General features: G+C 53.8%; 90 protein-coding genes (2 of these 90 cut by a window edge). 51 read left to right on the top strand and 39 right to left on the bottom strand.

All coding sequences use genetic code 11. The annotated features are described in order from the left end of the window. From PXG97_RS05575 to PXG97_RS05535, 9 genes are all read right to left on the bottom strand, one after another. On the bottom strand, positions 1 to 646 hold the 5' portion of the coding sequence (locus tag PXG97_RS05575) for an ATP-dependent nuclease (protein WP_276496728.1). It extends 1,022 nt beyond the left edge of the window; only the first 646 of its 1,668 coding nucleotides appear in the window; its start codon is at positions 644 to 646; the stop codon falls past the left edge of the window. 71 nt (positions 647 to 717) lie between these two features. Next, on the bottom strand, positions 718 to 1,140 hold the full coding sequence (locus tag PXG97_RS05570) for a hypothetical protein (RefSeq protein WP_276496727.1): 423 nt from the start codon (positions 1,138 to 1,140) through the stop codon (positions 718 to 720). Then, positions 1,112 to 1,558 carry a CHAP domain-containing protein gene (locus PXG97_RS05565; protein ID WP_276496726.1) on the bottom strand — a complete coding sequence of 149 codons (447 nt, stop codon included), beginning with the start codon at positions 1,556 to 1,558 and terminating at the stop codon, positions 1,112 to 1,114. Before PXG97_RS05565 ends, PXG97_RS05570 begins: the two co-directional genes overlap by 29 nt. Before the next feature lie 17 nt (positions 1,559 to 1,575). After that, a complete protein-coding gene (locus PXG97_RS05560) occupies positions 1,576 to 1,935 on the bottom strand; it encodes a hypothetical protein (protein WP_276496725.1) in 360 nt (119 codons plus the stop codon). Continuing rightward, entirely contained in the window at positions 1,922 to 2,245 is a 324-nt protein-coding gene (locus tag PXG97_RS05555; RefSeq protein WP_276496724.1) for a hypothetical protein, read from the bottom strand. The genes PXG97_RS05560 and PXG97_RS05555 overlap by 14 nt, the downstream gene beginning before the upstream one ends. A gap of 12 nt (positions 2,246 to 2,257) precedes the next feature. Continuing rightward, positions 2,258 to 3,262 (bottom strand): DUF6712 family protein, encoded by a 1,005-nt coding sequence (locus tag PXG97_RS05550; protein WP_276496723.1) that lies wholly within the window; start codon positions 3,260 to 3,262, stop codon positions 2,258 to 2,260. Beyond that, entirely contained in the window at positions 3,243 to 3,473 is a 231-nt protein-coding gene (locus tag PXG97_RS05545; RefSeq protein ID WP_276496722.1) for a DUF2158 domain-containing protein, read from the bottom strand. Before PXG97_RS05545 ends, PXG97_RS05550 begins: the two co-directional genes overlap by 20 nt. A 3-nt stretch (positions 3,474 to 3,476) precedes the next feature. After that, entirely contained in the window at positions 3,477 to 4,838 is a 1,362-nt protein-coding gene (locus PXG97_RS05540) for an HU family DNA-binding protein (RefSeq protein WP_276496721.1), read from the bottom strand. After that, on the bottom strand, positions 4,838 to 5,188 hold the full coding sequence (locus PXG97_RS05535) for a hypothetical protein (RefSeq protein ID WP_276496720.1): 351 nt from the start codon (positions 5,186 to 5,188) through the stop codon (positions 4,838 to 4,840). The genes PXG97_RS05540 and PXG97_RS05535 overlap by 1 nt, the downstream gene beginning before the upstream one ends. A 133-nt stretch (positions 5,189 to 5,321) precedes the next feature. Here PXG97_RS05535 and PXG97_RS05530 point away from each other — a divergent pair, with 133 nt between their 5' ends. Together PXG97_RS05530 and PXG97_RS05525 are read left to right on the top strand one after the other, a co-directional pair. Further along, the gene (locus PXG97_RS05530; protein WP_276496719.1) at positions 5,322 to 6,611 is read left to right on the top strand and encodes a radical SAM protein; all 1,290 of its coding nucleotides are present in this window, start codon (positions 5,322 to 5,324) and stop codon (positions 6,609 to 6,611) included. A gap of 23 nt (positions 6,612 to 6,634) precedes the next feature. After that, positions 6,635 to 6,940: a hypothetical protein gene (locus tag PXG97_RS05525; RefSeq protein WP_276496718.1), complete on the top strand. Its 306-nt coding sequence runs from the start codon at positions 6,635 to 6,637 to the stop codon at positions 6,938 to 6,940. Positions 6,941 to 7,242: 302 nt separating this feature from the next. On the opposite strand, the gene PXG97_RS05520 is transcribed toward PXG97_RS05525, so the two are convergent. The 23 genes from PXG97_RS05520 to PXG97_RS05410 form a co-directional block, all read right to left on the bottom strand. Continuing rightward, entirely contained in the window at positions 7,243 to 8,892 is a 1,650-nt protein-coding gene (locus tag PXG97_RS05520) for a hypothetical protein (RefSeq protein ID WP_276496717.1), read from the bottom strand. Next, positions 8,882 to 9,550: a hypothetical protein gene (locus tag PXG97_RS05515; protein WP_276496716.1), complete on the bottom strand. Its 669-nt coding sequence runs from the start codon at positions 9,548 to 9,550 to the stop codon at positions 8,882 to 8,884. Before PXG97_RS05515 ends, PXG97_RS05520 begins: the two co-directional genes overlap by 11 nt. Then, positions 9,513 to 10,793, bottom strand: a complete 1,281-nt coding sequence (locus PXG97_RS05510; RefSeq protein ID WP_276496715.1) for a DNA modification methylase — start codon at positions 10,791 to 10,793, stop codon at positions 9,513 to 9,515. Before PXG97_RS05510 ends, PXG97_RS05515 begins: the two co-directional genes overlap by 38 nt. Beyond that, entirely contained in the window at positions 10,790 to 11,398 is a 609-nt protein-coding gene (locus tag PXG97_RS05505) for a hypothetical protein (RefSeq protein ID WP_276496714.1), read from the bottom strand. The genes PXG97_RS05510 and PXG97_RS05505 overlap by 4 nt, the downstream gene beginning before the upstream one ends. A 90-nt stretch (positions 11,399 to 11,488) precedes the next feature. Next, entirely contained in the window at positions 11,489 to 11,686 is a 198-nt protein-coding gene (locus tag PXG97_RS05500; RefSeq protein ID WP_276496713.1) for a hypothetical protein, read from the bottom strand. 4 nt (positions 11,687 to 11,690) lie between these two features. Further along, complete coding sequence (locus PXG97_RS05495; protein ID WP_276496712.1) at positions 11,691 to 12,236, bottom strand: hypothetical protein; 546 nt, start codon at positions 12,234 to 12,236, stop codon at positions 11,691 to 11,693. 12 nt (positions 12,237 to 12,248) lie between these two features. Beyond that, positions 12,249 to 12,581: a hypothetical protein gene (locus PXG97_RS05490; protein WP_276496711.1), complete on the bottom strand. Its 333-nt coding sequence runs from the start codon at positions 12,579 to 12,581 to the stop codon at positions 12,249 to 12,251. Positions 12,582 to 12,634: 53 nt separating this feature from the next. Further along, positions 12,635 to 13,591 carry a hypothetical protein gene (locus PXG97_RS05485; protein WP_276496710.1) on the bottom strand — a complete coding sequence of 319 codons (957 nt, stop codon included), beginning with the start codon at positions 13,589 to 13,591 and terminating at the stop codon, positions 12,635 to 12,637. Between the two features lie 16 nt (positions 13,592 to 13,607). After that, the gene (locus PXG97_RS05480) at positions 13,608 to 14,897 is read right to left on the bottom strand and encodes a S49 family peptidase (protein ID WP_276496709.1); all 1,290 of its coding nucleotides are present in this window, start codon (positions 14,895 to 14,897) and stop codon (positions 13,608 to 13,610) included. 108 nt (positions 14,898 to 15,005) lie between these two features. Beyond that, on the bottom strand, positions 15,006 to 15,191 hold the full coding sequence (locus PXG97_RS05475; RefSeq protein ID WP_276496708.1) for a hypothetical protein: 186 nt from the start codon (positions 15,189 to 15,191) through the stop codon (positions 15,006 to 15,008). Position 15,192: 1 nt separating this feature from the next. After that, entirely contained in the window at positions 15,193 to 16,911 is a 1,719-nt protein-coding gene (locus PXG97_RS05470) for a hypothetical protein (protein ID WP_276496707.1), read from the bottom strand. A 3-nt stretch (positions 16,912 to 16,914) separates the two neighbouring features. Continuing rightward, entirely contained in the window at positions 16,915 to 18,114 is a 1,200-nt protein-coding gene (locus tag PXG97_RS05465) for a hypothetical protein (RefSeq protein WP_276496706.1), read from the bottom strand. Between the two features lies 1 nt (position 18,115). Then, the gene (locus tag PXG97_RS05460; protein ID WP_276496705.1) at positions 18,116 to 18,748 is read right to left on the bottom strand and encodes a hypothetical protein; all 633 of its coding nucleotides are present in this window, start codon (positions 18,746 to 18,748) and stop codon (positions 18,116 to 18,118) included. A gap of 26 nt (positions 18,749 to 18,774) precedes the next feature. Continuing rightward, entirely contained in the window at positions 18,775 to 19,158 is a 384-nt protein-coding gene (locus PXG97_RS05455) for a hypothetical protein (protein WP_276496704.1), read from the bottom strand. A 226-nt stretch (positions 19,159 to 19,384) separates the two neighbouring features. Next, positions 19,385 to 19,615 (bottom strand): hypothetical protein, encoded by a 231-nt coding sequence (locus tag PXG97_RS05450; RefSeq protein WP_276496703.1) that lies wholly within the window; start codon positions 19,613 to 19,615, stop codon positions 19,385 to 19,387. Between the two features lies 1 nt (position 19,616). Next, positions 19,617 to 20,561 (bottom strand): amidoligase family protein, encoded by a 945-nt coding sequence (locus PXG97_RS05445; RefSeq protein ID WP_276496702.1) that lies wholly within the window; start codon positions 20,559 to 20,561, stop codon positions 19,617 to 19,619. A gap of 142 nt (positions 20,562 to 20,703) precedes the next feature. Continuing rightward, on the bottom strand, positions 20,704 to 21,045 hold the full coding sequence (locus tag PXG97_RS05440) for a hypothetical protein (RefSeq protein WP_276496701.1): 342 nt from the start codon (positions 21,043 to 21,045) through the stop codon (positions 20,704 to 20,706). Then, positions 21,042 to 21,320 (bottom strand): hypothetical protein, encoded by a 279-nt coding sequence (locus PXG97_RS05435; protein ID WP_276496700.1) that lies wholly within the window; start codon positions 21,318 to 21,320, stop codon positions 21,042 to 21,044. Before PXG97_RS05435 ends, PXG97_RS05440 begins: the two co-directional genes overlap by 4 nt. A gap of 12 nt (positions 21,321 to 21,332) precedes the next feature. Then, positions 21,333 to 22,640, bottom strand: coding sequence for a hypothetical protein (locus PXG97_RS05430; RefSeq protein ID WP_276496699.1), 1,308 nt, complete (start codon positions 22,638 to 22,640; stop codon positions 21,333 to 21,335). A gap of 90 nt (positions 22,641 to 22,730) precedes the next feature. After that, positions 22,731 to 22,934 (bottom strand): hypothetical protein, encoded by a 204-nt coding sequence (locus tag PXG97_RS05425; protein ID WP_276496698.1) that lies wholly within the window; start codon positions 22,932 to 22,934, stop codon positions 22,731 to 22,733. Positions 22,935 to 22,951: 17 nt separating this feature from the next. Then, a complete protein-coding gene (locus tag PXG97_RS05420; RefSeq protein WP_276496697.1) occupies positions 22,952 to 23,188 on the bottom strand; it encodes a hypothetical protein in 237 nt (78 codons plus the stop codon). Positions 23,189 to 23,206: 18 nt separating this feature from the next. Next, complete coding sequence (locus PXG97_RS05415) at positions 23,207 to 23,509, bottom strand: helix-turn-helix domain-containing protein (RefSeq protein WP_276496696.1); 303 nt, start codon at positions 23,507 to 23,509, stop codon at positions 23,207 to 23,209. A 71-nt stretch (positions 23,510 to 23,580) separates the two neighbouring features. Next, entirely contained in the window at positions 23,581 to 23,820 is a 240-nt protein-coding gene (locus PXG97_RS05410; RefSeq protein ID WP_276496695.1) for a hypothetical protein, read from the bottom strand. A gap of 117 nt (positions 23,821 to 23,937) precedes the next feature. On the opposite strand from PXG97_RS05410, the gene PXG97_RS05405 reads away from it, so the two are divergent. The 8 genes from PXG97_RS05405 (at position 23,938) to PXG97_RS05370 (ending at position 33,132) form a co-directional block, all read left to right on the top strand. Beyond that, complete coding sequence (locus tag PXG97_RS05405) at positions 23,938 to 24,321, top strand: helix-turn-helix domain-containing protein (protein WP_276496694.1); 384 nt, start codon at positions 23,938 to 23,940, stop codon at positions 24,319 to 24,321. A 107-nt stretch (positions 24,322 to 24,428) separates the two neighbouring features. Next, complete coding sequence (locus tag PXG97_RS05400) at positions 24,429 to 25,517, top strand: hypothetical protein (RefSeq protein WP_276496693.1); 1,089 nt, start codon at positions 24,429 to 24,431, stop codon at positions 25,515 to 25,517. Next, positions 25,507 to 25,845, top strand: coding sequence for an STAS-like domain-containing protein (locus PXG97_RS05395; protein ID WP_276496692.1), 339 nt, complete (start codon positions 25,507 to 25,509; stop codon positions 25,843 to 25,845). The genes PXG97_RS05400 and PXG97_RS05395 overlap by 11 nt, the downstream gene beginning before the upstream one ends. Continuing rightward, a complete protein-coding gene (locus PXG97_RS05390) occupies positions 25,811 to 26,434 on the top strand; it encodes a hypothetical protein (protein WP_276496691.1) in 624 nt (207 codons plus the stop codon). Before PXG97_RS05395 ends, PXG97_RS05390 begins: the two co-directional genes overlap by 35 nt. Before the next feature lie 282 nt (positions 26,435 to 26,716). Continuing rightward, on the top strand, positions 26,717 to 28,090 hold the full coding sequence (locus tag PXG97_RS05385; protein WP_276496690.1) for a phage integrase SAM-like domain-containing protein: 1,374 nt from the start codon (positions 26,717 to 26,719) through the stop codon (positions 28,088 to 28,090). A gap of 516 nt (positions 28,091 to 28,606) precedes the next feature. Then, positions 28,607 to 31,006, top strand: coding sequence for a TonB-dependent receptor (locus PXG97_RS05380; protein WP_276496689.1), 2,400 nt, complete (start codon positions 28,607 to 28,609; stop codon positions 31,004 to 31,006). Positions 31,007 to 31,047: 41 nt separating this feature from the next. Next, the gene (locus tag PXG97_RS05375; RefSeq protein WP_276496688.1) at positions 31,048 to 31,851 is read left to right on the top strand and encodes a hypothetical protein; all 804 of its coding nucleotides are present in this window, start codon (positions 31,048 to 31,050) and stop codon (positions 31,849 to 31,851) included. A gap of 336 nt (positions 31,852 to 32,187) precedes the next feature. Then, on the top strand, positions 32,188 to 33,132 hold the full coding sequence (locus tag PXG97_RS05370; RefSeq protein ID WP_276496687.1) for a DUF808 domain-containing protein: 945 nt from the start codon (positions 32,188 to 32,190) through the stop codon (positions 33,130 to 33,132). A gap of 174 nt (positions 33,133 to 33,306) precedes the next feature. Here PXG97_RS05370 and PXG97_RS05365 read toward each other — a convergent pair whose 3' ends face one another. After that, positions 33,307 to 34,008, bottom strand: coding sequence for a FadR/GntR family transcriptional regulator (locus PXG97_RS05365; protein ID WP_276496686.1), 702 nt, complete (start codon positions 34,006 to 34,008; stop codon positions 33,307 to 33,309). A gap of 183 nt (positions 34,009 to 34,191) precedes the next feature. Between PXG97_RS05365 and PXG97_RS05360 the strand changes: the two genes are divergently transcribed. From PXG97_RS05360 to PXG97_RS05205, 32 genes are all read left to right on the top strand, one after another. Next, entirely contained in the window at positions 34,192 to 37,488 is a 3,297-nt protein-coding gene (locus tag PXG97_RS05360) for a SusC/RagA family TonB-linked outer membrane protein (RefSeq protein ID WP_276496685.1), read from the top strand. Positions 37,489 to 37,512: 24 nt separating this feature from the next. Beyond that, positions 37,513 to 39,054, top strand: a complete 1,542-nt coding sequence (locus PXG97_RS05355; RefSeq protein ID WP_276496684.1) for a RagB/SusD family nutrient uptake outer membrane protein — start codon at positions 37,513 to 37,515, stop codon at positions 39,052 to 39,054. A 206-nt stretch (positions 39,055 to 39,260) separates the two neighbouring features. After that, entirely contained in the window at positions 39,261 to 40,202 is a 942-nt protein-coding gene (locus PXG97_RS05350) for a dihydrodipicolinate synthase family protein (RefSeq protein WP_276496683.1), read from the top strand. Positions 40,203 to 40,211: 9 nt separating this feature from the next. Next, complete coding sequence (locus tag PXG97_RS05345) at positions 40,212 to 42,911, top strand: sodium:solute symporter family protein (RefSeq protein ID WP_276496682.1); 2,700 nt, start codon at positions 40,212 to 40,214, stop codon at positions 42,909 to 42,911. A 99-nt stretch (positions 42,912 to 43,010) separates the two neighbouring features. Further along, positions 43,011 to 44,582 carry a sialidase family protein gene (locus PXG97_RS05340; protein WP_276496681.1) on the top strand — a complete coding sequence of 524 codons (1,572 nt, stop codon included), beginning with the start codon at positions 43,011 to 43,013 and terminating at the stop codon, positions 44,580 to 44,582. A gap of 65 nt (positions 44,583 to 44,647) precedes the next feature. Beyond that, the gene (locus PXG97_RS05335) at positions 44,648 to 46,735 is read left to right on the top strand and encodes a GDSL-type esterase/lipase family protein (RefSeq protein WP_276496680.1); all 2,088 of its coding nucleotides are present in this window, start codon (positions 44,648 to 44,650) and stop codon (positions 46,733 to 46,735) included. A gap of 14 nt (positions 46,736 to 46,749) precedes the next feature. Then, entirely contained in the window at positions 46,750 to 47,931 is a 1,182-nt protein-coding gene (locus PXG97_RS05330) for an AGE family epimerase/isomerase (protein WP_276496679.1), read from the top strand. Between the two features lie 98 nt (positions 47,932 to 48,029). Continuing rightward, positions 48,030 to 49,196: a sialidase family protein gene (locus PXG97_RS05325; protein WP_276496678.1), complete on the top strand. Its 1,167-nt coding sequence runs from the start codon at positions 48,030 to 48,032 to the stop codon at positions 49,194 to 49,196. 43 nt (positions 49,197 to 49,239) lie between these two features. Then, entirely contained in the window at positions 49,240 to 51,852 is a 2,613-nt protein-coding gene (locus PXG97_RS05320) for a family 20 glycosylhydrolase (protein WP_276496677.1), read from the top strand. A gap of 329 nt (positions 51,853 to 52,181) precedes the next feature. Next, complete coding sequence (locus PXG97_RS05315) at positions 52,182 to 53,891, top strand: DUF4091 domain-containing protein (protein ID WP_276496676.1); 1,710 nt, start codon at positions 52,182 to 52,184, stop codon at positions 53,889 to 53,891. Positions 53,892 to 53,943: 52 nt separating this feature from the next. Further along, entirely contained in the window at positions 53,944 to 55,152 is a 1,209-nt protein-coding gene (locus tag PXG97_RS05310; protein WP_276496675.1) for a glycoside hydrolase family 27 protein, read from the top strand. Between the two features lie 71 nt (positions 55,153 to 55,223). Further along, on the top strand, positions 55,224 to 58,352 hold the full coding sequence (lacZ, locus tag PXG97_RS05305) for a beta-galactosidase, LacZ type (protein WP_276496674.1): 3,129 nt from the start codon (positions 55,224 to 55,226) through the stop codon (positions 58,350 to 58,352). A gap of 145 nt (positions 58,353 to 58,497) precedes the next feature. Beyond that, the gene (locus PXG97_RS05300) at positions 58,498 to 59,760 is read left to right on the top strand and encodes a glycoside hydrolase family 27 protein (protein WP_276496673.1); all 1,263 of its coding nucleotides are present in this window, start codon (positions 58,498 to 58,500) and stop codon (positions 59,758 to 59,760) included. 734 nt (positions 59,761 to 60,494) lie between these two features. Then, on the top strand, positions 60,495 to 62,432 hold the full coding sequence (locus tag PXG97_RS05295; protein ID WP_276496672.1) for a peptide-N-glycosidase F-related protein: 1,938 nt from the start codon (positions 60,495 to 60,497) through the stop codon (positions 62,430 to 62,432). A 327-nt stretch (positions 62,433 to 62,759) separates the two neighbouring features. Beyond that, complete coding sequence (locus PXG97_RS05290; protein ID WP_276496898.1) at positions 62,760 to 63,977, top strand: ROK family protein; 1,218 nt, start codon at positions 62,760 to 62,762, stop codon at positions 63,975 to 63,977. Between the two features lie 70 nt (positions 63,978 to 64,047). Further along, positions 64,048 to 67,173, top strand: a complete 3,126-nt coding sequence (locus PXG97_RS05285; RefSeq protein ID WP_276496671.1) for a SusC/RagA family TonB-linked outer membrane protein — start codon at positions 64,048 to 64,050, stop codon at positions 67,171 to 67,173. A 21-nt stretch (positions 67,174 to 67,194) separates the two neighbouring features. Then, positions 67,195 to 69,099 (top strand): SusD/RagB family nutrient-binding outer membrane lipoprotein, encoded by a 1,905-nt coding sequence (locus PXG97_RS05280; RefSeq protein WP_276496670.1) that lies wholly within the window; start codon positions 67,195 to 67,197, stop codon positions 69,097 to 69,099. Between the two features lie 689 nt (positions 69,100 to 69,788). Next, a complete protein-coding gene (locus PXG97_RS05275; RefSeq protein ID WP_276496669.1) occupies positions 69,789 to 70,601 on the top strand; it encodes a glycoside hydrolase family 16 protein in 813 nt (270 codons plus the stop codon). 6 nt (positions 70,602 to 70,607) lie between these two features. After that, positions 70,608 to 72,134, top strand: coding sequence for a sulfatase family protein (locus PXG97_RS05270; protein WP_276496668.1), 1,527 nt, complete (start codon positions 70,608 to 70,610; stop codon positions 72,132 to 72,134). Positions 72,135 to 72,153: 19 nt separating this feature from the next. Continuing rightward, positions 72,154 to 73,695: a sulfatase family protein gene (locus tag PXG97_RS05265; protein WP_338088596.1), complete on the top strand. Its 1,542-nt coding sequence runs from the start codon at positions 72,154 to 72,156 to the stop codon at positions 73,693 to 73,695. A 333-nt stretch (positions 73,696 to 74,028) separates the two neighbouring features. Then, positions 74,029 to 76,572 carry a glycoside hydrolase family 84 protein gene (locus PXG97_RS05260; RefSeq protein ID WP_276496667.1) on the top strand — a complete coding sequence of 848 codons (2,544 nt, stop codon included), beginning with the start codon at positions 74,029 to 74,031 and terminating at the stop codon, positions 76,570 to 76,572. Between the two features lie 68 nt (positions 76,573 to 76,640). Further along, positions 76,641 to 78,272, top strand: a complete 1,632-nt coding sequence (locus tag PXG97_RS05255; RefSeq protein ID WP_276496666.1) for a beta-N-acetylhexosaminidase — start codon at positions 76,641 to 76,643, stop codon at positions 78,270 to 78,272. A 298-nt stretch (positions 78,273 to 78,570) separates the two neighbouring features. Further along, a complete protein-coding gene (locus tag PXG97_RS05250; protein WP_276496665.1) occupies positions 78,571 to 80,118 on the top strand; it encodes a sulfatase in 1,548 nt (515 codons plus the stop codon). A gap of 41 nt (positions 80,119 to 80,159) precedes the next feature. Next, positions 80,160 to 81,713 (top strand): alpha-L-fucosidase, encoded by a 1,554-nt coding sequence (locus PXG97_RS05245; RefSeq protein ID WP_276496664.1) that lies wholly within the window; start codon positions 80,160 to 80,162, stop codon positions 81,711 to 81,713. A 337-nt stretch (positions 81,714 to 82,050) separates the two neighbouring features. After that, positions 82,051 to 84,354 (top strand): glycoside hydrolase family 20 protein, encoded by a 2,304-nt coding sequence (locus PXG97_RS05240; RefSeq protein ID WP_276496663.1) that lies wholly within the window; start codon positions 82,051 to 82,053, stop codon positions 84,352 to 84,354. A 152-nt stretch (positions 84,355 to 84,506) separates the two neighbouring features. After that, a complete protein-coding gene (locus PXG97_RS05235; protein WP_276496662.1) occupies positions 84,507 to 85,943 on the top strand; it encodes a glycoside hydrolase family 125 protein in 1,437 nt (478 codons plus the stop codon). A gap of 286 nt (positions 85,944 to 86,229) precedes the next feature. Then, positions 86,230 to 87,207 (top strand): isoaspartyl peptidase/L-asparaginase family protein, encoded by a 978-nt coding sequence (locus tag PXG97_RS05230; RefSeq protein WP_276496661.1) that lies wholly within the window; start codon positions 86,230 to 86,232, stop codon positions 87,205 to 87,207. Beyond that, complete coding sequence (locus PXG97_RS05225; protein WP_276496660.1) at positions 87,188 to 87,940, top strand: copper homeostasis protein CutC; 753 nt, start codon at positions 87,188 to 87,190, stop codon at positions 87,938 to 87,940. The genes PXG97_RS05230 and PXG97_RS05225 overlap by 20 nt, the downstream gene beginning before the upstream one ends. Positions 87,941 to 88,796: 856 nt before the next feature. Then, the gene (locus PXG97_RS05220; RefSeq protein WP_276496659.1) at positions 88,797 to 90,647 is read left to right on the top strand and encodes an alpha-L-fucosidase; all 1,851 of its coding nucleotides are present in this window, start codon (positions 88,797 to 88,799) and stop codon (positions 90,645 to 90,647) included. A 310-nt stretch (positions 90,648 to 90,957) separates the two neighbouring features. Next, entirely contained in the window at positions 90,958 to 93,270 is a 2,313-nt protein-coding gene (locus PXG97_RS05215) for a family 20 glycosylhydrolase (protein WP_276496658.1), read from the top strand. Positions 93,271 to 93,482: 212 nt separating this feature from the next. Further along, a complete protein-coding gene (locus tag PXG97_RS05210) occupies positions 93,483 to 94,634 on the top strand; it encodes a carbohydrate-binding family 9-like protein (RefSeq protein ID WP_276496657.1) in 1,152 nt (383 codons plus the stop codon). Further along, on the top strand, positions 94,631 to 95,725 hold the full coding sequence (locus PXG97_RS05205; protein ID WP_276496656.1) for a family 10 glycosylhydrolase: 1,095 nt from the start codon (positions 94,631 to 94,633) through the stop codon (positions 95,723 to 95,725). Before PXG97_RS05210 ends, PXG97_RS05205 begins: the two co-directional genes overlap by 4 nt. 947 nt (positions 95,726 to 96,672) lie before the next feature. Here the strand turns inward: PXG97_RS05205 and PXG97_RS05200 are convergent. Continuing rightward, complete coding sequence (locus PXG97_RS05200) at positions 96,673 to 98,973, bottom strand: GH92 family glycosyl hydrolase (RefSeq protein WP_276496655.1); 2,301 nt, start codon at positions 98,971 to 98,973, stop codon at positions 96,673 to 96,675. 169 nt (positions 98,974 to 99,142) lie between these two features. Beyond that, entirely contained in the window at positions 99,143 to 101,494 is a 2,352-nt protein-coding gene (locus PXG97_RS05195; protein ID WP_276496654.1) for a beta-N-acetylhexosaminidase, read from the bottom strand. A gap of 313 nt (positions 101,495 to 101,807) precedes the next feature. Here PXG97_RS05195 and fucP point away from each other — a divergent pair, with 313 nt between their 5' ends. The 9 genes from fucP to PXG97_RS05150 all read left to right on the top strand — a co-directional run bounded on the left by fucP (position 101,808) and on the right by PXG97_RS05150 (position 111,600). Beyond that, positions 101,808 to 103,073, top strand: coding sequence for an L-fucose:H+ symporter permease (fucP, locus tag PXG97_RS05190; protein WP_276496653.1), 1,266 nt, complete (start codon positions 101,808 to 101,810; stop codon positions 103,071 to 103,073). A 1-nt stretch (position 103,074) separates the two neighbouring features. Next, positions 103,075 to 103,404 (top strand): L-rhamnose mutarotase, encoded by a 330-nt coding sequence (locus PXG97_RS05185; protein ID WP_276496652.1) that lies wholly within the window; start codon positions 103,075 to 103,077, stop codon positions 103,402 to 103,404. A 632-nt stretch (positions 103,405 to 104,036) separates the two neighbouring features. Then, the gene (locus tag PXG97_RS05180) at positions 104,037 to 105,692 is read left to right on the top strand and encodes a UxaA family hydrolase (RefSeq protein ID WP_276496651.1); all 1,656 of its coding nucleotides are present in this window, start codon (positions 104,037 to 104,039) and stop codon (positions 105,690 to 105,692) included. Positions 105,693 to 105,795: 103 nt separating this feature from the next. Further along, the gene (locus PXG97_RS05175) at positions 105,796 to 106,560 is read left to right on the top strand and encodes an SDR family NAD(P)-dependent oxidoreductase (RefSeq protein WP_276496650.1); all 765 of its coding nucleotides are present in this window, start codon (positions 105,796 to 105,798) and stop codon (positions 106,558 to 106,560) included. A gap of 164 nt (positions 106,561 to 106,724) precedes the next feature. Then, positions 106,725 to 107,576: a fumarylacetoacetate hydrolase family protein gene (locus PXG97_RS05170; RefSeq protein WP_276496649.1), complete on the top strand. Its 852-nt coding sequence runs from the start codon at positions 106,725 to 106,727 to the stop codon at positions 107,574 to 107,576. Next, entirely contained in the window at positions 107,569 to 108,402 is an 834-nt protein-coding gene (locus PXG97_RS05165) for an amidohydrolase family protein (RefSeq protein ID WP_276496648.1), read from the top strand. The genes PXG97_RS05170 and PXG97_RS05165 overlap by 8 nt, the downstream gene beginning before the upstream one ends. Before the next feature lie 2 nt (positions 108,403 to 108,404). Continuing rightward, positions 108,405 to 109,184 carry an L-fucose dehydrogenase gene (locus tag PXG97_RS05160; RefSeq protein ID WP_276496647.1) on the top strand — a complete coding sequence of 260 codons (780 nt, stop codon included), beginning with the start codon at positions 108,405 to 108,407 and terminating at the stop codon, positions 109,182 to 109,184. Positions 109,185 to 109,345: 161 nt separating this feature from the next. Next, the gene (locus PXG97_RS05155) at positions 109,346 to 109,885 is read left to right on the top strand and encodes a gluconate 2-dehydrogenase subunit 3 family protein (RefSeq protein WP_276496646.1); all 540 of its coding nucleotides are present in this window, start codon (positions 109,346 to 109,348) and stop codon (positions 109,883 to 109,885) included. Beyond that, complete coding sequence (locus PXG97_RS05150; RefSeq protein ID WP_276496645.1) at positions 109,885 to 111,600, top strand: GMC oxidoreductase; 1,716 nt, start codon at positions 109,885 to 109,887, stop codon at positions 111,598 to 111,600. The genes PXG97_RS05155 and PXG97_RS05150 overlap by 1 nt, the downstream gene beginning before the upstream one ends. 124 nt (positions 111,601 to 111,724) lie before the next feature. Here PXG97_RS05150 and PXG97_RS05145 read toward each other — a convergent pair whose 3' ends face one another. From PXG97_RS05145 to PXG97_RS05130, 4 genes are all read right to left on the bottom strand, one after another. Further along, positions 111,725 to 112,789, bottom strand: a complete 1,065-nt coding sequence (locus tag PXG97_RS05145; RefSeq protein WP_276496644.1) for a LacI family DNA-binding transcriptional regulator — start codon at positions 112,787 to 112,789, stop codon at positions 111,725 to 111,727. A gap of 289 nt (positions 112,790 to 113,078) precedes the next feature. Further along, positions 113,079 to 114,530 (bottom strand): Gfo/Idh/MocA family protein, encoded by a 1,452-nt coding sequence (locus PXG97_RS05140; RefSeq protein WP_276496643.1) that lies wholly within the window; start codon positions 114,528 to 114,530, stop codon positions 113,079 to 113,081. A 47-nt stretch (positions 114,531 to 114,577) separates the two neighbouring features. Beyond that, positions 114,578 to 115,222: a carbohydrate-binding family 9-like protein gene (locus tag PXG97_RS05135; RefSeq protein WP_276496642.1), complete on the bottom strand. Its 645-nt coding sequence runs from the start codon at positions 115,220 to 115,222 to the stop codon at positions 114,578 to 114,580. 6 nt (positions 115,223 to 115,228) lie between these two features. Beyond that, positions 115,229 to 115,343, bottom strand: partial view of a phosphotransferase gene (locus tag PXG97_RS05130; RefSeq protein WP_276496641.1) — the 3' end only. The gene runs 1,964 nt beyond the window's last position; 115 of the gene's 2,079 nt are visible here — the last part of the coding sequence; the start codon falls outside the window, past its right edge — the gene reads right to left on this strand; the stop codon is at positions 115,229 to 115,231.

The raw sequence follows: 115,343 nt of genomic DNA, 5'->3' as shown, positions 1-115,343 counted from the left end.
TATTACTCTCTTCTCCAACTCTAGGATTCTGCATCTCAAACATCTTAGATATAATGTTTGAGCCATCAATCGAAGAGTTTGAATCTCCGAACTTATGGCCTTCTTTTATGATTCTGAGATGAGGGATATATATGACTGATTTAAACTCATTTTTTATATCAGTTGTAATCTTATATGCCAAAGTGCCTTGGATGGTATTTATCAATGTAGGAGCATCAGCGCTTGAATACTTGTTCTGAAATGCGATCAGTTCAGAAGGAGTTAAACCGCTAAAAGTTTCTTGTATGTTAGTTATAGCTCCGTCCTTTATGTTGTAAACAAGTTTATGGTTACCCTCAACAAAGTCCTTTAGGTTACCTCTGTCGTAATTCTGATAGCGCTTTTCTTGATAGATTAGATCTTTGCCGACTTTCTCAATTACAATTGATGCAGACTTTCCATTTCTCCTGTGCTGATTGTTAATATCATCAGGAAATTTATTGAGAGTACTAAGATTCTCATTGAGCGTCTTAATGAATCTTAAGAAATTAGATTTACCGCAATTATTCTTACCTATAATGACATTTACCTTCTTAAGACTAGTAAGAGTAACGCCATCAGCATCAAAACTCCTGTAGTTTTTGATTCCAAACTTCTTTAGGTTCATATATAACTTTCTTAATTATCCTATAATTTAGCTTAAATGCTGATAATCAAATAAAGCAATTTTGAGTTAAATTATAGAAACTTGAAAGCTAATACAAAAAGTATAATTATCAGTAAAATGACAGGTGCTATAAACCAATAGCTCTGGCTTTTCTGTTCCACGTTTCCAACATCCTTTATCTCCGCATTTCCCATATCCTGCTGCTGGCCGGCCTTCTTGCCGATGGCCACATTACCGACATCCTTCTGCTTCAGCTCGGTGTTGCCCACGTTTTTATACTTGGTTTTGCCCTGCCGCTGGCGGGGCTGGCTGAGCAGCACCTGAGTAGGGGAGAGTCGGCGAACCGAAACTCTCTCCCCAAGTACAAGTGTGGTATCGTAGGGCATGGCCGAGAGGCTGTCGAGGGGCAGCAGCTTTGCCTCCTGCCTCGGCTTAAACACGTTGCAGCCCGCCAATAGCGCTAGGCTAAGGAGTAACCCAATCAGATACCGCATAGATTTGTCTTATTAAGCGTCTTTTCCTGTACACGCCGTCGCCCTCGCGGCTGCCGGCCTCGTTGGTGTTGCCCTCCACGGTGATGGCGTAGCCACTGGCCGCATCCCAATTGTCGATAAACCCCACGTGCCCGATGCGCCTAAGGCTAGCATAGTATAGCCCGAAGAGGTCGGCGCGTTGCGGGGTGTGTTTCGGGGGCTGGTCGCGCCGCCAGACGGTATGGCTCCTGGGGAACCAGGCCATGGCCATGGCAGCAGCTGTCGGTGCTGGCTGCCCGCACTGTTGCATTACCCAGTTGGCGAAGGCGCCGCACCAGGCGTAGCCCTCGCCCAGGTTCACTGAGGCCAAGTACAGCTTTACCTCCGGTCCACGGTTGTTGCCGCCGCGCTCGTTCACGCCCAGCTGGCTGTTGTACACTTGGGCGACTTGCTCCCTTAGATCAGGCTGACCAGCAGCGCCCCTGCTACAAAGAGCAAGGCATAAAGCGATAGAAAGAAGTAGAGTCTTTGGCATGGCGTTATCTTGAAAAAGTCGAGGGGTAAAACATCTTTGTAGTAGGCATACACCTTCGGGAAGTTGAACTTGATGCCCAGGAACACGGCGGCGTTGAGCATGAGCATGGCGATGCCGCCCAGGGCCAGCTTCTGCAGGATGCCCAAGTCGAACACGGCTGAGGTGGGGTCGAGCCAGCGCAGTAGCGGGGCTGACAGAATGAACAGGATAATGGCCAGCGGCAGCCCCAGGATGTCTGGCCAGCGCCCGATCAGGCGCAAGAGGTACTTAATTACTCTCATGTACTTTGGATTTAGGTTTAAGAAATTCTAGCGTGGTGAGGATCTTCTCGAGCAGCAGGCGTTGATCACCAACTTTCTGGTCCAGGCTCCTCATTTCCTGGTACAGCTGGTTCTGGCGGCCCTCCATGTCCTCCTCCAGTTCGTCGATGCGCTGCATAGCCCGGTCGTAGCGGGTGCCGAGCGTCTTAATACTCTCGTCGTGGGCCTTCTGTTTGTAGATGAGCCGGATGGCGCCGCCGGTGAGGGCAAGCAGCAGTGGAAACGTGAAAACGATCACGCCCCAGATGGGGATGGTGTACTCGATGGTCATGTGGTGCAGCGTTTAGATGAATGCGAAAAGGTTTGTGTCGGGCCTGTTGCGGTACACCACCGGCTCAGCCTCTGTGGTGGGTGGCGCGTACAACTCGCTGTTGAAGTAGGCGCTATACTTGTCGGCGGAGGCGTGCTGGTTGAGGTAGTCGCGCAGCTTACCCAGGAAAGTGGTGCCGTCGGTATAGGCCTGCTCTATCTTGCGGAGCAGCAGTGCGTCGTTGTCGGTGGCGGCTCCCTGGCTGCTGTCGTCGAGCAGCTCCTCCAGGTTCAGGGTGATGGTGTCACCGGAGAAGCGGAAGCTGCGCTCGGGCAGTGCCTTGGCCACCGTGAAGTGTGCCACCGCCGGCCGGATGAAGCGGCGCAGCAGCACCTGGTTCTCCTCGCTTACCTCGCCTCTCAGGATCTGCTCTTTCAGTTCCTCAAACAGTGCCGTGCCCAACACCGGCTCCAGCATGAAAGGCTCCACCTTCCGGATGATGCTCTGCAGGGACAGATAAGTGAGGCGGGAGTTGTTGATGTTGTACTCGCGGCTGAACTCTCGGGCTGAATTGATGAAGTTTTCGCGCGAGACAACTACGGCGGAAGAAGTGGCCCATTTTGCAAAATTCTCGTCGTTTTTGTGCTCCTCCAGAAACTCCAGCACCGACTCCAGCCCGTTATAGCCTTTGGTGATGAGATTCAGCTTAAGTTCGCGCACCTGGTAGCGGTAAGCCGAGGCCGAGGATTTGGTGATGCCGCCGTCTGAGATCTGCACCTGGTTCACGGCCATGTAGCTGACCATGGCCAGGTTGCCCAGTGCGTACTGCACCAGGCGCAGCAGCTCGGTTTGCTTTTCGTTCAGGGTGCCGTCGGTGTAGCCGTCGTGCAGTTCTAAGTATAATTCGGCACCGAGATGCTTTTTGATCACGTCACGCTCCACCAGCAGGATGTCCGGCATCACGTTCTCCAGCGAAAAGTTAGATTTGCCCACGCGCACACAGCGGCGGAAATCCTCATCAGTCTTTATCAGGGGCATTGGCTAGGGTGTTCGGTTGTGTAGAAGTGAGCATGGCCACCGGAAAGCGGCTCAGGTGCGACTGGCCTCTGCCATCGAACCAGAGGCACTCGGCCTGCAGCGGCCGGAGCAGGTCGGTGTTCTGAGCGTTTGCCACCCGCGCCACCGTCATGCGGCAGCCGGCGCTGGACTTGAGGCAAACTGAGTCGCCGATGTTGAGGGTGTGCTGCATGGTTTAGGAGCTTTCCTGTTGCACTTGCTTGCCTTTGTCCAGCGTCATGATGAGCGGGTTCTGGAAACGGAACTGCAGCCTCGGGTCCCAGCCGTTGTAGTCGCGGATGAGGTAGAGGGGCTCCAGCACCAGATCCTGCTCAAAGCGGGAAGTGGAGACAAAGTTGTTGAAAGCCACCCGCGCGTCTGATCCGGATCCGGCACCCATGCCTTTGCCGGGGCTCACGCCGCGCAATGTAGGGGCCACGCCCACCGCTGTGTAGATGTAGGAGGCCGACTCCTGAGAGTCCTCAATATAGATGCCGTCCTTCAGCTTGTCATCAATAGCCGTTACCTTGAAGGCCTGGATATCCTCGCCGGTCTGCGGGTTGCGCACGGTGGTGGCGATGATGGACTTGCCGGCTCCGTCAGTGCCGGTCATCACGGCATTGAAGGCATCCAGCTCATCGCTGATGATGCGTCGGCGTTCCTCCGGCTTCTTGGCATCCCAGTCGCCGTACTTCCAGGTCCAGTAGGCATGGTGCACCTCGATCAGGTATTTCACCGACAGCTGGTTTCTAAACAGCTTTTTCTTGAACTCCGGAATGGCCCTGGCTACATCGAGCCAGCCAGTTTTGCGCACGGCATTCCAGCTAGCCAGCTGGTACTCGGCCTTGCCCGGCGAGGGCACGTTGATGGGGTAGATGTACTTGAAGGCATCGGTGCGGCCCTTCAGGCTCTCCACCGGATCGAAGTACGGGTCAATCACCGGAACGCGGGTGGTGTAGGCATCAGAGGTGCTGCCGCCGTTGTCCCAGTTGGCGTTGATGTAGCAGTAGTTGATAACCCCGTCCGTCTTGGGCTTGGAGAAGCGGCAGAATACGGCATCCTGCGCCGTGAGCATCACCACCTTCTGGCGGTTCTTGCTCAGTATAAGCTCCGGAAAAGCATTGGCGAAAAAGGAGATGTCGGTGAGCGCCTCCAAGGCATAGCGGTTCACGTTGGAGCGGCGGAAGAAAGCCTCCACCTCCAGATCCTGTTTCCGGATGAAGACCTCGTTGCCCTGCTCGTCCAGCTCCACGTAGCCGTAGATCACGCCGGAACCGTACCAGGCGCGGGCTTTCCAGCTCAGGGTGTCGGAGAGCACCTCGCTTCGCTCCACGTCCTTCATTACGTTTTGCGGGAACAGGTTATCTTCCCCCCACAGCGCCACTTCTTCGCCCATGGCTTTTACCACGGGCGTGGTGGCCACAGCTCCTGGTGCCTCAGCTCCTTTACCTATACCAACTGTGCTGGCTGCGGTCCGTGGCAGGTTGAGTTTTACAATAGCGCCGGCACCGCTGCTCATATAGCCGAAGGTGCCCTCCTCGTTTACGACTGCTCTCATCAGATAATCACTTCCATTCCATTGACTTCCTTGATGAGCCAGATGCTGCACTTGCGGATCTGCCCGCTGGGCTTGCTGTGCCCCTCCGGCACGACCTTCAGGTTGCGGGTGTAGTTCTCGAAGTGGTGCGGATTTCTGGAGGCCGTGGGGGGAGGGGAGGTGCTGGCTTTAGCGGGAGTTGCTTTTCTTTTCTTTGGTTGATCGCCGGTGACAAAGCAGCGGTCTATACTTACCCAATAGCCGCCGGTCTGCTTCTTTTTGTTGCACGCCACATAGCGGATAGAGAAAGGCTCGGTGGCGTTTTCCATCAGCTCCAGCGCTTCTTTTAACCTGATAATCTGCTTGCTCATCAGCAGCGAATTTCAGGAAGGAATCGGTGGGATGAAAAGACAGGAAATATTTATAACTGTATTATATTTATATCGTATTATCTTTTAATGATGTATTGTTGTATGCATTAATATAATTTAAAGGTAATTTTTAATGTCATATTCTGTCACTAACATAGGTTCGTCTTTATATAAGATAAGTAATAAACACAAAAGTGTTTACTATGATAATAACACATTGTCTTTATTTAAAAATGAAAAAAAATGGGAAGGTGTAACAAATCAACTCCCTTCTATTTTAGGAAATCTATCTGATTCTCCTTTCCCTGATAACTCAAAAAGAAAACGACTAGGACGCTTAACAATAAATGTAATTGATACTTGTAATCTTAAATGCAAGTATTGCTATGCAGAATATGGTAAGTATGGCAATAGTATGGGAAGGTTGGAAAGGGAGAGTTATATGGATATGATCTTAGAGTTGTCAAAATACTATTATTCTATCGATAGAATTCAGTTTTTTGGTGGTGAGCCACTATTAGCCTTAGATAAAATTAAACTGACTTGTCAGTTGTTTGTAGAAATGTATACTAGCGGTATGATTATGAAGCTCCCGGAATTTTCAGTAGTTACAAATGGAACTCTTCTTATGAAACCGGAAGTTCAAGACATCATTCGTGAATTCAAAATACATATAACTGTTAGTTGTGATGGACCTAAAGAGATAACAGATTATTTACGCCCCAAGCATAATAAAAGTAGTAAATCCACTACATATCAAGAGCTAAAGAATGGAATAGCGGTTACAAAAGCCAACGGTTTTTCAGTTTCTATTGAAGCTACTTATACAATAGTTCATCAAGGTCAAGGAATCACGCCCCTTGATGTTATCAACTCTATTTACTCAGAATTCAATATCTATACTGTACACTTAGCACCTGCGTCCTTTTCACTTTGGGGTGACTATAGACCTAACGTTGAGTTAGCTTCCAAAGATTTCTTTGAGGCATCATTAATTTCTTCAGGAAGGGTTATAAGAAATGAAGGAGGTGTGTTAGAATCTACTTTAGATATAATCCAGAAAATTTCTACTAAAAAAGGTTCTTCGGGCTATTGCCCTGCCTATACCTCCCAACTTTCAATTGATAGTAAAGGAAATGCATATCCATGTTTCATGAGCATGAGTAATAAAGACAAAATGTTGGGAAACCTTTTAGGAAGTGATTGGCCGAATAATAGTGCAAATAAAATATTTTACGATTACAAATCACAGATGACTAATGGTGACTTTGGAACTAAAGGTAAAGTTTGGTTTGACAGCCTAATAAGTGGATGTGCAGCAGCAGATAATTTAGCAATGGGTGAATATGGTAAAGATGCAGACTATCAAATACATGAAGCAGTTGTGGCAGGAGCATTATTAGGGTTAGTAGAATTAAATTAATGTTATACTTTAAAATTATCGTTATGCCAGACTTTGAAAAAATAGACCGAGTTGCAGAAGCAATAACAAAGGAAATTCCTGTTAATCACCTTGAGGCTTTTCTTGTGAAGTTTAATGAACAAGCAGCTAGCGGCAATTGTGGTGCTGGTTGTGGTAAGGGGTGTTGCGGTGCTTCATGTAGTGCAAGTCCAGAGGATTTAGGAGTGATAGATGCTTATGGTTATCTTGATATTAAGAGTGAAGAATTGAATCAAATAGGTTCAGTACAGTTTAATGAACTGAGATCAGCAATTAAGGATCGGCTAAATAACATTTCAAGCAGTCTATAGAATTTTATCTGCGCCCACTTTTTCAAACATTGTTTAGATTTAAGAAAGCTGCTTCAGGATAACCTCTAGAAGTAGATATACCTTTTAATCTCAAAGCTAATCCTTAAAATTTCTGTTTTCAGCTAGTATAGCGTTTTTTTATGTCCTTGTTTATACTTTAAAATCTCAAAATCTAACTGCTCACCCCGACGGCGCACTGTTGAGTTTTGGCAATTGCCACGAGCGTCCTCGGCGATATATGAATGGAAATGAAAAAGCCGCAGCTGGTAGGGCTGCGGCTTTCGTTTGCGGCGTAGGCTGGCTCAGGCAGACATCAGCATGAAGTCTGAGAAGTCCGGCTGGATGTGGAGGATGTGCTTGTCGATAGAAAGGAAGTGCAGGTCCACGGTGTCGGTGAAGTGTGTTGCTTCCTGCCCTGGTACCGTGAGCTTCTTCTCACTGCTCTTGTCCTTCATGATCTGACCATCGCGGCCCTGCTTCACAGGCGCCAGACTCATGGCCGTTAGGATATCTTTGCAGTTATCTTTGTTGAACCTAATCGCCGGCAGCCTCGAGTCTTTCTCACCAAGGAACTCGTGGGCCAGGTGGTATCTGGTCTGGTGCGGTGGTACCCGCCCCATGTTCACGATCTTCACGCTCCACCCGGCCTTGCGCAGGCGCTCAGCGAACTGCTCGTTATAAGTCATGTCAGAGTCTGGCCTACGGGCGTTACCCCACTCGGAGTCTTGAATAAAGAAGAACTCCTTCTTCAGGTGCGGCTCATAGTATTCGATGAACTGGTCGGCCAAATCATTGATCAGCTTGGGGTGCTTCACATATAACCCTTTCAGGAAGCGGTACTCACCGGGTAGGTGCTGTGCCGTGGAGAGCACCGATATCTTGCTGCCCCAGTCCACCGCTCCGCGTATGGGTTCGGTGGCTACACAGTCGCTATCCATCAGGCAGTTTTTCTGCTGCAGCTTCCGCAGGTTAAAGTCCAGACCAATCAAATAGTCGTTGTTGTTGCGGTCCAGGGCGTGGCGCTTCATATCCAGCATCGGATAAAAGCCTTCCTCAACGGTGCCAGGCCTGCGGTTGAGTACTTCTGTCAGAAACACAAAATCCGTCAGCTCCAGGCGCTGTTGCTCCAGGTACTTCAGACCAAGGTTCACAATGTTATCAAAGGCATTGGCTTCTGAATAAAGAAGTCCTTTCTCGTCCGGAGTAAAGCGAATTAGCTTGCTGATCTCCTGCATGTCTGCCCAGGCACGCTTTCTGAAGTCGCGGTCGCGGCTGTCGATAAACTTGAGCTGCAGGTCCGTGATTTCCTTCTGCAGGGAGAGCAGGTCATACTTATCCAAGATATAATCGCCGGCCTCAATCAGCCAGCGGCCCTGGTCGCCATAAGGCATGGAGCTAAAGTGAAAAACCCCGTGGTGCAGGGGATTTTTCCCGAAGTAACGGCGGTTGCCTCGGTTACCGGCAGAAACCTCCTTATCAAAGCGCTCTTTGTTTAGCAGCAGGCTCTCGTCGCAGATGATGCCGTCCAGGTTGTTACCACGAGCAGAGGAGCCGTTGGCATCCTGCGTCACCAGCTGAATGCAGGCACCGGTGTAGAAGTAGATGGCGTATTGGTCATCTAGCGGCGGCTCGTAGGGGAGAGGCCATCTATACTTAGCTGGTGGCTTTCTGCCCACAAAGTAGTGCTTGTCTTTGATGTAGCCAATCCGCTCAAGCGAGGCGATAGTAGACGGTAATGTTACCGCCAGGATCTGCTTGTAAGTACTGCCCACCAATACCCACTTACTCCGGGGCATGGTCTGTACGATCAGGTGGATCAACCAGGCTATCAAAGAGGATTTACCAGTGGCACGGCCCCAGAGCGAAATGGCCGAGGCGATTTTGGAAACAATGAAGCGCAGCTGAGGCCGGTTAAACTTCAGCTGCTTGAAACTTGGCTTTTTACTCTTCATCGCCTTCTTCCTCCGGCTCATCGATCACATTGTCCAGGATGTTATCGATTGATTCATCCCCAAGCCCCATGGACTCCACGGCATCTACCACCTCCACGTACTCGTGCTCCGGAAGGGAGGCAATTTTGGCGGTGTCGAGCGTGAGCGGTGCTTTCCCTTCTCCAGCTGATATTTGGATGAGGTAGGTATGCGCCTGCAGCAGCTCTGCGTCGAAAGCGGAAGTGTCATCGGCATGCAAACCCTTGAGCATGGCCATGTTCTTGATGGCTGTGTTCATCTGCTTCAGGTCCGGTGGCTTCTGGGTGGCCGCCAGCTGGAAGACCTTCATGGAGTACTCATAGAGGATGTGGCGCAGGCCCTGTTTGTTGGTCTGCGTCACGTCCCCGAAGAGCTTAGTGGCATTGTTGAGCATGCGGTACGCCGTGGCCCTGCTGATCTCGAACCGGCTCATCAGCAAAGGGAGCGATTGCTCGAAGGAGTGGTAATTTACCAGCAGTGACCAGGCGGCCTCAATAATAGAGCGCTTCTTTTTGTCCGTCTCAGATAGGCTATCTTCAGCCTCCTCATCCAAGTAGGAGTCGTAGAGTCGGTCCAGGAGCGTATCCTTGCCCTTCTCCACTTTAGTCCTGGTTACAGATTTGATTAAGTTCTTGCTCATGCAGCAGGGTGCCGTTGCGTTTAACTGAGAAAGGAAGGTTGTTGTCGCGCATGTACTGGATGAAGCGGCGCACCTCCACGTCCACATACTTTGGGTCTAACTCGGTGCCACGGCATTGGCGCTGCAGCTGCTCACAGGCGATGAGCTGAGAGCCAGAGCCCAGGAAACCGTCGAACACAATGTCGCGGCGCTGGGTGCTCATCTCCAGTAGGTAGCACAGAATCTCCACCGGCTTCATGGTTGGGTGGTCGGCGTTGCGGCTGGGCCTGTTGAACTCCAGCACTGTGCTCTGCTTGCGGTCGCCGTACCACTTGTGTGCGGCGCCTTCTTTCCAGCCGTAGAGAATAGGCTCATGCTGCCAATGGTAATCCTGGCGGCCCATCACAATGGATTGCTTCACCCACACCAGGCACTGTGAGAGTTTTATCCCTGCATCTTTGAGTGCTTGGCGGAAGTTGGCTCCTTCCGAGTCGGCATGGAACACATAGATAGGAGAGCCGGCCTCCATGTAGGCGTAGCAGTTGGTGTAGAAGTCGTAAAGGAACTGGTAGAAATCAGCATCGGGCATGCTGTCGTTCTCAATCTTGAGTTTGTCTTTGGTGCCGCCCTCGTAGTTCACGTTGTAAGGCGGGTCAGTGATCACGGCAGCGGCCAGCTCTCCCTGCAGTGCCTTAGCCACCACTTCTGAGTCGAGCGAGGATCCGCAGACGATCACGTGCTTCAGGCGCTTAGACGGACTCTCCAACTCGTACACATCGCCCAGCACGGAGATCGGCTCCTTCGGCGGCTCGGGGTTAAACTCATTCTCTTCCTCCGGGTGCAGCTCCTTTAGAAGTGCATCCGGCACTTTCAGCTCCTCAATGTTGAGTCCCAGAGAGCCAAGGTCAATATCACTGAAAACTGTCTCCAGAATATCGACATCCCACATGCCGACAGAGATGTTGGAAGTCACGTTATACTCCTTCAGCTCCATCTCTGTGAGCATGCGGTTGGGGTAACGCACATCGATGATCTCCTCTCCACGGCCCAGCAGTACCATAATCTTGAGGCGCTGATGGCCGGCGATGAGCGTATTGTCCTGGTTGATTACTGGTATCTCCACCAGGTTAAACTTCTCCAGGCTGGCCTGAAGCTTCAGCTTTTTCTCTTCAGTAAGGATGCGGGGGTTGTGCTCGTAGGGCACCAGGTCGCTGACCTTGCGCTGCACCGTGATCCACTCCAGGTGCACGTTTTCAGTTGTCATAAAGTATTAATAAGGGTAGTAAGTCGTTGGATTTCCTGCTCGATAGTGGCCAGCTCTTTGGTTTTATCTGGCTTCTTTTTGAGTTTGGAGCGGGTAGACCGGAGGTTGTTGCGGTGCTGTATCAGAGCTGATTTATCGCTTTCGTCGAGTGGAGATGCAGCCTGTGCCTCCTCCGGAAGTGAGCCGTGTTGCAAGAAATGCTGGCGAATGTGGTTCAGCTTTTTGATCTGTGGTACTAGGTCCAGAATGCGTAGGGCCAGCTCCAGGCGCTCGGTATCTGTCTTTACCGTGTTGAGCCTGGCGTGGGCCAGTGTCCTTTCATCCAGCAGCGCCTCACGCTGTTTCATCAGCTGCAGGAAGTGCGGGTGATCATGATGCTTTGCAGTAGGCTTTGCTTTTGTGTGTGGAGCCGGGGTTGCTTCTGGCTCCGGAGCAGCGCTTTGTAAAAGCTCTTCTAAAGAGTTGAGTAGTTTCTCCTGGTTAAAGCTGGAGTAGCCGCTGGCAAACATGCGCTTCCGCACCTCACTGCTGCCGTACTTGGCATAAAGGGCAACGCCGGTGGCGTAGTCTTTTCCGGAGGCAAGCCATAGTCTGATTTCCTGCATGCTCCAAAAGTATGAGCACAGCTGCAGGCCTGAAAAGACACAAAAAAGCCCCGGCCAAGGGTCGGGGCATTAGTTATACAACAGAATTGTTTACTCTTTTTTAGTTCTGGGCTTCCTGGGCTTGAGCACCAGGTAGGGAAAGTCTCCAGCCTCCACATACCTGTTTGCCTGCTCCAGCGAGAGCTGACACAGGTCAATCGAGCCATACCTGTGGCTGATGATCCTGGTGTGGTGCGTACCCAGTTTATACTTGCGGCCCACTGTCGGCTGGAGTTTCCTTTGCCCCATTTACTTAAACAGCTGCAGCGTCTCGCTTCAGGGTGATATCACCCTCATAGATCAGGGGGGACTGCTGGTAGCCTGTTACCTTAAACAGGTAACCACGACGACCGCCGCTCAATTTACCCAAGGTAAAATCACCGACGATGGTTACCGCCAAGCCTCTGGCACCCCACTGGTGCTTAATGCCATCTGGGGTTTTGGTGATGAGGATCCACTTGATGTTTTTGGCCCAGCGGGCAAACTCAATGGCCTCCTTTTTAGTGCCAGGGTAGAAGAACTCACCCTCAACCTTACCACCGAACCCATCCGGCTCACCCACCGTCGTGATCTTGAAATCAGCGGAGTCATCGGTGGCATAGCCCTCAATAAAGCCTTTACCTGCTTTGAAGGTGTGCGTGCCGTCGATGGTCACGCTATCCCCAGGAAGCCCGGTGGTTTTTACGCCTTTCAGTCCGTCCGGATCAGCGAAATCACGCTCCGGCGCCAGGTATACATCGGTGGTGATACCACCCGGGTTGTCCTCGCCATCCGGCCCTAACATGTCTACAAAATCCATACTTGCTCCTCCTTATTTAGATTCAACAAGTTTTACCAGCCCGGACTTTTTCTCCACCAGCAGGTCGACAAGCTTCGGGTCTTTGAGCAGGTCGGTTGCCTTTACCTCCTTGTCAGCATCCTGTGGGTGCTGAAACTTGGCGGCAAGCACCTGGTACTTCTTCTTTTTGCTGTCCTGGACAACAGGCAGGGCCTTGCCTTTCTGTGCATCGGCCAGGGAAAGCGCCTCGGCTTGCTGGGTGTTCAGCTCCTCAAGCTCCTTTTTCTCTTCCTGCTCTTTTTTAAGTTGTGCCTCCAGCTCGGCGATGCGCTTCTGCTCCGGAGTTAGTTCTGTATTCTCGGCCATCGTTGTGGTCTCCTTTACTTAAAGTTGATAACTGATTAATGGATAGGATCCGGCTACACTGTAGCCAGATCCTGATCGTTGGTAAACACGGTCTCCGGGATGATGAAGCCAACGCCTCTTGACCAGTCGGAGAACAGCTTCACTTTTCTGTCCTCACTCTCGATCTGCACCTGGTTCATGTTCTGCGTGCGCTTGCCCAGGTGAATGGCATTGCCTTTCGGTGTCATCCAGATCTTGCTTTCGCCGGACATGGAAGGCAGGCCGATGATGGTCACGTTAGAGAAGTCCACGGAGCCGTTGGAGCCTTTGTAGTCAGTGTCCTTGCCATACAGGGCACGGTAGCCTCTGTGGAATCGCTTCTCCAGCGCCGGGCTCATACACAGCTGCATCGGCACGTGCTGGTAGTTTTGGTTGATGCGGTCGGTGAAAAACTCGATCTGGTCCACAAACACTTTGTTATCCGCGTCCGGAGCACCTGTTACGATCGGTGTGATACGGCCGGCCGTCACCTGATCATTGATCGCTTTTTTAAGACCATCCATGGAAGTGCCTGCTGCACCAGCCACGCCATCTTGCGGAGCCTGGTAGATGCCTTTGTATACTTCATACAGCTCATAGTCTTCCTTGGCCTGCGGTATCAGCATCACCTCCACATACCAGCGGATGAATGGCCACGACTTACGGTCGATGCCTTCGCCGGTCAGGAAGCCCAGCCATGTTGCCTCCAGGTCATCCGGGTACTCTTCCGAGTCCACCTTCATCTTGAATTGCTGGATGGCTACCGGTACCAGCTTCAGCGCATCAATCGGAGTCCACTTTTTCTGGAAAGGCTGCAGCACCCTGCCGATGGTTGCCTGTGAGGCACGCCATACTGTGTCATCGGTGATAATTGAAGTAAGCACCGAGTCCGTTTTGCTCGGCGCGTTGAGCATCTTGACGATGCGGGCCATGTTCTGCCCACTATTGATGTAGTAGGCACCGAACTCGGCAATGATATCCTGAATGTTCATCAGTTATGACAATTAATTAGTTAAACAGGGGGTTATTCTCCAGCGCCTTGTTGTGCGGCAGCTCGTCGATGGCTTTCTGGTTGGCGTCTGGCTCCGTTTCCTCCTGGTGATCAGTGCCGTCTTTCTTCACAGAAGTAGGTGTTGCTCCAGGCTGCTCTCCGAACTTCTCGGCCTGAGCCTTAAAGCTGTCACGCTCTTGAGTGAGAGTGGCATTGGCGGTAGTTAGTGTCTGGACCTGCGCCTTCAGATCCTTTTCAGAAGCCACGGCGGCTTCGTAGACATCGAACTGCGCCTCGGTGATGAGGGCAGCACCAGTGACGCCGTTTTCCTCCAACTCGTCGTTGGCGGCAGTAAGCATTTCAAAAGTTATCTCCTCTGCTTTTTTACCAGCAAGTGCCTGTATGGCCTTCGCCGTAAACTTGTTTTTTCCGAACATGGTATGGGTGTTTGAATTAGGTGTTTCAGTTCTCTGACTGGACAGCTCTAAGGCTCGGCTAATGGCGTAATCAAAGTCGCCCATCTCATCGGCCAGTCCATAGGTAATGGTGCTCTGGCCGAAGTATACTTTTCCGGTCAGCACATCCTCTTTCTTCAGGTCCAGCTTACCGCCACGATGCTCCTGCACAGATTCCAGGAAAGCCTCGTTCAACGGATCCAGCTGTTCTTTTTGCAGTGCTTTGTAGTCACCTTTCGTTGCCTTGGCATGAGCGTCATTTTTGTCAACTGACCTGGAGGCGCGAACCACGTGCTCTTTGATGCCATACTTCTCATAGTAGCCGCTGTAGTCCATGATAGTGGCCATGGTGCCGATGGACCCGATGGAGCCGGTTTTGCCGGAGACAACAATCAGATCAGCTCCACAACCGGCCCACATGCCGGCAGAGCACATCATATCCGCATGCGCCACGAGTGGCTTGGATGTGTTCTTGATGGCGTTGTGGAAGGCTTCAGTACCAGAAACGGTACCGCCTGGAGTGTTGAAGCGAACGACAATAGCACTGATGTTTTCGTGTGCATCGGCAGCCTTGATGCGCTGACTCAGTGTTCTGGTGCCGGGTGCGCCGCAGAAGTCATTTGTCATCATCGGACCGTCCACGGCAATCACAGCCACGGATCCTTCTGGAGCCTCATTATAGGAGCTGTAAGAAGTAAAAGCCGCTGACCCTGCCACAGCGCTGAGGGCGTAGGGGAGGGTAGCGGCTTTCTCCTTAGGTTCCTCCTTTGCAGAAGCCTCAAGGCTGGTACCTCTGTCCAGTATGGCTAGGATCTGGGGGAGGTAAGCTTCGGCAGCCGCCGGATCAATCATCCAGGGTTCACGCAGAATTGCAGAAAGGAGGTGGCTAAAAGGCATCAGAAATCAATTGTTCCGATGCAAAAGTGAGTTATAGCCTGTTTTGAAAAAAAGACAGAAAACCTAGAAAGCGCTTTCCTGACTTTGAGTTAAAAAGCTATCAATCGGCGTGGTATCCAAGTGCTGCAGCCGCTGTCTGGCCTCGTCTGCGCTGGCCTTTGTCACGTTTAGTGAAGTGTATACCACCCCGCCTGTGAACTCCGCCACATGGGTGATCTGCGTGCCATCGTCTAGAATCAGTAGTATCATCTTAGTTTGTTGTAAAAGTCCATTTATACTTTAGGGTGCCGTCCGGATTGGTCTGGTTGGTGAGTAGGTACATCCACTCCTTCGCCGTTGGAGCGTAGCCCGGCGTAAAGTCCTGCCCGCCCTGAACATAACCAGCTGGCGCACGAAAGATTCCTCCAGGCGAGGCGTTGGTACCTCCCTCGCTGTAGAACAACTTGTTGACATTGTTCCGGAACAGCGCCCGATTGTTGCCTACATTGGCGATGGTAGCATCAAGGTTTGCTTGACTCATCAGGTTACCGGCGATGCGAATGTACTCGCTGAGTAGCAGTGTGCCGAAGGGAAAGACCTGGTTTAGCTTGTTGAAGCCAAACAGTGTGTGGGAGCATACACGTGGCGTGCCGCTGGCTGCAAACTTGATGCTGTTCAGGCTGGAGTTGTTCTCAATGCGAATATCACCCTCGATCCAGCTAAAGCCACTCATATCCATCTCCCCGACAAAGCCGCCATAGCTCAGGCGCACTACCTGCAGCCGCTTGTCTGTCGGCGGAAACAGGATCTTGGTCACCTTAGCAAGGCCATCGCAGTCAATGGTGCCATGCATGCTGTTAAGGGTGCGCAGGTCCAGCAGGCCGGTGCCGTCACCGGCCAGATTACTGCACTGGCCGAACTGGGTCACTGAGAAACCTGCTGTAGACGTGTTGACGGCGGGTGCTTTAAAAGTCTGCAGGGTTGTTGTGCCGTACATGCGCAGCTCGCCTGAGAAACTGCTGAGCATGGACAGGTCCAGGTGCGTAATCTTGGTGGCATTGCCTTGGAACTTTGTCACCGGTTTGTCACTGGGTGGCAGCAGCACCTCCGTTAGGTTCGGGTTGTTGTAGACATAGATTAGGTTCGACATGCCGCCCTGCAGGTTGCGCAGGTCCAGCGTGCCTGTGAAGTTAGAGTTCTCGAAAAGCAGGTTGGTGACTTGCTGCGTAGTTATGGGAAGCTGCACGCCCGTTACATTTGGGGCATTCTGTATTCGCAGCTCCCCGCCCAGCTTGGAGAGCATAGACAGGTCAATCACGCCGGTAATGCCGGAGAACCCGAAGTTGACGTAGTTAAAGGCATTGGAAGAGGGAGCCAGCTTTACGCCCGTCAGCCTCGGGTTGTTGTAGACCCGGATGGTGCCGCTCAGGTTCTTGAGGGGCGACAGGTCCAGCTCTCCCTCCAGGTCGCATCCATACAGGTAAATGCCGCTGCAGTAGGCGGTGGTTTCAGGGAAATACACTCTTTTAAGCTTGGGGCAGCTGTAGGACACTAGCAGGTCGCAAAACTGCTTGAGGGGCCGAAAGTCCAGCTCCTCTACGCCCGTATCGTAGGTGTAGAGCCTGCCAACTGCTGTCTCAGACACCGGGAACTTGATCTGCGTGATGTTAGGGTTCACGTGCAGGTACAGATTGCCCGACACAGCACCGAAGCGGGAAAGGTCCAGCACGCCCTTTACATCCTGGCCCGAAACGGTCAAGTAGCCAAGCGAGCCAGGCTGCCCCCGCAGCAGAATATCCTTGTCACCGGCAGCGGCATAAGTGTGGTCATACTGGTTCAAGCTGCTCACCTGTTTAGTAAACTCACCATCGCCCCAGGCAATAACAGACCTATCCCCCAGGATCAGCGTCATGGTGAACGTGCCAACCTTGGAGGTGGTCAATAGCTTGTACCACTGATCCGTTACCGTGTACATCAGTTGCAGGCTCATCTGTTAGGCGTTCGGTGTGGTGATGGTGGCGAAATACTTGTTGTTGGGCGCATCATAGCAGTCCAAGAAAATAATGTTCTTGAGGCCTTTGGCAAAGGAGCCACCGCCAAGCACCGTCACCTGGCCCGCAGGCAGGATGTAGTCATAGTTGCTGACAGTGGAGTCAATGATGAGGCGGATGCTGCACGACTGCTGCGGGTTACTGATGCTGGTGATCGCCACGGAGGCCGAGAGCGTGCGCTCCTGCACATCGCTCTGACTGAAGTTGATGGTTGTGCCTGCCTGCGCCGTCTTCCCTTTTGGCACGGCGGAGCCAGCGTCTGGCAGTATCAGCAGACCAGCGGCATCCGGGGTGTAGGTTGTGGTGCCCTGCTTTACCTGTTTCACCCTGAGTGCGATCTGCTCCTCATTAAGTTTTACTTTATTAGTCAGGAAATCCAGCCACCCTTTCAACGATATCGTCGCAGTGGAGCTTGCAAGGCCGATGTAGCTCCAAAGGTTGGCTGTAGCCTTGGCAGCGATTGCCCTGGTCTCGGTAAACCAGAAATTTGTGGCACCCTCCGTTTGGATGTCATCAGTGCTATTAACAGTAGATCCCTGTTTAGGCAGCACCAGCCTTCCATTCAGGTCAGGCTCATAGTCCACCCCGTCAATCTCAACTACCTTCACCACCACTGCAGGCTGCTCCACGGTGCCGCCACCTGATGATGTCCAGTGCAGGTAAGCCGCGAATAGCAGCTCCGCATCCGGTTGATCAGGATGCTGAAAACGAGGTGTTACCCCTGGCTCCTCCCCATAGATGTAAACCCAGCCATCATTAGCTGCAGTAGCTCCAAGTATATCGATCCTAGTGCCAAAGTCATTAGGAGGTAACACAACATTTTCCCTCGCTGCAGGGCCATTATAAGTATAGCCTATACCATTAAACTCCGCCGCAGAAGGTGTGACAATTACATTATTGCCTTCCACAGAGACCTTTGGGGCTGGTGCCCACTTTATACCTTCCTTGGGTACCGGCGCTGGGTTCTCCAATTTTTCTACCCGCTGGGCCAGCAACTCAACTGGCTCTATAACAGACTCAGCAATGTCCAGAGAGAACTCGCGGTAATCATCTTCCGCAATCTCGAAGGTAGAGTTATCCTTGAAGCGGCCAGTGAGCGCAGCCCACTTTGTTTTGAAAGCCAGGAATGAAAGCTTGGCCATGTTATATGATAGTATAGATGAGTTTAAATCCGGAGCGGATCACCAGCGTCTTGCCTGCCGGGATGTTGGCGATTAGGTTGCCGTGGGTATCCTCCATGCGTACCGGCGTTCCATCGGTTGTTACAGGAGGTGCTATGATTCCTACTTCGGCTACCTCAAAGCTGCCGTTGTAGAAGAATGAAGGATTACGGCTTTTGCCTTTGAAACTAAACTTGTAGCCCTTACGGTCACCGGGGTTATTACCTGAACTTAGACGATAATCGAACACCAGGTGGTGCTCCCGGTCACCTATCAGCTTTAACTGCTCATCAAAGTCACGGTACAGAAGCACAAAGTGCCTGCCTTTCATGGAAAGCAGAGCAGCGGCTAACTCTGGAGTATCACCTGCCACAAAGCCGCTGAAGTTGTGGGAGTAGCTGATGCCATTCACATCGTCATCATCCTGCTGGTCAAAGTCTGGCGTGAACTGCGTGGCATCAATGAAATTAAATAGGGTGCCTGGTGTAAGCTGAAGGTCGCCGGTGATGGAGGTTCCATCCGTAGGTAGCAGCTCTGGCAGGCTCCTGGATTCTGTAAAGTAGAAGCGGCTGAAGATACCGCCTGACTGGCCCGGTACCGTGGCTATGTTTTTCATATAATAGAAATGAAATTAGCCTTGGCTCAGGCAGCCATTTGGTGAGAGACAACTACGGCGGAATTATTCTGTTTTTTTCTTCGGCCTGGCCTTTTGGTGCGGTAATAGTGCTGCTTTAGTACAAACGCTGTGATATCTTCCTCGTCAAAGAAGTACTTGCCCATAAAGCCATCCACCATCTGATCCATGGTGAATTCTACACCGGCCTCTTTCAGTGTGTCCACATAATAGATAAACTCATCCTTGATGATCCTGTCAATAAAATCATTGAAGTCGTAAATAGTGCGGCTGGTGATCTTGTTGCAACCACGGCCTTTGTACTTGTCCAGCGTGATTTTAACATCCAGCATGCCTGTATATTTCTCTATCGGTACATCAAAACGCGCATCCTCCTGCTGGTTTCGGAGCATGTGGATGAGCACCTTTCCCTCGTTGTGCCGGCGGCTAAGCTTGAATTCTTGAGGGTGCCTTTTTAGAATAAACTTTAGTACATGGGGGAGTACCGGAATTTGTACAGTTAGGAGCATGCAGGGTGATTGGTTGTCTGTGAACGATATACTAAAATACCTATTTAATGGCTTATATCGAAAGACAACTACGGCGAAATTGGTGCCCCTAATGAAGAGAAAAATTGTACTAAACTTCTGTTACATATCCGTGTGTAATAAGGTCGTCGATAAAGTGATCCGCTGAGTCCGTACGGATATCCACACCGCTAAATGTCTTGCAACGCTTGGCTGTATCTTCCATAAACTCCTCCAGGCTGTCGGAAGGGGTAAAGCTTTGGCCGCGCATATTGTTTGCCAGCTCCAAGTGCGAAGCGGCCTTTGCTTGGCCGCCTCCTAGAAATTCGTATGTCTTTGTCATATTATGCTGCTAAGGATGCTTGTCTGTTTCTGTAAAAGTTTACTACCGTAGTCGGCTGGAAAGTGTTTAGCGACTCCAGTGTCTTCTGCGAAGAAACGTTATTTTTAGAATACTCTACCAGGTTGCTGAGGAAAGTTATCCAATTTACCACCTTGTCTGCCTCAATGGTGCCGCTGTGCTGGCGGAACTCCACCGTGCCGTGGCGGAAAAAGCTCTCGGCGTTCAGCTTAAAGTAGCGGTTGCGGCCTGTCATCTTCTGTGCTATTTCTGCAACGCTGCTGCAGCTGTCGATGGAGGCGTATGCGGTGCGCTCGGTGCGGAAGCGGCTCAGCATACTTTTGCAGTAGTAGTTGTTGTTCGCTCTGCGGCTTACCGGCATGAAGCTGTCGATTAATCCCTCATAGTTGATGTAATTTTTATAAAGGTTCTTCCACTGGCTTAGTTCGAAGTCTCTGGCGCCGAAGTGTATGTGCATGCCGCAGCTTTTGTTGATCAGGGCGTTGCACTTCTTTAGGGCTTTGCAAGCTTTCTTTACCTGCTCCAGGCCATCCTCGCCTGTCAATACTGGGCTTACTAGCTCAAAGCCGTTGCGGCCTGTTATGCTTGCGTCGGTTACTATTTTCCAGTGCGCGCGGGTGGTGTGGTTGTATCCTTCGATTACTACTTCTATGCCTTGGCGCTCCAGCTCCGCTTTTAGGCGGTGCATGTCTATGCCGTAGGCTTCAAATTCTACTCCGAAGGTGCGGGTGAAAAGTCCTGGTGTGAATACAGAGGCTTGGGTGGCAAGGCCTCTGCGTTGCATGGCGGCGTACACGTTCTGAACAAATCCGTAACCAACCCCCATCATCTCGGCAACCTGCTTTCTGGTGAAGCCCAGTTGCAGGAGTTGCTGCATTTTGTAAGTTTTTGTGGTTCCGTTCAGGTTTAGTATCTCTTGTGCTGTCATGGTCGTTTAGCGTTTTATTGTACATCTAAGGACGACCAATTATGACTCACTATCAAGTTGTTAAGTAACTTGTTTTCAAGTGTTTGCAAGGTTCCATGAATCCACCACTTTGGAATGGGAGAAGTGAATAAAGCCCAACATTTTAACCGCAGTGTAACGCTATCAGCTGGTCATAATTCAGGGCCTTCCTTTCAAACTTGCTCAGCACACTGTAGAGCTCAACAGGGTAGTAGTTAATGATTTGGTCCACCGCAATAATCTCCTGGGCAGTGAAAGTAATCTTGTACGGGCCAGCTTTCTTGTACATCCGGCGGGTTATCTTTTTAGCTGCACTTTGAAGGTAGGCTGCAGCCAACACTTCGGATGGCTGCAGCTTGTTGTTCTGATCGATTGGTCGGGAAAGCCAGCTGTAAATTTCCGCACATAGACCGTAAGCTTCGTGGTAGGTTAACTCAATCTGCTGGCTGATCAACAGTGGACTCATGCCCAGTAGCCCTCCTTATACTTGTAAAGCTCTGCTCCGGAAACATTATCATAGATGATGGCACACTGGATATAAGCCTTCCAGCCATGAGCTAGCTTCTTCAGCCGGTTAATACCCAAATCCTTATCCGGACCAGTATGCTTTAGCCGGTGGTCTCGTGAGTGGAAGGTGCGGTTGTTGCCGTCTTTGAAGTAGACCACCATTTTGGTGAGCGCCTGCTTTACAAATTTCTGACCGGCACTTGTCCTTTGGTACGTTGTAGTGTTCTGTTGCATAGTAGGGTATGGTTATAGGTTGGTGTGTAGCTTGTAATATTTGTTAAGGGCATCAGTGCCCAGGCGCTTGATGCGTTCCTCATGGAAGCGGAAGAGCTGCATCTGGGTTTTCTCCTGGATTCGCTTTTTGGCCTTACCTTTTTTGTGCAGCCTGAAGTCTGTTCGGGCACGGCGGAGAGCATCCTCCACACGTTGCTGGTGCTTCCATACCTGCTGCTTCACCAGCCAGTTCTCGGTGGAGCGGAAGCCCAGGCTGTTTTGCCAGTCAAAGTAGCCGGAGCCGTGCACAAACTCAGCGTAGGGCATTGGTGGGTACTTGTCCTGGTGATTTCGGTAGTAGGTGGCAGCCAGATCGATGCGTTGTAGCGCTTGATCGTGGTATAGCTCCCATTCATCCTCGGTAAGGTCCGCCTTAAAGCCGCCGTACACCCCGTACCAAATGGCATTCTTGGCCATTTTGTGCTGTTCCTCCTCAAATTCGTAGCCAGGGTAGAGCATGCGGTAAGCGTATTGCCAGAAGATCTCGACATAAGATTTGAATACAGGGTTTACACCAGGCTTTCTCGCTGTCGCCGCGCCCCCAGCCTCTGTATCCTGTTTTTGAGCGGCTAGCGGCTCGTGAGGTGTCTCTTCAACGGGAGTGCGCCCCTGTTGCAACCCTGTGTCGCCGGTAAATGTGTCGCAGGTGTTGCTGGTTTCGCCATCGCCGCCAGGCATGGCACCCTGTTGCGACGCAACTCCTTTCTTATCCACACTGCTAATTTCTTTTTCTATGTTTCCAGTAGTTTCAAATGCTACATTAAGCGGAAAATTTGTGCATTGGGGTGGGGCAGGGGCGGCGATTTCGGCGCTTTTTTGCGCTTCGAGTTGGCTTCTGTTGCACTGATTTTCCTCTGCAAACAGTATCTCTGGAGATATCCACAGTTCAAAATCATGGTAGGTGCCGTGGAAAGTATAGCCAGAAATCAAACCTACCTGGCGAAGCCTGGAGATGTGGTTGCGAATAGTGCGGTCGGAGACAGTGCGCTTATCTGCCAACTTGGAGTTATTAGTGAACAGGCTCGGCAGGTCTTCCTCATGATCAGGCGTAAAACCATGCCTGAAGGAGTGTTCATAAGCTCTGATATAGTCCAGGATGATACGGGAGCCGGTGGCCTCAACATTGCCAGGAATAAGCTTAGTTTGGGTATGGAACAGCTGCTCCCTGCCATCCGGTAAGGTGCGCTTGCGCTCCACCACAGGTTGCTCTTCGTTCTTCTGCTGTACAAAACGGTGCCAGGCCAGCAATGCTTTGCCTTGGTTGATTTTTCTTAGTAGCATATTCTGTTGTTGGTAGGTTGCGGGGCTGTGGGCACGGCTGCTGTGTCCAGCGGTTTTGCCCGTACAGCCCCTGTTGCAGACCCTGTATCGTTAGTTGAAACTTGTCAGGTATTGGTGTAGCTCCTGCTCCAGAGCGGAGAGGGATTCCTGCACCTGGTTAATCTCCTCGCCAAGTAAGCGGTGCTCTTTTGATGATCCGTCTGTTCCGGCCCTTCTGCCGTGTAGTAGCCTGAGCCGGCTTTTCAGGGCTTTCTGTTGCTGCTGCTGCTCGTTTAAGTATTCAAAGTGTTCCATAGCTAGTTCTGCTGCCATTAAGCAGCGTTCTGGGTGTGATGGATTATCCTGGTGCCGTTAAGCTCCTGCCTCAGCCTATTCATGTCTGCCTCCAGGTTATTAAGTAGCTGCTCCAGCTCCTGTTGTGTGATGGTACCCTGGCGGAGCAGCTCATGGAGCTCGTACTGCTCGGCTTCGTAGGCACGGATGATTCTTTGGCAGAGCCTGTACTTACTATTAGCTTGCTGCACGGTGGGTATGGCTAGGGTTGGCATAATGTTATATCAAATTGGTTAGTGCTGACCTACTTTGCCAAATTCCATTAGCTTGTTATGCGAGATGCGGTACTGACCTGGTGCAAATTCAAAAGCCTCTAGATACACCCGCTTCCCTTTACGATCCAGCTTGCCTTCCTTGATCCAGTTGGTAACTGTCTTGCGGCTGTAGCCAACCAGTTCCACCGCCTCGTCAATGCTCAGAATGCGGTCGGAAGCCTGGTGGGCAATGGTCTTCAGGCTCTGTATCTCCTGCAGAAGTTTATTGGTTACCTCCTGCAGGTAACCCACTGTGACAATTTCGTTTGCAGTCATTCCCATAGTGTCTCGCGTTATAATATTTTATAAATATTTATCGTATATATAGTAAAATTGGTATGCTTTTGGCTTTGCTACTCCTTGAGAAGGCTTGGCTCTGGCTGCTCTTCCTCATCGGTGTCATCGAACAAGGCTTTTCGGCTGTCGATGAGCTTTTGAGCAGCTATGCGAATTTTTTCACCTGCTGGAGTCTCCGCATTTCGGGCTCCGCAGAGGATAGAATCCACTGTTGATTTCGGCACTTTAGATATTTTAGATATCCTGATGTTGTCGCCGTGCTCCAATAGTGGTTTCAATTCATGTAGCTTTTTCATACTTTGTAGATTGATTATACCACAACTTTACGATAGTTCTCGCAAAATGGCAAATAATATTATCCAAAATGCGAAACAAGTAATGTAAATACCTGACAATCAGATATAAAATTTTACATGATTTTTGGCGAGAAATTAAAAGAGGCCGTAAAGCGCTCCGGCCGTTCTGATGAAGAAATAGCAGCTGCTGCAGAGATGAGCTTAGGAAACCTATATAAGGTTTACAAAAGGGATTCCATTGAAACCAGGTATCTGGTTAAGATCTGCAATCTTTTAGGGGTAAGTATGGATTACTTCTTTCAGGATCAGTTAGCTGCTGACTTTACTAACACCGGCCAAGCCAACTATGCCAATCAGGTAGGAAAGAACAAGCAAGCCATTAACGTCGGAAACGATGACTGTCCTCAGCGCCTCCAGGCCCTGCAGGAGAAGTATGCGCTGCTGGAAAAGACGGTGGCGGATAAAGATTTGATAATTGAGTTATTGAGGGGGCAGAAGTGACAACCAAGACTTATTTTTCAGTTACGACTTACTACGACTAATTCTTTGCACCAGAACTGCTTTGGTTTGAGGTAATTGATATTTGTTAGTGTTTTAAACGCCCTTTGATGAAGAAACTATACACAAAACAAACTTATAAAAAATATAATCTCCTCAATGCTAGGAAGTCTTTAGAGAAGAAGCTAAGACTTAAGAAGATACAAAAACAAAAGAATCAGGCGCAAGTAGGTCTTAATGATGACCAAAGGCTCTTGATGTTTCAGAGCAAGGCTTATGTTAAAGTTTGGGCTCCACAAAAGCTATCATTCATCAATAACACGAATGAAGTAATAGGTTTCATTCAAAAACTAGAGAAACATTTCTTGAGAAGAACTAAAGTTTTTGTGGTTCTTTCAGATGTTGATATAATAGAGTATGATGCGATTGTCGTTCTATTATCAATAATGGCTAAATTTAGAGCTGAGAAGATTGGCTTCAATGGGAATTTTCCTCATAACACCATTGCACGTAAAATTTTGATTGATTCTGGTTTCTTCTCAAATTTGTTCCCTAGTTTATCAAAGTCTAAGAAACTGAAGATTGCTAAACATCACTCTATCTTGACACATGCTTGGGTAGAAGTTGACCCTCTACTGGCGAACGATTTAATAGCAAAAGCTTCCAAGACAGTATGGGGTAAGCCCAGAAGATGTCCAGGTATTCAGCGTTCGCTTTTGGAGTTAATGCAGAATACTCATAATCATGCAGATAGGTCGGGTGAGGGAGGAAAGCAGTGGTGGCTATCAGTTAATCATCGAAAGAGGGAAAAAATTGTTAGTTTTTCTTTTGTTGATTTTGGTGTTGGCGTTTTTAGCAGTTTGCAGGGAAAAAAGTCAGGGGAAAAATTTTATGGAGGTTTATCTAGATTAAGATCGCTCTTGCCGTATAATAGTAACGCTGATTTGTTGAAATCAATTTTAAAAGGAGAGCTGCATAAAACTGTAACAGGTAAATATTACAGAGGGAAAGGTTTACCGGGGATTTATGAGGTAAGCCAAAGAAAACAAGCTTCTAAATTACATGTTATCACAAATGATGTTTATGCGGATGTTGAGGGAGATAAATATAAGGTTCTATCAAAAAACTTTAGCGGAACTTTTATTTATTGGGAAATTAATGAAGAAAGTCACAATTTAGATTGGGAATATGAAGATTAGCATAGCAAAGGACTTTACGAGGACTCCCGGATCAAGATACAAAAAGGAAGGTGAATTTTCGGGAGAGTTGTTCCGAGAAACTATATTAAAAGATGCCGTTCGTGAGGCAATAAAGAAGAATGAAAAGTTAACTATTATTTTAGATGGAGTTGCGGGATATGGTACTTCTTTCTTAGAAGAATCATTTGGAGGATTAATTAGAGAAGATCACATACCTTATGAAGATCTTATTAAAACGCTCATTTTTGTTTCAAAAGAAGAACCATATTTAGAAAATGACATTGTCGAGTACATTGAAGACGCGGCTAAAGAAACTAGCGTATCATAAAAATCTTGGCATTGCCGTTTTAGTATTAACTTTTGGATTTGGTCTACTGCTTGGGGTTTATCTGAAGAAGGGGATTTTCAAGCTAGACGATGAAATCAATATCGTTGATTTAACTTCACTTATTGCAACCTTCTATATAGCTTACTTTGTCGCAACTTATTTTGAAACTAAAAAGGAGGCTGATAAAGTAGATAAAGAGTTAATTCTTCGAAGGCTTGAGGAGCTTTATAGTATTATACAGGAAACTGATTTAAAAGTAGCTACTGGCTCTATTGAATATAGTGAAGCTGCATCCTATGCAAAGAGATTAAGCGTCTCAATAAGAAATGTCGGCCTTTTGTTAGATTTGGCTTCTATTACAAATACAAAAATTAGTGGTACAACCACAACCTTATATTCTCATATTAGAAATATAAAGAATCTTTTAACTACTACTCCAAGATTAAATCAGTTAAACCCTCCATTAATTGTAAGCAATGGTACTGTTTCATTGACTCCAGGAAGAGTTCAAGAGATTGAAATGGAGCAAGATGAGCTAAAGTTTAATCTACTAAAGTATCAGATGCTAATTAATCAGTACACTCCATAGAGCTTTCAAGAATAAAAATCGATGTTGTAACGTAGTGATGATGCTAAAAGCATTATTTACTATGAGTTCAACAAACAGTTATGAAACCCCTTGTATCTACCTTATTGCAAACCAGGTAGAGGAGAACGTGCAGACCGTCAACGTGTACTGCAACCAATGTAGCAAACAGTTGCAGGATCTTGTACAGAAAATCGAATTAGTTAACTTGGTGCAGTTGGAAAACCAGCGCACACTTGAGGCCATTGAAGAAAAGTTAACTAAGGAATCGGAAAGGAGTTGCACATGGAAGTAAAGCGCTACTTACGTAAAGAGCGGCTGACAAGGAATGGTTATGCCCCTATCCGTTTGAAAATAACTTTCGGCAAACAGCTGTACATTTCTACCGGCGAGCGGTGCCTTCCGGAGCACTGGGATGAAGAGGCCCAAAAGATGAAGGGCAAGGCACCTTTTGCTCACCATATCAACTCCAAACTGAACCGATGGGAGGAGATTCTGCACGATATTTACCAAGAGCATGAGAAGCGCCAGGAACTGCTTACCCCTACTAAACTGAAGACTCAGTTTGAAGAAAGAGTTAAACTGGAGAAGGAGCCAGAAGAGCCTGTGTTGGCTCCTCAGCAAGAACTAGTAGAGGAGGAGCAGAGCCAGTTCTTCAGGTTGTTTAATCAATGGAACGACCACCTGAAGGACAAGATCCAGGACCATTCTGGTAAGAAAACTTCACCCGGTACCATTAAGGGTAACTCCTCCACTATTGCGCGCTTTAAAGAGTTTGAGAAGCATCGGGAGCGGCTTATTACCTTTGAAGGTATTGATAAGGCATTTTATGTGGAGTTCCAGAAATACATGCTGGAGACACTGAAGCAAAAGCCGAACAACTTTGGGAAGCATGTGAAAAAGCTGAAAAGCTTTTTGAAGTGGTGTGAAGAGGAGTTGGAGGAGGATCTACAGATTAACCGCAAGTACAGGGGCTTTAAAGTTACATCCATGTATGTGGGAGTAGATGCCCTGTCAGCCCGCGAAGTACAAGCAATCTATAAGTTAGATTTTAGCTCACAGAAGGTGAGCGACTTCATCCTGGAGAAGTTTCCTAAAGCCAGGTACCAGGATAAAGCAAGAGTAGCGGGTTATGCGAAAGAGTTAGAGGTTGTGAGGGATATCTTCCTGATGATGTGCTACACCGGCCTGCGCGTATCTGACGTAAAGAAGCTGAGGCCTACAGACATCAAAGGAGATGTGATTGTGCTGGCGGCTACCAAGACACTTAATACCTGTTATATTCCGGTGTATGATGATGTGGTGTTTAAACCGAATGAGATACTGGACAGGTACAACGGGTTGCAGGAAACTTGCCTGCCGCAGATCCCGGACCCAGTGATCAACCGGCAATTGAAGCATATCCAGGAGCTTGCCAGCATTAGCCGCTTAAATCTCACTACTAAGATCGGGCGCAAAACCTTCGTTACTCTAAAGATTTACCAAGGGGTGGAGACCAGGCTGATCATGCAGGCAACCGGCCACAAAACAGAGGCTGCTTTTAATGCTTACGTGGGCACTGATACGAACGAGCTGGTGTTGGCTTTCCGGCGCCAATCTGCCAAACTTGACCAGCGTCCGGACCTGAAAAATGGGCACCAAATTGGGCACCAATTTTAGGTATAAGGCTTCAAATAGCTTCCTATAGAAATCACAGTAACCGCATTTTTAGCCCGTTTAAGCGGGTTTTATTAGAAGTAAATGGTACCGATTGGTGAATAATTAATCCAAACGGGATCACTTGATGATCAAGCACTTACAGGATAAACTTGTAAGTGCTTTTTTTATACCCGTCAGTTGCTGAAGGCTCTTAGCAGCTCAAAAAGTAGTACTCCCCACAACCTCACTTGACCTTCGTGCTTCCAGCTTCTGCTTTTGATAGGAAAAAAATGTGGCACGGTAGAAATGGATAGTAGCTAGCCTAGTCATTTCAACTACAACCTGCTGTTTTAGGGTGCTTTTAAGATAACCCCCAGTGTGCTTGATTTTCCCCTTCAAACAGGGGCAAGGCATAAGTTGCGCGTTGAGGATCGCGTTTTCGTGGCAGCTCCAAACATTTTGGCAGGAAGCCTGTAATACGAGCATTATTTGAAGCCACCCATACCCATGAGACTTATACTTTTACTCGCATTCCTTATGCCGACGCTTGTCCTTGCTCAGGCCGGCATCATAACCGGCACAGTGCGCGACCGCAACACCCAGGAGCCGCTGATTGGGGTGTCGGTGCAGGTAACGGGCAGCCAGTTTGGGACTGTAACAAACGAGAATGGCGCTTTCAGGATCGAAGGCATACCGGTAGGGAGTTACACGGTGCAGAGTTCCTACGTCGGCTATCAGCCGCAGTCCAGGTTTAACGTAAACGTGACGGTGGGCAACGTGCAGATCCTCAACTTCGAGTTGGCGCCCGCCGCCAGCGAGCTGCAGCAGGTAGAGGTGGTAGCTAACCGCCGGCAGAGCGCCGCTGTGGCAGACTTGGTCACGCCGCTGTCGGTGCAAAGCCTGACGACCGAGGAGATCCGTAGCAACCCGGGCGGCAACTTCGATATCTCCAAGGTAGTGCAGGTGCTGCCAGGCGTGGCCACCAACGGTACCGGGGGCGGCAGCCGCAACGACCTGATCATACGCGGGGGCGCCCCGAGCGAAAACGTGTACTACCTAGACGGTATTGAAATTCCGCTCATCAACCACTTCACCACGCAGGGCAGCGCCGGTGGGGCCACGGGCATCCTGAACGTGTCGTTTATAGAGGACCTTAAATTAAGCTCCTCAGCTTTCGATGCCCGCTACGACAATGCCCTGGCCTCGGTGTTTGAGTTCCGGCAGCGCTACGGCAACCCTGAGCGTTTCTCAGGCAATGTGCGGCTAAGCGGCTCAGAGTTTGCCACCACCCTGGAAGGACCTGTGGGGGAAAAAACGACTTACCTGGTATCTGCCCGGAGGTCCTACCTGCAGTTCCTCTTCAAGTTGCTCGACCTGCCCATTCGCCCGAACTATTGGGATTTCCAGTACAAAGTAGACCACAAGCTGAACGACAAAACCTCCCTCTCTTTTATTGGCGTAGGGGCCATTGATGATTTCTCCTTTGGGGTGCCGCGCGAAAGCACGCCGGAGAACGAGTATATCCTGCGCTCCACACCCTACATCAACCAGTGGAACTACACCAACGGCGTGGCCGTGAAAAGGCTCGTGAACGACGGCTATGTGAACCTGGCCCTGAGCCGCAATGCCTTCGACAATTCCCTGATCAAGTATGAAGCGGCCGAGGAAGGAGAAAACCGTGTGTTTACGCTGAACACCAGCTCCCGCGAAACAGAAAACAAACTGCGCCTGGACGTGAACAAGTATAAAAATGGTTGGCGCTATGCCTATGGGGTGTCGGGGCAGTACGTGCAGTTCACCAACGACATTTTTAGCGTGATCCGCAAAGAGCTGCGCGACGAAGCGAACAACCTCGTGCAGCCGGGCGTGACGCTGGACTATAACTCAGACCTGGACTTTTTCCGGTACGGGGCGTTTGGGCAGGTCTCGCGATCGGTGCTGGACAACAAACTGGGGCTGTCGCTGGGGGTGCGTACCGACATGAACTCCTTTACAGAGGATGGCAATAATCCGCTGGAAACGCTCTCGCCGCGCCTGGCCATTTCCTACTTGCTCAATGATAAATGGACTGTCAACGCCTCCTCCGGAATTTATTACAAACTCCCAACTTACACCGTTTTAGGTTACCAGCAGGATGGCAGGTACCTGAACAAGCAGGCTGATTATATCCGGGCCATTCATTATGTGCTGGGCACCGAGTTTCTGCCGCGCCAGGACCTGCGCTTTACCCTGGAGGCTTTTTACAAAGACTACAGCAACTACCCGGTGTCTATCCGGGACGGCATTTCGCTGGCAAACCAGGGAGGTGATTTTGGGGCGATCGGCAACGAGGCGGTCGTGACAAACGGCAAAGGCAGGGCTTACGGGGCAGAGTTCTATCTGCAGAAAAAGCTGACAGGCACGGTGTTCTCCGTGCTGTCCTATACTTATGTGGTGAGTGAGTTTGCCGGGCTGGATGGCCGCTACGTTTCCAGCGCCTGGGACTACCGCCACCTGGTGTCGGGCTTGCTGGGCAAGAAGCTGCCGCGCAACTGGGAGTTCGGGGCCAAGTACAGGTATGCCGGCGGAGCGCCTGCCACACCCTTCGACCTGGAGGCCTCCCGCAGGAACTATGCCTCGCTCGGGGTAGGCATTCTGGACTACAGCCAGCTGAATTCTGAGCGCCTGCAGCCTTTCAGCCAGCTTGATGTGCGTATCGACAAGAAGTGGAACTTCCGCCGCGTTACCCTGGACCTGTTCCTGGATGTGGCCAACATACTCTCCAGCAACACCCCCGGCTTCGACCGCTATACTTTCCAGCGCAACGAAGACAACACCGGCTTTGCCACGACGGACGGCGACCCGCTACGCCTGGACGGCAGCAACGCCATCCCGGTTATTCTGGAAAACAACGACGGCAACCTGGTGCCCACGCTGGGCTTCATGGTTGAATTCTAGTAGCCTGCGTAAAGTATGAATTCCTGGAAAATCGCCCAACTATGAAAAATGTAAAAACGCTGGCCGTACTGAACGCCCTTTTCTTTCTGGTGCACCTGGTGCCGTCGCAGCTAACGCAGCTGAAGCTTTTCAACAACCAGACCATTGGCGATGTGTCGGACAAGTACCCAACGCTGTTTACGCCGGCAGGCATCACTTTCTCGATCTGGGGTTTGATTTACCTGGCGCTCTCCGCCTTCTGCATCTACCACCTGATCAAAGCTTATAAAGAGCCGGCCGGGCATGAAGCAAATGAAGACCTGCAGCGAGTAGGCTACTTATTCGTGTTAAACAACCTGGCAACCGGTGCGTGGACCCTTGCCTGGGTAAACGAGTGGCTGGTGCTGTCGGTGGTGCTTATACTTATCCAGCTGGCCACACTGCTGGCGATGCACCTGCGGCTGGGCATTTTTGACGCTGGCCGTTCTGCCGCCTCGCGATGGTTTACGCAGGTGCCACTCAGTTTATACTTTGGCTGGATCATCATTGCCACGGTTGCCAATAGCAGCGCTACCTTGGTGGGTGTCGGTTGGGGCGGCTTTGGTTTGAGCGAGGGGCTTTGGGCCATGATAATGGTAGCAGGGGCCACGCTCCTTATTATGTTTGTAGTCATCGCCAGGTCAAACCCTGTTGTGGGGCTGGTGGGGGTGTGGGCGCTATACGGGATCATTCTAAAGCACCGCGACCTCCATGCAGAGGCAAGCCCGCAGATCATTGTTGCCGCCTGGGTTGGCCTGGCCTTGGTAGCCCTGGTGGTGGTGCTTGTCTTTTCCAGAAGTATAGGCAGCCTGAAGAGCGTGTTCTAACAGGCTTAGGCGCAGATCGTACCTCCTAATCGTTTTGCATGCCAACGGCATTTTGTCGTTTCCGCACACGGCCCAGCATAAAGCCTCTTATCCTGTGTCTGCACCCAGGGGCTGTCAATCGGCTCATACTTATGAGGGAGCACTTTGTGGGCTTCGCCTCTCACAATTCTCCGCCTGATACAGCGCATCTTAATTTTTCTACGTTACAAGTAGCATTGATTGCGATCCAACTTCTTTGGCTTATCTTTAGGATCGTGTAAAAGAACGCTTTCGCTGTTAATCTGGGAAAGGATAAGCAGTACAAGCTAAGTAATACCTAAACTCTAAAACTAAAATATGGCGACAGGTCTTCTTGCCCTACTAGATGATGTGTCAGCGCTCGTAAAGGTGAGCGCGGCGAGCCTGGATGACGTCCCGACACAGGTGGCGAAAACAACCGGGAAAGTTTCCGGGATTGTGATCGATGATACGGCGGTAACCCCGAAGTATGTGGTGGGGCTGGATCCTAAGCGGGAGCTCTCCATCATCTTCCAGATCGCTAAAAGGTCGCTGATTAACAAGGCTGTCTTTCTTGGCCCGCTTGCATTGCTGCTTGGTTACCTGGCCCCGGCCGTGATACCTTACCTGCTGATGGTAGGAGGGGCCTTTTTGTGCTTCGAGGGCTATGAGAAGGTGCACTCCATGTTCAGCAAAAGTGCCCACGCCCCTCAGGACCAACCGGCAGAAGGCATGAAGGTGATTACCCCGCAAGAGCTGGAGAAGGAGCGGGTAGGTAGTGCCGTGCGTACAGACTTCATACTTTCCGCAGAGATCATGGCCATTGCCTACGCCACAGTAACCGATAGCCCCTTGATGAACCAGATCGTGGTGCTTTTTACCGTGGCCGTTTTTATCACAATTGCTGTTTACGGCTTTGTAGCCCTGGTTGTAAAAGCCGATGACATAGGGGTGCACCTGGCCCAGGAGAAATACCACCCGACTACCCGGAAGATCGGGCGCGGCATCGTGAAATCCATGCCCAAGTTCCTGACCATACTTGGCTATGTCGGTACCGCCGCTATGCTGTGGGTAGGGGCAGAGATCATCGCACATGGTCTGCCTTTTCTGCATCATCCGCTGGAAAGCCTGGAGCATGCCCTTTCGGGGGTGCCTGCGCTTGCCTGGCTGGCCAAGGTAATTATACTGGCTATAGGCGGAGTGTTGTTAGGAGCCGTTATTGCAAAGCTGGTGTCGCTGGTGAGCCGTGTATGGAAGGGGTCGGCAGAGAAAGCAGCACACTAACAAGCTTGCCTGTTACAGAACAAGCCTACGGGTAGTGCCCAACGGGGCATAAAAAAGGACAAGGCCTGCTGATCATCAGCAGGCCTTGTCCTTTTTTATGCCTTACTCCTTTACCGTAAGCGCCACGGCATTGCTCTTTCAGTGCCTCTGCCTGTTCAGGCAGTGGAGCGGGTACTAGGTCAGAATCCTGGCGAAATGGTTATCCAGGTGGTTACGCATGCCGTTGCGGAACATCTCCGCCGAACCATGCTCAATAATATCTACCAGGCCTTTGTGAGAGACGAATTTGCGTATCGGCGTTTCCTTTGTCAGCAGACCGCTGCGGTGGACGTAGTCAAAAACGGGCAGCAGCATGTTCTGGAACTTCTTTAAGGTGGTGTTGCCGGAGATTTCGTAGAGCTTGCCGTGGAAGGCGATCTCGTGCTGTATCTGGAAATAAGTCGTGTCCGACAGGTCGGGCTCATTGGCCACGATTTCCTTCAGTTCCTCAATGTCCTGTTTCGTTACCCGCTCCATAATAAAGTCGGCCATGCCTATCTCGAGCACCAGGCGCAGCTCGAACACTTCCCGCAGGGTGGCGTTGTCGAGCACCTGAGGGATGAGGCGCTTCTCTAACATGGCCAGGAGGTCTGGGTTGGTGATCACGGCACCCCGGTGCTTCTTCGATTCGATCAGGCCGATCAGGCGCAGGCGCAGCAGTGCCTCCCGGATCACGGTGCGGCTTACGCCCAGGTTAGCGGCGAGCTCTATCTCTTTGGGTATAGCGTCTCCCACTTTCAGGTTTTGCTGCACGAGCAGCTCAATCAAGTTCATCTCCACTTTGTCTACCAGCGAGCTGGTATCAATGGTCTTTATCTTATCAAAGGCGTTTTCCATTCATCTATGTATTACTTATTACTGCCTGGTTAAACCAATTCTGCAAAAGAATTAATATAAAGTTATTCAATCTTAATGAAAAAGTTATCAAAATGTTTTGAAAACCAGAAAAACAAAAATACCTTTATTATGTAATACATAATTCATTTAAACCCAATTTATATGAATGTCAAACGTTTACTCATGTTACTCTTTCTGGGGTTGAGCTTGCTTGTTAGCCCTCACCTCTATGCGCAGAACTCTACCGTGAGCGGGCGGGTTGTTTCCTCTGAGAACAGCCAGCCGCTGATTGGTGTAAGCGTGAACGTGAAAGGGACAGACCGCGGCACCCAGACAGATGTGGAAGGCGCATTTAGCCTCAGGGCATCAGAAGGGGATGTGCTGGTAGTAAGGTACCTTGGTTTTGAAACACGCGAAGTGACTGTAGGCAATGCTGCGGCAGCTCTGGAAATCGCCTTGAAGCCGTCTACAGCAAAGCTGGATGAGGTAGTGGTGGTGGGTTACGGCACGCAAAGCCGCGAAACACTGACCGGCGCCGTGTCTACCGTAGACGACAAGGTGCTGCAGTCGGCACCACGCACCAACGTGGCCACAGCGCTGCAGGGCACGGTAACGGGCCTGCGCGTGCAACAAACCTCTGGCCAGCCGGGCTCCACGCCAAACATCACGTTCCGGGGTGGTACCAATTTCAACGGCTCAGGCTCCCCGCTGGTGATTGTGGACGGGGTGATCTTCCCTTCGCTGTACGGCATCAACTCAGAAGACATCGAGACGATCAACGTGCTGAAGGACGCTGCCTCCACCGCTATTTATGGGGCAAGGGCCGCTAACGGCGTTATCCTGATCACGACAAAGAAAGGCAAGAAAGGGCGCTCTCAGGTGACTTATAGCCTGAAGCATGCCCAGAACTACATCCGCCGCAACCCAGTGGATTTCATGAGTGCGGAAGAATATATCCTCTGGAACCGAAGAGGCCTGGGCAGCAGGTATGAAGCAGCCATGAAGGACAACAACACGGCGGAGGCAAATAACGCCCGTAACCAACTGACCGGCTCCTGGGGTTGGGCTGTAAGCCCCGCCTGGACGTCGCCGAGTGGCAAGTACTCCACACAATTGGTGTCCGGCAATAACCGCCAACTGCTCAACGACCCGCGCTGGAACCTGCTGGTGGACAAGAACCCGTTCAACCCAGGTCAGATGGACAGCATCCTGTACCTGGCTACGACGCAGCAGGAGCTGGAGGACATGATTCTGCAGGAAAGCACGCTGCAGGAGCACTACCTGAACTTCTCGGGCGGTGGCGACAAGGGTACTTTCTCGCTTGGTTTAGGAACTGTAAAAGACGTGGGTATGGTGATAGGCTCTTCGCTGAAGCGCTACAACCTGAACTTTAACGGTGGCCTGGATGTGAACGAAGACTTTAAAGTAAGCTTGAACCTGTCGGCTTACAATGATAAAAACACGCCTTCTTACCTGACGGCAGATGCCGGCGGCGGCCTGACGGGTGGTTTGATACAGCGCTTTGGGGGAATTGCCCCAACCGCCCGTTTTATACATGACGAGACAGGAGAGATACTGCCGGGTGTGGATGGTGGCACGCTGGGCAACCCGGAGTACCTGCGTGATAAGTTCGTCAACAGAAACGAGGAGCAGCGCTTCTCCGGTAGCTTGAACCTGGAGTACCAGCTGCTTCCGGAACTTAAGTTCCTGGCCTCGGCATCGGGCTTTATGCGTTACACCAGCCGCGAAAGCTTTACCAAGGCTTACCAAAATGGTACCGGGGGCGCTTTCATAGATACCAGAAACGCTTCTTTCTCACTGCCGCAGGCTAACCAGCATTCGTATAATGCCTTCCTGCAGTACGATAACACCTTTGGCAAGCATACCCTGAGCGTACTGGGTGGCGGTGAATTCTTTGACGCCCGCTTTTACCAGTTTAGCGCTGCGGGGCGTGGTGCCTCCACTGACTTTATCCCATATCTGTCAGCCTCTACTGAGGCGGTGGGTATCCCATACTCCGGCTTTTACTCCTGGAACCGCCTGGTATCGGGCATTGGCCGCGTGACCTATGATTACGACTCGCGCTACCTGCTGAACGTGAACATGCGTTACGACGGTACTTCACGCCTGGCTGATAACCGTTACGGCTTGTTCCCGGGTATATCGGCTGGCTGGAACCTTCACAACGAGGCGTTCTTCACCAGCTCTTTCCTTAGCGACTACATCAGCACCATTAAGCCGCGTGTAAGCTGGGGCCAGAACGGAAGTATAGACCCGCTGGATGACTTTGCTACGGCAGCCACCTACGGCGGCACCGGCATCTACGGTGGCAACGCTGGCTTTGCTCCTAATTTCCTGCTGAACACCGCCCTGAAGTGGGAGCGTGCCTCCTCGCTAAACTTTGGTTTGGACCTGGGGCTGTTCAACAACCGCATCACCTTCATCGGTGATTACTTTATCCGCGACATCTACGACAAGATCACCTCCCTGAGCATACCTGGCTGGACGGGCTACAGCAGCTTTACCACAAACCTGGGCCAGCTGCAGAACCGGGGCGTGGAGCTGGAGGTAAGAGCCAACGTGGTACGCCCATCACAGCCCGATGGCTTTAGCTGGGACGTGAGCGCGAACTTCTTCCATGTGAAAAACTACGCCAAGGAGTTGCCAGACAACGGCCTGGAGAAAAACAGACAAGGCACCTATCAGGTATATGACCCAGCCTCTGGCAAGGTGATTCACGTTGGTGGCCTGCAGGAAGGCGAGCGCGTTGGCCTGGATGAGATTTGGGCACCGATCTACGATGGCCTGTACCTGACTGAAGCTGACCTGGAGGCGGATGCGAACCTGTATAACTCCTACCTGCCTTACCGCGACAAGACCGTGAAGCTTTTGGGCGATGCCCGCTGGAGAGACCTGGATCAGAACGATACCATTGACTTCCGCGACAGAGTATTTGTAGGCCGGACCGTGCCGACCGTGCAGGGTGGCTTTGGCACCAACTTCAGCTGGAAAGGATTTAACTTGTACGGGCAGTTCGACTTTGCCCTGGGGCACATGATCCTGAACCAGTCCAAGCTCAGAGGCCTGTCGCAGGTGCAGGGCTCGCAGAACGGGCCAGTGGATGTGACCAACACCTGGCACCCGGAGAACCCGAACGGCACCCTGCCGCGCTACTACTGGGCTAACTTTGGCCGAAACTACTTCCAGGATGCGGGCGGCAGCACTACCTCTTTCGCCAATTTCTATGAGAAGGGTGACTACCTGGCCATGCGTGAGGTTACGTTGAGCTACCAAGTGCCGCAGGCGTTTCTGGATAATGTGCTGAAAGGCAAGATACAGGGGCTGCGCCTGAATGTAACAGGCACCAACCTGGTATACTTTACCGGTTACAGCGGCACCTTCCCGGAAGTGGGTGGCAACGACGTGGGCAGGTTCGCGCTACCGCGCACCATCACCACAGGCCTGAACGTGACACTTTAATCGAACTTTAGCAACGAAACAGATATGAGAAGTTATCTATCAACTATAAAGTATGCGCTGGGTATCTCGCTGGTGCTGGGCGCAACGGGCTGCAGCGACCAACTGGATGAGGTGCAGCCGCAAACATCGCTTAACCGGGACCTGATCCTCTCGGACCCGAACGCCGCCATGACCCTGTACTATGGCGTGTACGGATCGTTCAGGAACTACCACTATACTTTGTTTACGCTAGGGGAGATGCGTTCCGAGATCTGGGCGGACGGCCTCTTTACGGAATCGGAAGACGGTGGCCTGAGAAACTACTATACCCATAACATCGATGCCAACAACGTGCCTGCCAGCAACTGGGCGGGCTTCTACAGCCTGCTGGACAAGGTAAATACCGCTATCAAGCTGTTCCCGCAGACTCCGGTGGCGGAAGGCGAAAAGACCAGGGTATTGGCGGAGATGCACGGCCTGCGTGCGTACATCTACTACACCATGCTGAAAACCTGGGGAGGCGTGCCGCTTACCACAGAGCCTGTGACGCAGGTAGGTAGCCTGCAGGATCTGTACCGCGAGAGAGCCACACCGGAGGCCGTGATGCAGCAGGTAAAGGCAGACATTGAGCAGTCGCTGAGCCTGTTTGGTAGCGATAATACATTGACCGCCAGTTTTACGGGTACCTCCAAGCACATCTACTGGAACCGAGCGGCTTCCCTTACCCTGAAGGGGGATGCTTATATCTGGTCGGGCACGCACATGGGCGGCGGAAGCGCTGACCTGGCCACGGCGCAGCAGGCGCTGGAGGAGGTAACCAACATTGGTAGCCTGGGCCTGGTAGAAAACTATGCTGACCTCTTTAACCCGGCGAGAGAGGCCGGTAACAAGGAGATTATCTTTGCCATCAGCTACGAGAAGGACGAGGCAACGGTGGGCGTGTACGGCAGTTTCCGTGTCAACACTACCCAGGCCAGCACCCTTTTGCTGGACCCTTACACCAACCCAAGAGCAGTATCGCAGGCGTACCCTTACCTATCCGGTGCCAGCCGTGTGGGCATGTCTGAGAGCATGATCGAAAAGCTGCAGAGTTCCGAGGATGAACGCATCGATGCCACTTTTGTGGTGATGTACCGTGACGTTCCGCCTACTTACCCGATCGCTGGCGTGCTGCTGACCAAGTTTGCCGGCCGTGTGGACGCAGGCATGCAGCTATACGATATAGATTTCCCGGTTTACCGCTACGCCGATGTGCTGCTACTGTTGGCCGAGGCCAAGACAAAGCAGGGCATGGACCCATCCGCCGAGATAAACATGATACGAGAGCGCGCCTACGGCAGCGACTATACACCGTACGAAAACGCCAGCCAGGAAGAGAACATGCGTGCCATCCTGGAGGAGGACCTGCGGGAGTTTATCGGCGAAGGCAAGCGCTGGTGGTCGTTGCGCAGAGCTGGCAACGAGTGGGTGTTCGCGTATGTGGATCCGGTGTACCTGGCCACGGGGCAGGAGTATAAGTTCCTGCTTCCGATCTCGGTGGGCATGCTGAACTCTGACCCTAAGCTGACGCAGACGCCTGGGTACTAACCCGCGAAAGGATAAGCTGTAACTTCTGCCTTTGTGCTGAGAGGGCCCGGATGAACACTTGTTCTCTGGGGCCCTTTTAGCACAAAGGGCATTAGAGCGGAGGGTGATATTTTTTATACTTGCAGTTGCAGGCGAACGAACAGCCTCACATCGCAATCAGCACCATCCGTAAACCCATAGATTTAAATTCTGAAGAATATACCTGAATGAAAATTGAACACCTACAGGGGCTGATCGCCGCTCCTTTTACCCCCATGCATGCAGATGGGGGTTTAAACCTGGGGTTGATCCCTGCCTACTACAGCCTGCTGAAAGCAAACGGAAACACAGGCGCCTTTATCTGCGGCTCCACCGGAGAGGGCGTCTCGCTTACCACAGAGGAGAAAATACGCGTAGGGGAGGCCTGGGCCAGTGCCACCAAGGGCGACAAAGACTTTAAGGTGATCACACTGGTAGGCGGCACCTGCCTGCAGGATGCCACGGACCTGGCCCTGCACGCGCAGAGCGTGGGCTTGTACGCCGTGTCGTTTACGGCACCGTCCTACTTCAAGCCGGCCAATGTGCAGGCGCTGGCCGCCTGCTGTAAGGCTGTGGCAGACGCGGTTCCTGAAATGCCTTTCTACTACTACCACATCCCGGTGCTCACGGGTGTCGGTTTCCAAATGATAGACCTGCTGCGCGAAGTAGAAGGTAAAATCCCTAATTTTAAAGGGATCAAGTACACGCACGAGGACTTCATGGACTTCCTGTCGTGCCTGCGTTTCGACAACGGCAAGTATGACATGCTCTGGGGCCGCGACGAGAACCTGCTGTCGGCGTTGGTGCTGGGGGCGAAGGGCGGCGTAGGCAGTACCTACAACTATGCAGCCCCGCTATACTCCAGCCTCATCGATGCCTATAACAGGGGAGACCTGGAAGAGGCGCGTAGCCTGCAGCAGCAGGCCATCGACATGATCCGCCTGCTGGGCAAGTATGGCGGCATCGCCACCGGCAAAGCCTACATGAAACTGATTGGCTTGGATTGCGGGGAGTTCCGTCTGCCGGTCCGCAACATGAGCACAGCGCAGTTTGCCGCTTTCAAAGAGGATGTGGCCGCGCTGGGTTTTGAAGAATACTGCTCTCGCACAACAGAATTCAAACATGCATAACACAGCCTGATGAAATACATCCTACCCATACTTTTCTTGCTTCTTACCTTTAGCGTTGGCAAGGCGCAGCAGCAAAAGCCGAATAACATCGAGTGGTCTGTTGCCGCTACCTTGCCTGCAGGTCCGGGCCAACAGGTGCAACCGGGGCTGGCAGGCCCAGTGGGCGGCGTGCACAACAACGCGCTGCTATTAGGGGGTGGTGCCAACTTCCCCGACGGGTTACCCTGGGAGGGAGGTAAGAAAAAGTATGGGAAGGATGTTTTCGTCTTACTGCGGGATGAGCAGGGGAAGTACAGCTGGCACGATAAAACCTTTCAACTGCCGCAGCCGCTGGCTTACAGCGCCAATGTTACCACTGCACAAGGTGTTGTAAGTATAGGCGGGGAAAACGCGCAAGGCATACAGAGCACCATACAGCTGCTGCAGTGGGATCCTGCCTCAAAAGAAGTGAGCATTAAGGCGCTGCCTTCGCTGCCCCTGCCCCTGACCAATGCCGCCGCTGCTCTCATCGATAACCAGGTATACGTGGCAGGCGGCGAGACTACGGGCAAAGCCAGCAATGCTTTCTATCGTTTAAACTTATCTGCTCCTGCCAAAGGCTGGGAGAAACTGCCGGACCTGCCAACGGCGCTGTCGCATGCGGTGGCAGTGGTGCAGTCTAACGGCGAGTACCCTACCCTCTACTTGATTGGTGGCAGGGCCAAAACAGAGTCTGGCGTCAGCGAGCTGTACGGCTCCACATTCCGCTACGACCCAAAGAAGAACAACTGGAAACAACTTAGCGACATCTCAGACGGCAAGGGCAACAAAACCTCGCTTTCTGCCGCCACCGGCGTAGTCACCGGGGCCAATTACATCCTGATCTTTGGCGGTGACAAGGGCAACGTGTTTACACAGATAGAGCAGCACAACGCCGCCATCGCCAACACCACCGACGAAGCTGAAAGGCAAAAGCTGGAAGCGGCCAGGCTGCAGCTGCAAACGCAGCACGATGGCTTCAGCAAAGACATTTACCTCTACAACACCGTTACCGATGCCTGGACCAAAACGGGCACGTTGCCGTACGCGCCTGTTACCACTTTCGCTACCCGCTGGGGCCACGATATCCTTATCCCTTCCGGGGAGATCAAGCCGGGCGTGCGTACGCCGGAGGTGTTAAGAGGCAGCCTCACACCACAGCATTACTTTGCCTGGCTCGATTACGTGGTGGTCGTTTTATACTTGCTGCTGATGGTGGGCATCGGCATGTGGACCTCGCGGCACCAGGAAACCACAGATGACTATTTCCGCGGGGGGCAGCGCATTCCGGGCTGGGCAGCGGGGTTGAGCATCTACGGCACGCAGTTGAGCGCCATCACGTTCATGTCGATCCCGGCCAAGACCTACGCCACCAACTGGAGCTATTTTATACTTCAGATCACCATCATCCTGGTCATCCCGATCATCACCAATTACTTTATACCCTTCTACCGCAGGTTGCAGATCACATCGGCCTACGAGTACCTGGAGAAGCGCTTTAACTATGCGGCGCGTGCCATGGCTTCGCTGCTGTACATCATGCTGCAGCTGGGCCGCCTGGCCATCGTGCTGCTGCTGCCCAGCCTGGCGCTCACGCTGGTGACGGGCATCAACGTGAACCTGTGCATTGTGCTGATGGGAGCGATCACCATTTTCTATACCATGAAAGGCGGCATTGAGGCAGTTATCTGGACGGACGTGGCGCAGGTGGTGATACTGCTGGGCGGCGCGCTGGTGTGCCTGGTGATGATCCCGTTCCAGCTGGAGGCGGACGCTGGCGCTATCTGGCAGACGATCCAGCAAAATGAGAAGCTCAATATCATCGACACCACCTTTAGCTTCAGTGAGCCGACCCTGTGGGTGGTGCTGCTGGGCGGCCTGGCCATTAACGTAATCTCCTATGGGGCCGATCAGTCGGTGGTGCAGCGCTACATCACCACTAAAGACGAGGCCACCTCGAAGAAAAGCATGCAGCTTGGGGCGTGGATGGCCCTGCCTTCGGCAGTTATTTTCTTCTCGATCGGTACCATGCTGTACCTGTTCTTCCGGGAGCACCCGGAGAAGGTAAACTACCAGCTGCAGAGCCAGGATTCTATCTTCCCGTGGTACATCGTGACGGAGTTGCCGGCAGGCATCACCGGCTTGCTAATCGCGGCTGTTTTTGCGGCGGCCATGTCCACCCTGAGCAGTAGCATGAACTCAGTCACCACGGCTTTGATCACCGACTTTTACAGGCGTTTCTCCCCGGCAAGATCAGACAAAAGCTACCTGAGCATAGCCAAGTACCTGACGCTGGCCATTGGGGTGGTGGGCACCTCGCTGGCGCTGGTGATGGCGCAGTGGGGCATTTCCTCGCTCTGGGACCAATTCAACATGATCCTGGGGCTGTTTACGGGTGGCCTGGGAGGCTTGTTTGTGCTGGGCATCTTCACCAAGAAGGCCAATGCCAAAGGTGCCATCGCCGGATTGCTGGCAAGTGGCCTGGTGCAGTTTTATATCAGCCAATACACCAACATCAACCTGCTGCTGTACGCCTTTACCGGACTGGTGAGCTGTGTGGCATTCGGCTACCTGTTCAGCCTGCTGTTTGGCGGGCAGGAGCGTGAGAACGAGGGCCTGACAGTGTATGAAAATAACCCGAAGCAGGCTCAAAACGGCTACCAGGTAAAGGCAGGCGAGAAGGTGTCCTGAGTATAGCCAGGTAAAGTACCGTCCGCATTAGCCAAAGTATAAATCAAAGTATAAGCCTGCGAGTAAGAATTGCAGCAAGTGTTTAAAAAACAAAGCGTAATGAGTAAAGCCAAAAGTATCCTGAGCTGCCTGTTGGTGGTGCTGATGTGTAGCGTGAGCTGCTCTAAAAGCGTGACCACGACAGCCCCTTCGGTAAGCCAGGTAAGTATAACGAGCACCGCCCCGGCCGCTCCTGTGCTGCGGGGCAAGGAGCACAACCCGCTGCTGCGCGTAACCTTGTACGTGCCGGCCGGCGGCGAAAGTATAAACTTCCAAAGCATAAAGGCCCGCCTCAACAGCACCGCCCCGCAGGATGTGGAGAAGCTGGAGGTATACTTTACAGGCGCTGAGGCACTGTTCGGAACATCAAACCTGATCAAATCCATAACGCCCACCGCGGAGGAGTTTGAGGTGCCGCTGAGCATCCAGGCCAAGCCAGGCAAGCATTACCTCTGGTTCAGCGCCACCCTGAAGGAGACGGCTAACATCGATAATACAGTAGAACTGCATGCCACGCAGTTAACAGATGCAAGCGGCAAGGTACACCCGGTTTCTGAGGACGGCTCTGCGTATGCCAAACGCATGGGCATCGCCCTGCGCAAAGCCGGCGACGACGGATCGCACACGTACCGCATCCCCGGCATCGCCACCACCGACAAAGGTACCCTGATCGCTGTGTACGATATCCGCTACGAGCACTCGGGGGATTTGCCGGCCAACATTGACGTGGGCATGAGCCGCAGCACCGACGGCGGCCAGACTTGGGAGCCGATGAAGAACATCATGGACATGGGCGCGCCGCACGAGAACAACGGCATCGGAGACCCCTCTGTGCTGTTCGATCCCGCCACGGGCAAAATTTGGGTGGCGGCCTTGTGGAGCAAGGGCAACCGCTCCATTGCCGGTTCCGGCCCGGGCCTCTCGCCCGACGAAACGGGGCAGTTCGTGCTGGTGAGCAGCGACGATGACGGCAAAACATGGTCGGAGCCTTACAGTATCACCGAGCAGATCAAAAACCCCGACTGGCGCATCTATTTTAACGGGCCAGGCAACGGCATCGTGATGCAGAACGGCACGCTCGTGTTCCCGTCGCAGTACTGGGATGAGAACAAGATGCCGCACTCTTCCATCATCTACAGCCAGGACAACGGCAAAACCTGGAAAAGCGGCATCGGCGCAAAATCTAACACCACCGAGAGCCAGGTAGTGGAAACTACGCCGGGCACCCTGATGCTGAACATGCGCGATAACCGTGGCCGTTTCCGCTCCGTGGCCACCACCTCGGATATGGGCCAGACCTGGGTGGAGCACCACACCTCCTACAGCGCCCTGCCGGACCCGGTATGCATGGGTAGCTTTATCAAGGCAAACGTGAACACGAATAACGGACTGCGGGAGGTACTGTTCTTCAGCAACCCTGCCACGCCGTCCGGCCGCTACAACATCACCCTCAAGGCCAGCACCGATCTGGGCGAAACCTGGCAGCCGGAGCACCAGCTCCTGGTGGACGAGCGGGGTACCTACGGTTACTCGGCCCTCACCAAGGTAGATGACAACACGCTGGGCCTGCTCTACGAGGGCGTGCGCGAGTTATACTTTGTGCGCATCCCGGTAAGCGAAGTGCTAAAATAAACCATTGAGCCATACATCTGCCTGGCTATACTTTCAGGCAGGTGTATGACATATGTATAGCTGCCATGACGCGTTTCTTACTGCTTTTTATCTCCCTTGTACTGGCTGTGCCTGGCTTCTCGCAACAGGCGGCGGGCCGGTTGAAGGTGGCCTGCATGGGCAACTCTGTTACCTACGGGTATTTGCTTGAGGACAGGGAGCACAAGGCGTACCCGGCACAGCTCCAGCAGCTCCTCGGGGACAGGTATGAGGTGGCCAACTTCGGGCTGAGCGGGGCCACGCTGCTGCGCAAGGGGCACCGGCCGTACACCAAAACGCAGCAGTACCAGGATGCCCTGGCTTTCAGGCCCGACATCGCCGTGATCCACCTGGGCCTGAACGATACGGACCCGCGCAACTGGCCGAACTACCGCGATGAGTTTGCCGCAGACTATTACCACCTGATCGACACGCTGCGCGCCGTGAACCCGGAGGTGCGCATCCTTATATCCCGGCTCACGCCCATTTTCTCTGGCCACCCGCGCTTTACCTCCGGCACCCGCGACTGGTTTTGGCAGATTCAGGAACTGATACCTGTGATTGCGGAAAACAGAAACGTAGAGCTGATAGACCTGCACACGCCCCTGTACCGCCGCCCTGACCTGTTCCCTGACCAGCTGCACCCCACCGCAGAGGGGGCTGGCATTATAGCGGCCACCGTGGCGGGGCACCTTACGGGCAAGTATGGCGGCCTGCAGCTGGCCCCCGTTTTCTCCGACCACATGGTGCTGCAGCAGAAAATGCCGGTTCCGGTGCAGGGCATAGCCGATGCCGGGCAGGAGGTGACCGTGCGGTTTAACGGAGTGGAGGCAAAAGCCACCGCAGGCCCCGACGGGAAATGGCAGGCCATGCTTCCGGCGCAGAAAGCAGGAGGGCCACATCAGCTTCAGGTTTCTACTGCAGGTAAAAGTATAAGTATAAATGATGTGCTGGTGGGGGAGGTATGGCTGTGCTCGGGCCAGTCGAACATGGCGTTTCCGTTGCGCCAGGCGGTGCACACGGCCAGGGAGATGCGGCAGGCGCAGCAGTCGTCCAGTATTCGTTTGCTGAAGATGAGGCCCTTGGCCGAAACCTATGACGTAGCCTGGGACAGTGTAACACTTAAAAAAGTAAACAAGCTGCAGTACTTCTCCGGCACCTGGCAACGCAGCGACTCGGCTGCGGCGAAAGACTTCTCGGCCGTGGCCTACTACTTTGGCAAACAGCTGCAGGAGCAGTTGGGCGTGCCCGTGGGGCTGATAGAGGTAGCCGTGGGCGGCTCCGGCACCGAGTCGTGGATAAGCCGCTATACCCTGGAGCACCACCCGCAGCTGGTGCACATGCTGCACACCTGGCGCGGTTCCGACTTCCTGATGCCCTGGGTGCGCGAGCGCACCGCCAAGAACCTGGAGAATGCCACGCTTGCCACGCAGCGCCACCCCTACCAGCCAGCCTACAACTATGAGGCCGGTATTGCCCCGCTCACCGCCTTCCCCATCAAAGGAGTGATTTGGTACCAGGGAGAGAGCAACGCCCACAACATAGAGCTGCACGAAGAGTTGTTTAAAACCCTGGTGTCGGACTGGCGCGGAGCGTGGGGCTATGCTTTCCCTTTTTATTACACCCAGCTTTCCAGCATCAACCGCCCCAGCTGGCCCCATTTCCGCGATAGCCAGCGCAGACTGCTCGCGCAGGTAGAGCATACAGGCATGGCGGTAACCAGTGACGTGGGCGACCCGCAGGATGTGCACCCGAGGCAGAAGCGGCAGGTAGGGGAGCGGCTGGCGGCTTGGGCCCTGGCCAGAACCTACGGCAAGCGGGTGACTTACAGTGGCCCGCTGTTTAAGGAGGTTAGGTTCGCTGACGGCAAGGCCATCTGCACTTTTGAGCACGGCAAAGGCCTGCGCACCAGCGACGGCCAGGCGCTGCGCGGCTTTGAAGTGGCGGGCAGCGACAGGGTTTTCAGAGAGGCAAAGGCCGAGGCCCGGGGAGACAAAGTATGGGTGTCTTCGGACGAAGTGCCGGATCCAAAGTATGTGCGCTACGCCTGGCAGCCTTACACCGAAGCGAATCTGACCAACAAAGCAGGCTTGCCTGCCTCTACCTTCAACAGCTTTTTTACCGCCGAAAAGTAAAACTACCTCCCTATATGGAAGCGAATCATACAAAAGACCTGAACTACTACAAAGACTTCTACAAAAACCAGCTCCTCAGCGACACGGTGCCGTTCTGGTTTCCGCGCTCGATAGATGAGGAGCATGGCGGTTACCTGCTCATGCGCGATGCCGATGGCAGCCTGCTGGATACAGACAAGGCCGTGTGGATACAGGGCCGCGCCGCCTGGCTCCTGTCCACACTTTACAACACGGTGGAGCAAAAGCCGGAGTGGCTGGAGGGCGCTAAGAAGGGCATCGACTTTCTGCGCCAGCACTGCTTTGACACAGACGGGCGCATGTTTTTCCACGTGACACGCGACGGCAAGCCCATCCGGAAGCGCCGCTATTTCTTCTCTGAGACCTTTGCCGTGATTGCCTTTGCCGCTTACGCCAAAGCCAGTGGCGACGAAGAAGTAGCCGCCGAAGCCCGCAGGCTGTTTGGCAAATGCCTAGAGTATGCCACCACGCCCGGACTGCTCGAGCCCAAATTCACGGATACGCGCCCGGCCAAAGGCATTGGCGTGCCGATGATTATGATGAACACAGCCCAGCAACTACGCGACACCATTGGCGATGAGCGCTGCGACGAGTGGATCTCAAAGTGGATAGCAGAGATAGAGCGTGACTTTGTAAAGGACGAGATCCGTTGCGTGATGGAGCAGGTGGCCCCGGACGGCAGCATCATCGACCACATCGACGGCAGAACGCTGAACCCGGGCCACGCGATTGAGGGGGCCTGGTTTATACTGCATGAGGCAAAATACCGCAACAACGACCCGCACCTGATAGACCTCGGCTGCCGCATGCTCGACTACATGTGGGAGCGCGGCTGGGACAAGGAGCACGGCGGCATTTTATACTTCCGCGACGTGTACGGCAAACCGGTGCAGGAGTACTGGCACGACATGAAGTTCTGGTGGCCGCAAAACGAGACTATTATCGCCACGCTGCTGGCCTACCTGATGACCGGCAACGAAAAGTATGCTGGCTGGCACCAGCAGGTACACGATTATGCCTACAGCCATTTCCACGACAAGGAGCACGGCGAGTGGTTCGGCTACCTGCACCGCGACGGCCGCCTGTCGAATTCGGCCAAGGGCAATATGTTCAAAGGGCCCTTCCACCTGCCACGGCAGGAATGGTACTGCTGGCAAGTGCTGGAGGCGTTTCTATAAATTTTGAATGAGTGATTGAGTGAATCTGTGAACTACACACGGTAAGATCTCAGCCCTCTAACTTTCTAACTCCCTAACTCTTTAACCTTTTAACTCCCATGTTTCGCTTACTGTTTACCGTTACCCTACTTTTTACCACACTCTTTACCCAGGCCCAGACCACTGATGTACCAGTGTTCGTCTCCGGCCAGGAGGGGCATAAATCTTACCGTATACCTGCCATTATCGACCTGCCCAACGGCGACATCCTGGCCTTTGCAGAAGGACGGGTGCATGGCGCGGCCGACTTCGGCGATGTGAACATCGTGATGAAGCGCAGCTCGGACAAGGGCAAAACCTGGTCGGCGCTGCAGACCGTGGTAGACTACGATACTTTGCAGGCCGGCAACGCCGCTCCGGTGGTAGATTTGACCGACCCGGCTTATCTGAAAGGCCGGATCTTCTTGTTCTACAACACAGGCAATGCGCACGAGTATGAAGTACGAAGTGCCAAAGGCTACCGGGAAGCATGGTACATCACCTCCGCCGATAACGGCCAAACCTGGTCGGAGCCGGTAAACATCACCACGCAGGTGCACCGCCCGAACATGCCTTCCGCCAACGCCGCCTACACGTTTAAAGAAGACTGGCGCGCCTACGCCAACACACCCGGCCATGCCATACAGTTTGCCAACGGCAAGTATAAGGGCCGCATCTACGTGGCCGCCAACCACTCCGAGGGTAAGCCTAAAAACTCGGCCGAAGATTACTTCGCCCATGGCTACTATACTGACGACCACGGCAAGACATTTCAGATCAGTGAAACCGTACCGGAGTCGGGAGGCAACGAGGCCATGGCCGCAGAGCTGACAAACGGCAGGCTGATGATGAACATCCGAAACCAGCAGGGCGATGTGCGCAACCGCATCGTGAGCATCAGCAGCGACGGCGGCGCCACCTGGGACACTACCTACTTCGACAAGCAGTTGCCGGATCCGGTAAACCAGGGAAGTATACTTCGTATCGGCACCAAAAAGGGAAAAGCCATACTTGCCTTCTGCAACGCCGCCGACACCCAGCGCCGCGATAACCTGACCCTGCGCATCAGCTACGACGAGGGCAAAACCTGGTCCGAGAAGCATGTGATCGCCAAGAGCCCGAACAACGAGAAAGATTACGCTGCTTACTCCGACCTGGTAAAGGTAGGGAAGAAGGAAATAGGTGTGCTCTATGAGAAGCACGGCTATCAGCAGATCGTGTTCACCGTCGTGAAGTGGAAAAAGTAACCCTCCGCAGTGCTCGCTAAACCAGTTTAACCCTCTTCCTATCATGCGTACTCTATTTGCCTTAATTCTTCTCCTGCTCCTGAAGCAGGCCACGTTGGCGCAGGTAAAACCCGTGCAGTTGGCCGACAGTCTCTTTTCGACCTACTACCACCAGCGCGCCACACAATTCCGCAACTTGCCGGCCACCCCAGGCGATGTCATCTTCCTGGGCAACAGCATCAGCGACGGCGGGGAGTGGAGTGAGTTGTTTGCCGATACGCGCATGAAGAACAGGGGCATCAGCGGGGACGTGTCTGCCGGGGTGATGCACCGCCTCGGGGAGGTGGCGGAGCGCAAGCCGGAGAAGGTATTTCTGTTGATCGGCACCAACGACCTAGCCAGGGAAGTAGCCCCGGACAGCCTGCTGAAAAACATGTTCTGGATAGCAGCTTACCTGAAAGAGAAAAGCCCCGCAACGGAGCTTTTTGTGCAGAGCATCCTGCCGGTGAACGAGCAGTTTAAAAAGTTCGGCGGCCACACCAGCAAGGGAGAACTCATTAAAAAGGTAAACACGGAGCTGCAGGCAAAGGCGCCGGAGTACGGCTATACGTACCTCGACCTGCACACCCCTTTCTCGGATGCCACGGGCAGGCTACGTGCCACGTTTACCAACGACGGCCTGCACCTGAACGGCGACGGCTATACTTTCTGGAAGCACCTGATCTATGACGAGGTGTTCGGCCTGCAGCAGAAGCCTTCCGTGCTGCCAAAGCCGCAGCAGCTACAATGGAAGGAGGAGGCTTTTCCGCTTTACAAGAGCAAAACCATTGTGGTGCAGGACCCGGCGGTGCGGAAGGAGGCAGATCGGCTAAAGCACATGCTCGCGGGAAAGGGGCTGCAGGTGCAAATAAAAGACAAAGCGGCTCCCGGCGAACTGCACATTGCCCTGACTCTGGGGAAAGTGGCCAGCCCAAGCCAGGCTGAGGAAGCTTATACGTTGGCTGTGACCAGCGACAAGGTACAACTGCAGGCCAACACGGCGCACGGCATCTTTAACGGGCTGCAGACGCTAAACCAGTTGATGCGCGATGGGGCCTTTATCCCTGGCTGCGAAATACGCGACTGGCCGGCCTTTGGCTGGCGGGGCTATATGGTGGACGTGGGTCGGAATTACCAGTCTATGGAGATGCTCAAAGAGCAGATCGACGTGATGGCCAGGTATAAACTGAACATCTTCCACTTCCACCTGACCGAGGACATTGCCTGGCGCCTGGAGGTGCCTCGCTATCCGCAGCTGACGGCCCCGGAGCACATGACGCGCAACAAAGGCGCCTACTACACCGTGGCCGAGATGCAGGAACTTATCCAGTACTGCAAGGACCGTTACATCACGCTGGTGCCCGAGATCGACATGCCGGGCCACAGCGCCGCCTTTACCCGGGCCATGGGCGTGGACATGCAGAGCGAGGAAGGGCTGGCGTACCTGAAGAACATCCTCAACGACTTTAGCGACACTTATGATGTGCCTTACGTGCACATCGGGGGCGATGAGGTAGAGATCACAAACCCTGATTTCCTGCCACAGGTAACCGCTTGGCTGCATGAGCGGGGCAAGAAAACCATTGGCTGGGACCCGGGCGGCAACCTGGACGACGCCACCATACGCCAGCTGTGGATGAAGGATGGGGCCACCAACCCTAAGCTGGCTTACATTGAGTCACGCCACCTCTACCTCAACCACATGGACCCGCTGGAGGCCGTTACCACCATCTTTAGCCGGCAGTTTGGCGACCGCGTAGCTGGAGACAGCACCGTAATGGGAGCCACCCTGTGCGTCTGGCATGACCGCAACGTGCTCAGGCAGGAGGATGTGCTCACCATGAACCCCGTTTACCCTGGAATACTGGCCTTTGCAGAGCGCAGCTGGAAAGGCGGCGGCTACGAGGGGTGGATCGCCAATATTCCGGCAGACAAGCCGGAGCGGGTGCAGGAGTTCAGGGAGTTTGAGAACCGGATGCTGGACCAGCAACAGTTATACTTCAGCAACATGCCCTTTCCGTATGCGGCGCAGGCTGACATCACCTGGAAGCTGTTTGGGCCCTACAAGAACAAAGGAGACTTGTCTGCTTCGTTTGCCCCGGAGAAGAAATCTTTTAAAGGGAAAAAGCCTGCGGCAGAGGCTGTGGGAGGCACCGTGGTGCTGCGCCACTTCTGGCATCCGTTGGTGGCGGGCGTGCTGGAGAAGCCGGAGGAGAACACCACCTGGTACGCTACCACCCGTTTCTGGAGCGATGCTGACACAACGGGTTATTTCTGGGTTGGTTTTCAGAACCTGTCCCGGTCCTATAATTCCGACTCGCCCGCTGCTGGTACCTGGGACGACAGGGGCAGTTCTGTTTTCCTGAACGGACAGCTAATAGCCCCGCCAAAGTGGAAGCGTCCCGGCCAAAAGGGGAACGCGGAGATCCCGCTGCTGGACGAAGGTTATGAGTTCCGGGCACCTGTGGCTGCCCCGGTAAAAAAAGGCTGGAACACGGTGCTGGTAAAACTGCCGGTTGGAAACTTTAAGGGCAAGGACTGGCAGAACCCCCTGAAGTGGATGTTTACCTTCGTGCCTCTAAGCGGTGAGGGAGTCACACGGCATCTTTCCGAACAAGCACCTCCCTTGGTTAACTAAACGTAATGCCCTTGCCTGGTTCGGAGAAGCTGCCTTCTTACGCATGTTGGTTATAAAGAGAGAAGGTTAGGATGCAGGAACCAAAGCAGTTCATTTCTGGCCAGTTGAGCTGTGTGTAGTTTGCGTTTACGAAAACATTGCCTATTTTGACGCTTCTTTCAAAGGCCGAAGATGATTGGAGTTTTTTCAAAAGTAGGAGATACTCCAGCAGCATTACCCAGGAGGGGTTTGCCAGCTTAGCTTATGGCCGTGGCTATGCTCAGGCGGCAGAGAAAAACCGCTACAGCTGTGCCTTCGCTACGGGTGTTGAGGCCCGTGTTTTAAATCAGATGAAACTACCTTTATACTTCTTATTGCTGTTTAGCCTGGTGCTGGCAGGGGAGGGGCTGTCAGCGGCTCCTGCGCTTGATACCTGGCGTAACCTGAAAGCGCCGGTAAATGTGAGTTTCGCCAGCAGCGATGTGCGTTATGCGCAGGATCTGGTGCCGGAGGTAGCGCGGCAAAACCAGTGGCAGGCCACCGCCTGGAAAGGGGAGAAGGTGCACACGCAGTTGCTGGTCTGGGCCAACCGGGAAATACCCCGGCTACAGGTCAGCCTCTCTGACCTGAAGGACGGCAAAGGCAACCGTATTGCCTCCAAAAATATTACAGCGGGCTTTGTCCGCTATGTTATGACCGACGAGTTTGGGCAGGGTTGCGGCTACCGCAAGCCCACCGACTACGACTCTTCACTGGTGGCAGACCCGATTGACACAGCTGCCGTAACGGCCGTGGCGGCAAACACGGTGCAGCCCCTTTGGTTAAGTATAGCGGTGCCCCGCAACACGCCTGCGGGCAAGTATAGAGGCGTGGTTACCGTTCATGCCGGTAAACCTTACAAGCTGCGCGTAGCGGTAACGGTGCAGGAGCGAGAGCTGCCTCCTCCTGGTGAGTGGGCGTTCGACCTGGACCTCTGGCAGCATCCGGCCGCCGTTGCCCGTGTGCATGGCGTGCCGCTTTGGAGCCAGGCGCATTATGACGCCATGAGGCCCTACTATACCATGCTTGCCTCTGCCGGCCAGAAGAACATCACCGCCAGCATTATAGACGAGCCCTGGAACCACCAAACCTATGACGATTTCCCAAGCCTTGTCAAGTGGATCAAGCGCAAAGACGGCACTTGGGCCTACGACTACAGCCGCTTTGATGCGTATGTTTCCTTCGTGATGTCCTGCGGGATAAAGCAACGCATCAACTGCTATACCATGGTGCCCTGGGAAATGGCCTTCCCATACTTTGATGAGGCTACCGGACAGGAGGTTGTGTTTTCTGCAAAGGCCGGGACCCCGGAGTATAATGCTTTCTGGGGCAACATGCTGCAGGACTTCGCCCGGCACCTGAAGCAGAAAGGCTGGTTTTCTATCACCTCCATTGCCATGGATGAGCGCCCGCTGGCCGACATGCAGGCCGTCATCAAACTGCTGAAAGAAACAGACCCCGACTGGAAAATCGCCTTGGCCGGTATTTATCATCCTGAAATTGAGCCGGACATTTTCGACTACAGCATCGCCTCCAAATGGAAGTTTGGGGAAAAGGTGCTGGAGGAGCGCAAGGCCAGCGGCAAGCCGAGCACGTTTTACACCAGTTGTGAAGAGGCCCTCCCGAACGGCTTCACCTTTTCGCCTCCTGCAGAGCATGCATGGATCGGGTGGTATGCAGCAGCGCAAGGCTTTACCGGCTACCTGCGCTGGGCCTATAACAGCTGGGTAGAAAATCCCTTGTTGGACAGCCGTTTCCGCACCTGGCCAGCCGGCGACACTTACCAGGTATACCCGGGGCCGCTGACGTCGATACGCTTTGAGAAGCTGGTGGAGGGCATACAGGACTTTGAGAAAATACGGCTGCTGCGCGAGGAGTTTGCCCGCACCGGCAACCACGCCAAACTGCAGGAACTGAATAAGACACTAGCCGCTTTCGAGGTGGAGAAACTTAATGAGATGCCGGCCGCCGAAGCGGTTGGCAAGGCAAAGGCACTGTTAAACCAGCTGCAAGAGAAGTAAGCGCCGGCCCCAAATCATACTTTGAAATACCTTTACCTGAAGACGTAATCGCATGAAAAAGCTTTTTATACTGTTTGCCTGCTGCCTGAGCATGTGTCTCGCCTATGGGCAGCAGCAGAAACCTTTAGCGCCCACGCCTCCCATGGGCTGGATGACGTGGAACTTCTTTGCCGATAACATCAACGAGAAGGACATCCGCGAGATGGCCGATGCCATGGTGGCCTCGGGCATGGTGGAGGCTGGTTACAACTACATCTTCATCGACGACGGCTGGCAGGGCGGCCGCGACAACCGCAACAACATCATCGCCGACCCAAAGAAATTCCCCTCCGGCATTAAGGCTCTGGCCGAGTACGTGCACAGCAAAGGCATCAAGCTGGGCATCTACTCTGATGCGGCACAACTGACCTGCGCAGGCTATACCGGCAGCCTGGGCTTTGAGGAGCAGGACGCCAAAACTTTCGCCTCCTGGGACATCGATTACCTGAAGTATGATTACTGCCACGCTCCGAAAGACTCGGCTACGGCCGTGGAGCGCTACACCAAAATGAGCCAGGCCCTGCGCAAGAGCGGCCGCGACATCGTGTTCGGTATTTGTGAGTGGGGGCAGCGCAAGCCCTGGCATTGGGCCGCCGAGGCCGGCGGCCAGCTGTGGCGCACTACCTACGACGTACGCGACAAGTGGAAGAACCTGAGCAGCGATGAGAACGCTGAAGGCATCATCGACATCCTCGACATCAACGCCGAGTTGCACGAGTATGCCGGCCCGGGCCGCTGGAACGACGCCGACATGCTGGTGGTGGGCTTATATGGTAAGCCAGGTCCTTCCGGCGACATGGGTGGCGTGGGCATGAACGACACCGAGTACCAGAGCCAGATGAGTTTGTGGAGCATTATGGCCTCGCCGCTGATTGCCACCAACGACATCCGCAACATGAACGAGGCCACCAAGCGCATCCTACTAAACAAGGAGGTAATTGCCGTAAACCAGGACGCGCTGGGCAAACAGGCAGAGCGCAAAGTGCATGACGGTACCTGGGATGTGCTGGTAAAGCCGCTGCAGAATGGCGAGGTGGCCGTGGCTATCCTCAACCGGGGCGACCAAACCAAGAACTATCGTGTAAACTGGGCAAAGCTGGGCCTGGAAGGAAAGTATGAGGTGCGCGACCTGTGGGAGCACAAGACCGTGGGCAAAGGCAAAGGCTGGAAAGGCCGCGTGCAGTCGCACGAAACGAAGCTTTTCCGTCTCAAAAAGATATAGTGCTCCGCACCGCATCTGGCTCTGCAGCAAAAATTTAACCCTTATACTTCTATTGAATTACTACCATAACCATGAATAAGCTTTTATTATTTACGTGCCTGTTGGCCCTGGGCTTTTTCCCGGCGCTTGCCCAGAAACCCTACCTCGACCCTGTCTACGAGAACCCTGCCATACAGGAAGAGAACCGCCTGCCGATGCGGGCTTCTTATTTTCCTTTTGAGGATGCGGCCAAAGCCGCTGCCGGCGACAAGGCCAAGTCTTCCCGCTTTATGTCGCTGAACGGCATGTGGAAGTTCCATTGGGTAGCCGATTACAAGCAGCTGCCGCAGGATTTCTATGCCACCAATTTTAGTGATAAGAGCTGGAAAGAGTTTCCGGTGCCTGCCAACTGGGAGTTTAACGGCTACGGCGTGCCGATCTATGTGAACCCGTTCTACGAGTTCAACATGACCAACCCGCAACCGCCGAACATTCCGGATAACATCGACCAGCCGGCCGGTGCCTACCGCCGGGTAGTTACCCTGCCGGCCAACTGGAAAGACCAGCGCGTGTTCATTCACCTGGGTGCCGTGAAATCGGCTTTTAAGCTCTATGTGAATGGCAAGTATGTAGGCTTGGGCAAAGACAGCAAGCTGGAGTCGGAGTTCGACATTACGCCTTACGTGCAGCCGGGCCAGAACCTGATTGCCCTGGAAGTGCGCCGCTGGAACGACGGCAGCTACCTGGAGGCGCAGGACATGTGGCGCGTGTCGGGCATCAGCCGCGACTGCTACCTCTATACCCGTCCAAACGTGCACCTCTACGACTATGTGACCAACGCCTCGCTGGCCAACAACTACCGTGATGGGGTGATGAACCTGCACGTAACGGCCTGGAACAACACCGACGAGAACCAGGAGAAGTATAAAGTAGGGGCAGCCCTGTATGATGCCGACGGCAAGAAAGTATGGAGTGCCCAACAGAACACCTGGGGCCTGAAAATGAAGCAGGGCAAAACCGAGCTTCGCTTTAATGCCAATGTTGCTAACGCCAAGGCATGGAGCGCTGAAACTCCGCACCTCTACCGCCTGGAAATCGCCCTCTACGATGGCGAAGGAAAGGTACAAGAGGTGATTAGCCGCAAAATGGGCTTCCGTATGGTAGAGATTAAGAACACGCAGATTCTGGTAAACGGTAAGCCTGTGATGTTTAAAGGCGTGAACCGCCACGAGACGCACCCGGAAACGGGGCAGGTAGTGAGCCGCGAGGCCATGCTGGAGGAAGTGAAGCTGATGAAGGAGCTGAACGTGAACGCCGTGCGCACCAGCCACTACCCGAACGATCCTTATTTCTATGAGCTTTGTGACGAGTATGGCCTGTACGTAATGGACGAGGCCAACGTGGAGTCGCATGGCATGCACTATGATTTGGGCCGCACCCTGGCCAACGCGCCGGAGTGGGAACTGGCGCACCTGACGCGCATAGGCCGTATGATCCGCCGCGACCGCAACCACCCGAGCATTTTCTCCTGGAGCCTGGGCAACGAGGCGGGCAACGGCTGGAACTTCTACCGTGGCTACGAGCTGGCCAAGAGCCTGGACCCGTCCCTGCCGGTGCACTACGAGCTGGCCTCCGGCGACTGGAACACCGACATCTACTCTAAAATGTACCGCACGCCGGACGAGGTGATCGCCTACGCTCAGAGCAACCCGACGCAACCCTACCTGCTCTGCGAGTACGCGCACGCCATGGGCAACAGCATCGGTAACTTTAAGGAGTATTGGGATATTTTTGAAACCTACCCGGTGCTGCAGGGCGGCTTTATCTGGGACTGGGTAGACCAGGGCGTGTACCGCATGAAAGACGGCAAGAAGATTCTGGGCTACGGTGGCGACTGGGGCGATAAAGATACGCCAAGCGACAATAACTTCCTGATTAATGGGGTAATTGGCGCAGACCGTACGTTCCATCCGCACTCTTACGAGGTACGCAAAGTATACCAGGAGATTGCTTTCACGCTGAACAAAAACCAGCTGGGCGTGCGCAGCAAGTACTTCTTCCGTACCCTGGATAACTTTAAACTGAACTGGACGCTGCTGCGCGACGGCAAAGAGGTGAAGTCTGGCACGATCAGCGAACTTACCGTGCAGCCGGGGCAATCCGTAAGATTGACCCTGCCGGATGAGGCGATAAAAGCCGATACGGCCAACGAATATTACCTGCAGGTAAAGGCCGTGCTTAAAAATGACGAGGGCGTGCTGAAGGCCGGTACTGAGCTGGCTTTTGAGGAGTTCGCCCTGAGCAAGCCTGTGCCGCCAGCCTATGCTGCAAGCAGCGACAAGATCAACGTTTCGGACGGAGCCTCTGCCATTGAGCTGGGTAACAAGAGCTTCAGCCTGACGGTGGATAAGAAAACCGGTAACATTACCTCTTACAAGGCCAATGGCAAAACGATATTGGAAAGTGGCCCGCGCATCAACTTCTGGCGCCCAGGCACTGACAACGATTTCGGGGCAAATCTTCCGAAAAGGCTGAGAGCGTTAAAGGACGCTAACGACAAGGCCGTGGTGAAGAAGGTGCAGGTAGAAACGCTGGCCGACGGACAGGTACAGGTAAGCATCGAAAAGGAGTTGCTGGACGGTGGCCTGAAGTATGAGCAGACCCTGATTGCTGACGGCAAAGGTGCTCTGACCGTGAAAAACAAGGTGCAGCCGCTGAAGGAGCTGAAAATGATGACCTTTAAGGTAGGCAACCACATGACGCTGCCAACAGACTTTAAGAACCTGGAATGGTATGGCCGCGGCCCGTGGGAAAGCTATTGGGACAGGAAAACGGCCGCGCTGGTGGGCCAGTACAAAGGCAGCATTACCGAGCAGTACCACCCGTACGTGCGTCCGCAGGAGAGCGGCAACAAGAGTGATGTGCGTTGGGCTAAGATCAGCCGCAAAGACGGTTCCGGCATCATCATCCAGCACATCGACACGTTGCTGAACGTGAGCGCCCTGCCCTACAGCCCGGACCAGTTGTTCCCTGGCTTCGACAAGCACCAAACACACTCAGGTTCGCTGGAGCCGGACAAAAACATCCACCTGCACGTGGACCTGCAGCAGCTTGGCGTAGGCGGCAACAACAGCTGGGGCCTACTTCCGCTCGACAAGTATAAGCTGTTCCTCAACAGGCCATACTATTACGAGTACCGCATCGTGCCGGTGAAAAAGTAAGATTGATTGATTTTTAGCGGAGCGGCACAAGGGGACACCCGTGGCCGCTCCGTTTGTGCTTAAGCACCTGTTATCAAAGTATAAAAAGTATAAGCCAGGACGTTTCGGCTGTGGGAGAAGATGTATACTTTTAGGAAGACACACTATGTTTAGAAAACTCATCCCTTGCCTTTTGCTTCTTGCGCTGCTTGCCTGCCGCAACCAGCCGAATAGCGCCGTAACCAGCCCGGCCCCTGCAGCAGGTAAAACAGAAGCGGTAGCAGAGCGTCCCAGAACGCCTATCATGGGTTGGTCGAGCTGGAATAACTTCCGCGCTATAATCAACGAGGACATCATCCGGGCGCAAGCCGATTTTATGGTGTCGACGGGGATGCAGGAGGCCGGTTATACTTACGTCAACATCGATGATGGCTTCTTTGGCGGTCGCGACGCAAAGGGAAGTATCGTGGCGCATCCGGAACGCTTCCCGAGCGGCATGCGGGCCCTGAGCGACTACATCCATTCCAAAGGGCTGAAGGCCGGGATTTACTCCGATGCCGGTATCAATACCTGCGCCTCGTACTGGGACAAAGACACGGTGGGCGTGGGCATGGGGCTTTACGGGCACGACGCGCAGGATCTGCAACTGATGCTGCAGGAGTGGAACTACGACTTTATTAAGGTAGACTGGTGCGGCGGCGATTGGCTGGGCCTCGACGAGCAAACCCGCTATACGCAAATTGGCAACCTGATTCGTCAGATTCGGCCAGACGTGGTGTACAACGTGTGCCGTTGGAAGTTTCCGGGCGAGTGGGTGGTGCCGCTGGCAGACTCCTGGCGCATCTCCGGCGACATCGACAACACTTTTGCCTCGGTGATGCACATCGTGGACCTGAACGCCGACCTCTGGAAGCATGCCTCGCCGGGCCACGTAAACGACATGGACATGCTGCAGGTAGGGCGGGGCATGAGCTACGAAGAAGACAAGACGCACTTTTCGATGTGGTGCATGATGAGCTCCCCGCTGCTGGCCAGTAACGACCTGCGCCAGATGAGCCCGGAGACGATCAGTATCCTGACCAACAAAGAACTGATTGCCATTAACCAAAACAAACTGGTGTACCAGGCCCGCCGCCTGGTGGACAAGGGCGACCTGGAAGTATGGGCCAAGCCGCTCCAATCTACCATGAGCGGGCAAGTGGCCGTGGCGCTGCTCAACAGGTCGGGAGGAACCGCTGCTATCACTTTCCAGCCGGATTCCGTGGGCCTGAATGCTGCCAAAGGCTATACCATGCGTGACCTATGGGCGCAAAAGGATTTTGCCGTTTCTACAGCGAAAGAAGTTAGTTTTGACGTTCCGGCGCATGGTGTGGTCGTGCTGAAGCTACAGGGTACGTCCCGGCCTTACAATGTATTTCAGTACAAGTAGGCGGGGGAAGAGCTGTAGAGAAGAATATTTTGGACAAAGGACTATGTGACCCTTTGACAAAGGAGTGGGAGGGAGCCTGCAGTGCCGGGTCTAACCACCCCTAACCCCTCCTTGTCTAAGGCGGGGAACCTGTTATTACTGGTGCTGAAGTATAAGTTTCATTATTAAAGTATAAACACTCCTATAGTCCCCTCAAGGGGACAGTAGTAACAGTCTTAGCTATTGAACTAATCCCAGCCTTTGGGTTGAGCGCCTTGTGAGATTCCGGTGCCCTGTAAGGGCATTGCGACCGAAGGGTAGCAAAGGAAGGGAACACAGCGCGATGCCCGAAGGCGAGGCCTCCCGGCCTGGGAGGGCAGAAAGTAGGAAATGAAACGAGCCGCTTGTGGGAACTAGAGGATCAGCGGAAGCTAGTAAGGATAGCTTGCTTCAAATGGAAGGAAGCGGTGGCTATGAAAAAATAAGCTGTAAGTATAACTCGGCAAGTATAAAAGAATGGCAAAAGTATAAAGTATGGCTTTTCAAGCCAGTCAAGCTACAAACTTGACCTCATTGAAGGACACAAGTCTGAAGACTTGCGCCAGGAAGAAAGTATAAATCAGCAAGTGTAATTAAGTAATAAAAGCACAGCAAAAGTATAAAGTATAGTTATGCATATATGCTAATCACCAACTTGAAAACCTTCGCCGGTGACATCGGCCAACACAAAAAAGCAAAGTATAAACACGCTAAATATGAAGTATAAATTTACCTCCCATGTATGGCGCTACACCCTGGCGGCCTTACTTTCCCTTATCACCCTCCAAACCCACGCCTCCGACACCCTAAACGTGGTCACGCACAACCGTTTGACGGTGGTGACTGACCCGAGCCAGGGCAACAATTACTACAAAGCATGGGGCGTATTCCCGTCCAAAGGCGAGGACATTAGAAGTATAAAACTGAAGTTGCGCCTGGGCTGCCCCGACAACATGCGCTGCGCCGATTGGGACTACAAAGACCATATTATTATCAGACGCACCGGTGGCAAAAAAGGCGAGTCGCAGGACATTGAGATCGGGCGCATGCTGACGCCCTATGGTGGGGCCTTCGGCAAGGAATGGACTTTTGACTGGGAAGTGGACATCACCGACTTTAGCCTGTTGCTGCGCGACAGCGTGGAGATAGAGTATAACCATACCGGCTGGGAACCCAACAACGATCGCGGCTGGACCCTGACGCTGGACTTTGAAGTTGTGAAAGGCAAACCGGCCTGGGAGCCTATCTCCATTCAGAAAATCTACGACGGCGCCTATCGCTACGGCGACCCGGCCAACCCGATTGAGAACGCGCTGAAGCCCACTACCTTCACAGCCGATAAAAACGCCGCCTTCGCCCGCCTGCGCGTGGTGCAGACCGGCCACGGCATGGACAAACCCGACAACTGCGCCGAGTTCTGCAGTAAGTTCCGGGAAGTATACTTCGACAGGAAGCTCATCGACAGGCGGGACATCTGGAAGAAGTGTGGCGAAAACCCGCTCTACCCGCAGGCCGGCACCTGGGTGTACGACCGCGCCGACTGGTGCCCCGGCGATCTGATGCAGCCCGACCTGTTCGACCTGCCCGTAAAGCCCGGCTCCCAGCACACCGTGGACATCAACATGGAAGAGTATGTTTCCTCCGAGCCAGGTGCCGATGCCTACATCACCGCCTACATCATACAGTATAAAAAGCCCGCCGCTAAAAACGATGTGGCTATCACGGATATCATCCGTCCGTCGCTGAAGGATGCGCACCGCCGCCAGAACCCGGCCAATGTGCAGCCACAGATCGTAGTGCGCAACATGGGTGCAGTGCCCCTCACCAGCCTGCAAATTAGCTACGGCACCAAGGGCTTAGGCAAAAAGAAGTATAACTGGACTGGTACCCTGCAGCCCGCAGGCTACACTGTTATTGCCCTGCCCAGCGAGATTGAGAGCAACCCAGGCCAGAACACCTTTGAGGTGGAGCTGCAGCGGCCAAACGGCAAAAAAGACAAGTATGCGACCGATAATAAAATGACCAGCGCCTTCGAGGCGGTACCACGACATGGTGGCACGGTGGTGGTATACCTGATGACGAACAACCAGCCGGATCAAAACAGCTACGTGCTCCAAGACAGTGAAGGCAAGGTTATTCAGGAAAGGGCCGCCGGAACCCTGAAGGCGAATACGCTTTACCGCGACACGGTGCAGCTGGCTAATGGCAACTATGAGTTTATACTTCAGGACTCTGCCGGCAACGGTCTGGAGTTTTGGGCCAACCCGCGCGGCGGCAGGGGCAAGGTGCGCCTGCTGAATAAGGACGGGGCCATGCTGCAGGATTTCGAGTCTGACTTTGGCTCCTCGGTGCGCTACGCTTTTGAGGTAGGCACGCCGGTAGCACCCATCACCGACCAGACCTCTTTTGGCCTGTACCCCACCCGCACCAACGACTCCACCACCTTCGACTATTATGCTAACCTGCCGCACGACGTGCTGGTGCAGATCGTAACCGACCCGGGCGATGAGGTGGTACTGGAGCAGAAGTATGAACAAATAAAAGAAGGCGTGTTTACCTACGACCTGAGCCAGCACCCGAAAGGCCGGTTTTACCTGAAGGTCTTTGTGGACGGGGAGGAGAAGTTTAAGAAGCGCATCCGTTTGAAAGAGTAAGTTCATACTTGCCTGATAAATAAGAGCTGCCTGCAGCCCCAGCATTGCAGGCAGCTCTTACTTATGACATACTATTTATCCAAGGCTGGTAATTGCTAACATAGGCTGCATCGTAATTTGATCTTGTTTTGAACCTTATCAATGCCTTTAAAAGGTTTCTGCGCTTTTCAGAGTACAATTAGCTCTCCTGGCGACATAGGTGATTAATTACTCATGTATCTACTTCTTTTTAAAATTTTTATTAAAGTTTTTTTTTATTTATCAAAGTTCGTCTACCTTAGTAATAATTCCGTAACATAGGCTTAGAAAGTTGATATTTTATATGTGATGCTTAATAAACAGGAAATATACAAGCGGAATGTAGTGAAGCATTTATACTTCACTGGTGAGCTGTCTTGCGCGGACCTCAGCACCCTTACCAACAAGAGTGTACCCCTTACTGCCCGTATACTTAACGAGCTGATCAGCGAGGGTACTGTGATTGAAAAGGGTTATGCAAACTCCACAGGAGGCAGGCGCCCGCAGATGTACTCGCTCAGGCCCGACCTGATGTATGTGGTATCTGTGGCGATGGACCAGCTGATTACCCGCATCACGCTGCTGGACATGCACAACAACTATATAGGGGAGACGAAGCGGGTGGAACTCCCGCTGGCAAACAACCCACACGCGCTACAGCAGTTGGCAAGCCACCTTTCCGATTTTATTAAGCAGACGGATGTGCCTGAAGACAGTGTAATCGGGGTTGGAATAGGCATGCCTGGCTTCGTAGATGTGGTGAAAGGGGTGAATCACTCCTTCCTCAGACTGGAGCAAGGCAGCATCGTCAGCTACCTTGAGTCTGTTATCAACCTTCCGGTGTTGATAGACAATGACTCCAGCCTGGTGGCTCTGGCAGAGCACAAGCTGGGTGCGGCCAAAGACAGGCAGAACGTCATGGTGCTAAGCATTGGCTGGGGGATTGGCCTGGGAATGGTGCTGAACGGAACACTGTTCCGGGGGCACAATGGCTTTGCAGGCGAGTTCAGCCACATCCCTATCTTCATGAACAACAAGATGTGCAGCTGCGGCAAGAGCGGCTGCCTCGAAACAGAGACTTCGCTGATCGTAGTGGTCGAAAGGGCGATACAGGGCCTCAAAGAGGGAAGGGTGTCGATGCTGAAGGATCTTAGCCTGGATGATATGGAGGCAACCTCCAACGCCATCATAGAGGCAGCTCTGAAAGGAGACCGCTTCGCGATAGAGCTCTTCTCCGACACCGCCTATAACATAGGCAGAGGGGTGGCAACCCTGATCCACCTGCTCAACCCAGAGCTGATCGTGCTGAGTGGCAGAGGGTCGCTTGCCGGTAAGCTTTGGATGACCCCCATTCAGCAGGCAATCAACGAGCACTGCATCCCGAAGATTGCCGAAGACACTGAAATCAAAATCTCCACCTTCGGATACCAGGCAGAGCTTATCGGTGCAGCTGCGCTGGTAATGGAGCATTACGACACCATGAATTTAGCTAAGAATAAAGTGGCTGACGACTCTCAGGTCGTTTAGCCTTGTCAGTGTCTATATATTTTTAATTATCTAACGGTTTCACAAATTTTCACAATCAAAGCTGTTTTCTATGAGAAAAGTGATTACTAAACAGTTCGTGCTCTGTTTGCTGCTGTGCCTGTTCACGGGGCTGGCATTTGCGCAGCAGAACCGAACTATCACCGGTACAGTAAAGGATGACAAAGGTACCCCCTTGCCTTTTGCGTCAGTACAAGTGAAGGGAACTACAACAGGGACCACAACTGGCGAGGATGGAACCTTCAGCCTTGCTGTTGCGGAAGGAGCCACACTGGTGGTGAATGCGCTTGGCTACGACTCGAAGGAAGTGAGCGTAGGTACAGGCAACACGCTCAACATTACGCTGGGAAGCAGCAGCAGCCAACTAAGTGAGGTGGTTGTAACGGCGCTTGGCATTGAGCGCGAGAAGAAATCACTGGGATACTCCGTGCAGGAAGTTGGCGGCGAGCGGCTGGTGGAGTCGCGGGAGGCTAACCTGGCAAACGCCCTGACGGGTAAAGTAGCCGGTCTGCAGATCAACCGCTCCAGCAACGGTCCGGGAGGTTCTTCCAAGATTATACTTCGCGGTAACAGCTCACTGGTAGGGGATAACCAGCCACTGATCGTGGTGGATGGTATTCCGATCGACAACTTTACCGGTAGAAGCAACAACGACTACTGGAACCCAGGTCTGGACATGGGTAATGGCCTTGCCGACATCAACGCCGAGGACATCGCAAGCATCTCCGTACTGAAGGGAGCTTCTGCGGCAGCGCTTTACGGCTCTAGAGCGGGTAACGGCGTTATCCTGATCACGACAAAGTCTGGCAAGCCACAGGACGGGCTGGGCATCACAATTTCCTCTACCACTGGCTACGACGAGATCTTTACCTATCCAGACCTGCAGAGCACGTTCGGTCAGGGTTCGGAAGGAAGCTACGACCCGTTGTCTGGCGCTAGCTGGGGCCCTAGAGCCGAAGGCCAGACCGTGGAGAACTGGAGAGGGGAGAACGTGCCGCTGCGTATTTACGACAACATCGACAACTTCTTTGGAAAAGGACTTTACTCCAGCCAGAACGTTTCGTTCCAGCAGCAGTACAACAACACCTCTGTTTACACGTCCTTCAACAAATTTGACAACGAAGGCGTTTCGCCGGGCGTGAAGCTAAGCAGAACCAGCCTGACAGCCAGAGCTGTCAGCCATTTCGGCAAGGCGGAGCGCTGGACCACGGACACAAAGGTGCAGTATACTAAGACTAACGCCGAGAACCGCCCTGTCGGGGGCAACAACCCTAACAACTCCTTCGGAACGCTGTTCGGCCTGCCTCGCTCCATCGACATCCGTGACTTTGAGCGGGCGGTTGATGAGAATGGCAACATGATCTGGTACGGCAGCAGCAGCCAGATGAACCCTTACTGGAACAGCAGGTATAACCTGAACCAGGACCTGAGAGACAGGTTCATCATGAACGGCTCCGTGAAGTATGAATTTACCGATTGGTTGAACGCTGAGATCAAAGGTGGTGCGGACATGCACTATACTACTGCCGAAAGCAAGCTTTACGGCGGCAGCCCGCAGACGCCATCCGGGCGATACAGCCTGGGCAAGCAGAACTTTATGGAGACCAACTACAGCACCCTCATCACGGCACAGCGCGACAACGTGATTGGCCGACTGGGCGGTATGGTGACGTTGGGTGGTAACCTGATGGCGCAGAAGTTCAGCTCTATCAGCGGCAATGCCGGCGAGCTGGAAGTGCCAAACCTGTTCTCCCTGAACAACGGCAGATCCAACCCTACGATAGGCCAGGACTACCGCGAGCAGAAAATCAACTCGGTTTATGGTATGGTGCAGTTTAACTGGGACGGTTACCTGTTCCTGGATGCAACCTTCCGCAACGACTGGGCTTCTACCCTGAGTGAAGACAACCGCTCGTTCTTCTACCCATCCGTGAGCGCCTCCTACGTATTCACTGATATGCTGGAGACTGCTGGAGCCACGCTTCCGTCCTGGTTAACTTATGGTAAACTGAGAGCCTCTTATGCAGAGGTAGGAAACGGGCTTAGACCTTACGAGCTTTACAACACCTACTGGATCGGAAAAGACCCGAATGGCAACCCAACGGCGGGCAGAAATCCCACCCTTTACAACTCAGATGTTAAAAACGAGTTGATTAAGTCGTCCGAAGCCGGTCTGGAGGCGCGTTTCTTTAACAGCCGTATCGGCCTGGACTTTACGATCTATAAATCGAACGCCACAAACCAGCTCATTACACTGCCAATGGACCCGCTTAGCGGCTACAGCGGAAGAATTATCAATGCCGGTGACATCCAAAACAAGGGTATAGAGTTAATGATAGATGCCGACATCATCAGAAACTCGACCGGCTTTAACTGGAACATCAGCGGTAACTTCTCCAGAAACCGCAACACGGTGGAGGAGCTGTATGAGGATATTGAGATTTATCAGCTGGGAGGCTTTGATGATGTGCGTGTAAATGCAGTAGTTGGCGGTGAGTATGGCGAGATCTACGGCAGCACCTTCAGCAGAGTGGATGACCCGGAAAGCCCATACTTTGGCCAGTTGCTGCTGAGCAGCGCAGGCTTGCCACTGGTAGGGGAGCAAGGTGTGAGACTGGGCAACCAGCAGGCGGACGCCCTGGTGGGTGTTACCAACACACTGCGTTACAAAGGCCTGGGCCTTTCCTTCCAGGTAGATGCCCGCATCGGAGGTGAGATTTTCGCTGGCACACTTGCCAGCATGCAGCGCAACGGTACATCTCTTGCCACGTTGCGTAACGGAGGCCGTGAAAGCTTTGTAGTGGAAGGTGTGATACAGGACCCTACTACAGGAGAATACCAAGTGAATACGACAGAAGTAACGCCACAGAACTACTGGAATGCGGTAGCTGGTGTGGGTAACCTGGGTATCACAGAGGCCAATGTTTACGATGCCACTAACGTGCGTCTGCGCAACGTGAACCTAAGCTACGCGCTGCCAGGTGGCCTGCTTTCTAAAACGCCGCTTCAGAGAGCCAGCGTTGGCATAACAGCCACAAACGTATGGCTCATCTCCAGCCACCTGGACGGACTTGACCCTGAATCGGTGTTTGCCACTGGCACCAACGCAACTGGTTTTGAGAACGGAAGCATGCCAACCACACGCTCTATCCTGTTCAACCTTACGCTGGGCTTCTAATCTTTTAACTGCATTAGTTTTATGAGAAATATACTGAAAAAATCGTGGGTGCTGATGGCAACGGGCCTGATGCTGACCTCATGCAACGACTTTGAAGAGATCAACGTGAACCCAGTGGCGGCGAGCGCGGATCAGGTGCAGGTGGAGTACTTTATCAACAACTCCATCATTAGCGCACAGATGAACCCGGACGTGGCCGAACGATCGTTCATACTTTACTGGAAAGTAGCCGCGCACTACCAGGAAGGCTCAACCCTTTCGGCTGGCGGCTACAACGACGGCTGGACTAGCGCTTACTACAACCAAGTGGCTGGCTGGCTGAATGCAGCAAACACGGCCATCGAGATTGCCAACGGACACATCAATTCAGGCAACACGCAGCCACACACGGAAAACCTGCTGCAGGTAGCCCGTATCTGGAGAGCGTACCTGATGAGCGAGATGTCTGACAACTTTGGCCCTATTCCGATTAATGCCTTCCAGGGTGAGAACCCGGAGTTCTCTGATGAAAAGGCTGTTTATTACTTTATTTTGGATGAGCTTAAGGATGCAAGCTCTAAGCTGGATGAGTCGGTGGCAAGGCCCGATAGGCTTAAGCAATTGGACCCTGCCTATGCCTATAGCTGGGCCAACTGGAGAAAGTATGCTAACTCGCTGCGCCTGCGCCTGGCCATGAGGCTTTCGGAGGTAGACCCAGCCAAGGCAAAGGCAGAATTTGAGGCCGCAGCTGCCACCAATGACCTGCTGCTGGAGATGGGCGAGACCTTTAAAGTGCAGGAGCGGCCAGGTTGGGACGCCCTTTCCGGTGTCATGAGCCGCGAGTGGAACATGCAGTACCTGTCTCAGACGCTGTTCAACACCTACTTTAACCTGGGTGGCATAGAGACCGAGGAGTTACTAAGCAAGCCTTTCCACGATGCTATAAAGCCAGCCAATTGGATGGGGCAGCGGTTCGAGAACCACTTCGCCACGATGACGAATAACCCATCGGCGGGGTACTGGTTCAATGGTTTGCCTTTTGCCGTGGATCCTCGTGCGTATGAGGCCTTTGCTATCCCTGGCGACTACACAAACCCTAACTACAGCAACTATCCATCCTGGACAACGGATGCCCGAAACCCGAAGCGCACGCTGTTGGATGATGCAGGCAACGTGATCAAGGAAATAGATGCCACTAACACCTGGAACTCGGCCGGTAACGGATCGTGGGGAGCCAAGGGCTCGAAAAACAGAGTGTATTCTTACCCTGGCACTATCCCGCGTATGTCGCAGGAGTTTAGAACTAGCCAGAGCCAGCGTGTTTTCTTCGGGCCTTGGGAAACCTACTTCCTGCTCGCCGAAGCCGCTGTTCGTGGCTGGAATACATCAATGTCGGCCGAAGAGGCTTATGAGGCAGGTATAAAGAGCAGCTTTGATTATTGGGGAGCGCCAATGCTCGACTACCTGAGCTCAGAGGATTACAACAGAAACGGTACCTCTGTGAACTGGAACCACACGGCTGAGCCACCTGCCACCTATACCATGCAGTATGAGAACGGGTATACCGGAGCGACTGCGGAGGCTACGATAAAGTATCCGGACAACCACCTGTACAAGAATGGAACAGTTAAGAATGATCATCTGACGAAGATCATCACGCAGAAGTACATTGCGCAGTTCCCATGGTTGCCACTGGAGGCTTGGAGCGACCACAGACGTTTGGGGCTGCCGTTCTTCGAGAACCCTGCCATAGAGAACCCGCTACCGAACCTGCCAGCGCTCACCTCGGCAAACTACATGGAGAGCAAGGTGGCGTTCTTCCCGCAGCGCCTGAAGTACCCGTCTACCCTTGAGAATACGAACCCTGCAGGTTACCAGCAGGCTGTAGGATTCCTGGAGGGCCCGGATGCAGTAAGCACACCGCTGTGGTGGGCGAAAAAGCAGTAAAGTAGAGTTCTTTCTATAATTTCCCGCATGCTTGTCTACTAGTTAATTGGTAGACGAGCATGCTTTTTAAGGCTTTTCTTCCGGAATATAAATTTCTGCGGAGGAAAAGCCTTTTTTATACGCTCTGCATATGTATGACATTATACTCGCTTAAGATTTTCCTTGATCTTTTCAAGGATAGTTATTGAGTTGATAGTAAAGCTTTAGTGGGTTTTAATTTGCTGTATTTTAATATTTGCCCCTCTCACGAAGCCTGCTAAACAAAAATGCGTTATCGAACACATTTTTTATGACTTGTCTGGTTTTTATAAGGTGAAGTTCATATGTTTATACTTCTGGTTTGCAGGATATGGTGAAATCATGATAGATACTATTCTGCTGAGACACATCTTAGGAAGCAAAAGAATCTGATGGGACCGCTCTACAATACCCACCAATAATGCCGTGCCGAGCTAATGGCAAAAGGTACGCCTTTTCTGATTCGAAGCAGAAAGAGCACTGGATCAGTTGAAGAGAATTTATATGTCATGGAGGGCTTTAAGGGAGCAAGCCAATGCAGGGGCTACGGAATAAGGAGTTAGATGAAGTGAATAGAATAGATTGAGTTGTAGTTTTTAGTTTAGGTGAAGGAAAAGGGACTGCCAGGCCATTGGCTTGCGCAGGCCCTTTTACCTTTTAACAAATTAACCATGAAACAGCTGTTCCTTTGGTGTTTGATCTTCTTGCTTGCCAGTTGCACCTCTCTTCCGAAAAAGACAAACACCGCTGAGTGGGTGTTGCTGTGGGAGGATGAGTTCACCACAGACGGAGCGCCGGATTCCACTAAATGGAGCTTCTCGGGCAGAAGGTCTCCTGACTGGGCCTGCTACTGCGCCGACAATGCGTCCACTACTTTTGTACAGGATGGCCAGTTACACTTGCGGGGCATTGTGAACGAAGACCCTGCCGATACAACCAAGTACCAGACGGCCTGTATCCAGACCAAAAACAAGTTTGCCTTTAAGTATGGCAAGGTAGAAGTCAGGGCCAAACTCTCGAAGGGCAAAGGCTCCTGGCCAGCCATCTGGCTTATGCCGCAGGAAAGTAAGTATGGTGGCTGGCCACATAGCGGGGAGATCGATATCATGGAGCACCTCAACTACGACTCTATCGTGTACCAGACCCTGCACAGCCACCACATCGATAACCTGAACCAGAAAACAAACCCCGTATATTTCGCCACCGCTCCATTTAAGGAAGGTGAGTTCAATACCTATGGCCTGGAGTGGTACCCCGACCGGCTCGACTTCTTCATCAACGGCCAGAAAACATTTACCTACCCTAAACTGGAAAACGCAGATCATGTGCAGTGGCCTTTTGATGAGGAGTTCTACATCATCCTGGACCAGGCGCTGGGCGGCAACTGGGTGGGAAGCATAAAAGACGAGGACCTGCCCGTGCAGATGGTGGTGGATTGGGTGCGGGTCTACCAGACAAGCAATCAACAACAGGCTAAGCTATAGTACATCATGCGTAAACAAAGTATACATGTGCTCTGTCTGTTGCTGGCTATACTTAGCCTGGCGCACTTTGCCTATGCGCAGCAGCAACCAAACGTTGTTCTGATTTATGTGGATGATCTGGGGTATGGTGACCTGAGCAGCTATGGAGCCACTAAGATAAACACCCCCAACCTGGATAAACTATCCGCACAAGGCCTGCGCTTTACCCGGGGCTATGCCACCTCCGCCACCTGCACCCCCTCGCGTTATGCCCTGATGACAGGCGAATACCCCTGGCGCAAACAGGGAACGGGCGTACTACCCGGCGATGCTGCCTTGGTTGTGCCCACCGATAAAACAACGCTGCCGGGCGTGTTCAAAAAAGCCGGCTATGCCACTGCCATTGTGGGCAAATGGCACCTGGGCCTGGGGGAGGCGGTAGAGAAAAACTGGAACGAGGACATCAAGCCCGGCCCCAATGAAGTAGGCTTCGACTATTCCTTTATATTCCCGGCTACCGCCGACCGCGTGCCGACTGTCTTTATGGAGAATGGTCGTGTTGTAGGGCTTGATCCAGCCGACCCGATACAGGTAAACTACCGGGAGAAAATTGGCCTGGAACCCACAGGCAGGGAAAACCCGGAACTGCTGAAGATGAAAGCTTCGCCCAACCACGGGCACGACAACACCATCATCAACGGCATTGGCCGCATTGGCTTTTTGAGCGGAGGCACCAAAGCCCGCTGGACGGATGAAGAGGTGCCGCTTACCTTCCTGCAGAAAGCCAAAGACTTTATCGGGCAAAACAAAAACCAGCCCTTCTTCCTGTTCTACTCCCTCACTGAACCACACGTGCCGCGCATGCCCTCTACCTACTTCAAAGGCAAGAGCGACTTGGGCTACCGGGGCGATGCGATCCTGCAAATGGACTGGGCCGTGGGGGAGATCCTAAAAGAACTGGAACTACAGGGCCTGACGAAAAATACACTGGTCATCTTTACCAGCGACAACGGGCCGGTGCTGGACGATGGCTACGAAGACGAGGCGGTGACAAAGCAAAACGGGCATCAACCGGCTGGCCCTTTGCGCGGCGGCAAGTACAGCGCTTTTGAGGCAGGCACCCGCGTGCCCTGGATTGTGCGCTGGCCAGGAAAGGTTAAGCCAGGAGTATCGGATGCTATGGTTTCGCAAGTCGATTTGCTAGCCTCTTTTGCCAGTCTGCTGCGCCAGCCCTTGGCCGCTGCCGACGCCCCCGATAGCCAGGACGTATTGAGAGCATTAACAGGAAAATCGGAGCAAGGCCGGGAGGTCTTGGTGCAGCACGCTGGCACGCTGGCTATTGTAAAAGGTAACTGGAAGTATATCGCACCGGCCAATGGTCCGGCTTATAACAACTTAACAGCTATAGAGCTGGGCAACTCACCGGAGCCGCAGCTCTATAACCTGAGCGAGGACATAGGCGAGCAGCGCAACCTGGCTGCACAGCATCCGGGGAAGGTGAAAGAACTGTCGCAGCTATTAAAGGAAATCAAACAAGCAGGAAAAAGCAGGTAACAAAGTATAATTTTCGTTTATGATGAAGCAAATACTCTTACTCATGGCGGCTGTCGTTTGGAGCTTTGCGGCTTCGGCGCAACAGCAGGATAAGAAGCCCAACATCGTCATCATCGTATCGGATGACCACGCGTTCCAGGCCATCAGCGCCTACGGTGGCAACCTGATGCAGACGCCCAACATCGACCGCATTGCCAAAGAAGGAGCCACCTTCAACAAGGCTTATGTCACCAATTCTATCTGCGGGCCGAGCCGAGCCGTTATACTTACGGGCAAGTATAGCCATAAGAACGGCTTTAAGGATAACGAGAACTCCCACTTCGACGGCAGCCAGAACACCTTCATCAAGGAGTTGGGCAAAGACGGCTACCAAACCGCCTGGGTAGGCAAGTGGCACCTGGAAAGCGACCCGCAGGGCTTCGATTTCTGGAAGATACTACCAGGCCAGGGGCACTACTTCAACCCCGACTTCATCAACATGGACGGCAGCCGCGAGCGAATCGAGGGCTATGTGTCCACCGTAACGGAGGACGTGGCCGAGGAGTGGCTCGACAGCCGCGACAAGAGCAAGCCTTTCGCCCTGGTGATCGGCCACAAAAACACGCACCGCACCTGGATGCCGGACCTGGAGGATATGGGCATGTTCGACGACAAAACCTTTCCGCTGCCGGCCACCTTCTACGACAACTACACTAACCGCAAGGCCGCCCAGGTACAGGACATGACCATTGACGAGACCATGATCATGGGCTATGACCTGAAGATGTTCCCGGACTATGACAACATCAAGGACGGCAACATTACCCGCATGAACGAGGCGCAAAAGGCAAAGTTTAAAGCTTATTACAAGCCGATCTATGATGACCTGATGGCCCGCGACCTGATAGGCAAAGAGCTGGTGGAGTGGAAGTACCAGCGCTACATGCGCGATTACCTGGCCACCGCCGCCTCTATGGACCGCAGCATCGGCCGCACCCTGGACTACCTGGACAAGAACGGCCTCGCCGACAACACGATCGTGATCTATGTGTCGGACCAGGGCTTTTACATGGGCGAGCACGGCTGGTTCGATAAGCGCTTCATGTATGAGGAGTCGTTCCGCACGCCCATGGTGATGCGCTGGCCGGGTGTGGTGAAACCGGGCACACAGTCGGGGCATTTCGTGATGAACCTGGATATCGCGCCGACCATGCTTGATGCCGCCGGCGTGGCCATTCCGAAGGACATGCAGGGGGAGTCGTTCCTGCCCCTTTTAACGGACAAAAAAGCGAAAGGCCGCGACGCGATGTACTACCACTACTATGAGAACGGCGAACATTCCGTGTCGCCGCACTTTGGCATCAAGACAGACCGCTACAAGCTGATTCGCTTTTACAAAAGGGTGGAGTCGTGGGAGCTGTACGACCTGCAGAAGGACCCGCAGGAGATGCACAACCTCTACGGCAAGAAAGGCTACGAGAAGATCACCGCCAAACTCAAAAAGCAGCTCAACGGCCTGCTCGACAAGTATGAGGATGACGGCGCCAAAGAACTGCTGGCTAAAGAGGGCGGTAATTTGTAAAGTATAATCTGCCCAATAAGTTACTGCTGCTGGCGCGAGTTTGCAACTCGTGCCTTATGTAGAGTCGGATTTGTAATCCGACTGGGCTGGAAGCCCAAGTTGTGGCAGGAAGAAAGACTTTGCGAACAGCAGGCGAGGCTTAATAAACAACATACTTGTGGCGCGAGTGTCTTCTTTCGTGACCTACTATTTTGGGCTCTGGCCCAGTCGAGTCGCAGACTCAACATTATAGATTGACACGGGAATTACTCCCGCGCCAGCTAAAGATAAAAGTATAACTCCTCCTGTCTTTTCTAAGTCAGGAGGAGACAAGAGTAACAAAGTAAATACATCATGCGCACCCTTATCCAACGCAGCTTCGCTGCCTTTCTTCTTCTGATTTCCTTTGCCGCAACAGCACAGCAGGTGGTGCCGCAGCCGCAGCAGGCAAACATAAGCCAGCAGCGCTTTACGCCGGCTCATGCCTACAAAGTAAGCGGACTTAGAAAAGATGCCGCAACCCTGGCCTTGCTGAAAGCAGTGGTGCCGGTGGCGGAGAAAGGAAAACGTTTGCCGCTAAAGGTAAAGAAACTCAGAAAGGCAGAACCCCAACTGCAGCGCTCCGGCGCCTATCAGCTGGAGGTATCGCCGGAGGGAATCCGCATCGAGGCCTTCGACGACCGCTCGGTATTCTACGCCGTGCAGACACTGTCGCAGTTGGTGCAGCAAGAGGCGAACGGGCGTATAACCTTGCCGACCGTGGCCATTACGGATTACCCGGATGTAGCGTACCGTGGCACGGTGGAAGGTTTTTACGGGGAGCCCTGGAGCCACCAGGACCGCCTGGAGCAGCTGCGCTTCTACGGAAAACTGAAACTGAATACGTACATCTACGGCCCCAAAGACGACCCCTACCATTCCTCCCCAAACTGGCGAAAGCCATACCCCGCGCAGGAGGAGGAGCAGCTAAAAGAGCTGGTGCAAGAGGCAAAGCGCAATAAGGTGGATTTTGTGTGGGCCATCCATCCGGGCAAGGACATCCAGTGGAACCAGGCCGACAGCAGCGCCATCATTGCCAAATTCAACATGATGTACGAACTGGGTGTACGTGCCTTCGCCGTTTTCTTCGACGATATTTCCGGGGCCGGAACCGACGCCAGGATGCAGGCCAACCTGCTCAACTTTATTCAGCGCCAGTTCATCAACAAGAAAAAAGGTGTGGCCCCGCTGATCATGTGCCCGACCGAATACAACAAAGGCTGGGCGAACAAAGAACCCGGCACCTACCTCGACATTCTGGGCGAGCAGCTCGATCCGGCTATCCACGTGATGTGGACGGGCAACACGGTGGTGCACGACATCACCAAAGAAGGCCTGGAATGGGTAAACAAGCGCATCCGGCGCCCGGCTTTTGTGTGGTGGAACTTTCCGGTGAGCGACTACGTGCGCAACCACCTGCTCATGGGCCCATCCTATGGCATCGACACCGAGGCAAAGTATGATATGTCGGGCTTTGTGTCGAACCCCATGGACAAGGCGGAAGCCTCGAAGGTGGCGATCTTTGGCGTGGCCCTGTATAGCTGGAACATGCAAACCTATGATCCGCAGCAGGCCTGGGAGGCGGCTAACAGGTATGTGATGCCGGAGGCACCGGAGGCCTTCCGCACCTTCAATGCCCACAACAGTGACCCCGGTCCGAACGGCCACCGCTACCGCCGCGACGAATCGGTAGAGATCAAGCCCTATATCGAAACGTTCCTCGAAACCTATCAAAACGGGCTGCACCCTTCAGCGGCGGAAGCTAAACGGATAAAGCAGGAGTTTGCAAGTATAGCCAAGGCCCCTGCCGAGATCCGGAGCAAAAGCCAGAACAAGCGCCTGGTGGAGCAACTGGAGCCGTGGCTGCTGCAGTTCGAGTTGCTGGGCAAGGCCGGTGCCCACGCGGTGGACATGGTGGATAACCGCATGAACCTGAACCCTGCCGCGGCCTGGGCCAATTACCTGCGTGTAGAGGCGCTGCTGGATAGCATGGCAACAGTGGACGCCACGCTCAACCAAAATCCTTACCAGCCGGGCGTGAAAACGGGCTCGCTGGTGCTAATGCCTTTTGTAGAAGAGGTGTACCGCCTAACCGGAAACCACTTAACTGGCGGAAGCCAAAGTATAGCCCGTATGAACACCGATGCCCTGGCAGCTTACAGCCAAGCGCAACGGCTGGCCAGCCAACCGCTGCGCTACAGTAACAAAGGGGTTGCTTACTCCCCAATGCTGGAAGTGGCCTACCTGGATAGTACCGAGTACATTGGTTTTAAACCTTCGGAGGCTTTGCAGGCGCAGGCTTTATACTTTAACCTAAGCCACAATAACCTGTTGGATTGGGGAGTTTTTGAGACCTCCAAAGACGGAAACGTATGGACGACAACCGAAGCAACCGCCGAGCGCGGCAAAGGAAGTATAGCCTTCGCTGACCCAGCAAGTGTGAAGTATGTGCGCTTCCGCAATGCATCCGGTAAGCGTCAGAACTTCTACCTGAAGGAGTTCCGCCTGGCGGTACAGCCAACAGCCGGAAAAAATCAATCTGTTTTTGCCCATGACGGAAGTATAAACACCTACCAGACACTGACCAGCCAGCAGCCGGTAACGGTGGCGTTGCCAAAGGAGCTGAAAGAGGCTGGCCTGGTTATCTTGCTGAAAAACGACGGTGCCCACTATACGATCACTGCACCCGGCAGAAACGGAAAGCAGCAAACCCTTTACAGCGGTAACGGCAGCTACATCCGGCTGCAGGGCAGTAAACTCAGGAACGTTTCGAAACTAACCTTCTCTACAGACAGCCAGCAGGAAGTACGGATTTATGAGCTGGTAAAAGAGCAGCCAGCCAGTAAAGGAGCGACCTGAAATTATCCACTTAAGTTTAAACCTTCAGTTAAGTAAGCAATCCATACTTCTAAACAAACGTTCTCCCCATGAAAAAACTTCTATACCTTCTCCTCCTGGTTTGCATCGCCGCTTTGGAGGCCGGCGCGCAGGAACTGAGCATCATCCCAAGGCCTAATAAAATCGAACTGGCAAAGGGGCAATTTGCGCTTGGCAGCGCCAAAGCCATTCAGTATGCTTCCGGAGCAGAGAAAGAAGCCGCTTTCCTGAAGCAAGCATTGCAGGAGAAGTATAACCTATCACTCGAGGCTAACGCCGGCAAGGGTAAGAAGAACACGATCAGCCTGGAGCTGGATAAGAAGCTGTCCAAAGACCTGGGCAAAGAAGGGTATAGACTGACCGCAACGCCGACGCAGGTGACCATCAAGGCAGCCACGGCAGCGGGCATCCACTACGGTGTGCAGAGCCTGCTGCAGGCTCTCCATACTTCGGAAGGCAAAGTTATGCCGGCGGTGGCTATAGAAGACAAGCCGCGGTTCGAGTGGCGTGCCTTGCACCTGGATGAGGCCCGTCATTTTAAAGGAAAAGAGGAGGTGAAGCTGCTGTTGGATGAGATGGCCCGCCTGAAGATGAACGTTTTCCACTGGCACCTGGTGGACGACCAGGGCTGGCGCATCGAGATCAAGAAATACCCGAAGCTGACGGAGATTGGCTCAGTTAGAAAAAGCACGGCCGTAGGGGAGAAAAAATGGAACAGCAACAAGCAATCCGGGGAGCCGCACAGCGGGTTCTATACCCAGGAGGAGATCAAAGAACTCGTAGCCTATGCCGCTGAGCGCCACATCAACGTGGTGCCGGAGATCGAGATGCCGGGCCACGCCAGCGCTGCCATTGCCGCTTACCCCTGGCTGGGCACGGACAACCAGAAGATTGAGGTACCCGTAAAATTCGGCCGCTTCTACGACATCTACGACGTGACCAACCCTAAAGTACAGGAGTTCCTACAGGACGTGCTGCAGGAGGTGTTCGCGCTGTTCCCCTCCAAGGTAATCCATATCGGCGGGGACGAAGTGGGCTATGAGGCCTGGGAGAAATCGAAGCAGGTAAACGCCTACATGAAGGAGCACGGCATCAAAACCTATGCTGATTTGCAGGTGCATTTCACCAACAACATCTCCAAGTACATTGAGCAGAACGGCCGCCGCATGATGGGCTGGAATGAGATCATGGGCATCAACATCCACCATGACTTCGAGGAGAAAAAGGCAGACGCGAACGCCGAAACCGAGCTGGCCAAAAACGTGGTGGTGCACTTCTGGAAAGGTGATGTGGAGCTGATCAAGCAGGCTGCCTCCAAAGGTTACCAGCTGGTGAACTCGCTGCACTCGATGACCTACCTGGACTATGACTACAAATCTATCCCGCTGCAAAAAGCCTACAGCTTCGATCCGGTGCCGCAGGAACTGGCAGAAGAGTATCATCAGAACATCATCGGTACTGGCTCCCAGATGTGGAGCGAGTGGGTTCCGACCCGGGGCGAGATGCATTACCAGGTGTTCCCGCGCCTGGCTGCCTACGCCGAGGTGGGCTGGACGCAGCCACAAAACAAGAACTACGAGCAGTTCCGAAACGCGCTGCTGCCACTCCTGAAAGTATGGGAAGCCCGGGGCATCCATTTCGCCCCGCTTTCAGACGCGGAAGAGGAGAAGAAGAACCAGTAGTTTTTTTTTGACAAAGGATTTTTTGACGAAGGACAAAGGACGACGGATATGCAAATTTATACTTATGGCGCGAGCGTACCCGCTCGTGAAAGCTATAGGGTGGGCCTCCGGCTCAGTCGAGTTTCAAACTCGACGCCATAACAAGAGAGTTTAGACGAAGGACAAAAGACAGCGAGTTGGATAGTATAATCAGAAGCCAATCTGATCGCCACACTTATTCTCTAAACATCCTTTGTCCTTTGTCAAAAGTTCTTTTGTCCTAAAGTATGATCCATACTTTTAGCTTACAGTACATGGCATGAAAAGCAGGCGAAACCACTTTACTTTATACTTCCTCCTCGGGTTTATACTTCCGGTGCAGGCGCAGCAGCAGCAGCCCAACATCATCGTATTTCTGGTGGATGACATGGGGTGGATGGATACGTCGGTGCCTTTAGCCGACAAAGTATACCCGCTGAACAAGCGTTACCACACGCCTAACATGGAGCGCCTGACCCGGGAAGGGATGAAGTTCACCAGCGCCTACGCCACACCGGTCTGCACGCCTTCGCGGGTAAGTATGCTGACGGGGATGAACGCGGCCCACCACGGCGTGACCAACTGGACCACGCCCTTCAGGAGCCGCAATTCCGACACGCCGGATGAGCAGCTGAACTTTGCCAACTGGAACCTCAACGGCCTGAGCCCCATAGCGGGCGTGCCGCAAACAGCCTACGCCACCCCTCTGCCGCAGTTGCTGCAGGAGAACGGCTACATGACCATACACATAGGCAAAGGGCACTGGGGCACGGCCGGCACGCCGGGAGCCAACCCACATAACCTGGGCTTTACGGTAAATGTGGCTGGGCATGTGGCGGGGCGCCCGCTCAGTTACCTGGGCGAGCAGAACTACGGCAATATGCCCGGCAAACCCTACAACATCCATGCGGTGCCGGACATGGCAGAGTACTATGGCTCAGATACCTACCTGACGGAGGCCCTGACGCGGGAAGCGCTCAAGACACTGGAGGCACCGATCCGCAACAAGCAGCCTTTTTTCCTGCACCTGGCCCACTATGCCGTGCACGACCCCTACGATCCCGACAAGCGCTTTTTACAGAAATACCTCGACACCGGGCTGAGCCGGACCGAGGCGATTTACGCCAGTATGGTGGAGGGGATGGACAAGAGCCTTGGCGATGTCTTAAATTACTTGGAAAATAATGGTGTGGACGACAACACAGTGCTTATATTTATGAGCGATAACGGTGGCCTGAGTCTGTCTTATGCCGGTAGAGGGGAGGCCCACACGCAGAACTTCCCTTTAAAAGCCGGAAAAGGCTCGGTTTACGAGGGGGGCATCCGGGTACCGATGCTGGTGAAGTGGCCGGGCGTGGTAAAGCCTGCTTCGGTTACGCATACGCCCGTTATCATCGAGGATTTCTTCCCGACCATACTGGAAATGGCGCAGGTAGAGAAGTATGAGCTGGTGCAGAAAGTGGACGGCCAAAGCTTTGTGCCCTTGCTCAAATCACCCAAGCAGAGGCAGGCAGGCCGCGCCCTGGTATGGCACGTGCCCAACAAATGGACCGAACAGGACGGACCCGGCATCAACTACAGAAGTGCTATCCGTGAAGGCGACTGGAAACTGATCTACCACCTGCGCGACGGTAAAATGGAACTCTACAACCTGGCAAATGACATTAGCGAATCCACGGACCTAGCAGCCAAACACCCCAAACGCGTGAGGGCGCTGGCCACGAAACTAGGGCAGCAACTGCGGGCTTGGGAGGCTCCGATGCCGTCGTTTAAAAGCACTGGAAAACCGGTGCCGATGCCAGACGAAGCGCTCCAAAGTATAAACTAGCAAGTATAAAATCTTTAAGTATAGCTCACCCCTACATGAAAATGAAGAAGATAACCCTCAGCATCCTTTCCCTTCTGCTGGCAGCTTCTGCTCCAGCCCTTGCGCAGCAAACAGCTCACGAAAAGGTAAACTTTGTGATCCTGCAGCCCGGAGACTCCGAAGCCGACATCATTCGCAAGGCGGCCAATGTGGTGCCCACCCCACGGCAGCTGCGCTGGCAGCAGCTGGAGCTGACCGGTTTCTTTCACGTGGGCGTCAACACCTTCACCAACCGCGAGTGGGGCACAGGCAAGGAAGATCCTTCCATTTTTAACCCCTCGCAGTTAGACGCCCGCCAATGGGTGCGCGTGGCCAAGGAGGCCGGTATCAAGCAGGTGATCCTGACGGCCAAGCACCACGATGGCTTCTGCCTGTGGCCGACAGCCACCACCGAACACTCGGTGAAAAACAGCCCCTGGAAAAACGGCCAGGGGGACCTGATGAAAGACGTAGCGGAGGCCTGCAAAGAGTACGGCATTGGCTTTGGCGTGTACCTCTCACCCTGGGACATGAACTCGCCGGTGTACGGCACAGATGCCTACAACGATCTATTTGTAGAGCAACTCACCGAACTGCTGACCAACTACGGGCAGATAGATGAAGTATGGTTTGACGGGGCCAACGGCGAGGGCCCGAACGGCAAGAAGCAGGTATACGACTTCGACCGTTGGTATAAGCACATCCGCAAGCTGCAGCCTACGGCCACTATTGCCATTATGGGCCCGGATGTGCGCTGGGTGGGCACCGAAACCGGCTACGGCCGTGAAACCGAGTGGAGCGTAGTACCAGCCGATAACCTGGACCAGAATGCGACGGCGGCGAACTCACAGCAGGCGGTGGCATTTAAACCTACCGGTGATATGCGAGGCGAAGTGCTGGGCAGCCGCGAGAAGATCCGCAACGCCAAAGGGCTGGTATGGTATCCGGCTGAAACGGACGTATCAATTCGTCCGGGTTGGTTCTATCATCCTGCCGAGGACGACAAGGTGAAATCGCCGGAGAAGCTGCTCGATATCTACTACAGCTCCGTGGGCCGCAACGGGGTGCTCCTGCTCAACATCCCACCCGACACGCGTGGCCTTATCCACGAGAGTGACGTGAAGGCGCTGCAGGGTTGGACCAAGCTGCGCCACGACACCTTCAACAAAAACCTGGCAGCCGGTGCTAAAGTGAAGGTAGCGGGCAAGAACAAAAAAGCCATACTCGACGGCAAGTATGACACGCACTTTACCACCAAATCAGAGAAAGACACCACAGCCGTGATCGAGCTGAAACTGGACGGCGAGCAGACCTTTGATGTGCTGATGCTGCAGGAGAACATCAGCGCAGGGCAGCGCATAGAGAAGTTTGCGTTCGATTACTGGAAAGACGGCCAGTGGCACCAGGCTACCGAAGGCACCACCGTGGGCTACAAACGCCTGCTGCGTTTCGAGCCGGTAACGGCCAGCAAAGTGCGCCTGCGCATTGAGTCGTCGCGCTTGAACCCGACCATTTCAGAAATTGGGCTCTACAAGAACGCATTGGAAGGCATGGCTATTTCAGCAAATGAGCACTAGGAAAGTATAAAAACCCTGGTTGCGATTAACCCATCCCTAACCCCTACGAGGAGGGGAACTACTCTTACAAAAAGTCCCCCTTTGAAGGGGGTAGGGGGATGATAATCATTCCATAATTCCTCTCCTGAGAGTGGCGGGGGAATCGCAGCTTGAGTTTAAAAGTATAAAACCCACTGCGCAAGTTTTCAAACTAGTGTCTAACAGTGATGTGAAGTCTCCGACTTCACTGAGCCAGTGGCCTCAGGACAACAGTACAGCAAGTATAGATGCCTATCGATTTTATACTATACAATCAATAACTGCCAATAGCCCTTTAAAGGCAAAAGACTAAACTACCATGATTAAGAAGACCACCCTTCTTCTAGCTCTTTTTTTCCCCTTTCTGGTGCTGGCCCAGCAGCCGATCAGCATCATTCCGCAGCCGGTAAGCCTGCAGCGCAGCGAAGGCCACTTTGTAATTGACGGCCATACTTCTATCCACCTGGAAAACGGGAAAAAAGAACTCAAGCCTGCCGCTGATTTTCTGGCCGCGCGCATCAAAGAAGTTTCCGGTTTGGAGCTGCCGATCAAAAAACGCAAAGGCAAAGCCATTAGACTAGCCATTGAAAGTATAAATAGCCTGGGCGAAGAGGGCTACCAGCTACAGGTAACGCCGTCGGAGATAAGCATAAAAGCCAACTCCAAAGCAGGTATCGTGTACGGCATCCAGTCGGTGCTGCAAACGCTGCCCGCCGTGCGCACCAACGCGGCACTGCAGGTCCCGGCCATGATCATTACGGACTACCCACGCTTTACCTGGCGCGGCATGCACCTGGACGTGAGCCGCCATTTCTTCTCGCCTGACGCCGTGAAGCAGTACATCGACCTGATGGCTACTTACAAGATGAACAAGTTTCACTGGCACCTGGTGGACGACCCGGGCTGGCGCATCGAGATCAAGAAGTACCCAAAACTGACGGATGTGGCAGCCTGGCGCGTGGACCAGACCGACAAGCCCTGGGATGCCAGGCCACAAGCCAAACCAGGCGAGGAGCCCACCTACGGAGGCTACTATACCCAGGAGCAGATCAAAGACATCGTGGCCTACGCTGCCCAGCGCAACGTCACGATCGTGCCGGAAATAGAGATGCCTGGACACGTGGCCTCTGCCATTGCCGCTTACCCGCACCTGAGCTGCAGCGGCAAGGCGCAGTTACCGCTTACGGGCGGAGACTATACCAACATGTCGTCTAACTACTGCCCCGGCAACGAGGAAGTGTTCACCTTCCTGGAGGACGTGCTGGATGAGGTGGTGGCGCTGTTTCCCGGGCAGTACGTACACATTGGCGGCGATGAAGTAGACAAATCGGGCTGGAAAAAATGCCCCAGTTGCCAGAAGCGCATGGCCGATGAAGGCCTGAAGAACGTGGAGGAGCTACAGAGCTACTTCATCAAGCGCATGGAGAACTACCTGCTCACCAAGAACCGCCGCATCATTGGCTGGGACGAGATTCTGGAGGGCGGGCTGGCACCCCAGGCCACGGTAATGAGCTGGCGCGGCGAGAGCGGCGGCATCGAGGCTGCCAAAATGGGCCATGACGTGATCATGACGCCTGGCTCCCCGGTTTACTTCGACCATTACCAGGCAGGTCCGGAGGGAGAGCCGTTGGCCATTGGCGGCTTTAACACGCTCAAAAAAGTATACGACTACGAGCCTATCCCGCAAGAACTGACAGCGGAAGAAGCCAGGCACGTGCTGGGCGCACAGGCCAACGTCTGGACCGAGTATATTACCTCCGCCTCGCAACTGGAGTACATGGTGCTGCCGCGCATGCTGGCCCTGGCTGAGGTCGTGTGGTCGCCGAAAGAGAGCCGCGACTGGGTAAGCTTTAACCAGCGCCTGCAGCCCCAGTTCAAAGCCTTCGACCAGAAAGCGCTGCATTACTCCAAAGGCAATTTCACCGTGGACATCAAGCCCAGCTCAGAAGGCGGCAAGCTGCTGGTAACGCTCTTTACCGAGGCCATGAACGGGGAAGTATACTACACCCTGGATGGCTCGGAGCCAACGGCGCAAAGTATAAAGTACAAGCAACCAATCCAGATCGATTCGTCGGTGGTGCTGAAGGCCGTGACGGTGATGAATGGCAAGGTGATGGGCCTGAAGTCGGCGGAGCAGTCGTTTAGCATGCACAAGGCCGTAGGCCGCGAGGTAAAGTATGAAAACCCGGTGAGCAAACATTATATGGCTGACGGCCCTAACTCGCTGACCGATGGGGTGCGCGGGCGGCACGCGGTGGGCAAATACTGGCACGGGTTCAGCGGCAGGGATATGGTAGCGACCCTGGACTTAGGGGAGGCCAAATCAATCTCCAATATCACCCTGGGCAGCCTGCAGCATTACCGCGACTGGATTATGATGCCGACAGCTGTGAAGTTCGAGGTTTCCACCGACGGCAAGAATTTTAAGGAAGTAAGGACGGTGAAGAACCCCGTGTCGCAAAATGAGCAGGAGGCTACCATGCACGATTTCAAGGCCCAGTTCCCGGAGCAAAAGGCAAGGTATGTGCGTGTTACCGCTTACCACCTGACCGAACTGCCGGAAGGCCATAACGGTGCCGGCCAACCCGCATGGCTTTTTGCCGATGAGATTGTGGTGCGGTAACAAGCAGGATAAGACACCAATGTAGTGCAAGCCATATGGCGAGAAGTCGTACTTATATCAGGAGTTGAGCAGGTTTTAGCCCTATAATCACTATATTTAAGAGCAGAAAATTTACTGGTCATACCCTGATCAAAAAGACCCCTAACACACCCATGCCTACAAGAAGAGATTTTGTTAAGACCGGCGCGATCGCGACAGCCGGCATCGCCGCCTCCGGCTTTTCGTTCATGTCGTTTGCCCAGAAGCAGAAGTTCGAGAGCCAGCGCCCCGCCCTCTCGGAGCGCCACTTCACGAGCAAGGCGGTGGAGAAAGCGATCAAGGAGGTGAAGAAGAGCATCGCCGACAAAGAGCTGGCCTGGATGTTCGAGAACTGCCTTCCCAGCACCCTGGACACCACCGTTAACTACCAGGAGAAGAACGGCCGCCCGGATACCTACGTGATCACCGGGGACATCGACGCCATGTGGCTGCGCGACAGCTCGGCGCAGGTGTGGCCTTACCTGGCGCTGATGGACAAGGACAAGCCGCTGCAGAAACTGATCGCCGGCGTGATCAACCGCCAGACCAGCTACATCCTCAAAGACCCCTACGCCAACGCCTTCTACGACGATGCGACCAAGGAAGGGGAGTGGGCCAAGGACCTGACCAAGATGCAGCCCGGCATCCACGAGCGCAAGTGGGAGATCGACTCGCTGTGCTACCCGATCCGCTTGGGCTACCACTACTGGAAAGCCTCCGGCGATACAAACCCGTTTGATGCGGAATGGGAGAAAGCTATGCGCCTGGTGGTGAAGACCTTCAAGGAGCAGCAGCGCAAGGAGGACAAAGGGCCCTACAAGTTCCAGCGCGTGACCGGCTGGCAAACCGACACGGTGGCAGGCTCCGGCTACGGTAACCCGATCAAGCCGGTAGGGCTGATCTGCTCCACCTTCCGCCCGTCCGACGACGCCACGATCTACCTGTTCCTGGTGCCGTCCAACTACTTTGCCGTCACCTCGCTGCGCCAGCTGGCCGAGATGAGCGAGAAGCTCAGGAAAGACAAAACCTTCGCCGCCGAGTGCACGGCCCTGGCCGACGAGGTAGAGAAGGCCCTGCAGGAATATGCGGTGGCGGAGCACCTGAACTACGGCAAGGTGCACCCGTTCGAGGTGGACGGCTTCGGCAACGAGCTGTTCATGGACGATGCCAACGTGCCGAGCCTGCTGGCCATGCCGTACCTGGGCTGCTGCCCGGTGGAAGACCCGATCTACCAGAACACCCGCAAGTTCATACTTGGCCAGGACAACCCCTGGTACTTTGTAGGCAAGGCCGGACATGGCATTGGCGGCCCGCACACCGGGGTGGACATGATCTGGCCGATGAGCATCATCATGCAGGCCCTGACGAGCCAGTCGGATGAGGAGATAAAGGAATGCCTGCACCAGCTCAAGAACACGCACGCCGGCACCGGCTTCATGCACGAGTCTTTCCACAAGGACGACCCGACAAACTTCACCAGAAAATGGTTTGCCTGGGTGAACACGCTGTTCGGGGAGCTGATCCTGAAAGTGCACGCCGAGCGTCCGCACCTGCTAAAAGCGCAAGTATAAAGTACAAGTCCTAGGCTTAAGGCTGAAGTATAATCCGCTGTCCCTTTCAAGGGAAGGGCTGATTTATTTTGAGAATATAAGTACAAAAGTCCTCTGTCATTCTGGAAGAGACTTGGTGGTAGTAGAAAGAGGCTCCTTCTTCCGGGAGGTTAAGCTATACTACTCGCTACCAAGATCCTTTCAGGATGACAAAAAATAGAAAGAATCGACCTTGTTCTGAGAGGAGAGGGATATACGTTAGAAGTCAAACATACTGCAGCCCTAACCTGCAACATCAACCTGTAACATGAGCACCAGACGAAAATTCATCAAACTATCCGCCCTGGGCGCTGGCCTGCTGGGCAGCGGCTTCCAGCAGGCCAGCGCCTTTGCCGGCTCGCTGGGAGCGGCCAAAAAGAACAAGCCTGTCGTGATCTCCACCTGGAACCACGGCATACCGGCCAACGCGGCGGCCTGGGAGATTCTTAGCCAAAAAGGCACGGCGCTGGATGCCGTGGAGGCGGGCGTGCGCGTGCCCGAGGCCGACCCGGAGGTGCGCACGGTGGGCTACGGCGGCTATCCCGACCGGGAGGGCCATGTGACCTTGGACGCCTGCATCATGGACAAGGACAGCAACTGCGGCGCAGTGGCCTTCCTGGAGCACATCAAGCACCCGATTTCGGTGGCCCGCAAGGTGATGGAGGACACCCCGCACGTGATGCTGGTAGGGGAGGGCGCCCTGCAGTTTGCCCTGGAGAAAGGCTTTCAGAAAGAGAACCTCCTGACGCCGGAATCCGAGAAAGACTGGAAAAACTGGCTGAGGGAGTCGAAGTACAAGCCGGTGATCAACATCGAGAACCACGACACGATCGGGCTGCTGGCCCTGGACGCGAACGGCGATTTGGCCGGGGCCTGTACCACCAGCGGTGCCGCCTACAAGATGCACGGGCGCGTGGGCGACTCCCCGATCATCGGGGCGGGTTTGTTTGTGGATAACGAGGTGGGGGCCGCCACGGCCACGGGCCTGGGCGAGGCTGTGATCCGCATGGTGGGCAGCCACCTGGTGGTGGAGCTCATGCGCCAGGGCAACTCACCGGAGGAGGCCTGCCGCCTGGCCGTGGAGCGCATCATCGCCAAGCACAAGGATGTGAAGGACCTGCAGGTGGGCTTTATCGCCCTCAACAAGAACGGCGAGTACGGCGGGTACTGCATCCACAAGGGCTTTAACTATGCCGTGCAGGATAAATCGGGAGTAAAGCTGCTGGATGGAAAGAGCAAGTTCTAAGCCGCTGCTGGAGATTTGTATCGACTCGGTGGCCTCGGCCGTGGCCGCCGAGCAGGGAGGCGCGCAGCGCGTGGAGCTGTGCGACTACCTGGCTGGCGGCGGCACCACACCCAGCTCGGGTATGATTGAGGTGGTGCGCCAAAGTATACGTATTGGTCTGCACGTGCTTATCCGCCCGCGCCGTGGCGACTTTTTATACTCCCCTGCCGAGTTTGCGGTGATGAAGCGCGACATACAGCTTTGCCGCCGGTTAGGGGTAAACGGCGTGGTGATCGGTGCCTTGACAAGGGATGGAAGTATAGACGTGGCCGGTACGCAGGCGCTGATAGAAGCGGCGGAAGGTATGAGCATCACCTTTCACCGTGCCTTCGACCTGGTGGCCGATCCTTACAAGGCGTTGGATGATTTGCTGCAACTGCAAGTACACCGCCTGCTTACATCAGGGCATCAGGAAACGGCGCTGCAGGGTGCCGACCTTATCCGGGAGCTACATGAAAGAGCGGCTGGCAAACTCATCATCCTGCCCGGCGGCGGTGTAACACCGGCCAACGTGCAGGAGTTAGTCTCCAGAACCGGCGTAAGCGAGGTACATGCTTCGGTGCGTAAATCAGTGGATAGTGGCATGGACTTCCGAAAAGATTACCCGCCCATGTCCAGCAACCGGGTACTCTCCGAGTTTGAGCAACTGGTGGCTGATGTGGAGCAGGTTAGGGCGTTAGGTGCTAGTTGGTAGGTGTTGGTTTTTAGTTGTTGCATTAATTGATTAAGCCGCTCTCCCTGTCCTCCCAACAAGAGGAGGGATCTCTCGAGAATTCTGAATAAATCTCTCGCGCTGCTCGAGATGACAGAAAGCCGCAGCTATCGAACTGATACCAGTCCTTGGGTTGAGCGCCTCGAGAGGTTCCGGTGCCCGGAGGGCATTGCGACGTAAGGAGCAAAGGAAGCGAAAGCAGCGCGATGCCCGAGGACGAGCCCTCTCGGGCTTGAGAGCACCAAAGCCAGAGATAAAACAATGCAGGTTGTAAAGCCGTGGATGAACAGTGGCTAGAAAGGATAGCTTATGTCAAGTTGAAGGAAGCGGTAGCATCAGGGAAAGCACGAGCTACAAACTTGCGCTAGCGGGGACTATGAAATAGTATAGCTAAGGTATAGCATCACAGCCCAAGTATAAAATATGACTTTCCAAGCCACTCGGATTTCAAATCCGAGGCGGTGGGAAGGCACGGGTTGCAAACCCGCGCCAGCAGGGGCCTCCCGGCCTTGAGGGTGCCAAAGCCAGAGATGCAACGATAGGTTTGTAAGTCTGGAGGATGAACGGAGGCTAAAAAGGATAGCTTGGTTCAAGTATGGCTCTTTGAGCCAGTCGGGTTGCAAACCCAACACCATAGCAGGACACGAGTTGCAAACTCGCGCCAGCGGAGGAACTGCAATAGCTAAGCGATGAAGGCACAAGCGGACGCTTGCGCCAGGGAAGTATAAAAGTGTAGCCAAAGTACGAACATGGCTTGTGCGGATTTGTAATCAGCCGTTCTATACTTTCGGATTACAAATCCGGAAGAGCGGGATATAATAAGTATAGCTCAAGTATAATGATAAACAAGTACAAACTATTACTCATCTGTCTCTTTGTGCTAAGCGGCAACTTCGCCTCCGCGCAGGCCAAAAAAGCCGCCCCGCAGGACAGCACCAAAATGCAGTGGTTCGGCGACGCCAAACTCGGCATCTTCATCCACTGGGGCATCTACGGCGTGAACGGCATTCCGGAATCGTGGTCCTTCTTCAACAACTACATTAGCCACGAAGACTACATGAAGCAGCTCGACGGCTTCACGGCAGACAAGTACAAGCCGGAGGAATGGTCCAGGCTGATCAAAGAGTCCGGCGCGCGCTATTCAGTCATCACCACCAAACACCATGACGGCGTAGCCTTGTGGGATAGCAAAATGGGCGGCATCAACACCAAAAAGCATACACCGGCCAAACGCGATGTGCTCACGCCTTTTGTGGACGCGCTTCGCAAGGAAAACCTGAAGGTAGGTTTTTACTACTCGCTGCCCGACTGGAGCTATGCTGACTATGACGTGTTCACACGGGCTAAAAAACGCTACTCGCTAAAAGAGGAGCCACGCCGCTGGAAGAAATTTCTGGGCTTTTATCAGGGCCAACTCCGCGAGCTTTCCAAAAACTACAACCCGGACCTTTATTGGTTTGACGGCGATTGGGAGCACAGTGCCGAGGAGTGGCAATCGGATAAGGTACGGGAGATGTTGCTGGGCTACAATAAAAACGTCATCATCAACTCGCGCCTCAACGACTACGGCGACTATGCCACCCCGGAGCAGGGCGTGCCAGTGGTAAAGCCACAGGATAAGTACTGGGAGCTGTGCCTGACCATGAACGACTCCTGGGGCCACTCGCCGCACGACCACCACTACAAGAGCCCGAACCAGGTTATCCGCACCTTCGCCGACTGCATCAGCAACGGCGGCAACCTGCTGCTCGACATCGGCCCGAAGCCGGACGGCACCATACCCCAGGAGCAGGTAGCGATACTGAAAGAACTGGGCCGCTGGACGAACAAGCACGAAGAAGCTATCTTCGGCACCGTGGCAGGCATTCCGCAGGAGCACTTCTACGGCCACTCTACGTTGGCGAAGGACGGTAAAACTTTATACTTGTTTGTAGAGAACCAGGGAGCCGAGTCGGTGCGCGTGCAGGGGCTGGCCACGCCAATTAAAAGTGTAAAAGTAGTGGGCAGCAAGGCTTCTGCCAAGTATGAGAAGCAAGGCAACACCACCTACATCCAGGTGCCTGCCAATGCCTACGATGCGCAACTGACCGTGCTGGCTTTGTCGTTTGACGAGCCGCTGAAACTGTCTTCTCCAGCGCCAGCGAAACTGGCCTTGGCAGGGCTACAGAAGACAGGCAAACTGGATGCGACGCAGCGTAACCGCACGATCCGCCGGGTAGCCGATAACCTGCAGGCAGGAAATAACCCCTTCCAGAGCACGGCCTTGCAGCCTGACGGTACTGAGGTAAAGCAGCTAAAGCTGGCCGATGCGGGCGTAGAGCGCTGGGTGAAAAAGCATGCCGAAACATTGTACAACGCCAACCCAGGCCTGCCGGAGGGGCATTACGAGGGAAATTCTTCACTTTCTGAAGATAAGCAGACGCTATACTTGTTTGTAGAGGGCAAGCCAACCGGGCCAATCGCTATCAAAGGGCTTAAAAACAAGCTGCACCGCATCCGCGTGGTGGGCAACGGCACTTTGCTGGGCCACGAGATCTTTAACAAACAGTACTGGAGCCACATCCCCGGCATCGCCTATATCGACGTGCCGCACGACCTGCTGGACGAGGACCTGACGGTGATCGCCATCTTGCTGGACGGTCCGGTGGAGTTACATCGGGAGGAAATAAAGCCGATCGAAAGTAATTAGTAATTCACCTCAGGCACAAGCTTCAAGTCTGTTACTTGAAGCTTCATCTAGAGTTAGTTTGCAACTGGCGCAAGCCATACTGTACGACTCGGGCAGTTTCAAAATGGCCTCCTGTGTACTCCAAGTAGAAAACTTGAAGTACACAGGAGTAAAAAGCTCTTTTGAAGAGGTGGCAAGCGCTGAGAAAGCAACTGTCATCCTGTTAAAAAACCTGGTGGAAGAGAGGTGAAGCCAATGCTACTCGCTACCAAAATCCTTTCAGGATGACAAAAAAGAGACAACAGAGACTACGCTTTTACACTTACATATCATGTTCAAACACTACCTCTACACGTTACTTTTCACAGTTATTTTTCTTGGGGTACAAACCTTGTCAACGGCGCAAACCCTTGACCCGGAGTACCCCCTGATTCCGTACCCAAGCTCCCTGACGCCGCAGGAGGGAAGCTTCACCATTAACTCCAAAACCAAGCTGGTACTGCCCAGGGAGAGCATCTTTAAAAACGAGGCCGAGCAGCTGCAGTACCTGCTGTCCGGCAGCCTGGGCAAATCGCTGAAGCAGGCAAAGAAAGCATCCGCTAATACCATTGTTTTCCAGTACGACCAAAGTATAAATGCCCCGGAAGGTTACCGCCTGAGCATCACGCCGAAGCAGGTAACGCTGGCGGCGAAAGAGCCGGCGGGTATGTTTCGGGCCGTGCAGACGCTGCGCCAACTGCTGCCCGCAAGTATAGAGCAGGGAACAGCACAGGCTCAGCTTGTGCTGCCTGCCCTGCAGATCCAGGATGAGCCGGCTTATACCTGGCGCGGCATGCACCTGGACGTGAGCCGGCACTTCTTCACCACCGATTACCTGAAGAAGTTCATCGACCTGATGGCGCTTTATAAGTTCAACAAGCTGCATTTGCACCTGACCGACGACCAGGGCTGGCGCATCGAGATCAAAAAGTACCCGAGACTGACCGAGGAAGGCGCCTGGCGTACCTTCAACAACCACGATAGAGACGTAATTGCCCGCTCCAAGGAGAACCCGGACTTTGCGCTGGACGAGCGCCACATCGTGCAGAAAAACGGCCAGACGATGTATGGCGGCTTCTACACCCAGGAGGAGATGAAGGACATCATCGCTTACGCCGCCGCCCGCCACATCGAGATCATCCCTGAAATCGACATGCCCGGCCACATGAAGGCCGCCATCGATGCCTATCCGTTCCTGACCTGCGGCGAAGCGGGTTGGGGCGAGACGTTCTCCGTGCCGATTTGCCCGTGCAAGGAGAGCACCTATGAATTTGCAGAGAACGTGTTCAACGAAATTATCGCGCTGTTCCCGAGCCAGTACATCCACCTGGGCGCCGATGAGGTAGAGAAAACCACCTGGGCCAACTCCGCCGGTTGCCAGGAACTGATGAAGCGCGAAGGGCTGAAGAGCGTGGAGGAGCTGCAGAGCTACTTCATCCACCGCATGCAAAAGTTCTTCCACTCCAAGGGCAAGACGCTGATTGGCTGGGATGAGATGCTGGAAGGCGGCATTAACTCCGATGCGGTGGTGATGTTCTGGCGCACCTGGGCGCCCAACGCCCCGCTGCACGCTGCCCAAAACGGCAATAAGGTGATCATGACGCCAAACAGTCCGCTATACTTTGACGGGCTACCCGATAAGAAGTCGGTATACAACGTGTACCATTTCAACGTGGTGCCGAAGGGACTGAACGCTGAGGAAGCTAAGGCCATACTTGGTGCGCAGGCCAACATCTGGACCGAGTACATCCCTTCCGAAAACCGGACCGAGTACATGTACATGCCCCGCATGACGGCACTGGCCGAAGTGGTGTGGACTGGCAAGCAGGATTACGATTCCTACCTGCAGCGCCTGCAAAAGCACTACAAACGCCTCGATGCACTGGACGTAAATTACCGCCTGCCCGATCTGGAAGGCTTCCTGGACGTGAACGTGTTCACCGACAAAGCCACGCTGGACATTCCAAAACCACTCGACAACCTGATCATTCGCTACACCACCGACGGCAGCCAACCCACCACTTCCTCCAGGGTGCTGGACAAGCCGCTGACGATCACTGAAACCACCACGTTCAAGATTGCTGCCTTCACACCGGAAGGCTTGAAAGGGGATACCTATACCACCACGTACCAGAAGCAGACCTATGCCAAAGCTGCAGCGGCTAAAAACATAAAGCAAGGGTTGCAGGCGACGTACTACAAAGCCTCCTTCAAAAGCACGGCAGGGATGGCCAAGGCCACGCCAACAGGTGTGGCAGAGGTAGCGCAACTGCAGGTGCCAAAAGAGGCGGAAGCACCGAGCTTTGGTGTGCAGTTCAGAAGCTATCTGGAAGTACCGGAAACAGGTATCTATACTTTCCACTTTACCTGCGACGACGGTGGCGTGCTGCGCATTGCCGACCGCCTGGTGGTGGATAACGACGGGCTGCACCCACCGCAGGAAAAGACCGGACAGGTGGCGCTGGAGAAAGGCCTGCAGCCTTTTGCGCTGGATTTTATTGAAGGTGGCGGCGGCTATACCTTAAAGCTGCTCTACAGCAAAGACGGGGGAGAGCCGCAGCCGGTACCGGCCAGCTGGTTCAAGTATGAGCCGACTGTGCAGTAGCTGCTTTTAAATCCCATTTTAGCTCTTTCGGATTTGCAATCAGAAAGTATAATAGCTGCGGATTTGTAATCCGCAAGAGCAAAAGCTATAGCTACTGGCTGGCATGCGGATTACAAATCCGGAACAGCATTCTAAAAACTCAAGTATAAATTCTGCTTTAGCGTCTCCCCTAGACTTTTAATAGGTAGGGGAGACGCTTTTATACCTTTCTTATGATCAAGCATTACCTCACCCTGTGCCTGCTGCTTTTGGCTGTACTGGCTGCACAGGCAGAAGATAACCCTTTCGTGAAAGCGAAGCGAAAGGCTAAAACGGCATCTCCGTTTGCCGGGCTGGAGCACCTGTTTACAGAACCGAAACATTACGTTACCCACTTCACCAGCAAGGCCCCCAGTATAGACGGTCACCTGAACGAGGAGGTATGGCAACACGCTACCTGGACGGACTTGTTCACTGACATAGAGGGTGACTTAAAACCGGCGCCAACCTATGAGACCCGCGTGAAAATGGCCTGGGATAACGAGTATTTATACATTGCCGCCGATATGAAAGAGCCGCATGTGTGGGCAAACCTGACGCAGCACGATGAGGTGGTGTACTACGACAATGACTTCGAGGTATTCATCGACCCTGACAACGACACGCACCAATACTTTGAGGTGGAGGTGAACGCGCTCAACACCATCTTCGACCTGTTCCTCTCCAAGCCTTACCGCAACAACAACGGCGCCCTGATTGCCTGGAACCTGCACGGGCTCAAGTCGGCGGTACAGGTGCAGGGTACTCTGAATGATCCGACCGATACAGACGAGGGTTGGACGGTGGAGATGGCCATTCCTTTTCGATCTGTTACGGTCGGTAATGTCACGCGTGTTCCGGACGAAGGCACCCTGTGGCGCATCAATTTCTCGCGGGTACAGTGGGATGTAGATGTGGTAGACGGCAAGTACGTGAAGCGCAAAGGTGAGGACGGTAAACCGCTGCCGGAGTATAATTGGGTGTGGTCGCCGCAAGGGGTGATCAACATGCACCTGCCGGAGCGCTGGGGATATTTGTACTTCAGCCGGCAGCCTGCACATGAGCAAAGTATAGAATTCACCATGCCCTATGCCGAAAAGCAAAAGAAGTACCTTTGGCTGGTGTATTACCGGCAGAAAGCGTATTTTGGGAAGCACGGCCGCTACAGTAAATCATTAAAAGAGCTGGGCCTGAAGAAAGGCAAGGTGGAAGTGGAAGGGCAGGAGAACCAATTGAAACTGGAGGCAGGCACGCTGCAGTTTATGGCCGCCATACACGGGCCAAACGGCAAGGTGTGGAGCATCAACGAAAACGGATTTGTACACACGATAAAAGGCTTACAATGAAAACAAGAAGATCCTTCCTGAAGGCCGGGGCGCTGGCCGGCCTGGCAGCAAGCATACCTGCGCCCGCTCTTGCCGAACTCACCGCAGCACCAGGGGCTAAAAAGGACCGGCCCAGGCACTGGGTATGGGTGAGGCCTAACAAAGCCGATAAAGAAGCCGATCTGCAGCGGCAGTACAAACGCTTCTACGAAGCAGGCATCCGGGGAGTCTTCTTTGAAGCCGACAGCGAGAAGCATTTCCGCGCGGCCAAAGCTAATAAACTAGAGGCCCACCGCTGGATGTGGACCATGAACCGGGGCGAAAAGGAGTTGCTGCAGAAGCACCCGGAGTGGTACGCCCAAAACCGTAAAGGTGAGTCGTGTGCCGATAAGCCGCCGTACGTGGGGTACTACCGCTGGCTGTGTCCTTCTCGGGAGGAGGTAAAGCAGTACCTGGCCGATGACGTGCGGAACATCCTCAGCAAAGATTATATCGACGGCATCCACTTGGACTACGTGCGCTTTTGCGATGTGATCCTGCCGGTGAACCTGTGGGAAAACTACAACATTGAGCAGACCAAGGAACTGCCGGAGTACGATTATTGCTACTGCGAGGTGTGCCGCACCAAATTCAAAGCCTGGCGCGGCAAGGCGATTGAGGAGTTGGAGTATCCGGAAGCCAGCCTGTCGTGGCGGCTGTACCGCTACAACGCCGTTAATACCATCGTGAACCACTTGGCCGAGATCGCCAAGGAAAATAAAAAACCGATTACCGCCGCCGTATTCCCCACGCCGGAAGTGGCCCGCCGCATCGTGCGCCAGGACTGGACCAACTGGAACCTGAACGCCGTGTACCCGATGATCTATCACGGCTTTTACAAAGAGGATGTGCGTTGGATCGGTGATGCCGTGACAGAAGGCGTACACTTTCTGAAGGGGAAGTTCCCGCTCTACGCCGGTTTATACTTGCCAGACTTCAAAAGCAACGAAGAACTGCAGCAAGGTATAGAACTCGCCCTGGCAAACGGAGCCAAAGGCGTTTCGATCTTCGGCGATGTGAACGAGCAGGTGCTGCAGGCGCTGGAACGCGCCTCGGCTTCTGTAAAGTCGTAGGAAAGCATGTTGTAGGAAAGTATAAAGTAGAGCTGCCAATGGCAGCTCTACTTGTTTCAGGTGATATTACCCTTTTCTGGCCCAAGTCTTTAGACTCGTGTCTTGTCATGAGGGCGAGTTTGTAACTTGACTGGCTCCAAGAGTCATACTTTATACTTGTCTGAATCAGGATTTACGGGATTTTTGGATTGACAGGATTGCAATACCAAGCCCAACCATCCCTGCCTTTCTTTAGGTTTTTTGAGGGGCCCTACCCCCAGGAGGGGAGTCCTCTGCAGCCGATTCACATCCCCCTGCCCCCTTCCAAGAGGACAACCACGCTCCAACCATTGTCTAATAACAGCAGGGGGAGTTCGGTTCAAGCTCCGTCTGCCTTAGCTATCGGGATGTTTCCCAGTCTTTGGGTTGAGCGCCTATGCGAGTTTTTCCGGTGCCGAGCGCGAGCGAGGCAGCCCGAGGCACGAGGGCAGGAAAAGCTCCCAGCGCGATGCCTGAAGACGAGCCCTCTCGGGCTAGAGAGCACCAAAGCCAGAGGTGAAACAATCAAGGTTGTAAAGCCGTGGATCAGCGTCAGCTAGAAAGGATAACTTAGCTCCAGTTGCAGGAAGCCGAGGCTAAGAGAGGCACAAGCGGATGCTTGCGCCAGAGAAGTATAAAGTATGGCCGAAGTGTGAAGAATGGCTTTCGCTAATATGGAGATCCACAGCAGATGGGGATAGAGGCCTCTTTTAGGTTCCGGACGAGGATGTCCAGAACAGCCATTTATTAAAAGTATAGCTAAGGTAAAAATTGCTTTTGCAAGTATAGACCCTAAGTAACTCCAGCCTTCAAGAAGTTCAAAAGTGGTTTTCCACTTGCTAACAGGAGTGCATCTCAGCCTAAGAACAAAAAGAAAGCCCTCTGCAGCTACTGCTACAGAGGGCTTTGTGCTTTAAGAGCAGATCATGCTACTCCACAGGCAGGGATCTCGGGCGGTCAGCCTTGGCCACGCCCCAGGTGGCGCTTGGCGTGCTGCCCATCTCGAACACCAGTTTTCCACCTTTCATCAGGTCCCGGTGCAGGATGTAGGACTTGGTGTAGGGCTCCCCGTTCAGCGTCACGCGTTGGATGTACTTGTTCGCCTTGCTGTTGTTGTTGGCCACCACCTCCAGCACGTTTCCGTTCGGCAGGGAGAGCGTGGCCTGCTTTACGGCCGGGCTGCCGAACACGTAGGCGCCGTTGGCCGGGTTCTGCGGGTAAAAGCCCAGGGTGGAGAGGATGTACCAGGAGGACATCTGCCCCACGTCCTCGTTCCCAATTAAGCCGTCCGGTTTGTCGGTATACATGTTGTCCACAATAAAGCGGACTTTCTCGGCCGTTTTCCAGGGCTGGCCCACGTAGGCGTACATGTAGGTGATGTGGTGGCTTGGCTCGTTGCCGTGGGCATACTGCCCGATCAGGCCGGTGATGTCGTTAGAGGCCTCTTCGCCCATATGGCCTTCCGCCACAAACAGCGAGTCGAGTTTCTGCGCAAAGGCTTCCTCGCCGCCCATCAGGCTGATCAACCCTTCCACGTCCTGCGGCACCAGCCAGGTGTATTGCCAGGAGTTACCCTCGGCGTAATCATCCTTGCGGTGCTCGGATTTGAAGGGGTCGAACGGCGTGCGCCATTCGTTCTGCGAGATGCGGCCGCGCATAAAGCGGGTCTGCTTGTCGAAGTAGTTCTCGTAGTAGCGGCCGCGCTTGCTGAAGTACTCGTAATCCTCCTGCTTGCCCATTTTCTTGGCCACCTGCGCAATGCTCCAGTCGGCGATGGCGTACTCCAGGCCTTTGGCCACGCTTTCCCCTTCCTCATCGGCAGGAATAAAACCCTGCTTCTTCACGTATGGCAAGCCAAATTCATCGCCCATGGCGGTGGCTTTCATGGCTTCGTAAGCCAGTTCGTGGTCAAACCCGTCAAAGCCCTTCAGGATGGCGTCGGCCACTACCGGTACGCTTCCGTAGCCTACCATGGTGTTCGTCTCGTTGCCCATCAGGTGCCACACAGGCAACTTGCCCTGCTGCTGGTAGATGGCCAGCATGGAGCTGATCATGTCGTTCACGCGCTCAGCCTGCAGGATGGTGAACAGCGGGTGCGCCGCGCGGTAGGTGTCCCAGAGGGAGAAGGTCGTGAGGTTCGTGAAGTCCGCCTGCTCGTACACTTTCTTGTCGGTGCCGCGGTAGTCGCCGTTGTGGTCGTTAAAGATGGATGGGGCGATCATGGTATGGTAGAGGGCGGTGTAGAAGGTGCGCAGCTGTGCTGAGTCCAGCGCCTCTATCTGCACTTTCTGCAGCTCGCGGTTCCAGGCAGCGTCGGCATCGGCCACAACTTTCTCAAAATCCCAGTGCGGCACCTCGGCCCGGATATTGGCCAGCGCGTTCTCCGCGCTCACCGGCGAGATGCCCACTTTCAGCTTTATCTTTTCGCCTGCCTGCGTCTTGAAGCGCGCCACGCCTTTAATCATGCGGCCTTTGGAGGCCGGAACCGGCGAAGCGGCGGCCGTATCGACTACCTGAAAGCTCTCGAACTTCTCGATCGGCTTGGAGAACACGGCCGTGAAATACACGCGCTGGTCGTTGGCCCAGCCTTTGGAGAAACGGTAGCCGGCCAGGGTGCTGTCGTTGAGCTGCTCGATAAAAGTCTCGGTGGGGGAGTCCCAGCCGATGCCCTCCTTCAGGTCGATGATGATGCTGGCCTCCTCAGACTTGGGGAACGTGTACTGGTGGAAGCCCACGCGCTCGGTGGCCGTTAGCTCGGCCCCGATGTCGTAGCGCTTCAGCTTTACGGCGTAGTAGCCCGGTTTCACCTTTTCGTCTTCGTGCGAGAAGAGGGAGTAATAGCCGCTGCTGGGGTCTTTGACGCTGCCCTTCACCAGCTGCACTTTGCCCGTGACGGGCATCACCGAGATGTCGCCCAAATCGCCGATGCCGGTGCCGCTCAGGTGGGTGTGGGCAAAGCCGACGATGGTGGAGTCGGAGTAGTGGTAGCCGGAGCACCAGTCCCAGCCCTGGGTAATGTTGGTGGGGCCCAGTTGCACGGCCCCGAAGGGCACGTTAGCGCCCACGAACACGTGGCCGTGGTAGCTGGAGCCGATGTAGGGATCAACATACTGGGTGAGTGAACGGGTGCCGGGGCTGCTGTCTTGTTGGTTAGAGGTGGTGCAGGAGGCGGCGATGCACGCCAACACCACCAGAGGAGCTTTGAGCCTTTGTAAAGCTTTCAGGTACATGAATGTTGCGGTATAGTTTGAAGAAGGTTGCAGCGGCCGCAAGCCATACTTGCCGGACCTGCTGGTTAAAATTAAGTATAAATCTGATAGGGGAGTGGAAATGGCAGAAAAAAGGCAGGCCTCACTTCTATCAAATGAGGCCTGCACTAGTTTTAACCTTAATTCTCTGCTACTCTACTATAATTTCATCGGTGAAGAGCCAGGCCTTTCGCTTGTTCTCGCCAGTACCTGGCATCGGGTTTTTGGCCGTAACCTTAATGTAGCGAATCTTCTTGGCGGGTACTTCAGCCGTCACTACTTCCTTAAACACACCTGGCTTGTCGCTTAGCTCGGTCACCACTTTCACCGTCTTGTACTTCTTGCCGTTCTTGGAAACCGCAAACTCTACCTGTGCCGGCAGCTGAATGCCATCGTTCTTGGTTTGCAGGTAAGAGCTGCTGATGCGGCTCACCGGTTTTTTCTCCTTCAGGTCGATCACGGCCTCAAAATCATCGCCCAGGAAACCCAGCCACTGCCCATTGGTAAAGCTATTCGTGGCCAACTGACCGTCTACCAGCGTCAATCCGCCAGCGGCCGTATAGTTGCGGTGCGGCGCGTTCTTCAGCTCGACAGTATGGGCAAAGGCCTGGTGCTGGTTCACGTCGCGGCTGCTCACTTTGCCCAACTGCTTGCCCTTCTCATCAAAAGAAGCCGCTTTTATAGTAGCTGTTTTGGTTAGCTGGAAAGGCGCGGTATAGGCCTGCGAGGATGTGGTCGGCTCAGAGCCATCCAGGGTATAGTAGATCTTCGGGCCTTTGGCGTCTGTCGCCAGCGCAACGGTGGCTACGCTCTGTGTCGGGTCTACAGTAACGTTTTGCTTCACGTTGAAGGTGCTGCGCGCGTAGTTCACGCCCAGGTGGTCATAGCGCTTGTACTGCTGCTGCATGCGGGTCTGGAAGTCGTCCCAGTTTTTCTTGGCGGCCGGTGTCCAAAGCACTTCCGACAGGGCCGAAATACGTGGGAAAACCATGTACTCCACATGGTCTGTGCTTGGGATATACTCGGTCCAGACGTTGGCCTGTGCCCCCAGGATGTACTTTTTCTCTTCTGCGGATAGCTCGGCTGGCGTTGGCTCAAAGGAGTATACTTTCTCCAGCGTCGTCAGGCCGCCGATGGCCGTTGGCTCCAGGCTAGGTTCGCCCTGGTAGTGGTCGAAGTATACATGCGACCCCGGCGTCATCACTACGTAATGGTGCTGCTTGGCTGCGGTGATACCGCCTTCGGTGCCTCTCCACGACATCACGTAGGCGTTCGGCGCCAGACCACCCTCCAGGATCTCATCCCAGCCGATGATGGTGCGGCCCTTGGCGTTGAGGAATTTCTCCATGCGCTGGATAAAGTAGCTCTGCAGCTCGTGCTCGTCTTTCAGGCCTTCGTCAGCGATGCGCTTCTGGCACTTAGGGCATTCCTTCCAGCGGGTTTTTGGGGCCTCATCGCCGCCAATGTGCACGATCTTGCTCGGGAACAGGGCCAGCACCTCCGTCATCACATCCTCCAGGAAGGTGAAAGTCTCTTCGTTGCCAGCGCAGAAGATGTCGTCAAACACGCCCCATTTCTTTTCTACCTCAAACGGGCCGCCGGTGCAGGAAAGGTGCGGGTAAGTGGTAAGCGCGGCTACTGCGTGGCCCGGCATCTCGATTTCCGGCACTACGGTGATGTAACGCTCCTGCGCATACTTCACCACGTCTTTGATCTGCTCCTGGGTATAGAAACCACCATGGCGCTCGTTGCTGAACTTGTGTGGCTGATCGCTGTAGTGGCCGATCAGGGTGCCGTCGCGCCAGGCACCTACTTTTGTCAGCTCCGGGTATTTCTTGATCTCAATGCGCCAGCCCTGGTCCTCGGTCAGGTGCCAGTGGAAGGTGTTCATCTTATGCATGGCCAGGTAGTCGATGTACTCCTTCACAAACTCCACCGGCATAAAGTGGCGGGCCACATCCAGGTGCATGCCGCGCCACTGGTAACGTGGCTTGTCCACCACCTCCAGGGCAGGGATGCTCACTGGCGCCGTGGTAGGCTCTGCCGGCAAAAGCTGGCGAACCGTTTGCGTACCCAGGAAAAGTCCGTGTGGCTCCTTGGCGGCCAGTGTGATGTTGTCTGATGTCACCTTTAAAGTATACCCTTCGGCACCCAGCGTGTCCACTGGCGTAGTGAGCGTGAGGTGCAGGTAGTTGCTGCTGTTCTTGGCGGGGGGGGTCTGCTCCACTTTCGGCTGCACGCCGGTCATCTCCTTGATGTTTTGGGCCAGGTACTCACCTATTTTGCGAAGCTCGTCGTTTTTCGGGTCCACAAAAATCTTAGTGTCCTTGCCGAGGGCGAAGCTGCCGCTCTGCTGGGTCAGCTTAACGGGCTGCGGGATGATGGAGACAGCTTGCTGCTGCGCGGTGGTAGCCTGGGCAAAGGCAGGCGCCGGGCTGAACAGCAGCCCCGACATGACGCAAGCAGAGGTTGTAATGGCTGCAATCGTATTCTTAAAATGCATACTATAAAGGGTTATCAGATGGGTGTATCGTTCCGTTTTAAGATGGTGTTATGCTTCTGATGTAAAACTATGTTATCGAACACAAAGTATCTAAAGCAGCTTAAATATAGCATTTTTTTTCAAATATATGCTGCTTTTGTTTGCTTGGGATTATGTAATACTTAAATTAATGAATTAATCTCCTAAAATCCCAAAGAAGGTTTTCATACCATGAATAGCTAAAGCGCGACAGCAGATGAAAAGGGCAGATAGGGTGCGCCACGGGCAGGAATTACCAGTACTAGTTTCGATGACTAAACAAACTTTACAGCCTATGCAAGCAGCTCAAAAGAACAGGTACTTCCTGCCTTTTATCCTCATTACCTCTTTGTTCTTTCTCTGGGGCTTTGCCCATAACCTGAACCCTATCCTAATCCCGCACCTGAAAAAGGCTTGCCAGCTAACGGATGTGCAGTCGGCTTTCATTGACTCTGCCTTCTTTATCGCCTATTTTCTGATGGCGCTGCCGGCGGGCTACTTTATGAAGCGGTTTGGGTACAAGAGTGGCATTGTGCTGGGGCTGGTGCTGTTTGCGGTGGGCGCGTTCCTGTTCTACCCGGCCGCGGAACTGAGGATGTTCGGCTTTTTCCTGGGTGCCTTGTTTGTGATCGCCAGCGGACTCACGTTTCTGGAGACGGCAGCTAACCCTTATGTAACAGTGCTCGGCTCTGCGGAAACCGCCACCCAACGCCTTAACTTCTCCCAATCGTTTAACGGACTTGCCGCTACGCTGGCCCCGTTGATGGGGGGCATCTTTATACTTTCCGGTACCTCTTATACCGACGAAGAACTGGCGGCCATGCCGGCCAGTCAGGTAACTGCCTGCCTCGACTTGGAGGCCTCCAGCGTGCAGGTGCCTTACCTGGTAATCGGGCTGGTGGTGCTGGCGGTGGCGCTGGTGCTGTGGCGGGTGCCGCTGCCGGAGATTAAAGAAGAGGAAGAGGTAGCAGCAACAGATAACGGGGAAAGTATCCTCAAGAAGCGTAACCTGATGCTGGGCGTGTTGACCCAATTTTTCTATGTGGGGGCGCAGGTGTGTATTGCCAGTTTCTTTATCCGCTTTTCGGGCAGTGCCGCCGGGGTGGGCGAGAAAACAGCTGCCATGCTGCTGGCCGTGGCGCTTTTCGGCTTTATGATCGGGCGCTTTGTAGGTACCTTCCTGATGCGGTTTATACTTCCGGCCCGGCTATTGGCGATTTACGCTGTGCTATGCTTCCTGCTTACGGTGGTAGCCGTGGCAGCCAGCGGCTACGTGTCTATCTATGCCCTGATGGGGGTGGAGTTCTTCATGTCTATCATGTTCCCGACTATTTTCTCGCTGAGCATACAAGGGCTGGGCGCCAAAACCAAGCAGGCCTCATCGCTGCTGATCATGTCGATTGTGGGAGGCGCGATTCTGCCGGTAATCATGGGTGGCGTGTCCGATAGCTATAATATCCGGGTGGCTTACCTGGTGCCGGCCGTGTGCTTTTTGTTTGTTTTATACTTTGCCTTCCGCAATATGGCTGTGAAGCAGCAGGAGGTAGCTTTAGTGCATTAACATGAAACGATACAGTTTAACACTCGATCTAAAGGACGACCCAAGCCTCATCGCGGAGTATGAAGCGCATCACCGGCAGGTATGGCCGGAGATTCAGGCAAGTATAAAAGAAGCAGGCATACGCCACATGGAGATTTACAGGTGGGGCAACCGGCTGTTTATGCTCATGGAGGTGGATGAGAGTTTCAGCTTTGAGAAGAAAGCTGCCCAAGATGCTGCTAACCCGAAAGTGCAGGAGTGGGAAGAGCTGATGTGGCAGTACCAGCAGGCGCTTCCGGGTGTGGCAGCAGGAGAGAAGTGGCAGCTGATGGAGCAGATTTTTGTGTTATGAGTTACCCCTCCCCAACCCTCCCCTAAGTACAGGGGAGGGAGTTTTACTTGCCATAACTGCTGTCATCTCGAGCAGCGCGAGAAATCTAAAAAGGATTCTAAAGAGATCTCTCACTATGTTCGAGATGAAAGAAAGGGGCTACTAAAATAATACCCAGTTTTTCTGTGAGGCGCCTATGCGAGTTTTTCCGGTGCCGCAGGCAGCCCGAGGTACGAGGGCAGGAAAAGCTCCCAGCGCCGAGTAGGAAAACGAGCCCTCTCGGGCTTGAGAGCTCCAAAGTATGAGATGCAACTTTAGGTGTGTGGGAACTAGAGGATGAACGGCAGCTAGCAAGGATAGCTTGTGTCCAGTAGAAGGAAGCAGGGGCTATGGAAAGTATAAATTGTAGTATAAAGTATGACTTACGCGGATTAGGAAATCCGCAGCAGCTTTGGTTCCGAACAAGGATGTCCGGAACAGCGGTGTAGCAAAGTATAAAAGTTTAGCCGAAGATAAATATGACTCTACGAGCCACTCGGATTGCAAATCAGAGAAGATATAAAGGCACGAGTTACAAACTCGCGCCAGCGATTACCCAAGCAAGATACAAGTCATAAAGCTTGCGCTATTAGAAAGTATAACCGAGTACCCAAATGATATCAGAAACCAAACAAACATACCTCCAGATCCACCCCAAAGACAACGTGCTGGTGGCCCTGCAGGACCAGGAAGCTGGTAGCCAGGTCCACTTTGGCGGACAGGAGTTCACTTTAAAAGACACCGTGGCGGCCAAGCATAAGTTCACGGTAGCCGATATGGCGGCCGGCTCTGAAGTATACATGTACGGCGTGCTGGTAGGCAAAACCACCTGCGCCCTGCCAGCCGGTAGCCTGCTGACCACCGATAACCTGAAACACGCGGCGGAGAGCTTTTCTCAGAAAGCCGGAGACTATGTGTGGCAGGCGCCGGACGTAAGCAAATGGCAAGGCCGCACTTTCATGGGCTTCCTCCGCGCCGACGGGCAGGTGGGCACACGCAACTATTGGCTGGTGCTGCCGCTGGTCTTCTGCGAGAACCGTAACATCGAAACACTTAAGCATGCCTTCCTTAAGGAGTTGGGCTACACGTCCACCAACAAGTATGAGGCGCAGGTGCGGGAGTTGGCCGACCTGTACAGGCAAGGCAAAGACTTGCGGGAGTATAAACTAGCGGAAGCTCCGGTTTATACTTCGCAGCAGCGGCTTTTCCCGAACGTGGACGGAGTGAAGTTTATCGTGCACGACGGGGGCTGCGGCGGCACCCGCGAGGATGCCGACAACCTGTGCGCCTTGCTGGCCGGCTACTGCGTGAACCCGAACGTGGCCGGCGTTACCGTGCTGAGCCTGGGTTGTCAGCATGCGCAGGTAAGCATCCTGCAGGAAAAGATCAAGGAGCGTGATCCAAACTTCTCGAAGCCGCTTCTGATCTTTGAACAGCAGAAAGCCGCCTCCGAATCGACCATGCTGTCGGAAGCTATTTTGCAGACATTTATAGGTATAGCGGGGGCCAACAGTATCGAGCGCCAGCCAGCCTCGCTGGATAAGCTGGTGGTGGGCGTGGAGTGCGGCGGCTCTGACGGCTTTTCGGGCATTTCAGCCAATCCGGCCGTAGGCTATGCGGCTGATCTGATAGCGGCGTTGGGCGGAAAGGTGGTGCTGAGTGAATTCCCGGAGTTATGTGGCGTGGAGCAGGAGCTGATAAATCGCTGTGCTAACGAGGAAACCGCTGACCGTTTTGTGAAGCTCATGCGCGACTATGCTGCCCGTGCCGAGGCCGTAGGCTCTGGTTTCGATATGAATCCTTCGCCGGGCAATATCCGCGACGGCCTGATCACCGATGCCATTAAATCAGCGGGGGCGGCTAAGAAAGGCGGTACCTCTCCGGTAGCCGATGTGCTGGGCTATGGGCAGTACGTGCGACGCAGCGGCCTTACCTTGCTTTGTACGCCGGGCAACGACGTGGAAAGCACCACGGCTATGGCTGGCTCGGGCTGTAATATCCAACTTTTCACGACCGGCCTGGGCACGCCTACGGGCAATCCCGTTTCTCCGGTTGTAAAGATATCCAGCAATACCAGCCTCGCCACCCGCCTGCCCGACATCATCGACCTTGATGCCGGCCCCGTTATCAGCGGGGAGAAGACGATTGAGCAACTAGGGGAGGAAATGCTGGAGTACATCATCGGCCTGGCCAGCGGTGCGTACGATACTAAAGCCATGGAGCTGGGCCAGGACGACTTTATCTTTTGGAAGCGTGGCGTATCCCTTTAATGCTGACTTTCTCAAAGTTAAATGACACTTAGGGCTAAGTATAAATCATCACCCCAGATCCAATAACTATCAACCAACAACGAACAACTAACAACGAATAACCATGTTTGAGTTAACAGGAAAGAAAGCCGTGGTAACTGGTGGCGGAAGCGGCATCGGCAAGGCTATTTCCATTGTTTTTGCCCGCCAGGGCGCTGAGGTGCATGTGATAGAGTTAAGCCATGAAGCGGCTGCACAAACACTCTCTGAAATTGAAGCCAACGGCGGCAAAGCCTTCAGCCATACGTGTGATGTGAGCAATCAGAGCCAGGTAAAAGCGGTTTTCCAAAGTATAGGCCGGGCGGACATCCTGGTCAACAATGCGGGTATCGCGCATGTGGGCAACCTGGAGAACACCACTGAAGAAGACCTCGACCGCATTTACCGAGTAAACGTGAAAGGGGCCTATAACTGCCTGCAGGCGGCTGTGGAAAGTATGAAGCCAAACGGTGGCGGAGCCATACTGAACCTGGCGTCCATTGCCTCGCATGTGGGTATACCTGACCGCTTTGCCTATACCATGAGCAAAGGCGCCATTCATGCCATGACCATGTCGGTGGCCAAAGATTATTTAGGTGCCGGCATCCGCTGCAACAGCATTTCGCCGGCGCGCGTGCACACGCCTTTCGTAGACGGTTTTATCTCGAAGAACTACCCGGGGCAGGAAGAAGAGATGTTCGAGAAACTCTCCAAAACGCAGCCTATCGGGCGTATGGCCAAACCGGAGGAAGTAGCTGCACTGGCCCTCTACCTGTGCTCCGAAGAGGCGAGCTTCATCACCGGCTGCGACTACCCGATCGACGGTGGCTTTATCAGGCTGAATAATTAAATCTGCAAGAACGAAAACCCACCCCAATCCCTCCCAAGAGGGGAGTTTTGCAAGAGTAGGTAATTCCCCTCCTGGGAGGGGCAGGGGTGGGTTCCCATTATCACATTCTAAATAAACCGCTCCAGTACAAGCTGAGAGCCAAAGTATACTTACAAAAGATTACCATGAAATTAATCCGATTTGGTGAGCCGGGCCAGGAGAAAGCCGGCGTGATTCTAAACGATGTAAAGTGCGACGTATCTGCCTTCGGCGAGGATTACAACGAGCAGTTCTTCCAGCGCAACGGGCTGGAGCGCCTGCAGGCCTACGTGCAGCAGAACGAAGGAAAGCTGCCACAAGTGGCGGATGATGTTCGTCTGGGCTCGCCGATTGCCCGTCCGTCCAAGATCGTCTGCATCGGGTTGAACTACGCCGACCACGCCAAGGAAACAGGTGCTGCCATTCCGCAGGAGCCGATCGTGTTCTTTAAGGCGACTTCTGCGCTTTGCGGCCCGAATGATAATGTCATCATCCCTCGGAATTCCGAGAAGCTGGACTGGGAAGTGGAGCTGGCCGTGATTATTGGCAAGAAAGCAAGCTATGTGTCGGAAGAAGAGGCGCTGGACTATGTGGCGGGTTACGCGCTGCACAACGACTACAGCGAGCGTGCTTTCCAGCTGGAACGCGGCGGGCAATGGGTAAAAGGCAAAAGCAACGACACCTTTGCGCCGGTAGGTCCGTTCCTGGCCACGCCGGATGAGCTGGAGGATATAAATAACCTGCGCCTGTGGCTGACCGTGAATGGCGAAACGATGCAAGACGGCACCACAGCCAACCTTATCTTCAAGATTCCTTTCCTGGTTTCTTACCTGAGCCAGTTCATGACCCTGCTGCCAGGCGATATGATCACCACAGGCACGCCAGCCGGTGTGGGCCTGGGCATGAACCCGCAGGTATACCTGAAGGCGGGCGACGTGGTAGAGCTGGGCATCGACGGGTTGGGTTCCTCGAAGCAAACTGTGAGCGCCTATGCTTAAAATAGACGCGCACCAGCACTTCTGGAAGTATAACCCCTGGCGCGAGAGCTGGATAACCGACGAGATGGCGGTGATTCAGCGCGACTTCATGCCAGAGGATTTGCAGCCCTTGCTGCACCAGCATGGCTTCGACGGCTGTGTGCTGGTGCAGTCTTCGCAGCCCGAGGAGGAGAACGTATTTCTGCTGGAGCAGGCTGCCAAGTATGATTTTGTGAAAGGCGTTGTCGGTTGGGTGGATTTCCTGGCCGAAGACGTGGAGGAGAAGCTGGCGTACTATAAGCAGTTCGAGAAGCTGAAAGGCTTCCGCTACGTGCTGCAGGGCAACCCGGACCCGGCCATTATGCTGCGGCCGGAGTTCCTGCGCGGCGTGGGCAAGCTGGCAAAGCATGGCTATACGTACGACGTGCTCATTTACCCCAACCAGCTTGATTACAGCAGAGAGTTCGTAGCTGCCTTCCCCAATCAACCTTTTGTGATCGATCACCTGGCCAAGCCCGACATCCGAAACCAAAGTATAGATGCGTGGCGGCAAAGTATGAAGGCTTTTGCCAAGTATGAAAACGTGTGCTGCAAAGTATCGGGTATGGTGACCGAGGCTGATTGGCAGCACTGGAAAAAGGAAGATTTCCGCCCATACCTCGACACCATTGTAGAGACCTTCGGCACGAGCCGCCTGCTCTTCGGCTCCGACTGGCCGGTGTGCCTGGTGGCAGCAAGCTATGCGGACACGCTGGGCATTGTGGAGGAGTACTTCTCGACTTTCTCCAAAGAGGAGCAGTCGGCCATTTTCGGCGGCAACGCCACTACGTTTTACAACCTAAGCTAAGTATGGATTTAGAACTCAAAGATAAAGTTATCATCGTAACAGGCGGAGCCAAAGGCATTGGCGAGGGCATTGTAAAAGTGCTGGCCGGTGAAGGGGCAATTCCGGTTATTGTTGGCAGAAGCCAGGAAGATAACCGGAAAACGGTGGCAGAGGTAGAGGCCGCTGGAGGACGTGCCTTTGAGGTGGTGGCCGAGTTGACAGAACCCGAGGCCTGTGCGCAGGCCGTGCAGGCCGTGCTGCAAAAGTATGGCCGCATTGATGGACTGGTGAACAATGCTGGCGTAAACGATGGGGTAGGGCTGGAGAAGGGCAGCTACGAAGCTTTTATGGCTTCGCTCCACAAGAACGTGGTGCACTACTACCTGATGGCGCATCACGCCCTGCCGGCGCTGAAAGAATCGAAAGGTGCGATCGTAAACATCGGTTCCAAAACCGCCGAAACAGGCCAGGGGGGCACCTCAGCCTACGCCGCCTCCAACGGCGGGCGCAATGCCCTTACCCGTGAGTGGGCGGTGGAGCTCCTGCCTTACAGCATAAGGGTGAACGCCGTGATCGTGGCTGAGGCCTGGACCCCGCTCTATGCCTCCTGGATCAGCACGTTTGACAAGCCGGAAGAGAAGCTGAAATCTATCACACAGAAGATCCCGCTGGAGCAGCGCATGACCACTACTACCGAGATCGCGAATACTGTGGCCTTTCTGCTCTCCCCAAAATCCAGCCATACCACCGGTCAGCTGATCCACGTAGATGGCGGCTATGTACATTTGGATAGGGCGCTGTAGCATAAGGTAGTTGTATCCAAGAGTTGTAGTTATTACTGAGTATTTGTATACTTGAATGAAAAGATGGACGTGGGCCACAACATCCGGGACAAAAGAGCGTCGAGGATTGTTTCCGATAGTATCCTAAGGTAACACGAAACTATAACTAAGAGCTGGAAAGTATGGACAGGCGATCTGTAGTAAAGGGCTTGCTGATTTTTGCGGGGGGCGCGGCGGTGCTGCCCTCCTGCGTTTTGGAGGAGGGCAAAGCTTCTATCCCCCTGCGGCACCTGGATGTGTCGGCCGGGCAGGAGGAGCTTTTGGCCGAGGTGGTCGAGACGATCCTCCCGGCCACTGACACCCCTGGGGCCAAGGACATGGGCTTGCACCTGTTCACGCTCAAGATGCTTGACGACTGCTACGGGGCTGAGGAGCAGCAGGCTTTTATGGCCGGCATGGACGCCTTCGCGGAGCTGACCAAGGCGCAGGCGGGAAAGCGGTTTACCAAATGCAGCCCCGAGCAACGGCGAGCGGTGATCGCGACCATTAACGGCGGGGAGGCGCCGGAGGAGGTGCTCACCTTCTACCGCATCCTTAAGAACGAGACCATCAAGGGCTACCTGAACTCCCAACTGGTGATGACTACCCTGCGGGTGTACGAACTGGTGCCGGGCCGCTATGAGGCCTACTATCCTGTAACAGCAGAAGCACAAATAAGCTAATGGCAAACCTCAACATAGACAGCGCCAAGCAGCGCACCTTCGACGCAATTGTGATCGGCTCGGGCATAAGCGGGGGCTGGGCAGCCAAGGAACTGACCGAAAAAGGCCTGAAGACCTTGGTGCTGGAGCGGGGCCGCGACGTGAAGCACAACCGCGACTACCCCACCACCAACAAGATGCCTTACGAGTTCGAGCACCGCGGGCAGGTGCCCCGTGAGATACAAGAGAAGGAGCCGGTGGTGAGCCGCTGCTACGCTTTCCGCGAGGACGCCATGCACTTCTTTGTCAAGGACTCCGAGCACCCCTACGTGCAGGAAAAGCCCTTTGACTGGATCCGCGGCTACCAGGTGGGTGGCAAGTCGCTTTTGTGGGCAAGGCAGACCCAGCGCTGGAGCGACCTGGACTTCGAGGGCCCCGCGCGCGATGGCTTTGCCGTGGACTGGCCCATCCGTTACAAGGACCTGGCGCACTGGTACAGCCACGTGGAGAAGTTCGCCGGCATCTCGGGCAACCGCGATGGCCTGGCCGAGCTGCCGGATGGCGAATTCCTGCCCCCTTACCCGCTCAACAGCGTAGAAGACTACTTCCGCCAGCAGCTCAAAAGCCACTACGGCAACCGCCACGTGATCAGCGCCCGCTGCGCGCACCTGTCCAAGCCGAACCAAATTCACTTCGACCAGGGCCGGGCGCAGTGCCAGAACCGCACCCTCTGCCAGCGCGGCTGCCCTTTCGGCGGCTACTTTAGCAGTAACTCCTCCACTTTACCCTGGGCCGAGCGCACGGGCAACCTCACGCTCAGGCCTTTCTCGGTGGTAGAGTCGGTAATCTATGACGAAAAGGCCGGCAAGGCCACCGGCGTGCGCGTGGTGGACGCCAACACCAAGGAGGTGACCGAGTACTATGCCCGCATCATCTTCGTGAACGCCTCGGCGCTGCACACCAACCACATCCTGCTCAACTCCACTTCCGCGCGCTTCCCCAACGGGCTGGGCAACGACAGCGGGCTGCTGGGCAAGTACGTGGCCTTCCATAACTACCGGGCCAGGGTAACGGCCGAGTACGATGGGCTGCTGCAGTATGCCACAGCAGGGCGCAACCCGTCCGATGGCGGCTACATCCCGCGCTTCAGAAACCTGCACAAGCAGGAGACGGATTTCCTCCGGGGGTATGCCGCCGGCTTCGGGGCGCGCCGCTACCAGACAGAGGACCGCTCCGGCTTCGGGGAGGACCTGAAGCAGCAACTACTGAATCCCGAGTGGGGCAACTGGAAAGTAGGCTCGCACATGATGGGGGAGACGATTCCGAAGGAGGAGAACTACGTGAGCCTGAGCAAGGACCAGAAGGACGCTTGGGGCATGCCGCTGCTCAGCATCAACATTGGCTACGACGATAACGACGAGAAGATGATCAAGGATTACCTTGCGCAGATGGAGGAGATGTTCACCAAGGCTGGTTTCACCAACATCCGTACCGTCGACTCAAAGCAAGCGCCGGGGCTCGACATACACGAGATGGGCGGCGTGCGCATGGGGCACGACCCGAAGACCTCGCTGCTGAACAAGTATAACCAGCTGCACGCCTGCCAGAACGTGTTCGTCACCGACGGGGCCTGCATGACCTCTACCTCTACCCAGAACCCATCGCTCACCTACATGGCCCTGACGGCCCGCGCCGTAGACCACGCCGTGCGCGAGATGAACAAGGGGAATCTGTAAGGAACTAAAAAAGACAGAGGCCTGCGTGGGAGCACGTTCCTACGCAGGCCTCTGTCAATAACTGGCCAATAACCCCTAGAATGGTGCTGTGGAGCACAGGGTGCTACCTGAATAAACAACTTCCTTAGAGATCTGCCTCTATGTAGTAATGCAGGTTCTCTTTCGTGATGATGTCCAGTGGGAGGTATTTGATGGGGTTGTTCTTCTTCTTGAAGATCAGGTGGTCGGCTAGGCCCTGAATTCCCCAATATCCCTGACCTTTCGGGTTCTGGTTGATCAGGAAATTGACTTGGTTGGTGTTCAGGTGGGCCAGGTTCTCCTCGATCAGGTCGTAGCCAACCAGGTGCACCTGATGCAGCTTTCTCTGGGTCAGGTAGTCAGCCATAACGTAGGCCTTGGAGTTTGTTACGAACACCCCTCGGGTGTCGCGGTTATCTTTGAAAAGCTTGTCTAACTGCTGTGCCACGCTTTGCTTGCCCCCGCCCTGCACGTCTATCTGCACGACCTTGTACATCTCCTCCAGCCCCTGCGTCACAAAGTAATCCACAAAGCCTTGTTCTTTGCTGATCAGGTGGGAGGAGTTGGCCACGTCTTCCTCAATGTGCGCCACTACAAAAGTGCCCTTCTCCTTATTGCCATAGTGTAGCAGCTTGGCCGCCAGAAAGCCACTCTGGTAAGAGTCTTGCCCGATGTACATGAGCGGCTCGTAGTTCGGGATGTGCGTGTTGAAAAGCACAAACGGAATACCCTGGCGCTTCCACTTGCTGAAGTAGGAGAGGGACTGGCGGTAAAACACCGGGGCCACCAGTATGCCATCAAAAGGCTTGGAGGCTATCTTGTCGGCTTCCTTTACAAAAGACTCTGCCTTAAAGGGATCGAAGCAGTATTGCGTTACCCGCAGGCCATACTGCTGCAGTTCCTCTTCCGCTTTTTCAATCCCGGCTTTAGGGGCCAGCCAATACCGGTCGTAAGCAGGATCGGGTATCAGGGCGGCTATCTGGTAAGTTTTGTTGGTAACCAGGGCACGGGCCAGAAAGTTGGGCTTATAGTTAAGTTCCTCGGCTATTTGAAGCACCCGCTGGCGCACTTCTTCAGCCACCCTTCCGCGGTTATGAAGCACACGGTCCACTGTTCCCGTCGATACGTTTGCCTTCTCGGCGATATCCTTTATCCTAACAACCTTGTTCAAGTTTTGATTAGCGTTTAACGTGTGAAATACTCTTGCGGACAGACTGTGGGATACCCCAGCCGGATCTCTGGTGCAAGGTATTGCCTCTCGGCAGGGGCTTTCCGTAGGCTGCAAAACCTTCTGCAGCACCCTCTAGGCACATATAAAGTTACAAGAATGTTCGGTTTAAGTGACAACGTGGCCGGTAAAAAGTGTGGTTCCGAAGTATGAGGCGCGGCATGTGCCTGGTTATCAAAAAAATACCCCGGCCTTACGGACCGGGGTATGGCTAAAGCAAAGGCTGTTCCTGTCAGGATTTAACGATCACGTTGGTGGTACCGCCGCCGGCAAGTGAAAGGTCAACCGGGGCGTTGTTTTTCCAGGCTCCACCCGTGAAGTCGGGCACGTCGATTGAGTTGGAGCGGTTAGCCACCGACCACTCGCTCAGCAGGCCCACAGACGTCCAGGAGGCTGCGTCGTACACATCCTGGTCTAGCGGCAGGCCGTTGCGCAGGCAGTCAATCAGGCGCCAGTCCATCATAAAGTCCATGCCGCCGTGGCCGCCAATCTTCTTGGCCATCTCCCCGATTCTCCGAACAATCTCAGGAGTATACTGCTCCTCGAGCGCCTTCACCTCCTCAGGTTTTAGCCAGCTGTGGCCTGTGGCGATTTTCTGCTCCGGCCACTTACGGGCAATGCCCTTGGTGCCGCTTACCAGGTGGATTCTGGAGTAGGGGCGGGGCGAGGTTACGTCGTGCTGGATCATGATGGTGCGGCCCTTCTTGGTGCGGATCGTGGTGGTGTTCATGTTACCACGGTAAGTATCCTGCACAAACTCTTTATAGAAACCATCACCTTCGGCACGTTTCTGGGCCTCTTCATACATCATAAAGTCGTCGCTCGACACAGACGTCAGGTAGTCCATCACGTCGCCGCGGTTGATGTTCATCACCTGGCAAATCGGGCCCAGGCCGTGGGTAGGATAGAGGCTGCCGTTGCGGGTCATGTTCTCCTTCAGGCGCCACATGCCCTGATAGCCTTCTTTGTCGAAATTGAGGTCCAGCAGCTGATGGATATAGGCGCCCTCCCCGTGTATGATCTCCCCGAAGAAGCCTTGGCGGGCCATGTTCAGCGTCAGGATTTCGAAGAAATCGTAGCAACAGTTCTCCAGCATCATGCAGTGCTTTTTGGTGCGCTCCGATGTCTCCACAAGTTGCCAGCACTCCTCCATGGTGGTGGCGGCAGGCACCTCTACGGCGGCGTGCTTGCCGTGCTCCATGGCATAAACTGCCTGTGGGGTATGCAGGTGCCAGGGGGTGGTAATGTAAATCAGGTCTAAGTCATCTCTTTCCATCATCTGTTTCCAGGAGTCCTCTTTGCCAGAGTACAGGGTAGGGTTATGTGCCGATCCTGTTCTTTCCTGCAGCTGTTGCTTCACTTTCTCTGCCCGCTCCGGCAGCAGGTCGCAGAGTGCCTTGATTTCAACGCCCTCTATGTTGCTCATGCGGTAAACGGCACCCGGCCCTCTCATGCCCAGGCCCACAAAGCCGATGCGCACCTTGTCGAGCTTGGGAGCACTGTAGCCGCTCATGTTAAAGTGTTGGGTGTGCTTGCGCTTCGCCTGCTGCGCTATCTGCGCCAGGTTAGACTGCGACTGCTCTTCAGCGGCGCCAGCGGCACAGCCCCCCAGCAAGCCAGTGCCGGCTATACTGATGCCAGCCAGTCCGGAAAGCTTCAGGAATTCTCTACGGTTGCTACTCATGGTGATAAAGGTTAGATGTTTAGCTGATGTTTTTTATAAAGTGATGCTTAAGCAAATACAATACTGCCAAAGTGCTCCGGCCTATGAAAATCCGGTTCCGGCGCCTCTATCGGGTTCCAGGCCAGGTAGTGTGGCTCCGGTAGGTCATCGCCACACTTATAAAAGTTGCCCCGGGCCTGTAGCCCCTCAAACGATGCAAAACTCTGCGCCTCGAACAGGGCGGCCGGGATCCTTAGCGTCAGCTCCCAGCTCTTTCCGGTGTGCCCGTTGTTCAATACCCTCAGGTGAGCGTGATGCTCGATGCCGGAGATCAGGGCGGCCGGAAGCTGTTTCCTGTTATGCCTGTCCGGGCCATAGCCCACCAGGCAGGTGCCCAGGCAGTTTGCCTCAATGTTATAGTAGGCGCTGTCATTGGCGAAGCAGACGAAGAACTCCACGCAGCTGTCCCTGTAAACCGGGTCGTTTATACTTCGGTACCTTGCCAGCACAGTTTCTTCCGCCACTTTATACTTCAGGTAGAGGCAGTCTGCATGGTGGGCAATGGTAAAGGTTGCCTCAGCGGGCTTGCCGCCATCTGCCCATGGGGCCACATCAATTCGCTGTGCCGGGAGCTGGTCAAGCCTCTCTGAAACGAAGGAAAGCGGGCTTTCCCGGTGCAGCTCGGGCAGGTGCGGAACTGTCAGTTGCTTCATTTTTCTCTATTTGTGTGGCACTGTTGCGGCAGCTTTAAAGGCCAGTGCCATTTCCTGTATCATGCGTTGCAGCAGCGGTGTCTTCTCCTCCAGTACTTCTACCAGCCGGAACTGAGCGCGT

It is taken from the genome of Pontibacter litorisediminis, assembly GCF_029360645.1.
Lineage (GTDB): Bacteria > Bacteroidota > Bacteroidia > Cytophagales > Hymenobacteraceae > Pontibacter > Pontibacter litorisediminis.
This window is presented reverse-complemented; position numbering and strand designations above follow the sequence as displayed.

What these genes read in the sequence shown, in the direction of transcription:
- PXG97_RS05485 (WP_276496710.1), bottom strand. Translation starts at nt 13,591, where the DNA reads ATGAACATTCAGGATATCATTGCCGAGTTCGGTGCCTACTACATCAAT.
- PXG97_RS05530 (WP_276496719.1), top strand. Translation starts at nt 5,322, where the DNA reads ATGTCATATTCTGTCACTAACATAGGTTCGTCTTTATATAAGATAAGT.
- PXG97_RS05245 (WP_276496664.1), top strand. Translation starts at nt 80,160, where the DNA reads ATGAAGAAGATAACCCTCAGCATCCTTTCCCTTCTGCTGGCAGCTTCT.
- PXG97_RS05365 (WP_276496686.1), bottom strand. Translation starts at nt 34,008, where the DNA reads ATGGAAAACGCCTTTGATAAGATAAAGACCATTGATACCAGCTCGCTG.
- PXG97_RS05395 (WP_276496692.1), top strand. Translation starts at nt 25,507, where the DNA reads ATGAAGATTAGCATAGCAAAGGACTTTACGAGGACTCCCGGATCAAGA.
- PXG97_RS05280 (WP_276496670.1), top strand. Translation starts at nt 67,195, where the DNA reads ATGAGAAATATACTGAAAAAATCGTGGGTGCTGATGGCAACGGGCCTG.
- PXG97_RS05570 (WP_276496727.1), bottom strand. Translation starts at nt 1,140, where the DNA reads ATGCGGTATCTGATTGGGTTACTCCTTAGCCTAGCGCTATTGGCGGGC.
- PXG97_RS05135 (WP_276496642.1), bottom strand. Translation starts at nt 115,222, where the DNA reads ATGAAGCAACTGACAGTTCCGCACCTGCCCGAGCTGCACCGGGAAAGC.
- PXG97_RS05420 (WP_276496697.1), bottom strand. Translation starts at nt 23,188, where the DNA reads ATGCCAACCCTAGCCATACCCACCGTGCAGCAAGCTAATAGTAAGTAC.
- PXG97_RS05240 (WP_276496663.1), top strand. Translation starts at nt 82,051, where the DNA reads ATGATTAAGAAGACCACCCTTCTTCTAGCTCTTTTTTTCCCCTTTCTG.
- PXG97_RS05270 (WP_276496668.1), top strand. Translation starts at nt 70,608, where the DNA reads ATGCGTAAACAAAGTATACATGTGCTCTGTCTGTTGCTGGCTATACTT.
- PXG97_RS05470 (WP_276496707.1), bottom strand. Translation starts at nt 16,911, where the DNA reads ATGAGCCTGCAACTGATGTACACGGTAACGGATCAGTGGTACAAGCTA.
- PXG97_RS05325 (WP_276496678.1), top strand. Translation starts at nt 48,030, where the DNA reads ATGTTTCGCTTACTGTTTACCGTTACCCTACTTTTTACCACACTCTTT.
- PXG97_RS05345 (WP_276496682.1), top strand. Translation starts at nt 40,212, where the DNA reads ATGAAATACATCCTACCCATACTTTTCTTGCTTCTTACCTTTAGCGTT.
- PXG97_RS05555 (WP_276496724.1), bottom strand. Translation starts at nt 2,245, where the DNA reads ATGACCATCGAGTACACCATCCCCATCTGGGGCGTGATCGTTTTCACG.
- PXG97_RS05200 (WP_276496655.1), bottom strand. Translation starts at nt 98,973, where the DNA reads ATGTACCTGAAAGCTTTACAAAGGCTCAAAGCTCCTCTGGTGGTGTTG.
- PXG97_RS05235 (WP_276496662.1), top strand. Translation starts at nt 84,507, where the DNA reads ATGCCTACAAGAAGAGATTTTGTTAAGACCGGCGCGATCGCGACAGCC.
- PXG97_RS05315 (WP_276496676.1), top strand. Translation starts at nt 52,182, where the DNA reads ATGAAACTACCTTTATACTTCTTATTGCTGTTTAGCCTGGTGCTGGCA.
- PXG97_RS05370 (WP_276496687.1), top strand. Translation starts at nt 32,188, where the DNA reads ATGGCGACAGGTCTTCTTGCCCTACTAGATGATGTGTCAGCGCTCGTA.
- PXG97_RS05410 (WP_276496695.1), bottom strand. Translation starts at nt 23,820, where the DNA reads ATGAAAAAGCTACATGAATTGAAACCACTATTGGAGCACGGCGACAAC.
- PXG97_RS05250 (WP_276496665.1), top strand. Translation starts at nt 78,571, where the DNA reads ATGAAAAGCAGGCGAAACCACTTTACTTTATACTTCCTCCTCGGGTTT.
- PXG97_RS05510 (WP_276496715.1), bottom strand. Translation starts at nt 10,793, where the DNA reads ATGACAACTGAAAACGTGCACCTGGAGTGGATCACGGTGCAGCGCAAG.
- PXG97_RS05265 (WP_338088596.1), top strand. Translation starts at nt 72,154, where the DNA reads ATGATGAAGCAAATACTCTTACTCATGGCGGCTGTCGTTTGGAGCTTT.
- PXG97_RS05535 (WP_276496720.1), bottom strand. Translation starts at nt 5,188, where the DNA reads ATGAGCAAGCAGATTATCAGGTTAAAAGAAGCGCTGGAGCTGATGGAA.
- PXG97_RS05380 (WP_276496689.1), top strand. Translation starts at nt 28,607, where the DNA reads ATGCCGACGCTTGTCCTTGCTCAGGCCGGCATCATAACCGGCACAGTG.
- PXG97_RS05540 (WP_276496721.1), bottom strand. Translation starts at nt 4,838, where the DNA reads ATGAGAGCAGTCGTAAACGAGGAGGGCACCTTCGGCTATATGAGCAGC.
- PXG97_RS05445 (WP_276496702.1), bottom strand. Translation starts at nt 20,561, where the DNA reads ATGACAGCACAAGAGATACTAAACCTGAACGGAACCACAAAAACTTAC.
- PXG97_RS05220 (WP_276496659.1), top strand. Translation starts at nt 88,797, where the DNA reads ATGATAAACAAGTACAAACTATTACTCATCTGTCTCTTTGTGCTAAGC.
- PXG97_RS05520 (WP_276496717.1), bottom strand. Translation starts at nt 8,892, where the DNA reads ATGAAGAGTAAAAAGCCAAGTTTCAAGCAGCTGAAGTTTAACCGGCCT.
- PXG97_RS05205 (WP_276496656.1), top strand. Translation starts at nt 94,631, where the DNA reads ATGAAAACAAGAAGATCCTTCCTGAAGGCCGGGGCGCTGGCCGGCCTG.
- PXG97_RS05550 (WP_276496723.1), bottom strand. Translation starts at nt 3,262, where the DNA reads ATGCCCCTGATAAAGACTGATGAGGATTTCCGCCGCTGTGTGCGCGTG.
- PXG97_RS05560 (WP_276496725.1), bottom strand. Translation starts at nt 1,935, where the DNA reads ATGAGAGTAATTAAGTACCTCTTGCGCCTGATCGGGCGCTGGCCAGAC.
- PXG97_RS05385 (WP_276496690.1), top strand. Translation starts at nt 26,717, where the DNA reads ATGGAAGTAAAGCGCTACTTACGTAAAGAGCGGCTGACAAGGAATGGT.
- PXG97_RS05400 (WP_276496693.1), top strand. Translation starts at nt 24,429, where the DNA reads ATGAAGAAACTATACACAAAACAAACTTATAAAAAATATAATCTCCTC.
- PXG97_RS05545 (WP_276496722.1), bottom strand. Translation starts at nt 3,473, where the DNA reads ATGCAGCACACCCTCAACATCGGCGACTCAGTTTGCCTCAAGTCCAGC.
- PXG97_RS05160 (WP_276496647.1), top strand. Translation starts at nt 108,405, where the DNA reads ATGGATTTAGAACTCAAAGATAAAGTTATCATCGTAACAGGCGGAGCC.
- PXG97_RS05180 (WP_276496651.1), top strand. Translation starts at nt 104,037, where the DNA reads ATGATATCAGAAACCAAACAAACATACCTCCAGATCCACCCCAAAGAC.
- PXG97_RS05415 (WP_276496696.1), bottom strand. Translation starts at nt 23,509, where the DNA reads ATGGGAATGACTGCAAACGAAATTGTCACAGTGGGTTACCTGCAGGAG.
- lacZ (WP_276496674.1), top strand. Translation starts at nt 55,224, where the DNA reads ATGAATAAGCTTTTATTATTTACGTGCCTGTTGGCCCTGGGCTTTTTC.
- PXG97_RS05340 (WP_276496681.1), top strand. Translation starts at nt 43,011, where the DNA reads ATGAGTAAAGCCAAAAGTATCCTGAGCTGCCTGTTGGTGGTGCTGATG.
- PXG97_RS05290 (WP_276496898.1), top strand. Translation starts at nt 62,760, where the DNA reads ATGCTTAATAAACAGGAAATATACAAGCGGAATGTAGTGAAGCATTTA.
- PXG97_RS05195 (WP_276496654.1), bottom strand. Translation starts at nt 101,494, where the DNA reads ATGCATTTTAAGAATACGATTGCAGCCATTACAACCTCTGCTTGCGTC.
- fucP (WP_276496653.1), top strand. Translation starts at nt 101,808, where the DNA reads ATGCAAGCAGCTCAAAAGAACAGGTACTTCCTGCCTTTTATCCTCATT.
- PXG97_RS05355 (WP_276496684.1), top strand. Translation starts at nt 37,513, where the DNA reads ATGAGAAGTTATCTATCAACTATAAAGTATGCGCTGGGTATCTCGCTG.
- PXG97_RS05140 (WP_276496643.1), bottom strand. Translation starts at nt 114,530, where the DNA reads ATGAGTAGCAACCGTAGAGAATTCCTGAAGCTTTCCGGACTGGCTGGC.
- PXG97_RS05260 (WP_276496667.1), top strand. Translation starts at nt 74,029, where the DNA reads ATGCGCACCCTTATCCAACGCAGCTTCGCTGCCTTTCTTCTTCTGATT.
- PXG97_RS05165 (WP_276496648.1), top strand. Translation starts at nt 107,569, where the DNA reads ATGCTTAAAATAGACGCGCACCAGCACTTCTGGAAGTATAACCCCTGG.
- PXG97_RS05310 (WP_276496675.1), top strand. Translation starts at nt 53,944, where the DNA reads ATGAAAAAGCTTTTTATACTGTTTGCCTGCTGCCTGAGCATGTGTCTC.
- PXG97_RS05465 (WP_276496706.1), bottom strand. Translation starts at nt 18,114, where the DNA reads ATGGCCAAGCTTTCATTCCTGGCTTTCAAAACAAAGTGGGCTGCGCTC.
- PXG97_RS05495 (WP_276496712.1), bottom strand. Translation starts at nt 12,236, where the DNA reads ATGGATTTTGTAGACATGTTAGGGCCGGATGGCGAGGACAACCCGGGT.
- PXG97_RS05170 (WP_276496649.1), top strand. Translation starts at nt 106,725, where the DNA reads ATGAAATTAATCCGATTTGGTGAGCCGGGCCAGGAGAAAGCCGGCGTG.
- PXG97_RS05360 (WP_276496685.1), top strand. Translation starts at nt 34,192, where the DNA reads ATGTTACTCTTTCTGGGGTTGAGCTTGCTTGTTAGCCCTCACCTCTAT.
- PXG97_RS05225 (WP_276496660.1), top strand. Translation starts at nt 87,188, where the DNA reads ATGGAAAGAGCAAGTTCTAAGCCGCTGCTGGAGATTTGTATCGACTCG.
- PXG97_RS05505 (WP_276496714.1), bottom strand. Translation starts at nt 11,398, where the DNA reads ATGCAGGAAATCAGACTATGGCTTGCCTCCGGAAAAGACTACGCCACC.
- PXG97_RS05320 (WP_276496677.1), top strand. Translation starts at nt 49,240, where the DNA reads ATGCGTACTCTATTTGCCTTAATTCTTCTCCTGCTCCTGAAGCAGGCC.
- PXG97_RS05525 (WP_276496718.1), top strand. Translation starts at nt 6,635, where the DNA reads ATGCCAGACTTTGAAAAAATAGACCGAGTTGCAGAAGCAATAACAAAG.
- PXG97_RS05300 (WP_276496673.1), top strand. Translation starts at nt 58,498, where the DNA reads ATGTTTAGAAAACTCATCCCTTGCCTTTTGCTTCTTGCGCTGCTTGCC.
- PXG97_RS05375 (WP_276496688.1), top strand. Translation starts at nt 31,048, where the DNA reads ATGAAAAATGTAAAAACGCTGGCCGTACTGAACGCCCTTTTCTTTCTG.
- PXG97_RS05405 (WP_276496694.1), top strand. Translation starts at nt 23,938, where the DNA reads ATGATTTTTGGCGAGAAATTAAAAGAGGCCGTAAAGCGCTCCGGCCGT.
- PXG97_RS05435 (WP_276496700.1), bottom strand. Translation starts at nt 21,320, where the DNA reads ATGCAACAGAACACTACAACGTACCAAAGGACAAGTGCCGGTCAGAAA.
- PXG97_RS05155 (WP_276496646.1), top strand. Translation starts at nt 109,346, where the DNA reads ATGGACAGGCGATCTGTAGTAAAGGGCTTGCTGATTTTTGCGGGGGGC.
- PXG97_RS05285 (WP_276496671.1), top strand. Translation starts at nt 64,048, where the DNA reads ATGAGAAAAGTGATTACTAAACAGTTCGTGCTCTGTTTGCTGCTGTGC.
- PXG97_RS05230 (WP_276496661.1), top strand. Translation starts at nt 86,230, where the DNA reads ATGAGCACCAGACGAAAATTCATCAAACTATCCGCCCTGGGCGCTGGC.
- PXG97_RS05350 (WP_276496683.1), top strand. Translation starts at nt 39,261, where the DNA reads ATGAAAATTGAACACCTACAGGGGCTGATCGCCGCTCCTTTTACCCCC.
- PXG97_RS05175 (WP_276496650.1), top strand. Translation starts at nt 105,796, where the DNA reads ATGTTTGAGTTAACAGGAAAGAAAGCCGTGGTAACTGGTGGCGGAAGC.
- PXG97_RS05460 (WP_276496705.1), bottom strand. Translation starts at nt 18,748, where the DNA reads ATGAAAAACATAGCCACGGTACCGGGCCAGTCAGGCGGTATCTTCAGC.
- PXG97_RS05275 (WP_276496669.1), top strand. Translation starts at nt 69,789, where the DNA reads ATGAAACAGCTGTTCCTTTGGTGTTTGATCTTCTTGCTTGCCAGTTGC.
- PXG97_RS05480 (WP_276496709.1), bottom strand. Translation starts at nt 14,897, where the DNA reads ATGATTGATCCGGCGGCTGCCGAAGCTTACCTCCCCCAGATCCTAGCC.
- PXG97_RS05185 (WP_276496652.1), top strand. Translation starts at nt 103,075, where the DNA reads ATGAAACGATACAGTTTAACACTCGATCTAAAGGACGACCCAAGCCTC.
- PXG97_RS05425 (WP_276496698.1), bottom strand. Translation starts at nt 22,934, where the DNA reads ATGGAACACTTTGAATACTTAAACGAGCAGCAGCAGCAACAGAAAGCC.
- PXG97_RS05515 (WP_276496716.1), bottom strand. Translation starts at nt 9,550, where the DNA reads ATGAGCAAGAACTTAATCAAATCTGTAACCAGGACTAAAGTGGAGAAG.
- PXG97_RS05500 (WP_276496713.1), bottom strand. Translation starts at nt 11,686, where the DNA reads ATGGGGCAAAGGAAACTCCAGCCGACAGTGGGCCGCAAGTATAAACTG.
- PXG97_RS05490 (WP_276496711.1), bottom strand. Translation starts at nt 12,581, where the DNA reads ATGGCCGAGAATACAGAACTAACTCCGGAGCAGAAGCGCATCGCCGAG.
- PXG97_RS05335 (WP_276496680.1), top strand. Translation starts at nt 44,648, where the DNA reads ATGACGCGTTTCTTACTGCTTTTTATCTCCCTTGTACTGGCTGTGCCT.
- PXG97_RS05150 (WP_276496645.1), top strand. Translation starts at nt 109,885, where the DNA reads ATGGCAAACCTCAACATAGACAGCGCCAAGCAGCGCACCTTCGACGCA.
- PXG97_RS05455 (WP_276496704.1), bottom strand. Translation starts at nt 19,158, where the DNA reads ATGCTCCGAAACCAGCAGGAGGATGCGCGTTTTGATGTACCGATAGAG.
- PXG97_RS05430 (WP_276496699.1), bottom strand. Translation starts at nt 22,640, where the DNA reads ATGCTACTAAGAAAAATCAACCAAGGCAAAGCATTGCTGGCCTGGCAC.
- PXG97_RS05330 (WP_276496679.1), top strand. Translation starts at nt 46,750, where the DNA reads ATGGAAGCGAATCATACAAAAGACCTGAACTACTACAAAGACTTCTAC.
- PXG97_RS05295 (WP_276496672.1), top strand. Translation starts at nt 60,495, where the DNA reads ATGAAGTATAAATTTACCTCCCATGTATGGCGCTACACCCTGGCGGCC.
- PXG97_RS05475 (WP_276496708.1), bottom strand. Translation starts at nt 15,191, where the DNA reads ATGATACTACTGATTCTAGACGATGGCACGCAGATCACCCATGTGGCG.
- PXG97_RS05210 (WP_276496657.1), top strand. Translation starts at nt 93,483, where the DNA reads ATGATCAAGCATTACCTCACCCTGTGCCTGCTGCTTTTGGCTGTACTG.
- PXG97_RS05450 (WP_276496703.1), bottom strand. Translation starts at nt 19,615, where the DNA reads ATGACAAAGACATACGAATTTCTAGGAGGCGGCCAAGCAAAGGCCGCT.
- PXG97_RS05440 (WP_276496701.1), bottom strand. Translation starts at nt 21,045, where the DNA reads ATGAGTCCACTGTTGATCAGCCAGCAGATTGAGTTAACCTACCACGAA.
- PXG97_RS05255 (WP_276496666.1), top strand. Translation starts at nt 76,641, where the DNA reads ATGAAAAAACTTCTATACCTTCTCCTCCTGGTTTGCATCGCCGCTTTG.
- PXG97_RS05215 (WP_276496658.1), top strand. Translation starts at nt 90,958, where the DNA reads ATGTTCAAACACTACCTCTACACGTTACTTTTCACAGTTATTTTTCTT.